Raw genomic sequence first — 115,343 nt, forward strand, 5'->3', positions numbered from 1 at the left:
GATCAAACCCGGCAGCACGCCGCGGCCGCCGAGATCGACCACCTTCGTCGCGCGGCCCGCGAGCGGCATCACGTCCGCTTCGCCGCCGACCGCGACGAAGCGGCCGTCCTTGATCGCGACGGCGGCAGCGATCGGGTTCGCACGATCGAGCGTCGTGATGCGCCCGTTGTGCAGGATGAGATCGGGTGGGGTATCGGTTGCGCTCATGAATGTCCTCGATGTGCTCAGAAGCCGAGCCAGTGACGAACCGGCGCGATGGCCTGTGCGCCGATCAGCATGCCGGCGAGGCCGACCAGTGCGATCAGCGGCGGCGCCGGCGAACGCACTCGGATCACGCTGTACACGACGCCGATCAGCACGCCGGCGCCCAATGAGATTAGATAAGATTCCATATCGTTTTTTCTCCCGCCCGGATTAGAATGATCCGCATCGCATCGGCCGCATGCTGTGCTGCCCTCGCCTTTCCTTCGCTTTCCTGCCATCCATTCCAATCATGCAACACCTTCCTGATCTCGAAGCCTGGGCCATCTTTGCGCGCGTCGCGGAGACCGGTTCGTTCGCGAAAGCCGCGGAAACGCTCGGCGTATCGCAACCCACCGTATCGAAAGCGATCGCACGCCTCGAAAAGCGCCTCGGCGAGATGCTGCTGTACCGCACGTCGCGCAAGCTGTCGCTCACGCCGACCGGCGAACTGCTGTGCGACCGCGTGATCCGCCTGCTCGCCGATGCGGAACTGATCGAGAGCGAGGCCACCGCGCAAGCGCTCGAACCGCACGGACTCGTGCGCGTGAACGCGCCGATGTCGTTCGGGCTGCGCCATCTGTCGCCGGTGCTGCCCGCATTTCTCGAGCGCTATCCGCGCGTCGACATCGATCTCGTACTCACCGACCACATCGTCGACATCGTGTCGGGCGGCTTCGACGTCGCGATCCGCATCGCCGAGCTGAGCGATTCGACGCTGCGCTCGCGCCGCCTGTGCGCTGTACGCCGGCCGCTCGTCGCGTCGCCCGCGTATCTCGACCGGCGCGGCCGCCCCACGCATCCGCGCGACCTCGAACATCACATGTGCGTCATCTACACGAACCTGCCGACACCGGAGTACTGGCGCTTTCATCACATGACATCGAACAGAGATTTCGGCGTACCTGTGCAAGGCCGCATCCGCACGAACAATTCCGACGTGATCTTGCCCGCGTTGATCGACGGATACGGCCTGGCCCTGCAACCCGAGTTCCTCGTGCGGGACGAACTACAGCGCGGCGAGCTCGAAGAAGTGATGCATGACTGGAAGATCGCTGACATCGCCGTGAACCTCGTCACGCCGCCCGGCATGCTGCGCGCCGCGCGCGTGACGGTACTGCTCGATTTCCTCGCCGAACACTTCTCGCACGCGCCGTGGGCGCTGCCCGCCGCCTGAACGCGTGACGGCCGACGGCACGCGATCGCCGCAGTAACCGTCGCGGCGATCGCGGCCGGCGGCCCGTTACTTCGCCGGCACGGCCGGAATCGACTCGTGCGGCGTCGCAGTACGCTGCGGCGCCTTGTGGACCATCGTGTACGCGTAGTCGATGCCCATCCCGTATGCGCCGGAATGCTCCTTGGCGATCGCAACCACGGCGTCATAGGTGTCACGGCGCGCCCAGTCGCGCTGCCATTCGAGCAGGACCTGCTGCCACGTGACCGGCACGACGCCGGCCTGCACCATGCGCTGCATCGCGAAGTCGTGCGCGGCCTGCGACGTGCCGCGCGATGCGTCGGCGACCATGTAGATCTCGTAGTCGCCTTCGAGCATCGCGCACAGCGCGAACGTCGTGTTGCAGACTTCGGTCCACAGGCCCGACACGACCACCTTCTTGCGGCCGTTCGCGGCGAGCGCGTCGCGCACCTTCTGGTCGTCCCACGAGTTCATCGACGTGCGTTCGAGCGTCTTCTGGTTCGGGAACACGTCGAGCAGTTCTGGATAGGTGGGGCCCGAGAAGCTCTCGCTTTCGACCGTCGTGATCGTGGTGGGGATGTTGAAGACCTTCGCGGCCTTCGCGAGCCCGACGACGTTGTTCTTCAGCGTCTGGCGATCGATCGACTGCACGCCGAACGCCATCTGTGGCTGCTGGTCGATGAAGATCAGCTGGCTGTTCTGCGGCGTCAGTACCTCAAGTTTCGGGTTGCTCATGGCGCATGGAATCCTGTGAACGGGTAGCAGAAATGTGACTTTTGAGCAAATTCGGGAGTCAACCTATCTTGATGCATCGGACCGAATTTCCATCGGCCGACCTCATTTAATACATAAATTACATACCCGTACACCCAAAAAACAGAATCGATCCGATTCTCGGATTACGCCGATCATTTGTCAGATAATTCCTTTGATTTTCACACACACGCAATATTAATTGCGCACAAGAAGGCGGTGTTTTGATTTGGAAAAGCGCGCCACTGCGGCTCCCTTCATGCAGATTCGGAGTGAACAGGCAACCCTCTCCCGCACTCCCGGCAGACAAAATGGACACCGCAACTATCAAATCACGCGAATCAATATTCCTGGAAATCCACGCATATCACTCAAAAGCGAGCGTCTTCCCCCGGCTCTTCGTTGATCGGCTGAGTTTGATCAGAAGATAAATCGGCGCGCACCAATAAAATTGATGAACGAATTCCCCATCATTCAAAATCAATAGCACCATCGTTCAGCTCATTCCACACGAACCGGGATGCAATAACCCGACGTCATCGAAGTCTGCGAGGGCCCCGACCAACGACCTCCATCATGCCGTTGCACGACACCGCTTTCGACATCGCATCGGTCGTCACAACCGGCCTAACAACGCGTGCTGCTCGCGCCCGGCCGACGGCGCGCCGATGATCACACTTCCTGGAAAATGCGAGCCCGCGCGGCATGGGACGTCTACCAGGCGTCGCATCGCACTCGGAATGCTGATTGATAACCGGTGTCGACATGCATCCGGCATGGCACGAGCCGCGGTTTCATGGGAGGGAGGCGTCATCGGGAGCGCCTCCTTAAAGAGCCGGGCAACCGTCGAGAACACAGCCGGTCACGCACGTAACCGGCTGTTCACCCCTTACTGCTTCGTGGCGAGCCCGAAGGCATACAGCTTGTGACTGCTGCCGTCGTATGGCAGGCCGAGCACTTTTGTGTGATAGCCGGAACCCCAGTAGACCGATCCGTCGACGATGGCGGCGCCCGACACGACCGCACCGTTGTTCACATAGCTCCACTTGATTGCGCCAGTAGCCGCATCGAGCGCATACATGCTTGCGCCCGTGCCGGCCAGCGACCCGGCGTATACGACGCCATTCGCGGCCGACATCGCGACCGTATCCATCTTGCCCTGCGGGTCGGCCGTGCGCCACAGAACCTTGCCGGTGGCCGCATCAACCGCCGCCCAGATTCCTCCCTTGGTTGTCTTCGCGCCGTTCGGACCGTTGTCGACATCGATCGATTCTCCCTTCAGATTGCCGATCGAAACGTAGATACGCTTGCCATCCGCGGCCGTACCCCACAGCATGCCGCCCAGCAGGCTGCCCGGTCCGACCTGGGTATGCCAAATCACCTTGCCGGTCTTCGGATCGAGCGCCCAGTACACGCCGCTTTTCGCACCCGCGCCCACCAGCGTCCTCTCCTTCCCGTCGATGGTCGCCTTGAACAGATTGGGCCCGGAGCCGAAATCGTAGTCCGGACCATCGTCGTGATCGTAGTTGGTCGACATGTCGGCCGCCAAGGTACGGCTGTGCCAGACCACCTTGCCGGTCTTCAGATCGAGCGCGACAAAGCTGTCGATCATGTTGTCCGGCGTATCGGATTTGCAGTTCTTCTGCGTCGGATAACGGCAGTGGCCCGGCGGCACCGAGAAGTTGTTGCCGGTGGTCACGTAGAGCAGGCCGGTCTCATGATTGACCGCAGCCGTATTGCCCCACACCGACCCGCCGGTGTACCCCTTCGGGACCATATAGGTCTTCCACCGAATTTTTCCGGTCTTGGCGTCGAGCGCAACCACCGCACCTCGATAAGTCGGCTTGTCCTTGAGTGCTTCGGCACGCGACGAGAGACCGATATACACCACGCCTCGATCAACGATCGGCGATTGGGTAATGATCGCGGTCGGGTCTGAATCCACCTTGGTTCGCCAGAGCGGCGCGCCATCCTCCGCCTTGGCAGCCAGCACGAACGCTCCGCTCGGATTGTTCGCGATCTGGGTCCCCTGACCGAAAATCAGCGTGCCTTCCCAATATGCCGGGCTGGTGCGCGAGGCATCGTTTTCGATGCCGCTGTATTCGGTGATCTTCTTCTTCCACTTCACCTTGCCACTGGCAGCATCGACCGCCCATAGCGAACCGCCGAAGTCAGGTACATATACGGTGCCGTTCGCTACGGTTGGTGTAGCCGAAACGTTACCGTCGGTATCCAGCGTCCAGCGCGGCGCGAGCCGAGAAACGTTGTCGACACCGATAATGTGCTCGTCGGGCGCGGTGCGTGTGTTATCGACACCCTGTCCGGCGAAGACCCAATCCGCTGCCGCGGCCGGTCCACTTGCGACCATGCCGAACAATGCGAGTGCGCCGACCATAGCCGGCGCACTCCGGCACCACGAAGCCGCAAGCCCGTCGTCTCGAGTGTTGAATTTCTTCATGACATCACCTTACCAAGAGGGGTGTGACTGATGACGGGCCGAACACGAATGGCCGTCGATGGAAAAACCTCGTCGAACCGAGGCAACGAGGAAGAACAAAAACGCTCCGCACGGGAACGCGTATGCCGTGGTATCGAAACCGTGGCCGAAGGCCGAATCGCAACGCACTCGGCGACGAAACCACGAAGCCCGTGCACCGGTGGGTGCTTGCTCAGAACGTATGCATCATCCCCACGTACGCCCCCGTCTGCGACTCGCCCGTTATCGGACTCGTCCCCGACGTCGCGTCGCGCGGCGTCGCGAGCAGCGAGAAGTTCGAATTCCCGCCATTGCGCACATACGCAACCGTCCCATACAGGAACGTACGTTTCGACAGGTTGTACGTGGTCCCGAGCACGTACATCATCGCGTGCCCCGACGGATCGTGCGACGCATCGCCGCCGCCATCGCCTACCTTCACGTAATATCCGCCCCCCGTCACGGCCCACTGCGGCGTCGCCGAGTAGGTCGCGCCGAGCCAGTAATGATCGGCACGATCGGCAACACCAGCCGGACTATCCGGCGCCTGGTAGTGCGTATACGCGCCCTGGATCTTGAACTTCGACACCTTCACGTTCGCGCCGACGAAGTACTCGCGCGATGCGGTAAAGATATTGCTGAACTTGCCGTTGTTGTCGCGCAGCTCGTCGTAGATGCCGCGCACATCAAGCACCGGCGAGTGGTACGAGATCATGATCCCGTCCGAACGGCCGAAATCGTCGGCCGCTCCGTAGTTGAAGCCGCGCGACTGGTTGCCGAACGCGTATTGCGCCTGCACGTCGAAGCCGCCGATCACCGGGCTGTGATATTCGATGTTGTTGCTGGTCTGCTGCCAGTTGCGGCCGCGCACGAGCGACGCCGACGAAAACGCCTGCTGGACGAACGGATCGAATTCCCACACGCCGTCGCTGTCGATGAACAGGTTGCGGCCAGCCTGCAGCTGGCCCCACGTATTGCTCTTCAACCCGACGTACGCGCGCCGCGACCACATGCGCCCGCCGCCCGTCTGGCCGTTCATCACCTGGAACGCGGTTTCCAGGTTGAACACCGTCGACAGCCCGCCGCCGAGATCCTCGACGCCCTTCAGCCCGAACATGCTGGTGCCCCAGTCGCCGCTTTCCGCGCTCCAGCGCGTCCCGCTGCCACCGCTCGGCTTCGCGATGTGGTTCAGGTATTCGACGCCGCCGTCGATGCGGCCGTACAGCGTCACGCTCGTCTGGGCAAATGCGACCACCGGTGCGGCGGCCATGATCAGTCCTGCGAAATGTTCGAGTCGCAACGTCCCACCCCTTTTTAGTCTCGATCGCCAGCCTGCGTACGCTCGACCATCCGTGACCGATCAACATTCATCCGAGATCTTCCGAGTCGCACTCACGGGCCCCTCGGGATTCTCCAACCGTTTTCTCGCGCAAAATTATTTTTCTAGTCTCCGACGCATTCATCATGAAAACATCGAATAGGAAAACAAAGCAGCCCCATTAACAACCGACAGTTTATTATTTAACGAAAACAAAAACTGGATTCAATGAGGCTTGGGCAGCTTGATTGACGCCAGATATTCATCAATCCGCTCAAAAAATGTGATCCTCAAAAACACTTGGGAGCGAAAGACCCACGATCATCCGCCAAGCCTCGCCAGGAAAGCCCGGCCGAAATCCGAGCGATCTCTCGAGCCGGCAACAATGCCCGTCGCGCCCTTAATTATTAATATAGTAATGAAATGAAAGCCGCCTCACAACAAAAAATCGAAAACTCATCTATTCCATTTTTTACATTGACGGCAATATAGACTGATGTACCATTTCAATGAGCAAGTCCTCCACGGATGCCTCCTGTTACTCGCTGCGATAATGCAATGACGCCGAGACTACGCAACTGATGATGGCATTACTCGCAGGTTCACGAGCGCGCGGCCCCAACAAGTGCTTGCCCGTCTAATTCAACCCTCCAAAGGAACCTGTCTCATGTGGACCAAGCCCGCCTACACAGATCTGCGTCTCGGTTTCGAAATCACCATGTACGTTTCGAACCGCTGATTCCGAGCTGCAGGATCAAGCAAAAAGCCTCGGCTTGCCGAGGCTTTTTGCTTGATGAAGTCCACCCATCGAAGATCGACCATGTTCATACACATCCTCGGATCGGCCGCAGGCGGCGGCTTTCCGCAATGGAACTGCAACTGCGCGAACTGCGCGGGGTATCGCAACCACACCGTTGAGGCGCACGCCCGCACTCAATCATCGATCGCGGTGTCCGACGACGGTGTGAATTGGGTGCTGTGTAACGCGTCGCCCGACATACGCGCGCAATTGCAAAGCTTCGCACCGATGCAGCCCGGTCGTGCGCCACGCGATACCGGCATCGGCGCGATCGTCCTGATGGACAGCCAGATCGACCACACGGCCGGCTTGCTTGGCTTGCGTGAAGGTTGCCCGCTTCAGATCTGGTGTACAGATATGGTCCACGATGACTTGACGACTGGCTTTCCGCTGTTCGACATGTTGAAGCACTGGAACGGCGGACTCATCTGGAACCGCGTCGAGCCTGACAGCAGCTTCGTCGTACCGGCCTGCCCGAACCTGGAGTTCACGCCGTTCCCTCTGCGCAGCTCGGCGCCGCCCTATTCGCCGCATCGCCATGCTCCGCACGTCGGCGACAACATCGGCCTGATCGTCACGGACTCACGCACGGGCGGCACGCTGCTCTACGCGCCGGGGATCGGCATCGTCGACGACATGCTTCTGAAACGCATGAATGCCTCGGACTGCCTGCTCGTCGATGGCACGCTATGGGACGACGACGAAATGCGACGACTTGGCGTCGGTACCCGAACGGGCCGCGAAATGGGCCATCTCGCGCTAAGCGGCCCGGACGGCATGATGGAAATACTCGGGCGCGTTTCCAGGCCCCGCAAGGTACTGATCCACATCAACAATACCAATCCGATCCTCGACGAACGCTCCGTCCAGCGCACGGAACTACGGCGCCGCGACATCGAGGTCGCGTTCGACGGCATGCAGATCTCGTTATGAGAAGCACTCCCTACGACCATATGAACGCGTCACGGATCGATCGCGAAACAGCGGACCGTTTTGCCGCGCTCCACCATTTCCAGACGTCATGAAACCACAGACGGGCCAATTCCCCCTCACCCCCGATCAGTTCGAGCAGGCACTGCGCGCCAAGGGCGCTTTCTATCACATTCACCATCCCTATCACGTCGCGATGTACGAAGGCCGCGCAAGCCGGGAACAGATCCAGGGCTGGGTGGCAAACCGCTTCTACTATCAGGTCAACATCCCGATGAAGGATGCGGCGATACTCGCCAATTGCCCCGACCGCGAGGTACGGCGGCAATGGGTACAGCGCCTCATCGATCACGACGGCACCTCCGGCGAAGATGGCGGCATCGAGGCCTGGCTGAGGCTCGGCGAAGCAGTCGGATTGAGCGCCGAGCAGTTGCGCTCGCAGGAACTGGTGCTGCCGGGCGTGCGCTTCGCCGTCGACGCATACGTGAATTTCGCGCGCCGCGCGTCGTGGCAGGAAGCGGCCAGCAGTTCGCTAACCGAATTGTTCGCCCCGCAGATCCATCAATCGCGCCTCGACACATGGCCGCGCCACTATCCGTGGATCGATTCGGCGGGTTACGCGTATTTCCGCACCCGGCTCGGCCAGGCACGTCGTGATGTCGAGCACGGGCTCGCCATCACGCTGCAGCACTACACGACCGTCGAAAGCCAGCACCGCATGCTGGAAATCCTGCAGTTCAAGCTCGACATCTTGTGGACGATGCTCGATGCGATGTCAATGGCCTACGAACTGCATCGTCCGCCCTATCACACCGTCACCGACCAGTGTGTCTGGCACAAGGGAATCGCCTGATGAGATTCGATCGAAACGGGGTGCCGCGCTGGCGACAGGGTTTCCGCTTTCAGTTCGAACCCGCGCAGAACGCGCACGTATTGTTGTATCCCGAAGGGATGGTCAAGTTCAATGGAAGTGCAAGCGCGATCGGCGAGCTGATCGACGGCGAGCGCAGCGTCGCCGACATCGTCGCGCATCTCGAAGGTCAATTTCCTGGCGTGCCCGAACTCGCGGCCGATGTCGAGGATTTCATGGAGACGGCCCGTGCCAAACACTGGATCGAACTTGCGTGAGCCGGCCTCGGCGGCAGGCCACCCCGAGATCGGGCTGCCACTCTGGCTGCTTGCCGAACTGACTTACCGCTGCCCGCTGCAGTGCCCGTACTGCTCGAACCCGCTCGATTTCGCTCGGCAGGGAACGGAGCTCGATACGGAGCAGTGGTTCAAGGTGATGGCCGAAGCGCGTCGAATGGGTGCCGCGCAAATCGGCTTTTCCGGCGGCGAGCCGCTCGCGCGCCCCGATCTCGTCAGGCTGATCGCCGAAGCACGAAGGCTCGACTACTACACCAACCTGATCACCTCGGGCATCGGCCTGACCGAGGAGAAGATCGTCGGGTTCCGGGAGGCCGGCCTCGATCACATACAGATCAGCTTCCAGGCGAGCGACGCGGAAGTCAACAACATGCTGGCCGGCTCGAAGAAGGCGTTCGCCCATAAACTCGAAATGGCGCGCGCGGTGAAGAGGCACGGCTATCCGATGGTGCTGAACTTCGTCACGCACCGGCACAACATCGACGACATCGACCGGATCATCGAATTGTGTCTTGCGCTCGAGGCGGACTATGTCGAGCTGGCGACGTGCCAGTATTATGGTTGGGCCTACCTGAATCGCAACGCGCTGCTGCCGAGCCGCGAGCAGCTCGTGCGCGCGGAACGCATCACCGACGAATATCGCGCCAAGCTTGCCGCGCAAAACCACCCGTGCAGATTGATCTTCGTGACCCCGGACTACTACGAGGAACGACCGAAGGCGTGCATGAACGGCTGGGCCAGCCTGTTCCTGACCGTCACACCAGACGGTACCGCGCTGCCCTGCCACGGCGCTCGGCAGTTGCCGATCGAATTCCCGAACGTGCGCGACCATGATCTGCGGCACATCTGGTACGAGTCCCCCGGCTTCAACCGCTTTCGCGGCGACAGCTGGATGCCCGAGCCGTGCCGGTCATGCGACGAGAAGGGCAAGGACTTCGGCGGATGCCGTTGTCAGGCTTACATGATGACGGGAGAGGCGGCCAATGCGGACCCGGTATGCAGCAAGTCGCCGCATCACGACATCGTCCTGAAGGCGCGGGATATTGCGCTCGCATCGCCACGCCCCGTCACGCAGATGGTGTTCCGCAACCTTTACAACTCTCGCAAGTTCGCGAAAACCTGACATGCAGCCATGCAACCGCCGCGACGCGGCCGAAATCTCGCCAGTGCACGACAGCGGATAGCAACCGTCTGCTTGGGCGAATTCCTGCCAGCATGCAAGATTGCGCGGCAATGGTACGTGATGCAATACGATGCAGGTCGATGCCGCACGGTCAGCGGGCCGCTATGCGAAAGGTTCACCCTAGGTCATCCCAGAGCGGCTGGTACGCTTTGGCTTGGCTGGATTCGTCCCACCGGCGACGTGCGCGATCAAGGTCGAAGGTCGAATCTTTCGCGACGATCAAAGGAAGCAAGGGGTGAGGGTGAAATACCCTGGCCCTTTTTCCGTTTCCGGGCGTTTTTTACCGGCCCTTGAATCGCCCACCCGTTTTCGAGGGTCGCGGCCGTACGGTGCGCGCACGGGTCAAATCGCCGCATCGGCGTGCGCCGCGCGTCCTCGGCCAAGCCTGCGCACGAAACTTGCTGGAACACGCGATAATGCCTATGAACAACCCGCATTCGCGCATGAAAAACAACATTCTCGAAACTGCCCTGTGTGCGTCGCTGCTCATGCTCGCCACCGCCGGCCCCGCGTCGGCGAAAGCGCTCGACGACGCGCTCGACTGCCATTCGACCGGCCACAAGTTCGTCGCGCCGCTGCTCGCCGCCGGCGACATCCAGTCGGAGCCGATGCACGTCGAATCGAACTCGGTCAATGCGTTCCGCACCAACCGCTCGCTGACGGCCTACGGCTTCGGCGTCTATGTCGTGCTCGGTTACCAGGCGAACGATCCGATCTTCCGTCCGGGCGACGGCAAGCCGATCGGCGACTGGGCCTACGGCGTCGTCGTGCGCGGCACGAAGAGCGCGGTCGAGGAAGCCGTGCGCAAGGCCGGCAGCGACGCAACCGTCAAGCAGGCGTTCCCGTTCCTGACCGCGATCGTCTGCTCGTCGGATTGAGCTGGCCGTCAGCACCCGCGTCGCGCCGCCCCTGACTGCCGTACAGGGTGACACCTGACGGATGCAGCCTCCGCACATTCCACCGGAGCCGGGAGCACCCTCCGGGCCCGCCATCGCCCCGTCACGCGCCGGTATAAACCACGCGATACGGGATACCGACCTTCTCCCACTCCGCCGCCTCCTGGCTGAGGCTATAGTCGGTCAACGGGTTCTGCTCGACCCAGGCGCTCGGCAGACGCACCTCGTACCCACCCTTCTTCATCTGCGAAACGGAAATGTCGGGGAGCCCCGCATCGGTCCGGCGCCGGCACAGCAGCGCCGCGAGCCGCAGGCAGAACAGCAGCGGCCATTCGACCTCGCGTGCCTGCGACAGCTTGCCGAGCTTGCCCGCATGGCCGAGCACGAGCGCGGCAAGCCGCGCCTGGTCGGTACGCGAAAAACCCGGCATGTCCGCGTTGCTCGCGATATAGGCCGAATGCTTGTGATACGCGCTGTGCGAGATCGACAGGCCGATCTCGTGCAATGCGGCCGCCCAGCCGAGGAACATCCGCCCTTCCTCGCGCGCTTCCTCGTCGCCTTCCTCGAGCTCGTCGTAGAAACGCGCGGCGAGCGCGCCGATCCGCTCGGCTTGCGCACGATCGACACCGTAGCGGCGCGTGAAACCCTCGACGGTCACCGCACGCATGTCCTCGTGCTGGGTCCGGCCGAGCAGGTCGTACAGCACGCCGAGACGCAGCGCGCCGTCGGTCGTATCGACGTAGTCGACGCCCAGTTCCTCGAACACCGCCAGCATGATCGCGAGGCCGCCGGCGAGTACCGGCACGCGGTCGGGTTTCAGCGCGATCAGCTTCAGCCGGTTGACGTTCTCCGACTTGATCAGCGCACGCTTCAGCCGCTCGAGGCCGCCGCGCGAAATGCCGTGCGTGATGCCCGGATCGTTGAAGCCGTTCGCCTCGACGAGCTCCGCCAGCGCGCGTGCGGTGCCGGACGAGCCGATCGCCTGGTCCCAGCCGGCCTTCTTGTATTCGCTCGAAATGATCTGGATCTCGCGCTTGGCCGCGAGTTCGGCCTGCCGCATCGTGTATTCGTCGACGTTGCCGGCCGGAAAGAAGGTGCGGCTATGGCTCACGCAACCGATATAGAGGCTCTCCATCACGATCGGCGTGTAGTGCGAGCCGATGATGAATTCGGTCGAGCCGCCGCCGATGTCGACGACGAGCCGCTTGCCGGCGCTCGCCGGCACCGAGTGCGCGGCGCCCGCATAGATCAGGCGCGCCTCTTCGCGGCCCGCGATCACTTCGATCGGGAACCCGAGCGCCGCCTCGGCCTCGCCGAGGAATTCGGGGGCGTTCTTCGCGACGCGCAGCGTGTTGGTCGCCACCGCGCGCACATGATCGGGATGGAAATCGCGCAGGCGCTCGCCGAACCGCTTGAGCGCCTCCCAGCCACGCTCCTGCGACGCGCGATCGAGCATCTTGTCGCTCGACAGCCCCGCGGCGAGCCGAACCGGCTCGCGCAGCGCGTCGACGGGATAGATCTGGCTGCCCGCCGGCGTTTCCTCGACGCGCCCGACGATCAGCCGGAAGCTGTTGGAGCCGAGATCCACGGCAGCCAGCAAGTGGGGAGTTGTAACCATCAGAAGGGGGCTCCGTGCGCGTTCTTCCGCGGCAGCCGTTCCTCCGGCAATCGCGGGCGATCAATCAAAGGCGACATTTTAAGCGTGGAACGCTTGCCGTTGCCACGCTTCACGGGCATGCACACTGCTCGATTCCATATAGCCGAAACATTTATGCGACGAAAGGGTTACGGCGTAGAATTTCCCGATATAAAACCAGTATTGTCATCAGCACGTCATCGTACCGTGAGAGTTTCCGAGCGTCCTTTCGAATCATCGCCTGAATTACCCCCTACTCTGCCGATGTCCGTCCGTTACCCGCTTCTCAATCGTGAACTCGGCATCCTCGGTTTCAACGAGCGCGTGCTGGCCCAGGCGGCCGACCCGCAAGTCCCGTTGCTCGAGCGCCTGCGCTTCATCTGCATCACCAGCAGCAACCTCGACGAATTCTTCGAGGTCCGGATGGCCGGCCTGCAGGAGCAGATCCGCGACAACCCCGGCGCGCTGACGCCCGACGGCATGTCGCTGCAGCACGCTTACGATCTCGTCGTCGAGCGCGCGCAGCGGCTCGTGCATCGACAGTACACGATGCTGCACGAAACCGTGCTGCCGGCGCTCGAACAGGAAGGCATCTACTTCCACGCGAGCGACACGTGGAACGACGAGCAGCTCGAATGGGCGCGACGCTACTTCCTCGACGAGCTGCTGCCCGTGCTGACGCCGATCGGCCTCGATCCGGCTCACCCGTTCCCGCGTGTGCTGAACAAGAGCCTGAACTTCGTCGTCGAGCTCGAAGGGCGCGACGCGTTCGGCCGCCAGGCCGTAATGGGCATCGTGCAGGCGCCGCGCGCGCTGCCGCGCGTCGTGCGCATGCCGCATGCGCTGTCGGGCTTCGAGCACGGCTTCGTGCTGCTGAGCTCGTTCATGCAACGCTTCGTCGGCGAACTCTTCCCGCAACTCGTCGTGAAGAGCTGCAACCAGTTCCGCATCACGCGCAACAGCGAGCTGTTCGTCGACGAAGACGAAATCACGAACCTGCGTGTCGCGCTGCAGGGCGAACTGCCCGCGCGCCACCTTGGCAATGCGGTGCGCCTCGAAGTGTCGGCCGACACGCCGCTGCACATCGTGCGGCGCCTGCTGGAGGAAAGCGAACTCGGCGACAAGGACTGCTATCGCGTGGCCGGGTCCGTGAACCTCGTGCGCCTGATGCAGATTCCCGATCTCGTCGACCGCCCGGACCTGAAGTTCACGCCGTTCACCGCATCGACCCCCGCGGCAATCGCCAACGCGCCGACGATGTTCGACGCGATCGACGCCGGCGACATCCTGCTGCACCACCCGTACGAGAGCTTCCAGCCGGTGCTCGAACTGCTGCAGCAGGCCGCGAGAGACCCGAGCGTCGTCGCGATCAAGCAGACGATCTATCGCACCGGCACCGACTCGCCGCTGATGGACGCGCTGATGGAAGCCGCGCGCAACGGCAAGGAAGTGACCGTCGTGGTCGAGCTGCTCGCGCGCTTCGACGAGGAAACCAACATCAACTGGGCGTCGCAGCTCGAAGCCGTCGGCGCGCATGTCGTGTACGGCGTGGTCGGCCACAAGTGCCACGCGAAGATGATGCTGATCGTGCGACGCGTCGTGCAGGCCGGCAAGGCGTCGCTGCGCCGCTACGTGCACCTCGGCACCGGCAACTACCATCCGCGCACCGCACGCCTCTACACCGACTTCGGGCTGATGACGGCCGACCAGAAGATCTGTGAGGACGTGCATCACGTGTTCCAGCAACTGACCGGGATCGGCGGCGAACTGACGCTGCACGAACTGTGGCAGTCGCCGTTCACGCTGCATCCGCGCATCATCGAGTCGATCCGCGCGGAGATCGACAATGCGCAGGCCGGCAAGCGCGCGCGCATCGTCGCGAAAATGAACGCGCTGCTGGAGCCGTCGGTGATCGCCGCGCTGTACGAAGCGTCGCAGGCCGGCGTCAAGGTCGACCTGATCGTGCGCGGCGTCTGCGCGCTGAAGCCCGGTGTGCCGGGGTTGTCGGAAAACATCACGGTGCGCTCGATCGTCGGCCGCTTCCTCGAACACCACCGCATCTACTATTTCCACGCGGGCGGCGCCGAGGACGTCTATCTGTCGAGCGCCGACTGGATGGACCGCAACCTGTTCCGCCGCGTCGAAGTCGCGTTCCCGATCCGCGAGCGCAAGCTCAAGCGGCGCGTGATCGCCGAAGGGCTGTCAGTGTGCCTCGGCGACAACCAGTCGGCATGGCAGATGCACAGCGACGGTCACTATCGCCGGCGCCGCACCGGCAAGACGGTCCGCAACGCGCAGCTCGGATTGCTCGCGAAGTTCTGCTCTTGAGCCGTCGGCGCGATGCGGGTCGCGCCGACGCATCGCCATGAAAAAAGCAGCCCATGGGCTGCTTTTTTCATGGCGAACTACTACGCGATCATGCTTCGTAGGCGGCCGGCCGGATCGCGATGATACGCGAGCCCGGAAACCGCGCGGTGAACGTACTGCCGCGCCCTTCCTCGCTCTGCACGTACAGATGCGCGTCGTGCCGCTGCAGCACGTGCTTGACGATCGCAAGCCCGAGGCCCGTGCCGCCCGTGTCGCGCGAACGGCTGCGGTCGACCCGGTAGAAACGCTCGGTGAGCCGCGGCAGGTCGGCGGCCGGAATCCCGAAGCCGCTGTCGGTGACCGAAAACACGCCCTGCGCACCCTCGCGCCGCCAGGACACGACGATCTTGCCGCCGTCCGGCGTATAGCGAATCGCGTTCGTGACGAGATTCGCGAACGCGCTGAACAGCTCCGTCTGTGCGCCCGTGACGCCGAGCGTCTCGTCGATCGAGAACGCGATGTCATGATGCCCGTTCGACAGCGTCTGCGCATCCTCCTTCAGATGGTCGAACACCGCCCGCATGTCGATCGCATGATCGACGGGCGGCTTGCTCTCGCCTTCCAGCTTCGCGAGCACCAGCAGGTCGGTCACGATGTGCCGCATGCGCGACGCCTGCTGCTCCATCATGTCAAGATAGCGCGCACGGTCCTCCTCGTTCAGCGGCAGCTCGCGCATCGTCTCCAGGAAACCCGACAGCACGGTGAGCGGCGTCTTCAGCTCGTGCGACACGTTCGCGACGAAGTCACGCCGCATCGCGTCGGTGCGTTCGAGCTCGGTGATGTCCTGCGTGAGCAGCAGCTTGCGGTTCTCGCCGTACGGAAACACCTGCACGGCCAGCACGTTCTGCCGCGCGTCGCCCATGCCGCGCATCAACAGCGTCTCGTCGTAATGCTGCGCATTGAGGTACCGGACGAAATCGGGATGGCGCACCAGGTTCGTGATGTGCTGGCGCAGGTCGCGCTTCGCATCGAGGCCGAAATGGACTTCGGCGATCGCGTTGCACCACTCGATCTGGTCGTGATCATCGAGCATCGCGACACCGTTCGGCGAGGCCTGGATCGCCTGGATGAAACGCGAGTGTTGCTGTTCGACCTGCCGCACCTGTGCATGCCACTGCTTCGCGAGCTTGTGCAGCCGATAGTAGATCTCGCCCCAGATGCCCGGCGCGCTCGGCACTTCGCCGTAGACGGGCGCGTCGAGCAGGCGCCACAGACGCTGCGTATGGAAGGTGCTGAAAAAGCCCTGCGCGACCAGCATCACGACCACGAACACGAGGCCCGCGGTCGGGCCGGCGAAGACGCCGACCAATACGCCGATCAGCACGAGCAGCACGAGCGACACCAGAAAGCGCGCCCAGATGATGTTCATGATTCAGCGTCCGAAAGAATGAACGGCACGCCGCGGCACGCGGCATGCCCGAATACGTTACGCGTGCTTGGCGAGGCGGTAGCCGCTGCCGCGCACGGTTTCGATCATCGCATCGCAGCCGGCCGGTTTCAAGGCCGCGCGCAATCGTTTGATGTGCACGTCGACGGTACGCTCCTCGACGAACACGTGGTCGCCCCACACCTGGTCGAGCAGCTGCGTGCGGCTGTGCACGCGCTCCGGATGCGTCATGAAGAAATGCAGCAGGCGGAACTCGGTCGGGCCGAGATCGAGCTTGATCTCGCTGCCGTCGCCGTGCGCGGCGACGCGATGCGTGGCCGGGTCGAGGCGCAGCCCGTTGATCGACACGACGTCCTCGGTCAGCTGCGGCGCGCGGCGGCGCAGCACGGCCTTGATGCGCGCCATCAGTTCCTTCGGCGAGAACGGCTTCGTCACGTAGTCGTCCGCGCCGATTTCAAGGCCGAGCACCTTGTCCTGCTCGTCGCCGCGGGCGGTGAGCATGATGATCGGGATGTGCTTGGTCCGTTCGTTGTTGCGCAGGTCGCGCGCGAACGCGATACCGGACTTGCCCGGCAGCATCCAGTCGAGCAGCACGAGATCGGGCAGCACGTCGCTGATCAGGTTCTGCGCCTGTTCGGCGTTGTACGCGCGGATCGGACAGTGACCGGCGTGCTGGAGATTCACCGAGATCAGTTCGGAAATCGCGGGCTCATCTTCAACGACGAGAATGTTGCTGGGCATCGGCACCTCTGTTCTTCCTATGGAGTCGATTAACTGTTGGCTTCGCGATCGAGCGTGTCGCGCGGCTGGTGCCGCACGTCGGTGCCCTTCACGATGTAGATGATGAATTCGGCGATGTTCTTCGCGTGGTCACCGATCCGCTCGATCGCCTTCGCGATGAACAGGTAGTCGAGGCCGACGGAGATCGTGCGCGGATCTTCCTGCATGTACGACACGAGCTTGCGCACGAACGCGCGGAATTCCATGTCGATTTCCTTGTCGTCCTTGACGATCTGCGCGGCGGCCACCGTATCGAGGCGCGCGAACGCGTCGAGCGCGCGGCGCAGGATCGTCACGGCCATCTCGCCCGACACCTTGATCTCGGCGATGTTGACCGCACGCGCGGCCGGCTCGTCGACCAGGCGGCGCACGCGCTTGGCGATCTTCTCGGCTTCGTCGCCCGCGCGCTCGAGGTTCGTAATCGTTTTCGAAATCGACATCAGAAGACGCAGGTCACGCGCGGCAGGCTGTCTCCGCGCGATGATGTTGCCGCATTCCTGGTCGATGTCCACTTCCATCGCGTTCAGCGTTTCCTCGGCCGCGATCACCTTCTCGGCCGTATCGCGATCGAATTCGTTCAGCGCGCGCATCGCGCCGACGATCTGCGACTCCACGAGTCCGCCCATTTCCAGCACTTTCGACGACACGGCATTCAGATCCGCGTCGAACTGGCTCGACAGATGTTTATCCGACATGGCTGTTGTTCTCCGTCATCAGCCGAAGCGGCCGGTGATGTAGTCTTCCGTTTCCTTGCGCACCGGCTTGATGAAGATCTTTTCGGTCTCGCCGAACTCGATCAGCTCGCCCAGGTACATGTAGGCCGTGTAATCCGAGCAGCGTGCGGCCTGCTGCATGTTGTGCGTGACGATCACGACCGTGTAGTCGCTCTTCAGCTCCGCGATCAGCTCTTCGATGCGGCCCGTCGAGATCGGGTCGAGCGCCGAGCACGGCTCGTCGAGCAGCAGCACTTCCGGACGGATCGCGATGCCGCGCGCGATGCACAGACGCTGCTGCTGGCCGCCCGATAGCCCGTAGCCGCTCTGGCCCAGCTTGTCCTTCACTTCGTTCCACAGCGCGGCCTTCGTGAGCGCCCACTCGACGCGGTCGTCCATTTCCGAGCGCGTGAGCTTTTCGAACATCTTCACGCCGAACGCGATGTTGTCGTAGATCGACATCGGGAACGGGGTCGGCTTCTGGAACACCATGCCGATCCGCGCGCGCAGCAGCGAGATGTCGCGCTTCGTCGTCAGCAGGTTCTCGCCGTCCATTAGAATTTCGCCTTCGGCGCGCTGCTCCGGATAGAGCGCGAACATCTTGTTGAACGTGCGCAGCAGCGTCGACTTGCCGCAGCCCGACGGGCCGATGAACGCCGTCACCTTCCCTTCGGGAATGCGCAGGTTGATGTTCTTCAGCGCGTGGAACTTGTTGTAGAAGAAGTTGAGGTTGTTGACCTCGATCTTCGCGTTCAGCGGCGCGAGCGGGCGATCGTTCGCCGCGTCATGCGTGCCGGCCGGCGCAGCGGTGCGCTCGACGGGATTCAGGTGGCTCTCTGCCATATTCATCGGATTGCTCCGCCGTTACTTTTTCGAGAAGATCGAGCGCGCCAGGACGTTCAGTCCGAGCACCCCGAGCGTAATCAGGAACACGCCCGCCCACGCGAGCGACTGCCATTCCGCGAACGGGCTCATCGCGAACTTGTAGATCGTGACCGGCAGGTTCGCCATCGGCTGGCTCATGTCCCACGAGAAGAACTGGTTCGACAGCGCGGTGAACAGCAGCGGCGCCGTTTCGCCGGCGATCCGCGCGACCGCGAGCAGCACGCCCGTCACGATCCCGCCGACCGACGCGCGCAGCGTGATCTTCAGCACCATCCGCCACTTCGGCGTGCCGAGCGCGAAGGCCGCTTCACGGAGCGCATTCGGCACGAGCTTCAGCATGTTCTCGGTCGTGCGGATCACGATCGGAATCTGCAGCAGCGCGAGCGCGATGACGCCAGCCCAGCCCGAGAAACGTCCCGACTTCGCGACGACGATCGCGTACACGAACAGGCCGATGACGATCGACGGCGCCGACAGCAGGATGTCGTTGATGAAGCGGATCGTGCTCGCCAGCAGGTTCTTCTGGCCGTATTCGGCGAGATAGACGCCCGCGAGGATGCCGATCGGCGTGCCGACCAGCGTGCCGAAACCGCACAGCAGCAGGCTGCCGACGATCGCGTTCGCGAGACCGCCGCCTTCCGTGTTCGGCGCCGGCGTCGATTCGGTGAACAGCTGCAGCGACAGGCCGCCGACGCCGAGATGGATCGTCGTGTAGAGAATCCACACGAGCCACAACAGGCCGAATGCCATCGCACCGAGCGCCGCGGCGAGCGCGATCGCGTTGATCGCCTTGCGCTTGCGCTGCAGGCGGTTGCGCATCGCGTCGAGCGCGGCGCCGGTCGGTCCCGGGAAATTCATGACGGGCTCGCTCATTTCTTGCCCTCTCCCTTCTCGAGGCGAAGCAGCAGCAGTTTGGAGATGGACAGCACGATGAACGTGATCACGAACAGGATCAGGCCCAGTTCCATCAGCGCGGACGTGTGCAGCCCCGGTTGCGCTTCCGCGAATTCGTTCGCGAGCGCCGACGTGATGCTGTTACCCGGCGCGAACAGCGACACGCTGTCGAGCAGGTTCGTGTTGCCGATCACGAAGGTCACGGCCATCGTCTCGCCGAGCGCGCGGCCGAGGCCGAGCATCACGCCGCCGATCACGCCGGTCTTCGTGTAGGGCAGCACGACCTTCCACATCACTTCCCAGGTCGTGCAGCCGATGCCGTATGCCGATTCCTTCAGCAGCACCGGCGTGACCTCGAACACGTCGCGCATCACCGAGGCGATGTACGGGATGATCATGATCGCGAGGATCACGCCGGCCGCGAGAATGCCGATGCCGATCGGCGGGCCCGACGTCAGGGGACCGAGCACCCACACGTCCTTGAACAGGCGGCCGAGCGGCTTCTGGAAGTATTCGGCGAAGATCGGCGCGAACACGAGCAGCCCCCACATGCCGTACACGATCGACGGAATCGCGGCGAGCAGCTCGATCGCGATGCCGAGCGGGCGGCGCAGCCACACGGGCGACAGCTCGGTGAGGAACAGTGCGATGCCGAAACTGACCGGCACCGCGATGACGAGCGCAATGATCGACGTCACGATCGTGCCGTAGATCGGCACGAGTGCGCCGTAGATGTCCGAGTTGGGATCCCACTCGGATTGCCACAGGAAGCCGAGGCCGAACTTCTGGATGGTCGGCATCGACGCAATGATCAGGGAAACGATGATCCCGCCCAGCAACAGCAGGGTCACGATCGCGGCGAGCCGCGCAAGGCCGCCGAACAGGACATCCCCGAGACGGCTCGGCGCGCGCTGCTGCGCACTGTCGGGCGATCGGGAGGACGTGTATGAAATATCAGACATGGGTGCCTGCTTTTGATCGCCGGGCGCCGTAACGCCCGGCTTTACCGCACACACTGCCCGACCGGCACGGCCGGGCAGCGAACCGCTGGATGGCTTACTCGGCGGCGACCGGCTTGCCCGAAGCGTCCGTCACCTTCGTCTTCCACTGCTTGCGGATTTCCGTCTCGACCGACGCCGGCAGCGAGATGTAGTCGAGGCTGTCGGCGGCCTTCTCGCCGTTCTTGAACGCCCAGCTGAAGAACTTCAGCGTTTCCGCGCCCTGCTCCGGCTTGTCCTGCTTCGCGTGCAGCAGCACGAACGTCGCGCCGACGACCGGCCAAGCTTCCTTGCCCGGCTGGTTCGTCAGGATCTGGTAGAACGACTTCGACCAGTTCGCACCGGCTGCCGCGGCCTTGAACGTTTCCGTCTTCGGCTCAACCACCGTGCCCGTCGAGTTCTTCAGGGCAGTGTAGGTCATGTTGTTCTTCTTCGCGTACGCCCACTCGACATAGCCGATCGCACCCGGCAGGCGCTGCACGAAGGCCGCGACGCCGTCGTTGCCCTTGCCGCCCGTGCCCGTCGGCCAGTTGACCGTCGTGCCTTCGCCGATCTTCGACTTCCACTCGTCGTTGACCTTCGACAGGTAGTTCGTCCAGATGAAGCTCGTGCCCGAGCCGTCAGCGCGGCGGACCACCGCGATGTCCGTATCCGGCAGCTTGACCTTCGGGTTCAGCGCGGCGATCGCCGGGTCGTTCCACTTCTTGATCTTGCCGAGGTAGATGTCGCCGAGCACCGGGCCCGACAGCGTCAGTTCGCCGGCCTTCACGCCCGGCACGTTGACGACCGGCACCACGCCGCCGACCACCGTCGGGAACTGGAACAGGCCTTCCTTCGCGAGTTCTTCATCCTTCAGCGGTGCGTCCGAACCGGCAAAATCGACCGTTTTCGCGACGATCTGCTTCAGGCCGCCCGACGAGCCGATGCCCTGGTAGTTGACCTTCGAACCGCCGGACTGCTGGTAATCGGCAGCCCATTTCGTATAGATCGGCATCGCGAACGTGCTACCTGCGCCCGTGATGTCGGCAGCGTGGGCGGCGACGGCGAAAAGCGCGCCAGCCAGGCCGGCAATCGCGGTTTGCATCAATTTCATGAGACCTCCAGTGTGTGAGCGGATGACTACGGCACCGCGAAGGTTAGGGGCTGCTCATGACGGTAATGTGACAATCGATGAAACTGGCGTGACAGTAACATGACTGGTTGAAAGGGAATATCGGGCGGCGTGTCGGGACGCCGGAGCGGCGGTGGCGGCAAGAATTGCCTGGCTCGCAGAGATGGGAATGACGCCCGTCTTCGAGGGCGCGCGGACGCATGGTAGCGCAGCGTCAGCCGGGCGGGAAGCCGGTTTCGCGGTCGCTGCAATCGTGGGGTCGGATACCTGATGAAATCGGAATAATGCGTTTGCCGAAGTGCGTCACTTATAGGTATGGCAAACCTTTGCGTCTGACAAAAACGACGGCGCCCGAAGGCGCCGCATGCGAATTCATCGGAAGCCGGCGCGCGGGCGGGCGGACCGCCGCGCGCGCCTGCCGCTGGTCAAGTCGTTGCAGCCCGCACCGCGTCGGCGATCGTCTCCGCGTGGCGCACCGCATCGGCCGCCTGCTGCGCTTCGACCATCACGCGCAGGACGGGCTCCGTGCCGGACGCGCGGATCAGCACGCGACCGCTGCCCGCAAGCGCGGCTTCGGCTGCATCGATCGCAGCGCGAATCGACGCGCTGCCCTTCCAGTCGGCGCCCGGCTTCATCCGCACGTTGATCAGCTTCTGCGGAAACAACGTGACGCCGTCGAGCATCTGCGCGAGGGTGCGGCCGCTGCGCTTGAGCGCCGCCAGCACGAGCAGTGCCGACACGATGCCGTCGCCGGTCGAATGCCGGTCGAGCGACAGGATGTGGCCCGACCCTTCCGCGCCGAGCTGCCAGCCGTGCTCGCGCAACTGCTCGAGCACGTAGCGGTCGCCGACTGTCGCACGGACGAACTTCACGCCCTCGCGCTGCAGCGCGACTTCGACCGCGAGGTTTGTCATCAGCGTGCCGACCGCGCCGTCGACCTTGCCGTCGGTCGCGATTCGGTCCTTCACGAGCACGTAGAGCAGTTCGTCGCCGTTGTACAGGCGGCCGGTCGCGTCGACGAGCTGCAGGCGGTCGGCGTCGCCGTCGAGCGCGATGCCGAGATCGGCGTGGTTCGCCCGCACCGCGCGCACCAGCGCGTCCGGCGCGGTCGCGCCGACGCCGTCGTTGATGTTGAAGCCGTTCGGCGCGACGCCGATCGGGATGACGTCCGCGCCGAGTTCGTGGAACACGTGCGGCGCAATCTGGTACGCGGCGCCGTGCGCGCAATCGATCACGAGCTTAAGGCCCCGCAAGTCGAACGCGGCCGGGAACGTGCTCTTGCAGAACTCGATGTAGCGGCCGGCCGCGTCGTCGAGGCGACGCGCCTTGCCGAGGCCGTCGGACGGCGCGCATTCGAGCGGCTTGTCGAGCCACGCTTCGATCGCGGCTTCGATGTCGTCGGGCAGCTTGTTGCCGTCAGCCGAGAAAAACTTGATCCCGTTGTCGTGATAAGGGTTGTGCGACGCGCTGATCACCACACCGGCCGACAGACGCAGCGCACGCGTCAGGTACGCGACGCCGGGCGTCGGCATCGGGCCGGCCAGCATCACGTCGACGCCGGCCGCAGAGAAGCCGGCCTCGAGCGCGGCTTCGAGCATGTAGCCCGACACGCGCGTGTCCTTGCCGATCAGCACCGTCGGACGCGAGCCTGCCGCGACGTCGGCGGAGCCGGCCAGCACCTTGCCGGCCGCGTAGCCGAGGCGCAATACGAAGTCCGGCGTGATGGGCGCTTCGCCCACCGTGCCGCGAATGCCGTCCGTGCCGAAATATCGACGTCCCATGAGTCCTTCCTCCTTCGTCTTTCTGACTTGCTTATCGTTGCCGTGCGGCTGCGCGCACGGTATTCCATACTTTCAGCGCATCGACCGTCGCCGCGACGTCGTGCACGCGCACGATCGCGGCGCCCCGCTCGACCGCGCACACCGCAGCCGCCACGCTCGCCGCGACGCGTTCCATCGGCGGCTTGCCGCCGATCACCGCACCGAGCATCGACTTGCGCGACATGCCCGCGAGAATCGGATAAGCGCGCCCGTCGGGACGCGCGGGCGCCGTGTCCGGCAACGCGGCCAGCAGCGCATAGTTGTCGTCGACGACCGCCTTGCCGAACCCGAAGCCCGGGTCGACGCAGATGCGCTCCGCCGCCACCCCCGCGTCGCGCAGCGCCTCGGCGCGCGCGGCGAGAAAATCGCGCACGTCGGTCACGACGTCGCCGTAGTCGGGCTCGCCCGCCTGCATCGTCTGCGGCTCGCCGAGCATGTGCATCGCGCACAGTCCGCTATTGCCGTCGCGCACCGCATCGATCGCGCCCGGCTGGCGGAACCCCCAGATGTCGTTGATCAGGTCCGCACCGGCGGCTAACGCCGCGCGCATCACGGCCGGCTTGTAGGTATCGATCGACAGCGGCACGTTCAGCGGCCGCAGCGCCTCGACGAGCGGAATCACGCGCGCGAGCTCCTCGTCGAGCGGCACCGGCGGCGCACCGGGGCGCGTCGATTCGCCGCCGATGTCGAGCAGGTCCGCGCCGTCGGCAATCATCCGCTCGGCCTGGCGCAGCGCATCGTCGCGCGCGAGGAAGCGGCCGCCGTCGGAAAACGAATCGGGCGTGGCGTTGAGGATGCCCATCACGAGCGGGCGTTCGAACGTCAGTTCGAAGCGGCCGCACTGGAGCGGCGCGGGAATGAACGGGGACACAGCGGAATCGGACACGAGCAACGGGCGTGGATGAATGCAAAACGGGCCGGTGTGAAGCCACACCAGCCCGTGAACGGCGTTAAAGCGGAGATTATGCCGCCGGCGTAGCCGGTGCCGGCGCGCTGCCGGGCTTGACCTCGGCGCTGCCGCCGCCCGACGAATCGCCGCCGACAGCCGGCGAGCTCTTCGGCGAGCGCGGCGGACGGCCTTCCATGATGTCGTTGATCTGATCGGCGTCGATCGTCTCCCACTCCATCAGTGCGGCGGTCATCGCCTCGACCTTGTCGCGGTTATCTTCGAGCAGGCGGCGTGCGAGGTTGTACTGCTCGTCCAGCACGCGGCGGATTTCCGAGTCGACCTTCTGCTGCGTCGCCTCCGAGATCGTGCGCGTGAAGCCGCGGCCGAACGGCGACGCATCGTTCTCGTCGTCGACGTAGACCATCGGGCCGAGTGCGTCGGTCATGCCGAAACGGGCCACCATCGCACGCGCGGTCTGCGTGGCCTTGTTGAAGTCGTCCGATGCCCCGGTGCTAACCAGGTTCATGAACAGCTCTTCGGCCACGCGGCCACCGAACAGGATCGCGAGGCGGTCCAGCAGGTAATCCTTCGAATACGTCTCGTTGTCATGCTCCGGCAACTGCCACGTGACGCCCAGCGCGCGACCGCGCGGGATGATCGTGACCTTGTGCACCGGGTCGGCCTTCGGCAACAGCTTCGCGATGACCGCGTGGCCCGACTCGTGGTATGCCGTCGCGCGCTTCGCTTCCTCGCGGATCACGGCGGACTTGCGCTCCGGACCCATGAAGATCTTGTCCTTCGCGTCCTCGAAATCCTGCATCTCGACGATACGCTTGCCGCGACGGGCGGCGAACAGCGCAGCCTCGTTCACGAGGTTCGCGAGATCGGCGCCCGAGAAGCCCGGCGTGCCGCGTGCGATGACCGCCGCGTCGACGTCGTTCGCGATCGGCACCTTGCGCAGGTGCACGCGCATGATCTGCTCGCGGCCTCGGATGTCCGGCAGGCCGACATAGACCTGACGGTCGAAACGGCCCGGACGCAGCAGCGCCTTGTCGAGCACGTCGGAACGGTTGGTCGCGGCGATCACGATGACGCCCGAATTCGCCTCGAAGCCGTCCATCTCGACGAGCATCTGGTTCAGCGTCTGTTCGCGCTCGTCGTTGCCGCCGCCCATGCCGGCGCCGCGATGACGGCCGACCGCGTCGATTTCGTCGATGAACACGATGCACGGCGCATGCTTCTTCGCCTGCTCGAACATGTCGCGCACACGGGCCGCGCCGACGCCGACGAACATTTCGACGAAGTCCGAACCCGAGATGCTGAAGAACGGCACCTTCGCTTCACCCGCGATCGCGCGGGCGAGCAACGTCTTGCCGGTACCCGGAGGGCCGACCAGCAGCACGCCGCGCGGAATGCGGCCGCCCAGTTTCTGGAATTTCTGCGGATCGCGCAGGAAGTCGACGAGCTCGGACACTTCTTCCTTCGCTTCGTCGCAGCCCGCGACGTCGGAGAAGTTCACCGCGTTGTTGTTCTCGTCGATCAGCCGCGCACGCGATTTCCCGAACGAGAATGCGCCGCCTTTGCCGCCCCCCTGCATCTGCCTCATCATGTAGAACCAGAACACGATGATCAGGATCGTCGGCCCGAGGTAGTACAGCGCGGACATCAGCGCGTTCGGCTCGTCGTCGGCCTTGCCGCTGACCTGCACGCCGTACTTCATCAGATCGCCGACCATCCAGATGTCGCCGGGCGACACGATCTGGTATTTCTGGCCATCAGCCGGAGTGACGGTGAGGTTGCGCCCCTGAACGATGACGTTCTTGACCTTGCCGTTCTTGGCGTCGTCCATGAACTGCGAATAGGACACGCCTTCCTGGACGCGGGGCTTGTCGAACTGCTTGAACACCGTAAACAGCACCAGTGCGATCACCAGCCACACCGCTGCCTTCGAAAACATATTGTTGTTCAAAGCACCACTCCTTCACTCGTAGACGAGCGCCTACATTTTCCTTGCGGCGCCCCTCGGTCATTCTAATCCAGTCCGACCACCCCCGCCATAAGCATTGACAACCGCCGCGATAGCGCTTCGCTTGTCTGGCAAGGGCCGGAGCCCGTTTGCGGCACCGCACTCCGCGTCAACGCGGATGCTTCAGCTGCCGACCCAAAATGAACGTTTCGGACGATTTGTCGCGGGATGCCTTGGGCTTGCGTGGCGCGACAACCTTAAACTGCTGTTTGAACTTCTCGACGATCTGGCTGTAGCCGCTGCCGTGAAAGCACTTCACGAGCAGCGCACCGTCCGGCTTCAGATGGTTCTGCGCGAATTCGAGCGCCAGATCGCAGAGATGCTCGATGCGCGCCGCGTCCGCCGAGGCCACGCCGGAGAGGTTGGGGGCCATGTCGGAAATAACAAGGTCCACCGCGCGGCCTTCGAGCACTTCTTCGAGCTGGTGGAGGACGTCGTCCTCGCGGAAGTCGCCCTGCAGGAAGTGGACGTCGGCGATCGGATCCATCGGCAGGATGTCGAGCGCAACGATCGTGCCGTCGATGCCGCCTTCGCGCTCCGCGTCACGCTTCTTGCCCTGCGCGAGCTTGTTGCGGGCATACTGGCTCCAGCTGCCCGGCGTGGCGCCGAGATCGACGATTACCTGGCCCGGACGGATCAGCTTGTCCTGCTCGTCGATTTCCTTCAGCTTGTACGCGGCGCGCGCGCGATAGCCCTCCCGCTGCGCCATTTTGACGTACGGGTCGTTGATGTGGTCGTGCAGCCAGTGCTGGTTGAAGCGGTTTTTTGCCATTCGAGAGAGAGATTGCTGCCAATTGCTTCGTGAAGCCGCGCTTTTAGCGGATAATACGCGTCTTCTTCGCGCGGCTGCGGCCCCTTTTCAGGCCCAAGCCGCGATTTTACGTGGTTTCGGCGCACGGCTGATGCGGGAAAGTCCCGCGATCGCTTTTCAGTCAGCGCGCCCTTATTTAGATTTCGACATTTCCATGCCCGCCCTTTCGCTTTCTCCCGCCGAGCGCTCCGCGCTGCGCTCCCAGGCCCATGCGCTCAAGCCCGTCGTGCTGATCGGCGCCGAAGGGCTGACCGACGCCGTGCTGAAGGAAATCAAGGTGCACCTCGACGCGCACCAACTGATCAAGATCCGCGTGTTCGGCGACGAGCGCGACGAACGCATCGCGATCTACGACGAGATCTGCGACCGGTTGAACGCGGCCCCGATTCAGCATATCGGCAAGCTGCTGGTGATCTGGAAGCCCGAAGCCGCAGCGGCCCCGGCCCGCGGCCGTCGTGCCGGTGCGCTGCCCAGCGCGGCAGAAGCCGCCGACGACAAGAAAGGCCGCGCCCCGCGCACCGTCAAGGTCGTCAAGGTGTCGCCGAACGCGAGCCCCGTGCGCCGTCCGAGGCCGGTGAAGGTCACGGTGCGCGGCAACGAACGCGTGACGGCAGGCGGCACCGTGAAGCGCGCTAAAAAGCGCCAGGCCAGCACCAAGCGGCCGTTTCAGGACAAGTAACATGCCTGCGCGGCACGGATTCCCGTGCCGCCCTGCCCCAGCGCGGCGCTCAGGCGTCGCGCGCCGGCAGACGCCAGATCAGCATCAGCCCCAGCACGCTTTCGACCAGATAGAACACGCTCGAAACGCCGTGCAGCATCCCGAAGCGGCTCGCATACGGCGAATTCGCGATATCGGTGCCCGCATCCATCGCGGCCACACGCAGCGCGTTCATGAACGGCTGCAGCGCAAAATACCCGACCAGCACGCATACGACCATCGCGGCGACGATCCAGCGCACGCGGCGATACTCGCTGCTGCCGCGCCGCACCTGCTGATTCGACAACGCGAGCAGCAGCACGCCGCACACGACGCCGAGGATCGCCTCGATACGGAACAGCTGGGCGGCGACCGAACCGGCCGTCATCCGTTCCAGCGTCTTGAACAATACGGGCGCGACCGCATACCCGATCGTCAGCAGGCTGCCGACCCACACGGCCGACAGCAGACGGAACACGCGATGCGGCATCACGTCGCCCCGCTTCAGATGTAGCTGACCGAGATGATTTCGTACTCGCGCACGCCGCTCGGTGCCTGCACGGCCGCGACGTCGCCTTCGGACTTGCCGATCAGCGCACGTGCGATCGGCGAGCTGACCGAGATCAGGCCGTGATCGATATCGGCTTCGTCGTCGCCGACGATCTGGTACTTGACGGTGTCGCCCGACTCGAGATCCTCGAGTTCGACCGTCGCGGCGAACACCACGCGGCCATCGGCGTCGAGCACCGTGGGATCGATGATTTGCGCGGCGGACAGCTTGGATTCGAGTTCCGCGATGCGGCCCTCGATAAAACCCTGCTTTTCCTTCGCTGCGTCGTATTCGGCGTTTTCGGACAGATCGCCCTGTGCGCGGGCCTCCGCGATCGCGTTGATCACGGCCGGCCGCTCGACGGACTTGAGGCGCTGCAATTCATCGCGCAGTTGCTCTGCGCCACGCTTTGTCAACGGAATGGTGCTCATAAACGGCTCAATCGCTAAAAACGGCTATAAAAAAAATCACCGCGATTAAGCGCGCTTCCGATGCACTGGAAACACCGCCTAATCGCGGCACGTGTTGCTTCGACAGGTAACTGACTGCTTAGTTTAGGCGAGCGTGAAGACCTTGTAAATCATAGACTTCCAGATCCTTCAGGTAGCGCAAGCCTTCAACGGCCGCGCGCGCGCCCGACATCGTCGTGTAGTACGTGACCTTGTGCGCCTGCGCGCTCATGCGGATCGAGCGCGAATCGGCGATCGCCTGGCGCGTCTCGTCGACCGTCGTGAACACGAGTGCGATCTCGCCGTTCTTGATCATGTCGACGATGTGCGGACGGCCGTCCTTCACCTTGTTCACGACCTTCACTGGCACGCCGGCCGCTTCGATCGCGGCTGCCGTGCCCTTGGTCGCGACGATCGGGTAGCCGAGGTCGTGCAGCATGCGCGCGACTTCGACGGCCTTCGGCTTGTCCGCGTCCATCACGGTCAGCAGCACCGTGCCCGACTCCGGCAGGCGCGAACCGGCCGCGAGCTGCGACTTGAACAGCGCTTCGCCGAACGTCTGGCCGACGCCCATCACTTCGCCGGTCGAGCGCATTTCAGGCCCGAGGACCGGATCGACGGTCGGGAACTTGACGAACGGGAACACCGCTTCCTTCACGCTGAAGTACGGCGGCTCGACTTCCTTCGTCACACCCTGCTGCGCGAGCTTCTGGCCGACCATCGCGCGCGCCGCGATCTTCGCGAGCGGCAGGCTGGTCGCCTTCGACACGTACGGCACAGTGCGCGACGCGCGCGGGTTCACTTCCAGCACGTAGATGATGTCCTGCTTCGAGCCGTCCGCCTGCGGCACCTGCTGGATCGCGAACTGCACGTTCATCAGGCCGACCACGTTCAGCGCCTTCGCCATCGCGCCCGTCTGGCGCTTCAGCTCGGCCACGGTTTCCTTCGACAGCGAGTACGGCGGCAGCGAGCATGCCGAGTCGCCCGAGTGGACGCCCGCCTGCTCGATGTGCTCCATCACGCCGCCGATGAACACGGCTTCGCCGTCGCAGATGCAGTCGACGTCGCACTCGATCGCGTCGTTCAGGAAGCGGTCGAGCAGCACCGGCGAATCGTTCGACACCTTCACGGCCTCGCGCATGTAGCGCTCGAGGTCGCGCGGCTCGTGGACGATTTCCATCGCGCGGCCGCCGAGCACGTACGACGGGCGCACGACCAGCGGATAGCCGATTTCGTCGGCCAGCGCGAGCGCTTCGTCTTCGGCGCGCGCGGTGCGGTTCGGCGGCTGGCGCAGGCCGAGGTCCTGCAGCAGCTTCTGGAAGCGTTCGCGGTCTTCGGCCGCGTCGATCATGTCCGGCGACGTGCCGACGATCGGCACCCCGTGCGCCTCGAGGTCGAGCGCGAGCTTCAGCGGCGTCTGGCCGCCGTACTGGACGATCACGCCGACCGGCTTTTCCTTGTCGACGATCTCGAGCACGTCTTCCAGCGTCAGCGGCTCGAAGTACAGGCGGTCGGACGTGTCATAGTCGGTCGACACCGTTTCCGGGTTGCAGTTGACCATGATCGTTTCATAGCCGTCCTCGCGCATCGCGAGCGCCGCGTGCACGCAGCAGTAGTCGAACTCGATGCCCTGGCCGATCCGGTTCGGGCCGCCGCCCAGCACCATGATCTTCTTGTTCGTGGTCGGCTGCGCCTCGCACTCTTCCTCGTAGGTCGAGTACATGTAGGCCGTTTTCGTCGCGAACTCGGCCGCGCACGTGTCGACGCGCTTGTAGACCGGACGCACGTTCAGTTCGACGCGGCGGCGGCGGACGTCTTCCGGCGTCGCGCCGAGCAGCTTCGCGAGGCGGCGGTCGGAGAAGCCGCTCTGCTTCAGGTAGCGCAGCTCGTCGAACGTCAGCGATGCGAGCGTGCGGCCCGACAGCGCCTTTTCCTTCAGGATGATCTGCTCGATCTGCTCGAGGAACCATGGGTCGATCGCGGTTTCCGCGAAGATTTCCTCGGCCGTCATGCCGATGCGGAACGCATCGCCGACGTACCAGATACGGTCCGGACCCGGCTCGTGGATCTCGATCGCGATCTCGTCGCGGTTGGTCGACTTCTCGTCGAGGCCGTCGACACCGACTTCGAGGCCGCGCAGCGCCTTCTGGAACGACTCCTGGAACGTGCGGCCGATCGCCATCACTTCGCCGACCGACTTCATCTGCGTGGTCAGGCGCGAATCGGCTTCGCGGAATTTCTCGAACGCGAAACGCGGGATCTTCGTGACGACGTAGTCGATCGTCGGCTCGAACGACGCCGGCGTCTGGCCGCCGGTGATTTCGTTCTTCAGCTCGTCGAGCGTGTAGCCCACCGCCAGCTTCGCCGCGACCTTCGCGATCGGGAAGCCGGTCGCCTTCGATGCGAGCGCCGACGAACGCGACACGCGCGGATTCATCTCGATGACGACCATGCGGCCGTCCCGCGGGTTGATCGAGAACTGCACGTTCGAGCCGCCCGTGTCGACGCCGATCTCGCGCAGCACCGCGAGCGATGCGTTACGCAGGATCTGGTATTCCTTGTCGGTGAGGGTCTGTGCAGGCGCTACCGTGATCGAGTCGCCGGTGTGCACGCCCATCGGGTCGAGGTTTTCGATCGAGCAGACGATGATGCAGTTGTCGGCGCGGTCGCGCACGACTTCCATCTCGTACTCCTTCCAGCCGAGCAGCGACTCTTCGATCAGCAGCTCGCGCGTGGGCGACAGGTCGAGACCGCGCTTGCAGATCTCTTCGAACTCTTCGCGGTTGTACGCGATGCCGCCGCCCGAGCCGCCGAGCGTGAACGACGGACGGATCACGACCGGGTAGCCGCTGCCGCCCGTCTCCGCCATGATCTCGGCGTGCACCTTGGTCGCCTCTTCCATCGAGTGCGCAATACCCGACTTCGCGGAACCGAGACCGATCTTGGTCATCGCTTCCTTGAACTTCTGGCGGTCTTCCGCCTTGTCGATCGCTTCCGGCGACGCGCCGATCAGCTCGACGCCGAACTTCTCGAGCACGCCGTGGTGGTGCAGGTCGAGAGCGCAGTTCAGCGCGGTCTGGCCGCCCATCGTCGGCAGGATCGCGTCCGGGCGCTCCTTCTCGATGATGCGTGCGACGACTTCCCAGGTGATCGGCTCGATGTAGGTCACGTCGGCCGTGTTCGGGTCGGTCATGATCGTCGCCGGGTTGCTGTTGACGAGAACGACCTTGTAGCCCTCCTCACGCAACGCCTTGCAAGCCTGCGCGCCCGAATAGTCGAACTCGCACGCCTGGCCGATGATGATCGGGCCGGCGCCGATGATGAGGATGCTCTTGATGTCTGTGCGTTTTGGCATGGCTTGTGAATTCAATAAGTAATCGTTGTCGTGGGTCGGCCGGCGGCGCTCAGCTCATGGTCGCGAGCGCCAGCTTCACCGAGAAACCGATGAACAGGCCGCCCACGCTGCTCGCCGCGCCTGCCGCGAGCTTGCGGCGGCGGCGAAAGTGCTCGGCGAGCCGCGCGCCCGCGAAGATCAGCGTGCTCAGGTAGAGGAAGCTCGCGCATTGCGCGATCGCCCCGAGCACGACGAACGACAGCGCGGGATGCGGGAATGCCGGGTCGACGAACTGGATGAAGAACGAGATGAAGAACAGGATGGCCTTCGGATTCAGCAGGCTCACGATCAGCGCTTTCCGGAGCGGCCGCTCGCCGTCGACCGCCTGCGGCGCCTCGACCGGCGCGTCGCCGCGCGCGCGCAGCTTGCGCCACGCGCTGCGCAGCATCCCGGTGCCGATGTACAGCAGGTACGCGGCGCCGCCGTACTTGACGACGGAGAACAGCAGCGGGTTCGCCTTCAGCAGCGACGCGACGCCCGCGGCGGACAGCACCATCAGCACGGTATCGCCGACGAACACGCCGCAGGCCGCGCGATAGCCGGCCTTCACGCCGCGCTGCGCGGCGAGCGACAGCACGTACATCGAGTTCGGCCCCGGCAGCAGGATGATGAAGATCACGCCGAACACGTAGGTCCAGATATCCGTGATGCCGAGTGCGTGGCCGAACATGATGTGAATCTCCCGTCCTTCGGTTGCGTCGATGACGTTAAGCGGTGCGCTGCTTCGCCGCGTCCATCAGCGCGGTGAAACGGTCGAACAGGTAGCCGATGTCGTGCGGGCCGGGCGACGCTTCCGGGTGACCCTGGAAGCAGAACGCCGGCTTGTCGGTCAGCTCGAAGCCCTGCAGCGTGCCGTCGAACAGCGACACGTGCGTCACGCGTGCGTTGGCCGGCAGCGAATCGGCGTCGACCGCGAAGCCGTGGTTCTGCGACGTGATCACGACACGGCCGTCGCCGAGATCCTTCACCGGATGGTTCGCGCCGTGGTGGCCCGTCTTCATCTTGAGCGTCTTCGCGCCGACCGCGAGACCCATGATCTGGTGGCCGAGGCAGATGCCGAAGGTCGGCACGCCGCGCTCGATGAATGCCTTGGTGGCCGCGATCGCGTAATCGCACGGCTCCGGGTCGCCGGGGCCGTTCGACAGGAAGATGCCGTCCGGATTCAGCGCGAGCGCATCTTCCGCGCTCGCCTGGGCCGGCAGCACGGTCACGTGGCAGCCGCGCTCCGCGAGCATGCGCAGGATGTTGTACTTGACGCCGAAGTCGTACGCGACGACGCGGTACTTCGGCGCTTCCTGCATGCCGTAGCCGCCTTCGAGACGCCATTCCGTCTGCTTCCACTCGAACGGCTTGGTGGTCGACACGACCTTCGCGAGATCCATGCCGGCGAGACCCTCGAACGAGCGCGCGAGCTCGATCGCCTTCGCTTCGTCATCCGAGCCCGTCAGGATGCAGCCGCTTTGCGCGCCCTTGTCGCGCAGGATACGGGTGAGCTTGCGGGTGTCGATGCCGGCGATCGCGACGACGCCTTCGTCGCGCAGATAGTCGCCGAGTGTGCGGTCCATGCGGAAGTTCGATGCGAGCGTCGGCAGATCGCGGATGATCAGGCCGGCGGCATGGACTTTCGTGGCTTCGACGTCTTCGGCGTTGACGCCGACGTTGCCGATATGCGGATAGGTGAGCGTGACGATCTGGCGCGAGTAGCTCGGATCAGTCAGGATTTCCTGATAGCCGGTGATCGCGGTATTGAACACGACTTCGCCGATCGTATGGCCTTCGGCCCCGATCGAATAACCACGAAAGACCGTGCCGTCGGCGAGTGCAAGCAAGGCGGGAGAAAAAGACGGCAACACGGGAGGCTCCTTGGGGAACACCCTGCTGCCGACCTGTTTACCCTGCCGCGCGAGCGCCGCGCTGCGTGGGCGCGCGTGGTCGCTAGCTGGACGCGGCCTGCGTTGTCGAGACGCGAACCCGGCGCGTGGCGCACGAGGCTTCGCGGCATCGCCCGGCAGGCGGCGTGCGGCGGATGAACGGGATGAATGAGGTAGGCGCTAGGGTGCGAGGTTGATCAGCACAAACTTTCAAATTATAGCCTGAAAATGGCCCTATCTTCAATGGATATGGCCGTCCGATCATGCGCGCGCCGCGAGCGGCAGGCGCAGCGCACCATGCTGCGACCCTGTTTTAGCGGCCGCCCCAGCCATCAGCGTACCGCCGGATCAGTGGGCTTGGCCAGCGCCGCGCGCGGGCCAGACGTACCAGACCGCGCTCGCGAGTTGCAGCGCGAGCAGCACGCCCCAGGCGGTGAAGTGCGCGGCGGCCGGATAACGGCCGTCGACCGCCGGCCAGTGCGACAACACGGCGCCGACGCCGATCTGGAACACGAAGATCAGCAGGAAGATCACGAGCGTGAGCGTCGTGTTCGCGCGACCGATCAGATGGGCGGGAAAGTGGCCGGCCATCACCGCGTAGGTCAGGATGCCCACGCCGCCGAACATCCCGTAGGCGGCCCACAGCACGGCCGGCGGCAACGGCACGCGCGCGACGATCGCGAGTTGCGTCGTGACGAACAGCGCCATGCCGATGCCGCAAGTCGCGTAGACCGACACGCCGCGCCGCTCGAGCACGCGCGCCGCCGCGCCGAAGCCGACGCAGCCGGCCATCATCGCGAAGCCGAGCACCGACACGAGGCGCGCGGCATGCGGCGCGTCGAATCCGCCGACATCCCGCAGATACGGGCCCACCCACAGCGACTGCATCGCATAGAACACGCCCTGCGTGACGACGGAGAACGACGCAATCTTCCAGAACGCCCGGCTCGTCAGGATGTGCCACGTGCCCTTGAACTGACTGACGAGGCCGCCCTGGTGACGCGCCTGCTGCGCGTCGGGCGCCCCGAAGCCGATCGACGCCGCGACGGCCACGGTCAGCACCGCGAGGCCGAAACAGATCGCGCGCCAGCTCGCCCAGCCGAGCAGCCAGGTCAACGGCGAGCCGACCATCACGCCGCCGAGGCCGCCCACGGCCATCACGAGGCCGTTGACGAGCGGCAGCCGGCCAACCGGGAAATGCTGCGCGAGCGCCTTGAACGCCGCACCGAGACAGACCGATACGCCGACGCCGATCAGCAGCCGGCCGACCATCATCGTGCCGATGCCATGCGCCGCACCGAACACGGCCGCGCCGGCCGCCGCGAACAGCAGCATGCCAGCCGTCACGCGCCGCGGGCCGAAGTGGTCGAGCATCACGCCGGCCGGGATCTGCGCGCCCGCGAAGCCGAGGAAATAGAGGCTGGTGAGCAAGCCGAGATCGGCGGCCGACAACCCGAGTTCATGCGTGACGAACGGCGCGAAGCCCAGATTGACGCCGCGAAACACATACGACACGAAATACCCGACCGAAAACAGCGCGAGCACCCTCACCTGCACCGACGACATCGCTCCCCCTTGTTCGATGAAGACGCGCGACGTTGCGCCGCGCGCAAACGAAAACGCCGTCACCTCGGTGACGGCGTTTCGTCGAATTCGTCGGATGATAGCGCAATCGCGCGGGCCTCACCGGCCGCCACGCTGCGCGCGGCAGCCGCGCTTACTTCTTCTTGCCCTTGTGCGCGGCGGCCTTGGCCGGCGCGGCTTTCGCGGGCGCAGCCTTCGCCGCTGGCCGGGCCGACGACTTGGCGCCGCCGCGCTTGCCGCCGTGCGACTTGCCGCCCACCGCCAGGCTCGCGCGCTCGATGTGCGCACCGCCCGTCGACGTCGCGATCCGCTCCGGACCGGGCTCGGCCGGCACCGAACGGCCGACCGGCACGTGCAGCACGAGCGCCTGGCCCGGCATCGCGAGATCGCGGTGCGTACGGTTCCACGCCTTCAACTGGCCGACCGACACGCCATAGCGGCCGGCGATCGCCGCCATCGACTGCTTGCGGCGCACGCGGATCAGCATCTTGCGCGTATCGGGGACGTCCGGCTCCATCGCGAGCGCGCCGTTTTCGGCGACGTCGGCGCTGATGTCCTCGTCGTCGTCATTGCCGCGCGGCACGACGATCGTCGAGCCCGGCTTCAGGCGCATGCCGGCCGGAATCTTGTTGACCGACATCAGCGTATCGGCATCGACGCCGATCTTCTCGGCGATCGCGGCCGGGCGTGCACGCTCGCTGACCGTGTAGGTGGTCCACGACGACAGCTGGCCGTTGTACGCTTTCAGGCTCTTCTCGAACGCGGATGCGTTGTCGAACGGCAGCAGGATCTGCGGCTCGGTCGCGCCGAGGATCACGGGCTTCGAGAACGACGGGTTCAGCGAGCGGAACTCGTCGAGCGGCAGGTTCGCGAGCTTCGCGGCCACCGCCACGTCGATGTCGCGCGACGTCGTGACCGTCACGAAATACGGATGGTTCGGGATATCGGGCAGCGTCAGGCCGTACTGCTGCGGGCTCGCGATGATGTTCTTCACCGCCTGCAGCTTCGGCACGTAGTTGCGCGTCTCGTTCGGCATCCGCAGGTTCTGGTAGTCGGTCGGCAGCCCGGCCGCCTGGTTGCGCGCGATCGCGCGCTGCACGTTGCCCTCGCCCCAGTTGTACGCGGCCAGCGCCAGATACCAGTCGCCGAACATGTCGTGCAGGCGGGACAGGTAGTCGAGCGCGGCGCTCGTCGACGCGAGCACGTCGCGGCGCTCGTCCTGCCACATGTTGCGCTTCAGGTTGTACGTGCGGCCGGTGCCGGGCATGAACTGCCACATGCCGGCCGCCTTCGCGACCGACAGCGCCTGCGGGTTGTACGCGGACTCGATGAACGGCAGCAGCGCGAGCTCGGTCGGCATGTGACGCGCCTCGAGTTCCTCGACGATGTGATACAGGTACTTCTGCGAGCGCTCGGTCATGCGCTGCACGTAATCGGGACGCTGCGTATACCAGGTCGTCTGCATGTCGACGAGATCGCTCTGCAGGTCGGGCATCTGGAAGCCGCGGCGAATGCGCGCCCAGAGATCGGAGTCTGCAGTGGTCAGGTCGCCGACGGATTGCTTGTCGACGTCGACAGTTTCTTTGGCGGTGGCTGATTTACGGAGGTAGTTGGACGTCGCCTGCGAATCGGCGGCGTTGTTGGCGACAGGGGGCTGGCTCGCACAAGCGGCGAGTAGCAGCACCACCATCGCACTCAATATAAGTCGCATGAAAATCTCGGCTTCCGACGGCTGGAAATTGCAGGCGATACTACGGAAGTGCGTGCTTCACGTCAATAAAAACACCGAAAACTCAGCGAAATCCTACATTTGGAGCAATTTTTACAGACACCGCTTGAGCTTTGGAGTCCTCCGGAAAACGTCACCGGAACCGGTTTTTCCATTCGCGCATCAGCGTGAACGCCGCCAGACGATCCGTCACCGTTTCGTGCAGCTCGGCCTCGAGCGTTGCATGGATCGCCGCGCTGTCGGCCCGCATGAACGGGTTAACGGCACGCTCGTGCGCGATCGTAGTGGGCAGCGTCGGCACACCGCGCGCACGCAGGGCCTGCGCGTCGTCGCGCCACGCGGCGAGTGCCGCATTGCCCGGCTCGCACGCGAGCGCGAAGCGGATGTTCGACAGCGTGTATTCGTGTGCGCAATGCACTCGGGTGTCGCCCGGCAGCGCGGCGAGCGCGTCGAGCGACCCGAGCATCTGCGCGGGCGTGCCTTCGAACAGGCGGCCGCAGCCGCACGAGAACAGCGTGTCGCCGCAGAACACGTGCGGCACCGCGTTGCCCTGCCCGGCCGCGCCTTGACCGGCCGCCTGAAAATAAGCAATGTGGCCGCGTGTATGGCCCGGCACGTCGAGCACGTCGAACGCGACGGCCGGCGCGTCGAGCGTCACGCGATCGCCACCCGAAAGCGGCTGCGTGACCACGCCGATCGCTTCGGCCGCGGGGCCGTAAACGGTGAGCGGAACATCGGCCGGTTGGCTATGCTGCAGCGCCTCGACACCGCCGACGTGGTCGGCGTGGTGGTGCGTGAGTAAAATAGCGGTCAACCGCCAGCCTCGTTCGGCAAGAACCCGGCGTACGGGCGCGGCTTCACCCGGGTCGACGGCGATCGCATCGCGGCCGTCCGAGACGAGCCAGATATAGTTGTCTTCGAATGCCGGAACCGGCACGTATTCCAGCTCGTTCATAGGCGCGCAATCATCGTTATGTCTGACCGTCAAATTATAGACTGGCCCGCCTGGACCGACTCGCCGCCCGGCCGTTACGTGCTGGGCTGGGAGCAGGCGCAGCTCGACCGGATCGTATCCGACGTCTTCGGCTTCCACGCGTTGCAGCTCGGCCTGCCGCAGCTCGACGCGCTGCGCGAGAACCGCATGCCGTATCGCGGCCTCGTGCTCGACCCGGCGAGCGGCGCGAGCGCGCCGTATCAGTATCCGTGGGCGCGCGAAGCACACACGGCGGCCCACGCGCCCGCCGATCGCAGCACGACGTGGTGCGACCTGCTCGACCTGCCCTTCGAATCGCAGAGCGTCGACCTGATCGTGATGCCGCACACGCTCGAATTCACGTCCGACCCGCACCGTCTGCTGCGCGAGGCCGAGCGCGTGCTGATGCCGGAAGGCCAGCTCGTGATCACCGGCTTCAATTCGCTCAGCCTGTGGGGCATGCGGCAGACGTTCGGGCGCATGGCGAACCGCCCGTTCGTGCCGGCCACGCGCGACCAGATCGCGTTCATCCGGCTCAAGGACTGGATCAAGCTGCTCGGTTTCGACCTTGAACGCGGCCGCTTCGGCTGCTACCGTCCGCCGCTCGCCACCGACCAGTGGCTGGCCCGCTACGGCTTCATGGAGGCCGCCGGCGACCGCTGGTGGCCGATCTTCGGCGCCGTCTACATGGTGACGGCCGTCAAGCGCGTGCGCGGCATGCGCCTCGTCGGCCCGATCAAGATGAAGAAGCCCGTGCTCGCACCGGGCCTGACGCCGGCGGCCTCCCCGACCACTCACCAAGAACATTCATGACAACCGACACCATCGACATCTATACCGACGGCGCCTGCAAGGGCAACCCCGGCCCCGGCGGCTGGGGCGCCCTGCTGCGCTACGGCAGTCAAGAAAAGGAACTGTTCGGCGGCGAGCCGAACACGACCAACAACCGCATGGAGCTGATGGGCGTGATCGCCGCGCTCGAAGCACTGAAGCGGCCGTGCCGGGTGATCGTGCATACCGACTCGCAATACGTGCAGAAAGGCATCAGCGAGTGGATCCACGGGTGGAAGAAGAAGGGCTGGGTCACCGCGGCGAAGACGCCCGTGAAGAATGCCGACCTGTGGAAGCGGCTCGACGCGCTCGTCGCTCAGCACGAGATCGAGTGGCGCTGGGTCAAGGGTCACGCGGGCCATCCCGAAAACGAGCGCGCGGACGCGCTCGCGAACCGCGGCGTCGAATCGCTGGCCGCCTGAACCCCGGCCGCCCTCTCCTGTTTTCGTTGCTTTTCCCGATATGCGCCAGATCATTCTCGATACCGAAACCACCGGCCTGAACGCCCGCACGGGCGACCGCCTCATCGAAATCGGCTGCGTCGAGCTGCTGAACCGGCGGCTCACCGGCAACAACCTGCACTTCTACGTGAACCCCGAGCGCGACAGCGATCCGGGCGCACTGGCGGTGCACGGCCTCACGACCGAATTCTTGAGCGACAAGCCGAAATTCGCGGAAGTCGCCCACCAGATCCTCGACTTCGTGAAGGACGCCGAGCTGATCATCCACAACGCGCCGTTCGACCTGGGCTTCCTCGACGCCGAATTCGCGCGGCTCGGCCTGCCGCCGTTCACCGAGCATTGCGGCGGCGTGATCGACACGCTGGTGCAGGCCAAGCAGATGTTCCCCGGCAAGCGCAACTCGCTCGACGCGCTGTGCGACCGTTTCGGCATCAGCAACGCGCACCGCACGCTGCACGGCGCACTGCTCGACTCGGAGCTGCTCGCCGAGGTGTATCTCGCGATGACGCGCGGCCAGGACAGCCTCGTGATCGACATGCTCGACGACGCGGGCGCCGACGGCAGCGCGGCAAACGGCAAACGCGTGTCGCTTGCCGCGCTCGACCTGGCCGTGGTGGCCGCGAGCGAAGACGAGCTGGCCGCGCACCAGGCTCAGCTCGACGAGCTCGACAAGTCGGTCAAGGGCACGTGCGTGTGGCGCCAGCCCGCCGACACGGATACGGCCGAAGCAGCCTGATGCACGCGGCACGCGCCGCGGCCGCGCCGCTCAGGCGCGCGGCTGCAGCGCGATGACGGCCATCCCGCCGAGCGCGAGCGCCGCGCCGGCCACGTCCCAGCGGGTCAGCGCGACGCCGTCGACCACCCGCAGCCAGATCAGCGCCACCGCGATGTACACGCCGCCGTACGCGGCATACGTGCGCCCCGCCGCGCTCGGGTGCAACGTCAGCAGCCACGCGAACAGCGCGAGCGACAGCGCGGCCGGCACCAGCAGCCAGGCCGAACGTCCGCCCTTCAGCACGAGCCACGGCAGGTAACAGCCGACGATTTCGGCCAGCGCAGTCGCGGCGAACAACGCCGCGATCCTCATCAGTTCGGTCATCCGGTTCCTCGCGAATTCAGCCCCGTCGCGCCGGGCGGCATGGCCGCGCCGCGCGCCGCCGATCATACCCGAGCGGGCCGCGCCGGATGCCCCGCCAGACGGGCCATTCCAGGCAATTTGCACGATCATCCGTCATCGTGCTATCATGTCGCCTGTTTCAACATTCAATCTCTGTCTTTTCGATTTTGAGCGAAGTCCGTCCGCACGCTGCGGCCCGGTGCCTCGATCGAAATTGCATCCACAGGAAAGCCCGCCCGACAGGCCCGCTTTTCTCGTTTCGCTGCCCCTCCGGGGCGTTGCCGGCACGCCGGACCCATCGTCCGCACCGGCATCCGCCGCCTGCATCACGCGGCCCATTCTTCATGAGCGCACTGTCGCGACGGCCCATCGGGCCCGCGTCGAAGCAGCCCCTTGGCCCTTTGCTGCCCCCTATGCAGTAAGTGCTTAATGGCCTGCCCCGACGCGCAGCACACGACACCGCGCTCGCCGGCAAACCGTGTCGGACGGCCTGCCCGTTCCGGCGCTGTCAAAGGAGTGCATGACCTTGACCGCAACACACGTCAGCCCGACCGCTGTCTCTTCCTCCGCTTCGTCGTCCGGCGAAGCCCCGCTCGCCGCGGACGACATCACCGTCGTCGACCAGAGCCTGCTCAAGCGCGCCGTCAGCGCAATGGCCATCGGCAATGCGATGGAATGGTTCGACTTCGGCGTCTACAGCTATATCGCCGTCACGCTCGGCAAGGTGTTCTTCCCGTCGAGCAGCCCGTCCGCGCAGTTGCTGGCCACCTTCGGCACGTTCGCGGCCGCGTTCCTCGTGCGCCCGCTCGGCGGCATGGTGTTCGGCCCGCTCGGCGACCGCATCGGCCGCCAGCGCGTGCTCGCCGCCACGATGATCATGATGGCCGTCGGCACCTTCGCGATCGGCCTGATCCCGAGCTATGCGTCGATCGGCATCATGGCCCCGATCCTGCTGCTCGTCGCCCGCCTCGTGCAGGGCTTCTCGACCGGCGGCGAGTACGGCGGCGCCGCCACCTTCATCGCCGAGTTCTCGACCGACAAGCGCCGCGGCTTCATGGGCAGCTTCCTCGAATTCGGCACGCTGATCGGCTATGTGCTGGGCGCAGGCGTCGTCGCGCTGCTCACCGCGTCGCTGTCGCAGGAAGCGCTGCTGTCGTGGGGCTGGCGCGTGCCGTTCCTGATCGCCGGGCCGCTCGGCCTGATCGGTCTGTACATCCGGATGAAGCTCGAGGAAACGCCGGCGTTCAAGCGTCAGGCCGAAGAGCGCGAAGCGCAGGACAAGGCCGTGCCGAAGGCGCGCTTCCGCGAGACGCTGCTCGCCAACTGGCGTGCGCTGCTGCTGTGCGTCGGCCTCGTACTGATCTTCAACGTGACCGACTACATGGTGCTGTCGTACCTGCCGAGCTTCATGTCGTCGACGCTGCACTTCGACGAATCGCACAGCCTCGTGCTGGTGCTGATCGTGATGGTGCTGATGATGCCGATGACGCTGTACGCCGGCCGCCTGTCGGACAAGGTCGGCCGCAAGCCGGTGATGCTCGCCGGTTGCGTCGGCCTGCTGGTGCTGTCGATCCCGTCGCTGATGCTGATCCACACGGGCACCACGGCGTCGGTGTTCGCCGGCCTGCTGATCCTCGGCGTGCTGCTGTCGTGTTTCACGGGTGTGATGCCGTCGGCGCTGCCCGCGCTGTTCCCGACCGAGATCCGCTACGGCGCGCTCGCGATCGGCTTCAACGTGTCGGTGTCGCTGTTCGGCGGCACGACGCCGCTGGTGACCGCGTGGCTCGTCGACGTGACGCACAACCTGATGATGCCCGCGTACTACATGATGGGCGCCGCGCTGATCGGCATCGTGTCGGTCGTCGCGCTCGCCGAAACCGCGCGCCAGCCGCTGAAGGGCTCGCCGCCGGCCGTCGCGACGCGCCGCGAAGCGCACCAGCTCGCGCGCCAGTTGCGCGAGGACGACGACGAATCGGAGGTCTACGGCGTCGCGACTCCCGCCCGCGCGTAAGCGTCGCGCAATGAAAAAGCCCCGGCCGAAGCCGGGGCCCGATCGAACCCGATCCGCCCGACCGGCTTGCGCCGGCCGGGCTTTTTTTCATACAACCGGCGCGAACGCCTTCATGCCTGCGCTTCGCAGTGACGGCAGAAAATCAGCGCGCGCGACCGTGACACGGCTGCCTGTGCACCGCGCGCCGCGACGATCATCCCGACCTGGCCGAGATTGAAATCGCGCTCGACCATCAGCTGCGTGAGCCCGGCAAGCGCCAACACGACGGACGGGTGGTACAGGCTCGATTCGATCAGGGCTTTCATCATCGGCTCCATCTGGCAATGCGTGATTTGATGGAGTGGATTCTAGGGATCGGTCGCCTCCGGATAAACAGCGCGAATGCGAAGTCACTTGTCAGCCGCCGAGAACAATCGGCGGCGGCTTGCCGGACAAGGGCGAGCGGCGGCCGACAGCGGTGCGCGACAGCCCGGCGTCCCGCTTCGAAACCTAGACGAGCGGCGTTTCGACGAAGGCCGGCAACGCTTCCGCCCGCGCGGAATGCGCGGCGAGCGCCGGATAACGGGCCGGATCGATCCGCGCCAGCACCGGGTAATCGGCCGCCATGAACTGCGTGAAGCGCCACGCCACCGCGACCGTCACGTCCGACTGCAGCAATCGCGCGCCGCCGAACCAGCCGTTGGCGGCCGCGACCAGCGGTTCCAGCGCGCCGTATGCGCCTTCGAGCTGGCTCAGCACGCGATCGACCCACGGTTCGTGCTGCTTGTCCGACGGGCGCGGCGCCTGCTCGTAGACGAACTGCACGGTTTTCTCGGCGGCGGCCAGCGCGAAGCCGATCGGCACCAGCGCGCGCAGCCGGGCCTCGACGGCGTCGGGCAGCAGGCGCCGCTCCGGCGCGGCCAGGTGGTCGAGATAGTCGACGATCAGCGACGAATCGAGCAGCGTCGCGCCGCCGTCGGTCACGAGCGTCGGCGCCTTGACGACCGGGTTGAGCGTCCTGAACCGCTCGATATGACGAAACACCGAGATCGACTCGTGTTCGAACGGCAGGTCGAGCAGCTTCGCCGAAATGGCGACGCGGCGCACGAACGGAGAATCCAGCATGCCGATCAGCTTCATCGCGAACGCTCCGCTTCGAGGGAATGGGACTGACGACTGTAGCAGCAGCGACCGGCAGCGCCTAGCGTGCCCCTGCGCTTGACGCGCATCAGCCGGCCATACATCGGGCTCCCGCTGCCCGGCCGCTATGACCATAATGGAGGTTCACGCTCCTTCCGCCCCAAGGTCCGCCATGTGGTATGCCGTCGTCGAGCAGCAGCGGGAATGGATGCGCGCATGGCGCGCGGCGACGCGATACGCGTTCGACGCATGGCCCGCGGCATCGCTGCCGCACGCCGCGTCGTCGTGCTACGACGACCTGTTCGAACCGCTGCTCGGCCCGCAGGCCGCGCCGCCGGGCTTCGACCTCGCGTGGCCCGCCGTCAGCGAGCAGATCGTCGCGCACACGCCGTTTTGCGACTTGCGGCGCTTCGCGCACGCCGATGCGCACCGCACGGTGCTGCTGTGCGCGCCGCTCGTCGGGCACGCGGCCGTGATGATGCGGGAAACCGCCGAAACGCTGCTCGCCGATGGCGACGTCTGCGTGACCGACTGGCGCAATGCGCGCGACGTGCCGCTCGCGGCAGGCCGTTTCGGGCTTGACGAATACGTCGCGATGCTCGACGGCTTCGTCGGCACCCTCCAGCACGACGACCGGCCGCTGCACGTCGTCGCCGTATGCCAGGCGACCGTACCGGCGCTCGGCGCACTCGCGCTGCGCGCCGCGCGCGGCCTCGCGCCGCCCGCGAGTATCACGCTGATCGGCGGCCCGATCGACGCGCGCCTGAACCCGAGCGCGCTCGGCGCCGCGGCCGCGGCCCATTCGCTCGACTGGTGCCGGCGCCACTTGATCGACATCGTGCCGCCCGGCTTCGCGGGGCATGGCCGCCACGTGTTCCCGACCTATCTGCAACAGGGCGAGATCGCGCTGCTGTATCCGCAACGCTTCCTCGCGCTGATCGAGACCTACGCGCTGGCCGCTTCCCGCTTCGACATGGCCGGGCTCGCCGACGCCCGGCGCGCGCTGCGCGAATACACGGCGCTGCTCGACATGCCGGCCGACTATTTCCTCGACACGGTCGACGTCGTGTTTCAGCGCATGCTGCTCGCGACCGGCGCGTGGCATGTGCACGGCCGGCGCGTCGACCCGGCCGCGCTGCGCGACGTCGCGCTGCTGACGGTCGAAGGCGCCCGCGACGCGGTCACGGGCGCCGGGCAGACGCATGCGGCGCTCGATCTGTGCAGCGGCCTCTCGGCCGACGAGCGCCATCGCGTCGATATCGACGATTGCGATCACTACGGGCTGTTTACGGGGCCACGCTGGCACGGCAACGTCCATCCGGCGCTGCAGCGCGTGTTCGCGCTGGCGGAAGCCGGCCGGCCGCGCCCGCGCGGAACCCGGCGGACGTGACGACGCGTCAGGGGCGCGCCGCGTCGAGCAGCGCGCGCACCTCGTCGTCGCTCGTCTGCTCGAAGCGCGCGTAGAACTGGCTGATCCCGAAGAACCGCGCCGGCTGCGACACCGTGACGAATGCATCGGCCAGGCCGTCGAACGCATGCGCGGCACCCGCCGGCGCAACCGGCACGGCGGCGACGATGCGCGCCGGGTGACGCTCGCGCAGCGCCTGCAGCGCGACGCGCATCGATGCGCCGGTCGCGACGCCGTCGTCGACGACGATCGCGATGCGCCCTGCCACCGCCAGCGGCGGCACCGCGCCGCGGTACAGCGTCTCGCGACGATGCAGTTCGGCCGTCTCGCGCGCGATCACGTCGGCGAGTTGTGCATCGGATACGTCCATGGCGCGGATCACCGAGCGTTGCAGATGCATCGCGCCGCCCGTCGCGATCGCGCCCATCGCGAGCTCGGGGTCGAACGGCACGCCGAGCTTGCGCACGACCAGCACGTCGAGCGGCGCGCGCAGCGCACGGGCGACCGGATACGCGACGGGCACACCGCCGCGCGGCAACGCGAGCACGACGACATCGCTTCGCCCCGCGTATTCGCGCAACGCATCGGCCAGCTGGCGACCGGCATCGGCGCGATCGGCAAAACTGCTTTCGATCACGATCGACTCCCTGCCATTGCGCCGATGCGCGAAAGCCGCGCCGGCGCCTGTCAACGAGGATGGTTCATCGGTCGCGCCGATGCAAGCAGGGTCACACCGGCGCGCGATGGGTCGCGGGAAAGGATCAGAGGCCGCTGGCCTGCCGGTACAGCCGCCAGAACGACTGCGCGTAGGACTGCGCGAGTTCGGGCGCGCGCCGGAACACGTTCACGGTGTCGGCGTGCTCGGCCGCGCCGTCGGACAGTGTCGTCAGCGCGACGCTGTCGTCGACGATCGCGAAGCGCGACGCGGGGCCGCCGTGCCGCGAATCGATCGCGACGTCGACACCCGCGGATTTCAGATAACCGGCGCCGCTGTACCTGCCCGCACGCGGCGGGCGCACCAGCACCACGCGCACCTCGATCCCGCGCGCGCGGGCCGCGCGCAGCGCGCTCGCGACAGCCGGCGGCACTTGCGTATAGCCGGCCAGCAGCACGCGGCGCTGTGCCTGTTCGATCAGATCGACGGTTGCGTCGGCCGCCGCGTTGTCATACGAAAAGTATGTGCCGACCGATGCGGCGTCGGACGGAATCTGGCTGGCGTGGACGCTCGTCGCGCAGCAGAACGCGGCGAGGAGGAAGGCGGCTGGTCTCATGGCGGGCGCCGTTGTAGCGACGCCATTTCGCGTGACAAGAGGCGGCTGCGACGCTGCTGCGCCGGCGCAACACACAGTGCGAAACGGGTGCCCGGCGGCTGTGTTTCGAGCCGGGTTTCAGCCCGTCGATCAGCCGGCCGCGACGCGCGCGAGCCAACTCGTCACGCCGTCGACGGAACGGAAATCCGCGAGGCTGCGCGCCGGCAACGCGGGATACGCGCCGCCGGCCATCTCGGCCAGCGCGCGCCCGGGGCCGAGTTCGAGAAACGCGGTCGCGCCGGCCTCCACGCACGCGGAGAGACAGGCGGCCCACTCGACCGGCTCCGCGATCTGCCGCGCGAGCTTGTCGAGGCCCGCGTCGACATCGAGCACCGACGCGCCGTCGATCCCCGAGAACAGCCGCGTGCCCGGCAGCGGCCGGCGCGCGCGCGTCGCGGCCAGCGTCGCGCGGAAGGCCGGCACGGCCGCCGCGAGCCGGCGCGTGTGCGACGCGATCCGCACGCAGACGGGCGCGACGCGCAGCGCGCCGGCATGCGCCGCGTCGTCGGCCACCGCATCGACGTCGGCGTGCCGCCCCGCGACCACGAACGCGTCGCCCGGGTTCGCGATCGCGATGGCCGCGTCGCGACCGTCGCACAGCTGCGCCAGTTGCGAACGCGCCAGGCCACGCACGAACACCATCCGCTCGTCGCCACCGCTTGCGGCATCCATCGCGCGTGCACGCGCGTCGGCCAGGTCGAGCGCGTCGTGCGGATCGATCATCCCCGCGACGCTCCACGAGCCGACCTCGCCGACGCTGTAGCCGGCGACGCAGCGCCGGCGCGGCCACACCGCATCGAGCAGCGCGGCCGCCGCGAGCGCCTGGACCGTGCAGAGGATCTGCGCGGCCCGGTTTTCCCGCAGCGCATCGGGCCCGGCCTGCCGGACCCAGGTGCGCGGATCGTCGCCGAGCAGCCGGCCCGCATGCGCGAACAATGCGTCGGCCTGCGGCGCGGCCCCGGTCAGGTCGAACATGTCGGCGCGCTGCGCGCCTTGCCCCGAGCACAGGATGGCCAGCGTCATCGCGCATGCCCTTCGGCTTCGAGCGTATCGACGAACACGCTCATCGCGAGCAGGTCGGCCGCCCCGCCCGGGCTCAGCCGGCGTGCGACGAACGCCCGATGCGCGGCCGCCGCGCGCAGCCGCCAGTCGGGCACCCGTACGCCGCCGCGCGCGACGAAGGCACGGGCGGTCGCGCGAGCGAAATCGAGGCCGGCCTGCCCGCCCCGGTGCAGCAGATTCGTGTCGTCGAGCGCGGCGATCAGCGCGAAGCACGCGGCGACCCGCGCGGCTTCCGGATCGTCCGGCAAGTCGCGCTGGGCGCGGCGCAGCGCGGGCAACCCGACCGCGTACACGGTCGGAAAACCGTCGGCCGCCTCGCGACGCGCACCGCCCACACCGTAGCGGCGGCTCGCGCACTCGCCGTGACTGTCCGGCAAACGCGGGCCGCCAAGAATCTCGACGCCCCAGCGGCGCGATACGAGCGCGCCGAGCGTCATGCCGTCCGGCACCGCGCCCGGCAGCGCACGCCGACCGGCAGCCGCGCACAGCAGCCCGAGCCCGAAGATCGCGCCACGATGCGTATTGACGCCGCCGGTCGCGGCGAGCATCGCGTGCTCGGCACGCAGGCCGATCTTGCGCAGTACGGCCATGTCGGCGTCGCGTGCGCCCGCGTCGGCGAGTTCCGCGAAGTACGGCCGCAGCACGGCGGCGCTGCGCGCGAACGTCGCGGCATCCATGTCCGTATGACTGCCGGTGTCGACGTGACTGACGAGGCCCGGCTTCGGATAGGTGTCGATCTCGAGCACGAGGCTGCGCTCGGCCAGCGCCGCGATGCGTTCGGCATCGGACGGCGCCGCTACGCGGCAGGCAGCCCGTGCGCTCATCGCGGGCCTCCGGTGAAGGCGTCGGCGCGCATCAATTCGACGGCGATCGCGGTCTTCACCGCGACTTCGGGCAAGCGCGCGCGCAGTTCGCGCCAGTTGACGCCCGCACCGTCTTCTCGCAACAGTTCGCCGTCGATGCGCATCGGCGCGCGCGCGTCGATCGCCGCAAGACCGTCCAGCAACGGCGCGAGCAATGCAGCGTCCGGCAGCGGCAACACGATGTCGAGATCGGACGATGCGCTCAGGTAGGGCTCGCCCGTCAGCGCCTGCCACGCGAGGCTGCCGAACACGCGGCCCTGCACGCCGCAGCGCGCGCCGAGCGCATCGAGTTCGCGCAACGGCGCATGCCACGCGGCGGGCGCGGCGGCGAGCACGTCGGTCAAGGTCGGCAGCAGGCCGACCGTCGCGAGCGCGTCGGCGGCCACGTTCAGCGCGATGCGCCGCTTGCCCGCCGACGGCGGCAGCGGCAGGCCGAGCGGCACGCGGCCGGCATCGGCTTCGTCCGGCGACGCGCGACGCACGATCAGCGGCCAGCCGCGTTCGGCCCATGCGCGCACGAGCGGATCGCTCGCGAGCGCGGGGTCGCGGGCGAAGGCCGCGCCCCACCCGCCCGCCGTCAGCGTGACGAGCGTGTGGCGGCGCAGCGGCAGCTCAGCGTGCGGCACGCGCGAGTGCCTCGACGCGGGCGGCGACGTCGGTCGCGACCGGCCGGCCGCGCGCCGCGCGCCGGTCGATGCGCTCGGCCGGCTTGCCGAGCCATTCACCAACCTGCGCGTCGAGCGCGCGGGACGGATCGAGCACGGCGTCGACGGCGCCCATCTTCACGAGGTTGTCGAGCCCCGGCGCGAACACCGGTGTCGAACGCGCCATCTCCTTCAGCACGTCAATCGGCAGCTTGGTCACGCGCGACATCGACGGCAGGTCCATCACCTCCGGCTCGGCGCCCGGCACCGCGAGCAGCGTGCGCGTCGCGAGCGCGGTCGCGATGAACGCGCCGGCGGCCGTGTGGCCGTACAGCACGCCGATCGTCCGGTGTCCGGCGAGATCCGCGTGCATCAGGCATTTGGCGAGATGCGACAGCCCTTCGTTCAGGCCCAGCAGTTCGTCGCGCTTGCTCATCCGCTGGCTGTCGCTGTCGACCAGCACGAGGATCGGCGTGTCGCCGCTGCGTGCGACCGTGTCGAGCACCCGCGACGCGAGCGTCAGCGCCTCATCGATGCCGAACGGCAGGCGGTCGGCCACGCCGATCACGTCGACGCGCGTGCCGCCCAGTTCCGCGTGGCCCGTCAGCAGGCCGCCATTGCGCGCAATCGAATGGCCTCGGGGAAACAGCGAGTTCAAAACGTCATCGAGCGTCATGCTGCCTCCCGCCGGGCCGCCCCAAGGAGCGTAGCGGGGCATTCGCGGAACATCGCTCCGCGCCCGCGCAGCCGGCCGGCTTTGCAAAGCCGGCCGTGGACGGCAGGCGCCCCCTCGGGGGGAGCCGTGCATGGGACCGGAGTAAGCGCTGAAGCGCCAACTCCGGTCGACAGCGAACGAAGTGAGCGTGGGGGTCGTTTCATTTCTGCTCCTGTAACTGGTCGGCGAGCTTCGCGAATTCATCGTCGGGCATGCCCGGAATCGCTTCCGGCTCGTCGGCCCCGAGCGCACGCCACACGTCGAGCGCATCCTGGCAGCCGCCGAACCGCTCGATCCGTGCCTCGAGGCGCGCCTGTTCCTCACGCAGCATCGCCGCATCGAACGTCGGCGCGCGGCCGATCAGGTCGAGCGCGGCCGCGCGAAACGCGTCCGGCGTATCGGCCACGTAACGATCGGCGCCGCCGATCAAGCGCCGGTGCTTGCCGCCCATCGTGCGCCAGATCAGCGCGCGATCCTTCGAGTCGAATTCCTCGACGCCGCGATTGGTCTCGATCACTTCAGGCCCCGACACGCTGATGCGCCCCTGTTCCGACACCGCGAGCGCCGAACAGCACGCGGCGAGCAGCCCGCCGCCGCCGTAGCAGCCCGCCCGCCCGCCGATCAGCCCGATCACCGGCACGCCGGCCGCCCGCGCGTCGACCAGTGCCCGCATGATCTCGGCGATCGCGAGCTCGCCCGCATTCGCTTCCTGCAACCGCACGCCGCCCGTATCGAACAGGATCAGCACCGGCTTGCCGACGTCACGCGCGGCGCGCAGCAACCCGGTGAGTTTCGCGCCGTGCACCTCGCCGAACGCGCCGCCCATGAAACGGCCCTCCTGCGCGGCGACGAACACCGGCCGGCCGTCGAGCCGGCCGTGCCCGACCACCATCCCGTCGTCGAACTGCTGCGGCAGCGCGAACAGCGGCAGGTGCGGGCTCGTCACACGCTCGGCCGGCCCGAGGAATTCCGTGAAGCTGCCCGCGTCGAGCAGCCCGTCGATGCGCTGCCGCGCCGACGCTTCGTACCAGCTCGCCGCGTTCGCGACGAACGCCGGCGCATCGTGGATCACATCGCTCATCATGCGTCTCCCTCGATCGCGCGCACGGCCTGCGCGAGCCGCAGCGACACCATGTCGGGCCGCGCGCCGCCGTCGTTGATCGACAGCTTCAGGCCGCCCGGCGTACGCCGTTCGACGAAATCCGATACGACCGCCTGCCAGACCGCGCCGAAACCGACGGCCGCGGTGCGGATGTCGATCTCGCATTCGTTGCCCGGCAGCACCCGCTCGACCAGCACTTCGAGGTTGCCGGACGCGACCACGCCGACGAGCGCCGCGGCCTGCTCGCCCTTCGCGCGTTCGCGCGCGGTGAAGCGATAGTTCAACTGTTCCATGCCCTCTTCCTCACCAGTTGCGGAACCGGGCCGGCGGCGCATAGAGCCCGCCCGACCAGTGCACCAGATCCTTGATCGACCGCGCGGCGAGCCAGCGGCGGTCGGCGTCGAGCGGATCGATGCCGAGATCCTCCGGGCGACGGATCACGCCGCGTTCGCGCAGCCGCTCGACCATCCTCTTGTCGCGGCCGCGGCCGACGTCGGTATAGCCGGCGACGCCGCGGATCGCGTGCTCGCGTTCGTCCTTGTCGCGGCACATCAGCAGGTTCGCGATCCCTTCCTCGGTGACGATGTGCGTGACGTCGTCGCCGTAGACCATGATCGGCGCGAGGTCGAGCTGCAGCTTGTCGGCGAGCTTCAGCGCGTCGAGCTTCTCGACGAACATCGGCACGTTCTTGTCACCGAACGTCTCGCCGATCTGCACGACCAGCTTGCGGCCGCGCCGCAGCGCCGCCGGCGTGTCGGGGTCGGCTTGCGCGCCGGCCTTCAGCCACGGCTCGCTCGGATGGCGCCGGCCGCGCGCGTCGCTGCCCATGTTCGGCGCGCCGCCGAAGCCGGCGATCCGCTCGGCCGTGACCGTCGACGAATGGCCGGACAGGTCGATCTGCAGCGTCGAGCCGATGAACATGTCGCACGCATAGAGGCCGGCCGTCTGGCAGAACGCGCGGTTCGAGCGCAGCGACCCGTCGGGGCCGGTGAACCACACGTCGGAGCGCGCGCGGATGTAGTCGTCCATCCCGACCTCGGAGCCGAAGCAGTGGACCTGCTCGACCCAGCCCGATTCGATCGCGGGAATCAGCGTCGGGTGCGGATTGAGCGCCCAGTGCGTGCAGACCTTGCCCTTCAGCCCGAGCTTCGCGCCGTAAGTTGGCAGCAGCAGCTCGATCGCGGCCGTGTTGAAGCCGATCCCGTGGTTCAGGCGCTTGATCCCGTACGGCTCGTAGATGCCCTTGATCGCGAGCATCGCGGTCAGGATCTGCGTTTCGGTAATCGCGGCCGGGTCGCGCGTGAACAGCGGCTCGACGTAGAACGGCCGGCCGGCCTCGACGACGAAATGCACGCGATCGCCCGGAATGTCGACGCGCGGCACCTTGTCGACGATGCGGTCGACCTGCGCGATCACGATGCCGTCCTTGAACGCGGTGGCCTCGACGACGGTCGGCGTATCCTCGGTGTTCGGGCCCGTGTACAGGTTGCCGTCGCGATCGGCGCTCACGGCCGCGATCAGCGCGACCTGCGGCGTGAGGTCGATGAAGTAGCGGGCGAACAGTTCGAGATAGGTATGCACCGCGCCGAGCGCGATCTTGCCGCCGAACAGCAGCTTCGCGATGCGCTGCGACTGCGGGCCCGAATACGCGAAGTCGAGCCGCTTCGCGATGCCGCGCTCGAACACGTCGAGGTGCTCGGGCAGCACGACGCCCGACTGCACCATGTGCAGGTCGTGGATCTTCGCGCTGTCGACGTCGGCGAGCGCGGTGGCGAGCAGATCGGCCTGCTTCTGGTTGTCGCCTTCGAGGCACACGCGGTCGCCGGGCCGCAGCACCGCTTCCAGCAACGCGACGGTGTCGCGCGCATCGACCCGCTTGCCCTGCGCGTAAGCCGCGCCGGCCGCGAGGCGTGCATCGCGCGCCTGCCGCGCGTGATTCCATCCGGTCATGAACAGTTCTCCGCTTCGATGGTTCAGCGGCATTCTAAGCCGCGCGCCGCCGCCGATTGATGATGTTGCGAAATGCGACTCAGAGGACGCGGCAATGGATGCGGCCCGCATGCGAGCCGCGTCGCAGGGCCCTACGCGCCGACTAGCGCGCGCGTCGTGAAGAACAGCACCGACGGCCCGAGCAGGCAGCCGACGCCGGTATGGAACGTCGCGACCAGCGCACCGTACGGCACGAGCCGGCGATCGGTCGCGGCAAGGCCCGCGCTCACGCCGCTGACGGTGCCGGCCAGCCCGCCGAAGATCATCGCGGAGCGCGGCGTCTTCAGCCCCATGAAATTGGCCGCGACCGGCGTGCCGACCATCACGATGATCGCCTTCACGAGCCCGGTCGCGATGCTGAGCGCGATCACGTCGGAGCTCGCGCCGATCGCCGCGCCGGTGACGGGCCCGACGATGTAGGTGACGGCGCCCGCGCCGATCGTCGTCATGCTGACCGCGTCGGTATAGCCGAACGCGCGCGCGATGCACGCGCCGACGATGAACGGCAGCACGGTGCCGAGCAGCAGCGACACGACGCCGACGAGCCCCGCCTTGCGCGCCTCGGTCGGCTGCACTTCGAAAGCGGTCGCGACGATCGCGAAATCGCGCAGCATCGCGCCGCCCATCAGGCCGATGCCGGCGAACAGCTTGACGTCGGCCAGCCCCTTCTCGCCGCCGGTGAATGCGCCGCCGACGTAGGCGAGCACGAGACCGATCACGATCGCGATCGCCGAGCCGTGCACGCGGCCGAACGTGAGCTTGCGCGACGCGATCGACGACAGCCACATGATCAGGCCGACCAGCGCGAACGACGCGACGAGCCCGTTGTGGGCGACGGTTTTTTCGAGCATCTGCAACATGGCGGCCTCCGTTATTGTTCTTCGAATTGCGGCACGCCCGCGAAGGCCGTGTCGTCGCGACCGGTGCGCGCGAGTACCGCGATGCAGCATGCGCAGATCGCGACCGCGCCGACGGCGGCCAGCAGCGCGACCGGCCCGCCCTTCAGCGCGGCGACGACGTTCTGGTTCGCGGCCATCGCGACGACGACCGGGATGTACATCGCGCCCCAGAAACCGACGCCCGCCTCGGTCTCCTTCGGCAGCCAGCCGCGCCGGTGCAGCCACAGGCGCAGGCAGATCAGCAGCAGCATCGCGATGCCGACGCCGCCGACATTGGTCTTCACGCCGATCGCGCTGCCGAGCAGGTCGCCGAGAAACAGTCCGGCCAGGTGGCAGAACGCCAGCAGCGCGGTTCCGTAGATGATCATGAGTCGTCTCCAGTCTCTTCGTGACGGGCGCCTGACGCGTGCGGGAGTCAGGCCCGCACGCCGATCCCGGGCGGACTGTCTGTCTCCTGCGGCGGGGCGCCGCGGCCCGGCGGCTCGTCGTGCGAGCACGTTCTCGGGGTCGATGGGATGATGCGGTTTCGGGCCGGACGCCGGATGGCTTAGACTGACCGATGCAGCCGGCGGCGCGACACGGGGCTACGCGTCCGGTGCCCCCCGTTGGCGGAGGCTGCACTGGCGCGTGATCCGATACTAGCGCCGCATAATCCCGCCATTTATGAAGTTGTCGAAACCGATTCAGTGGATTTAGCAATGCGTCCGTTACCGCCCGAGCTGCTGCGCAGTTTCGTCGCCGTCGCCCAGTCCGGCAGCTTCACCGCCGCGTCCGAGCGCGTGAACCTGTCGCAATCGACCGTCAGCCAGCATATCCGCCGCCTCGAGGAGCTGCTCGACCGGCCGCTGTTCGAGCGCGACACGCGCAACGTGCACCTGTCGCAGCACGGCGACGCGCTGTTCCGCTACGCGGTGCGCATCCTGGAACTGATGGACGAGGCCGTCACGTCGGTCTGCGGGCCGCCGCTGTCGGGCAAGGTGCGGCTCGCGATGTCGGAGGATTTCGCGTCGGCGCACCTGACGGCCGCGCTCGCGAGCTTCGTGCAGCGCAACCCGGACGTCGAGCTCGCGATCTCGACCGGGCTGTCGGGCGACCTGTTCGACGCGCTCGACGAGGGCCGGCACGATCTCGTGTTCGCGAAACGGATCGCCGGCAGCCGGCGCGGCCGCGTGATCCGCAGCGAACCGCTGTACTGGTGCACCGGCCCCGATTCGCGGATCACCGGCCACGAGGCCGTGCTGCCGCTCGCGATGCATCCGGAGCCGAGCGTGTCGCGCCGCCGCGTGCTCGAATCGCTCGAAGCCGTCGGACGACCGTACCGGATCGCCGTCGTGAGCAGCAGCATCGCGGTGCTGCGCGCGGCCGCGAGCGCGGGGCTCGGCGTCAGCGCGTTCGCCGGCTACGTGATCCCGGCCGGACTCGCGCGGCTCGAGGCGGGGCTACCGGAACTCGGCGAACTCGAATACGTGATCGATCGCCCGGCGGCCGCGTCGCGCTCCACGCTCGCGCTCGAAGCCACGTTGATCACGGCGGCGGCCGAGTTGTAACGGCACCGCGCTCAAGTCACGCGGACACACCCGCACCTGACAGCTTTGCCCGGAACGCGTCACCGTCCGCGCAGCACCCGCTCGCGACAATGGGCTCCATCCGAACGCACCGCGCATCGCCGCGCGCGTCCGGTACCCCGTCCCCTTGATCGGAGCCCGCCATGAAAAACGTCCTGCGATTCGCCGTCGCGACCGCCGCAGCCGCGCTGCTGTCCCCCGCCTTTGCCCAGACCGACGCATCGGCCCCGGCGCAGGGCCTGACGCGCGCGGAAGTCATCGACCAGCTCAAGCAGGCCTATCTCGACGGCGAACTGCCGACCAACGACGGCAACTATCCGCCGAACGCCGCGACCCGCGCGCGCAACCGCGAACTCGTGCAGGCCGCGAGCCCGGCCTGGCTGGCCCACGTGCCGCCCGCCAGCCAGGCGACGTCGCAGCAATGACCGGTGGCGCCGCGGCGCGCGACCAGACCAGGATCAAGATCAAGATCAGGGCAGGAAGCTGCGGCGCCGCGCGTCGATCAGTTCGACGAGCAGCCGATCGCGCTCCGCTGCCAGTTCCTGCATCGAGCGCTCGCCCTGGATCGCGCGCAGCTCGTCGGTCAGCTTGCGATCGACTTCCGGATCGAACGACGGCGTGCCGAGGTCGTCCCACCAGCTCGTGATCGGCCCCGACAGGTGTTCGAGAAAGTGCGCGATCCCGCCCGCGCCGCCACCGAGGTGATAGGTCAGGCACTGCCCCATCAGCCCCCAGCGCAGGCCGGGGCCCCACGCGACGGCCTTGTCCGCATCGGCGACGCTCACGACGCCTTCGCCGACGAGGTGATACACCTCGCGGAACAGCGCGGCCGCAAGCCGGTTCGCGACATGGCCGGTCATCTCCTTGTTGAGGACGATCGTCTGCTTGCCAAGCGCATCGTAGAACTGCTTCACGCGCGCGATCACGTCCGGGCTGGTCGCGTCGCCGCCGACCAGCTCGACGAGCGGGATCAGGTGCGGCGGATTGAACGGATGCGCGATCAGGCAGCGTTCCGGATGCTTCGCGCATGCCGTCTGGATCTCCGACATCTTCAGGCCCGACGAGCTCGACGCGATCGGCACGTGCGCGGGCAGCACGTCGTCCATCTGGCGATAGAGCGCGCGCTTCAGGTCGAGTCGCTCGGGGCCGTTCTCCTGCACGAAGTCGACGCCGTCGAGCGCACGCACGAGATCGGCGTCGAACGACAGCCGCGCGCAAAGCTCGGCGGCCCGCTCGCCGAGGAATGCGGCCAGCGCGTCGCGCAGCCGTGCATCGGCCTGCGGCGCCGGGTCGGTCGCGACGACGTCGAAGCCCTGCGTCAGATAGAAAGCGGCCCAGCTCGCGCCGATCACGCCGGCGCCGACGATCGCGATACGTCGAATGTCCATGGTTGTCCCGTGTGTGGTTGGTCTGCGGATATGTCGCGGCGATTGTCGCATCGAATCCCGCGCGCAGGCGTCGACGCGGATTGCACATGCCCTCTTGAAATGCGCGGCGCCGGCCACTAATTAAGCGTCGTCGGGCAGTGCCGCATGCCACGCACCGCCCCCGAATCGACCCAGTGGAGCCCCCCGTCGCGCCCGCCGCAGGCGACGCGCGGTTACGTCTCCCGCGTTCCCTGTTCAGGAGGACCAACATGAGCGGTATCCATTTCAGCCACGATCTGTTCGATGAATTCGCCCGCGTGCAGCGGCAGATGGCGAACCTGCTCGGCGAACGCCCGTCGGGCATCCGCGCGGGGCGCGCCGGGGCGTTTCCCGCCCTCAACGTCGGCGCCACCGACGACGCGATCGAGATCGTCGCGTTCGCACCCGGCATGGCCGCGGCCGACTTCGACGTATCGATCGACAAGGATCTGCTGACGATCAGCGGCGAGCGCAAACTGGCACCGCGCACCGAAGGCGACGACGTGCGCACGTATGCGCAGGAGCGCTTTCACGGCGCGTTCCGCCGCGTGGTCGAACTGCCGCGCGACGCGGACCCCGATCAGGTCAGCGCCCGCTACGAAAACGGCTGCCTGCTGATTCGCGTCGGCCGGCGCGAGGCCTCGAAGCCGCGTGCGATCACCATTCAGTAACCTTCAGGATACCGACATGAACACGAACCCGACCCTGGCCGAACGCCAAACCAACCCCGTTCACCCGGCCGCCGCCGAAGCCGCGCGCCGGCCCGCGATCACGCCTTCCGTCGACATCGTCGAAGATCAACGCGGCGTCACGCTGCGGGCCGACCTGCCCGGCGTGCCGCGCGAGAATCTCGACGTGAAGGTGCACGACAACACGCTGACGATCGAAGCCGCGACCCAGTTCGACACGGCGGCCGATCTGCGCGTGCCGCACGCGGAAATCCGTTCGACGCGCTATGCACGATCGTTCGTGCTGAGCGCCGATCTCGACACGTCGCGGATCGACGCGAACCTGCGCGACGGCGTGCTGACGCTGACGATCCCGCGCCGCGAGGAAACGCGTCCGCGCCGCATCGACGTGACGGCCGGCAATGCGTGAGCGTCGACGCGTGTCCTGACGTGGCGCGCATGAAAAAGCCCCGCTCCGGCGCGATGCCGGGCGGGGCTTTTTTGCATCGAGCCGCGCGCTCAAGCGCGCGGACGGCCGCTTCAATCGAAATCGAACAGGTCGAACACCGACTTCTTGCGACGCCGGCCATCGTGCCGGTCACGCTCGTTGTGCGAGCGGCCGTCGCGCCCCCAGCCGTCGTCGCGGCCGCGCGGCGCGTGCGCATCGTGTTGCACCGGCGCGGCGTCGCGACGGGCCGGCGCGTCACCGGTTTCGCGGGCGAGCAGCTTGTCGAGTTCGCCACGGTCGAGCCACACGCCGCGGCAGGTCGGACAGTAGTCGATCTCGATCGACTGGCGCTCGGCCATCAGCAGGTCGGGCGTCTTGCAGACAGGGCATTTCATCGCGTTTCTCCTTTCCGTGCGAATGCATCGGGATTCCGTATGAGGTGCGCGAGCCGGCCGCCACGGCGGACGGCGTCACGCTCGCCGGCTCAGTCGCGCGCCACCTGCGCCGCCCGCTTCGCCTTGGCCCGCCGCGCCAGCATGTTCATGCCCTCGACGAACGCCGAGAACGCCATCGCCGCATAGATGTACCCCTTCGGCACGTGCGAACCGAACCCTTCGGCGATCAGCGTCATGCCGATCACGACCAGGAATGACAGCGCGAGCATCACGATCGTCGGGTTGCGGTCGATGAAGCGTGCGAGCGGCTGCGCGGCGAACAGCATCACGCTCACGGCGACGATCACGGCGACGAACATGATCGGAACGTGCTCGGTCATGCCGATCGCGGTCACGATGCTGTCGATCGAGAACACGATGTCGAGCATCACGATCTGGCCGATCGCGGCCCACACCGTCAGGCCGGCCGCGCCGGCGGCCCCGCCCGCGCCGTCGCCGTCGTGCGACACGTGGTGATGGATCTCGGTGGTCGCCTTCCACACGAGGAACAGGCCGCCCGACAGCAGGATCATGTCGCGCCACGAGAACGCATGGTCGAACAGCGTGAACACGGGCTCGGTCAGGCTCGCGATCCACGCGACGCTGCCGAGCAGCGCGAGGCGCATCACCAGCGCGAGCGCGATGCCGAGGCGCTGCGTGCGGGCGCGCTGCGCTTCGGGCAGCTTGTTGCTGAGGATCGAGATGAAGATCAGGTTGTCGATGCCGAGCACGACTTCCATCACGACGAGCGTCAGGAGCGCGGCCCAGACGGCGGGGTCGGTGGCAAGCGTCAGCAGGTAGTCCATGGGAGGGGCCGATGCGAAAGTGGAAAGCCTGATGATATGACGCCCCGAACTTCGTAAAAATCAGAGAGAATCTGACTTTAGGTTCGGTTTTTACGATATATCGCGCTCCGATGCTCAATTTCCGACATCTGTACTATTTCTGGGTCGTGGTGAAGGAAGGCGGCTTCGCGCGCGCGGCCGAGCGGCTCGACATGGCCGTGCAGACGATCAGCGCCCAGGTGCGCGAGCTGGAGAAATCGCTCGGACACCAGTTGCTGCGCCCCGCCGGGCGCGGCGTCGCGATGACCGACGCCGGGCAAGCCGCCTTTGCTCGCGCGGAAATCATCTTCGAGATGGGCCGACTGATTCCCGACGACGTGCGCGCGGCGGCCAGCCAGCCGACCGTGCGGCTCGCGGTCGGCCTCGCGGACGGCATCTCCAAGCTCGCCGCGCACGCGATCCTCGCCCCGGTGCTCGACACACCCACGCTGCGGCTGCTGTGCCACGAGGGCGAGCACGACGCGCTGCTCGCGGAACTCGCGCTGCATCATCTGGACCTCGTGCTGGCCGGCCAGGGCGCGCCGTCCGGGTCGAACCTGCGCGTGACGAGCGAGCGGCTCGTCGCGTCGCCGGTCGACTGGTACGGGCCCGCGGCACTCGTCACGCCGGCCGCGCGGCAGCGCTTTCCGCAGTGCCTGGCCGAGCTGCCGGTGCTGCTGCCGACCGCGCATTCGGCGTTGCGCGCGCGTCTCGACCGGTGGCTGGAAAGCGAGCGGATCGTGCCGCGCGTGGCTGGCGAGTTCGAGGACAGCGCGCTGATGGCCGTGTTCGCGGCGCGCGGCCTCGGCGTGTTTCCGCTAAGCGAACTCGGCGCGAACGACGCGTCGCTGCTGCGCGGGCTCAGGCGGCTCGGGCGCGCGGGCGACGTGACCGAGGAGATCCATGCGATCCGCTCGCGGCGCGGCGAACATCATCCGCTGACCGCGCAATTGCTGGCCGCGGCGCGCGGCGCGCCGGCCGACTGAAGCGAGCGCGACATCAAACGAAACTATAATGTCGCCCCGGCCATACGAGATGTGCGGGCGCATCAATCCGGGCACTCCCCTTGCGCCGCCTCTCGCCGAGCCTTCTGAAAGACGCCATGCACAACCGATTTCGCCTGTTTTCCGTTTCGTGCGCGCTCGCGGTCGCGACCGTGCTGGCGGCATGCTCGTCGCCGCCCAAGCCGATCTACCAGCAGGAACAGTTCGACGCGACCACCAGCCCGTATGCGCATACGTTCCACTCGAAATCCGACGCGGCCTGCGAGGCCGCGCGGCGCGCGCTGCTGAGCCAGGGCTACGTGGTGTCGTCGTCGCGCAACGACGCGGTCGACGGCAGCAAGAATTTCCAGCCGAGCAACGACATGCACGTCGTGATCGAGTTTCACGTCGTGTGCGCGGACGCGAATGCGGACGGCTCGTCGAGCATCGCGTATGTGAACGCGGTGCAGGACCGCTATACGCTGAAGAAGTCGAATACGTCGGCCAGCGTCGGCTTGAGCGTGTTCGGCTCGCTGTCGCTGCCGATCGGGTCGAGCGACGACGCGCTCGTCAAGACCGCGAGCGAGACGATTCCCGCCGGCGTGTTCTATGAGCGCTTCTTCACGCTCGTCGACCATTTCCTGAAGATCGACCCGGCACGCCGCGACCGCGCGACCGTGAAGGCCGCCGAGAAGGAGCCCGTCGCGCCGCTGCCCGAGCCCGCGCCGACGCCGCAGGGCGAACCGCTGAAGATGACGACGCCGGTCGTGCCGACGCCGCCCGCGGCGCCGGTGCCGCTTTCGGTGCCGGGGGTCGCGCCTGGATCGGGCGCGAATGCCGTGCCGGCGGCGATGCGTGCTGCCGCGCCGGCGGCGGCGTCCGGGTCCGGGACGGTTTCGGGGGCGGCACCTGCGTCTGCACCTGCGCCGGCTTCGGCTGGCGGCCCGGCGCCTGCGTCGGCGCCTGCGCCCGCTTCGGCTGCTACGCCCGCTTCGGCGCCTAAGCCGATTTCTGGTCCGGCAACCGCACCGGCGCCTTCATCGGCCTCCGGTTCGACGGCCACGCCAGTTTCCGCACCCGCGTCGGCTCCGACTCCGGCCGCAGCGCCGGCCACCGCCACGCCGTCATCGCCCGCGCCCTCGTCAGCAGCATCGACGCCCGCATCGGCCTCGGCGCCGTCGAGCGCATCGCCTGCGCCGGCTGCCGCGAACCCGGTTGCATCGTCCACGCCGTCCGGCGCGAGCGCACCCGCCGCGAACTGACCGCGCTCCCGTATCGTCGCGCCCGGCCGCATGCGCCGCCGCGCGACGGTACGCAGCCCTTTCGTATCACTAAGTCGTTCCCGCCCATCCGGCTGTGCGCCGGCCGTGGATAGCCGCGCGGGATTGACGGCAAGGCAACGTGGACGCGTCACGGTCAGCGTTGCGCGCCTCATCCCCACAGTCAGCACACGCGGAAATCGCAGGCGGCCCAGCGTCTCGCAACCGCGCTGCGCGCCAGCGCCCCACCTACCGCAACGTCGCGTGCAGCGTCTGCAGATGCTCGACGGTCGTGGTCACGCCGCCGCAGACGATCACCGCGATGTCCGACGCCGATGCGAGCACCGGCACCGGGCGCTCCAACGCGGCCAAGGCAGCGCCGCACGCGGGCTCGACGACGATCCGGTGTTCATCGACAAACCGCAGCGACGCAGCCACCGCGTCGGCATCGGACACGACGACCGGATGGATCGCGTGGCGCGTCGCCCACTCGACCGCCGCGTCACATGGCCGCTTCGCGCCGAGCGACGTCGCGATGCTCGTGATGGCCGCCAGTTCGACCGGACGCCCCTGCGCGACCGAGCGCGCATAGCAGTCGGCGCCTTCCGTCTCGGCCGCGACGACCGGCACGTCGTGCCAGCCGTTGCGCGCCAGCCCTTCCAGCACGCCGCACAGCAGACCGCCACCGCCGACCGCGAGCACGACCGCGTCGGGCTTCGGGCCGGCCGTCGCCATCTCGTCGATCATCGTCGCGTGGCCCTGCCACAGCACACGGTCGTCGAACGGATGCACGAACGCGTCGTGCTCGTCGAGCGTCGATTGCGCGAACGCATTTGCCTCGGCCCAGCTCGCGCCGTGCACGACGAGGTCCGCGCCTTCGATGCGGATGAGCTCGCGCGCCCGGGCCGATGCGCTTTCCGGCACGACGACGCGCACCGGCACGCCGAGTTCGCGGCCGCAATACGCGACCGCGATGCCCGCGTTACCGCCCGACGACGACACGAACCGCCGCGCACCGGCCGCATGGCGCGCCTCGCAGACGGCGCCGATGCCGCGCAGTTTGAACGAGCCCGATGGCTGCAGCGCGTCGAGCTTCAGCCGGACGGTCTTGCCGAACCGGCGGGACGCGATGGGTGAGCGGATATAAGGGGTTGGAATATGGAGCGGCATGGGGCGGGACGCAGTGGGGACGGAGGAAACACACGCGACTCGGGAGGAAGCGAGTGCGGCAATGACGGTCATCGTACGGCAGGCTGGTCATGCCTTCCAATACCATCGAATGGCGTTTGCTATGCTCTGCAGGCATATCCTTCCACCGAACCGGGCACCACATGCGCCAGATCGAACTGCGTCACCTGCGTTACTTCGTCGCCGTCGCCCAGGCCGGCAGCGTGATGGCCGGCGCCCGCGCGGCCGGCATCGTGCAGCCCGCGCTGTCGCGGCAGATCCGCGAGCTGGAGGACGCGATCGGCACGCCGCTGCTGATCCGTCGCGCGACGGGCGTCACGCTCACCGCGGCCGGCACGAGCTTTCTGCACGATGCCACCGGCCTGCTCGCGATGCTGCAGGACAGCCGTGAGCGCGCGTTGCGCAGCGCGGCCGGCCAGCTCGGCGAACTGCGGCTCGGCGCGCTGCCGAACTGCCTGCCGTTGGCGGTCGTCGCGAACGTCCTCAAAACGTTTCGCGATGCGTGCCCGGACGTGAAACTGTCGATCGCGCCGATGCTGTCCGCCGAACAGGCCAGCGCGCTGATGCGCGGCCAGCTCGACGCCGGAATCATGGCGTGGCGTCGCGAGGAAGCGCCGCACCTGACGGGCGTGCGGCTGCTGAGCGATCGCTTCGTGCTCGCGATGCCCGCACCGTCGGACGGCCGCTTCGTCGCGCCGCGCACGCTGGCCGACGTCGCGAACGAGCCGTTCGTCTGGTTCGATGCGCAACGTTCCGCCGCGCACCACCGGTTCCTGATGACGCAGTGCCAGCAGGCCGGCTTCACGCCGCGCATCGCGCAGATCGGCAGCGACATCCCGACGCTGATCGGCCTCGTCGCGGTGGGGATGGGTTGCGCGTTCGTGCCGGAAAGCGCATCGCCGACCTGCCCGAGCACGGTTCGACTCGTCGCGCTCGACGAACTCGCGAGCCGCTTCGACATCGAGTTCGTGTTCGACGGCGCGGCGGCGACGCCGTCGCCCGTCGTCGCGCGGTTTCTCGCGGCGGTCCGCGATGCGGCCGGCGAACCGGGCTGACGCACGCCGGACGCATCGGCGCGCGGTCGGGCGATGCGACTTGCCGCGCCGACCGACGCGCGGAACTCACTTCCGCGATCGCGTCGTGTTCGATGTCATCGCGCACGAAACGACACCGTCTTGTCATCGAAAAATCTTTCAAAATGCCGACGCCCGATGCCGCGATACCGCAATTTTCAAATTGACACCAAAAACGGCCGTTTAACGCCGATTCGAATCGTCCTGGCCCGAAATATACTGCGCGCGCATCCAACCCTCGTGCCAAAGAGAGGATGCGTTTCCGCCCCGGCCATGGTCCCCCTGTGGTCGGGGCTTTTTTACTGTCGCGCCTTACAGCGAAAGGCTTTCGGACATTGCCCCACGCCGCGACAGGGGAATCGCCTGTCGCCGGGCGACGCGTTCCGCCAGGCCAGCCGCGCGTCGTCTCATGGTCGCCAGCCGACTTCCCGAGCGTCTCGCAAGATACCTCCGCATGAGCTGCGAATCGTCACGCCGTCGCAGCCCCTGTCCGCAAGTTGCGCACCTTTTAATTACGAAAAGCTTTCGCAAAACCCTTGGCTGTTCGCCTATCCCGTCAAAACACGGCTCACAGGGCACGCCTCACCCGCGTCGCCCGCGCGCTGCATTGTTGACATGAAATCAAGATAATTTCGTCCGCATACGGCTTTTTCCGCAAAAGTAACGCAGGCACACTTCACGCTGTCCTCAACGGCCTCGTGCCGTCGTCCCCCGCTTACAGGAGTCCACCACGTGACCACCACGACTTCCTCTCCGTCCCGCCCCGGCGGCAGCGCCGCGCTGCCGCTGCTCGCGCTCGCCGCCGGCGCGTTCGGCATCGGCACGACCGAATTCTCGCCGATGGGCCTGCTGCCCGTGATCGCCGAAGGCGTGCACGTGTCGATTCCGCAAGCCGGCATGCTGATCAGCGCGTATGCGATCGGCGTGATGGTCGGCGCGCCGCTGATGACGCTGCTGCTCGCGCGCTGGTCGCGCCGCTCCGCGCTGATCGCGCTGATGTCGATCTTCACGATCGGCAACCTGCTGTCGGCCGTCGCACCGGACTACGCGACGCTGCTGCTCGCCCGCCTCGTGACGAGCCTCAATCACGGTGCGTTCTTCGGGCTCGGCTCGGTGGTCGCGGCGAGCCTCGTGCCGCGCGACAAGCAGGCCAGCGCGGTCGCGACGATGTTCATGGGGCTGACGATCGCGAACGTCGGCGGCGTGCCGGCCGCGACCTGGCTCGGCCAGATGATCGGCTGGCGCATGTCGTTCGCGGCGACCGCGGGGCTCGGCCTGATCGCGATCGCCGGCCTGTTCGCCGCGCTGCCGAAGGGCGAAGCCGGCAAGATGCCCGACCTGCGCGCCGAACTGTCCGTGCTCACGCGCCCGGTCGTGCTCGGCGCGCTCGGGACGACGGTGCTCGGCGCGGGTGCGATGTTCACGCTCTATACGTACGTCGCACCGACGCTCGAACACCTGACGGGCGCCACGCCCGGCTTCGTGACCGCGATGCTGGTGCTGATCGGCATCGGCTTCTCGATCGGCAACATCGCGGGCGGGCGCCTCGCCGACCGCTCGCTCGACGGCACGCTGATCGGCTTCCTGTTGCTGCTGATCGCGACCATGGCCGCGTTCCCGCTGCTCGCCACCACCCATGCGGGCGCTGGCGTCACGCTGTTGGTCTGGGGGATCGCGACGTTCGCGGTCGTGCCGCCGCTGCAGATGCGCGTGATGCGCGCGGCCCATGAAGCGCCGGGCCTTGCATCGGCCGTCAACATCGGCGCGTTCAACCTCGGCAACGCGGTGGGCGCCGCCGCCGGTGGTGCGGCGATCTCGGCCGGGTTCGGCTACGCGGCGGTGCCGCTCGTCGGCGCGCTGATCGCCGCCGCCGGGCTCGCACTCGTGATGCTGCAGCTCACGCAGCGCCGCCGCTCGCCGGCCGCCGCGAATTCATAAGGGCGGGCAACGTTCGGACTACCCGGAACCTTCCGCTCGCATTTTTACGGCCGCGCAATGCGGCCGTCTTCATTTCCAGCCCACAATCCGGACTTTCTGTTTTTCAATCCGGGAAAATCCTGAATATCCATCTTTCGAGCACCATTTCAATCAAATCGATTCAGGAGCAGAAAAAAGCTTCAATTTCCTCCCGAATGATTTGCAGCAGGTATTTTTCATTTCACCATGGACATTAACGCTCGATTCCGTGCCAATCGACACCGCACGCCGAATCAACCACGGAAATCGTGCCGCCCCGTCCGAGCCGCCGCCCCGGCACCGGAAAACCTTTCGTCCATAGAACGGAAAACAAAATCAAAAATCGCAATATTTTCCGGTTTTATTTAATAAGAAGGGGGTCATGTGTAACAAAATGAAACAACGAAACTTTATGATTGAAAGACTCATCGATTCGTATCAGCATTTACCGAGCCGTGGCATGCGGAGCGCGGCTTAAATCCAACGAAAAACCGCTCGATGAGGGATCAGTGTGAAAGTCGCCATCGCTTCCACGACATTGTCGCTCGCGCTGTCAATCGGCCTTTCGACACCCGCCGCCGACGCCGCCGTCTATACGAACGGCACCGCAACCGCAACCTTCAACGTCACGCTGACACTCCAGCCGAACTGCACGATCGCCGCGAACCCGCTGGCCTTCGGCACCAACGGCGTGCTGGCCACCGCGATCAACCAGCAGACGACCGTCAGTGTCACCTGCACCAACACGACGCCGTACAACGTCGGCCTCGATGCCGGCTCGGTCACTGGGTCGAGCGTCGCCAGCCGCCTGATGGCCGGCACCTCGACCGGCAACACGACGACGACCGTCGGCTTCCAGCTGTACCAGGACGCCGGGCGCACGACGATCTGGGGCAACACGCAAGGCACGAACACCGTGGCCGGCACCGGGACGGGCGCCGCGCAGGCCCTGACCGTCTACGGCCAGGTGCCCGCGCAGGCAACGCCGAAGCCGGACACCTACCAGACGACCGTCACCGCAACCGTCTACTTCTGATCGGCGCCGCCACGCATGACCGCATTACGTCGAACGCTCGCCGCGCTGCTGTGCGCGGCCGGCGCCGCGCACGCCGCGTCGCTGCAGATTTCCCCCGTCACGATCGAATTCGGCACCGACGACACGGCCACCGGCATCACGCTACGCAATCCGGGCGAACGCCCCGTGTATGGACAGGTCCGCGTGTTCCGCTGGGACCAGGCCGACGGCCAGGACACGCTGACGCCCACGCAGGACCTCGTCGCGAGCCCGCCGCTGATCCAGGTCGGCACGCAAGCGGAGCAACTGATCCGCGTCGTGCGCGCATCGCGCACGCCCTCCGGCGTCGAGCAGAGTTACCGGCTGCTGATCGACGAGTTGCCGCAGCCCGGCGAAGCGCCGACCAACGGCGTGTCGATCCGGCTGCGCTATTCGATTCCGGTGTTCGTCGAACCGGCGACCCATGGCACGCCGCAACTCGACTGGGCGCTGGTGCGCAGCAACGGTGGCTGGGTGCTGCGCGTGCGCAACGGCGGCGCGCGCCGCGCGCAACTGGCGTCGGTCGAGCTCGTGACCGGCGACGGCCGTGCGTACCCGCTCACGCACGGGCTGCTCGGCTACGCACTCGCGGGGCGCACCGGCCAGTGGAGCGTGCCGCTGCCGGCCAGCGTCGCGCTCGGCGGCAAGGTCACGGTACGGGCGGCCGTCAATTCGCAGCCGGCCAGCGCGGTCGTCGCGGTGGAGCCGCCGGGCTAGGCCGCCGGTGCGCCGCCCGGCTCTCGCCCCTTCGCCGCGCGCCGGCACGTTTCCGGTCCACGGACGCAGAACGTCGCGACACGCGCGACGCCTCGTGCTCGTGGCCGTCGTGGCCGGCGGCCTGCTCGTGCGCGGCGGCGCCCGCGCGGACGAACCGTCGGCGCTCGTGATGACCGACCGCACGCACGACGTGATCCTCGAAGTCAGCGTCAACGGCGAAAGCACGACGCTGCTCGTGCACTTCCGCGAACGCGACGGCCACCTGTCGGCCAGCGGCGCCGACCTGCGCACCATCGGCGTCGCGACCGACCGGCTCGGCATCGCCGACGCGGCGACCGTCGAACTCGACGCGATTGCCGGCCTGCGCTACCGCTACGACGCGGCACGCCAAAGCGTCGACCTGGAGATGACCGACGCGCTGCGCCGCCCATACGCGGTCGACAGCCGCGCGTTGCCGCCCACGCAAACCGCCACCGCGTCGCGCGGGATCGCGATCAACTACGAGGCCTACGCGCAGACGCTCGGCGACCGGCAGTTCTCGCTCTACACCGATGTGCGGTACTTCGATCCGGGCGGCGTGTTCGACACCACCGGCACCGCGTATTTCTACAACGGCCAGCGGCGCTACACGCGCTTCGATACGTCGTGGAGCCGCTCGGACCCGGCCCGGCCGAGCACGACGCAGATCGGCGACGCGATCTCGGGATCGCTCGCGTGGACGCGCTCGGTACGCCTCGGCGGCTTCCAGTGGCGCAGCAACTTCGCGCTGCGGCCCGACCTCGTGACGTTCCCGATTCCGTCGCTCGCGGGTTCCGCGGCGGTGCCGTCGGCGGTCGACCTGTACATCAACAACGTGCGCCAGTACACCGGCAACGTGCCGAGCGGCCCGTTCATCATCCACGACGTGCCGGGCATCACGGGCGCCGGCCAGGCGACCGTCATCACGCGCGACGCGCTCGGGCGCACCGTCGCGACCTCCGTGCCGCTCTACGTCGATACGCGCATGCTGTCGGCCGGGCTGTCGAGCTATTCGTTCGAAGCCGGCTTCCTGCGTCGCAACTACGCGCTGCAGTCGTTCGACTACGACGCGCGGCCGGCCGTCAGCGGCTCGATGCGACGCGGCGTCAGCGACGCGCTGACCGTCGAGGGGCATGCGGAGGCGACCGGCGGCGTACTCAACGCCGGCGTCGGCGCGCTGGCGCGGCTCGGCTACGCGGGCGTCGTGAGCGGCGCGGTCGCGGGCAGCGTCGGCCGCTATCCGGGCACGCAGGTGAGCGTCGGCTACCAGTTGATCGAACCGCGCTTCTCGATCAACGCGCAGACGATCCGCGCATTCGGCCGCTACGGCGACCTCGCGTCGCGCGACGGCGCGCCGGTGCCGTCGGCGACCGACCAGGCGACGCTCGCGCTGCCCTTCATGTACCGCCAGACGCTGTCGCTCAGCTATATCGGCTTCCGGCTGCCGCAAGGCCCGAGCGCGCGGATCGGCACCGTGTCGTACACGCTGAGCGTCGGCGATCTCGCGTCGCTGAGCGTAAGCGCCTACCGCGATTTCGCGCAGCAGGGCGCGAACGGCGCGTTCGTGTCGCTGAACATCGGGCTCGGCCGCAACACGTCGATCAATACGACCGTCGGCCGCCAGCGCGGCCAGTCGAACTACACGGTCGACGCGAGCCGCCCGCCCGACTACGGCGGCGGCTGGGGCTGGGGCGTGCAGACGGGCGGCACGGGCGCGGTACCTTACCGGCAGGCGCAACTGCGTTACCTCGGCCATGCGGGCGAAGTCATCGCGGCCGCGCAAGGCATCGACCGCCAGACCGGCGCCTCGCTCGACGTCAGCGGCGCGCTCGTGTTCATGGACCGCAGTCTGCAGTTGTCGCGCCGCATCGACGACGGCTTCGCACTGGTGTCGACCGACGGCGTCGCGGGCATCCCGGTGCTGCACGAGAACCGCGTGATCGGCACGACCGATCGCGCGGGACATCTGCTCGTGCCCGACCTGAACGCGTATCAGAACAACCAGGTCGCGATCGATTCGATGAAACTGCCCGCCGACGCGCGGATCGCCCGCACGTCGATGACGGTCGTGCCGCAGGCGCGATCGGGCGTCGTCGCGCATTTCGGCGTGTCGCGCTACCGCGCGGCGTCGGTGATCCTGCGCGACACCGCCGGCAATCCGCTGCCGGCCGGCGCCCGCGTGCATCACGCGGAAAGCGGCGCGGACACGATCGTCGGCTACGACGGGCTCACGTTCGTCGACGGGCTGAAGGACGACAACCATCTCGCGATCGACTACGGCGCGCAACGTTGCGTCGTGGAATTCGCGTTCACCGCGCCCGCCAACGGCACGCTGCCGACCATCGGGCCGCTCACCTGCCGGGCCGCGCCATGAGGATCGTGCTGCTGCTCGTCGTCGCGTTCGTCGCATGGTGCGGCGCGCCGCGTCACGCGCAGGCCGAGACGTGCACCGCCACGGCATCGACGGTGAGCTTCGGCTCGGTCAGCCCGATCTCGCGCGCATCGGTCGCCGCGACCGGCACCGTCAGCATCACGTGCACGTGGGCGGCCGTCACGCTGACGCCGAACGTGCTCGTCTGCCTGAACCTCGGCGGCACGAGCCCGCGCAGCCTCGTCAACGGTACCAACGCGATGCAGTACGACCTCTATCTCGACGGCGGGCATTCGGTCGCGTGGGGCTCCATCTATTCCGGCACGACGCCCGCCTCCGTCACACTCGTCAAACCCGCGCTCGGCACCAGCGCGAGCGCCACGGTCACGATCTACGGACAGATCACCGCGAACCAGCCGACCGTGCCGACGACCGGCAACAGCACGACCACCTACTCGCAGACGTTCGGCGGCAACACGACATCGATCAACGCGGGGTTCTACCTGCTCGGCGCGCCGACCTGCGCATCGTTGACCGCGTCGAACGGTACCTTTCCGTTCAGCGCGACGGCGGACGTGATCAACAACTGCAACATCAGCGCGACCAACGTCAACTTCGGCACCGCGAGCGTGCTGTCGGGCGCGCTCGCGGCAACCGGCTCGATCACCGCGCAGTGCACCAACGGCGACGCGTGGAAGATCGCGCTGAACGGCGGCGGCAGCGGCAACGTGACGGCGCGCCAGATGCAGCGCGGCGGCGGGGGCGGCACGGTCAACTACGGGCTTTACACGGATGCCGCGCACACCGTCGCATGGGGCGACGGCACCGGTGGCAGCGCGACGGTGACGGGCGTCGGCACCGGCGCGTCGCAGGTCGTGACCGTGTACGGCGCGGTGCCGGCGCAGACGACGCCCGCGCCGGGCAACTACAGCGACACGATCACCGCGACGATCAGTTTCTAGCGGGAATGACGGGACGGCAGGCCACGTGCGCCGCTCAAAACGTGACGGTCCATGCGGGCGGCGGGCCCGCGCCGATGTCGTGCGGCGCCGCCCGCGGATCGGGCCGCGACGCGTGACTCAGCGTGAACGGCGTGCCATGCACGCAACTGACGCTCGGCATGTCGATATCGGAGGCGTGCCGAGCGGCGGAGCCGATCGTGCAGGTTTCCGGAATGGTGAGACTGACGCGCAGCGAAATCGACGGTTCCGCGCCGCCAGCGAGCGATCCCGCGCCCAGCATCGCGAGCGCGATCGTCGCGCGGGTCATTTGGCCGGCTGTCATCGTGCGGCCCTCCTTCGTGCATTCATCCGGCGAATGCGCGAATTATCGGCGTGCGCTCGGAAAACTTGAACCCGCGCGCACGCGATCCGACCCTGCCGAGCCGTCAGCGCCCGGCGGCAAACCCGCCGAAAAACGCGCGCGCGTTCGCCTCGAGACTCGCGAGGTGATAACCGCCCTCCTGCACGATCACCGTCGGCAAGCCGAGCGCGCCGATCGCACCGCCGAGCCGCCCGAACCCGTCGGTCGTGACGGCGACCTGCGATTGCGGATCGTCCTTGTAGATGTCGAAACCGAGCGCGAGCACCAGCGCATCGGGCTGGAACCGCGCGAGTGCACGCAACGCGTCGTCGAGCCGCTCGAAGAATGCCGACTCCGGCGCGCCGTGCGGCATCGGCAGGTTGAGGTTGAAGCCGTCGCCGGCGCCCGCCCCCGTCTCTTCCTCGTAACCCGCGACGACCGGATAGAAGTTGGTCGGGTCGCCGTGAATCGACACGTACAGCACGTCGTCGCGGCCGTAGAAGATCTCCTGCACGCCCTGCCCGTGATGCATGTCGGTATCGAGCACCGCGACGCGGCGATGGCGACCGAGCAGCGCCTGCGCGGCGATCGCCGCATTGTTCAGGTAGCAGAAGCCGCCGGCCGCGTCGTGCCGCGCATGATGGCCGGGCGGCCGGCACAGCGCGTACGCTTCGCGTGCGCCGTCGTTGACGTCGGCCGCGGCGGCCAGCGCACCCTGCGCGGACCAGTACGCCGCGCGCCACGTGTTCGCGCCCACCGGGCAACTGCCGTCGGCGAGGTAGCGCGCGGCCTTCGCGAGCACGCCGCGCAGCGGGTTCGGGTCGCGCACGAACACGTTCGACATCACTTCGTCACCCCAGTCGTCGGGCATCTGCTTCCAGTCGCGGTGCGCGTCCTCGAGAAAGCGCAGGTAGTTCATGTCGTGCACGGCCGCGATCGGCGCGGTGCCGCGGTCGGCCGGCTCGCACACGTCGAAGTCGAGCGACCGGACGGCCGCGACGAGCCGCGCCGCGCGTTCGGGCACTTCCTGCGGTTCGCGCATCTGGCCGCGCGACAGGTAGCTGCGCGGATGGTGCAGCAGTTGTTCGGGATGGAAATAGGTTTTCATGGTGGTCCTCGTCGAGTCGCCGGATCAGGCGCCGTGCGCGACAGCCGCCGTGTCGACGCGCGCCGCGATGCCCGCGCGCGCCAGCACCGCATGGAGCAGCACGTTCGTGCCGCGCGTCACGTCGTCGGGCAACGCATCCTCGGCTTCGTTGTGCGACAGGCCGTCGACACACGGAATGAACACCATCGCGGTCGGGAAACGGCGCGCGAGCAGGATCGCATCGTGGCCGGCGCCGCTCACGATCCGCTCGTTCGAATAGCCGAACGCGGCGGCCGCCTGCGCGACCAGCCCGACGCAATCGCGGTCGAACGGCGTCGCCGGGCTGCGCCAGCAGGTGGCGATCGCCACCTGCACGCCGCGCGCGGCGGCCACGCGTGCGCAGGCGTCGCGCAGGTCGCGCTCCATCGCATCGACTTCGGCGTCGTCGTGATGACGCAGGTCGACCGCAAACGTCAGGTCGCCGGCAATCGTGTTGCGCGACGCGTTGCGAATGCCGACCTGCCCGATCGTCGCGAGCCCGCGCGGCGCGTAGGCGGCGACGATCCGTTCGAGTTCGAGCGCGATCTGCGCGCTCGCGAAATACGCGTCCTTGCGATAAGGCATCGGCGTCGTGCCCGCGTGCGCGGCCACGCCGGTCACCTTCACGTCGAGCCAGCGGATCGCCTGGCCGCCCGTGACGACGCCGACCGTCGTGCCGTTCGCCTCGAGCACCGGCCCCTGTTCGATATGCGCCTCGAAATACGCGTCGACCGCGCCGCCCGTCGCGCGCGTGCCGCGGTAGCCGCACGCGTCGAGCGCCGCGCCGAGCGTGACGCCGTCGGCGTCCTGCTTCGCGAGCGCGTCGTCGAGCGGCAACGCGCCCGTGAACACGGCCGAGCCGAGCATCGCCGGCGCGAAGCGTGCGCCCTCCTCGTTGGTCCAGGACACGATCTCGAGCGGCTTGTCGGTCGCGATGCCCGCGTCATTCAGCGTGCGCACGAGTTCAAGCGCGGCCAGCACGCCATAGACGCCGTCGAAGCGGCCGCCTTCGGGCTGCGTGTCGAGATGGCTGCCGATCAGCACAGGAGCTGCCCGCGCATCGGCGCCGTCGCGCCGCGCGAACAGGTTGCCGACCGCATCGACGCTCACCGTCATTCCCGCGTCGCGGCACCATTGCGCGAACAGGTCGCGCCCGCGCCGGTCTTCATCGGTCAACGCGAGGCGCCGGACGCCGCCGCGCGGGGTCGCGCCGACGCGCGCCATGTCGGTCAGGCTCCGCCACAGGCGGGCGCCGTCGATTTCCAGCAGGTCTTTCATATGCATTCCGGATCGATTCGTTCGTTGAAGGTCAGTGCGAGCCGAGCGCTTCGGCGACGGCCGGCCGCGCGGCGCGGCGCGCATCGAGCGCGACGATGCAGAGCAGCGAAATACCGGCGAGACACGTGTAGAACACCGCGAGCGGCCACCACTGGCCCGTGAAACGATGCGCAAGCCACGTGCCGACGAGCGGCGTCAGGCCGCCCGCGATCGCACCGCAAATCTGGTAAGCGAGCGAGATCGCCGAATAGCGCACGTGCGCGGGAAACACGTCGCTGACGAAGCCCGCGATCACCGAATAGAAGCCGGCCATGCACACCACGGCGAGTGCGATGCCGGCGATCAGCGACGCGGACGTGCCGCCCTGCACGAGCATGAACATCGGATACGGCGACAGCATCGCGAGCAGCGCCGCGAGCTTGAGGAAGCGCGCGCCGCCGATCCGCTCGGCGATCCAGGCGGCGAGCGGCTGCGCGAAGAACTGGATGATCGCGACCGCGAACAGGCTGTCGAGGATCAACGACCGCGACACGCCGACGTACTGCGTCGTGTACGCGATCATGAACGTGTTCGTGAAATAGACGCCCGCGATGCCGATCGTGTTCGCGCCGATGCAGAGCAGCACGAGCCCCGACGCGGAACGGAACACTTCCGCGACCGGCAGCTTCACCGTGCGGTTGGCTTCCTTCACCCGCGCGAATTCCGGCGACTCGTTCACGCCGAGCCGGATCAGGATGCCGACCACGAGCAGCACCGAACTCGCGAGAAACGGCAGGCGCCAGCCCCACGCGAGGAAGTCGGCCTTGTCCATCGACGTGACCGCGCGGAACGCGATCAGCGACAGGATCAGCCCGGCCGGGCTGCCGAGCTGTGCGAACGACGCGAAAAACGTGCGGCGCCCCTGCGGCGCATGCTCGCCCGCCATCAGCACCGCGCCGCCCCATTCGCCGCCCACCGCGATGCCCTGCACGACGCGCAGCGCGACGAGCAGCACCGGCGCGAGGATGCCGACCTTCGAATAAGCGGGCAGCAGCCCGACGCACACGGTCGCGACGCCCATCATCATCAACGTCGTCATCAGCGCCTTCTTGCGGCCGATGCGGTCGCCGAGATGGCCGAAGATCACGCCACCGAGCGGACGTGCGAAGAAGCCGACCGCGAACGTCGCGAACGACGCCATCGTGCTGACGAACGGGTCGTGCGACGGAAAATAGAGTTCGCCGAACACGAGCGCGGCGGCGGTCGCGTAGATGTAGAAGTCATACCACTCGATCATCGTGCCGATGAACGCGGCCGTCGCGGCGCGTGCCGGCTGGCGGGCGGAAGGAAGGGACTGGCTCATGCGGGCTCCTGACGCGCGCCGCGGCGGGGCAGCACGCAATATCGTGACGGCGGCCGTCTGTCGCGGCCTCGCGCCGCACGCTGCGGCGCCCCTCCTTTATCGATGGCCGGAAATCATTAGTCAAATTTCAAGTTATTATTCACGATATAAATTTAACTAATGCCCGTTCGCCGCCTGCCCGGAGACCCGATGCGCCCCGACCTCGCCCCGTTCCTGAACGACCGCCTCGACTGGAATCTGCTGCGCACCTATCTGGTGATCATGCAGGAACGCAGCGTGAGCCGCGCAGCCGCCCGCCTGCACGTCACGCAGCCGGCCGTGAGCCAGGCGCTGCGGCGGCTCGAAGAGACGCTCGAGCGCCGGCTGATCGAGCGGCGCGGCGCGCACTTCGCGCCGACGCCGGCCGGCGAAGTCGTGTACCGGATCGCGAGCGACATCTACGGCGGCATCTCGCGCCTCGAAACCGAAATCGACGACAGCACGGCCGACCTGACCGGCTCGATCCGGCTGCTGACGGTGAGCCGGATCGAATCGCCCGTCTACGACGAATTCCTCGCGGATTTTCATCGCGCGTATCCGCGTATCGATCTGCAGATCGAAGTGATGCGCTCATCCGACATCCTCTCCTCGCTGCTGCAGAAAACGGCCACGGCCGGGCTCGGCCTGTGCCGCACGCCGCACGACAAGCTGGAGATGCGCTGCTTCCTGCGCCAGCGCTACGCGATCTACTGCGGCCGCCATCACCGGCTGTTCGGGCAGACGCAGTTGCGGATGGACGATCTGCTCGCGGAGAATTTCGTGTCGTTCACGAGCGACCAGATCGGCGACAGCCTGTCGCCGCTCACCGTGTTTCGCGACCAGAAGGGCTTCACGGGACGCATCGTCGCGTCGTCGCCGAGCCTCGAGGAGGTGCGGCGGCTGATCTTCGCGGGCTACGGGATCGGCTGCCTGCCCGAGCACATCGTGCGCGACGACATCGCGCAGCAACGGCTGTGGCGGCTACCGCCCGACGACGGGCTCGTCGATGTCGACGTGTTCCTGCTGTGGCATCGCGACCGCAAGATGAACGCGGCCGAGCTGGCGTTTCTCGACGCGATGGAGCGCTGCATGCAGCGCTACTCGCTCGCTGAGCGGCTCGGGAAATGACGGTGCGCATGCGCCCGGAGCACGCGCCAGGCGCATGCGGCCCGGCGCGTCGCTCCGTGCGCGGGCATCAGAAGCGATGCACGATGCCGAGTTGCACGCCGCGCGCATTCGCGCCCGGATACGCGAGCGGCAGGCCGGGGTTCGCCGCGCCGGCGAGCGTATAGCCGGCCTGGTTGCGGTTGCGCAGGTACGACAGTGCGCCATAGAAGCTCGTGCGCTTCGACAGGTCGTATTCGTACATCAGCCCGAACTGGTCCGCATTGTCACCCTGCGACGACTGGTCGTGCAGGTACGCGTAACCGAGCGCGACATAGCTGGCCGGGTTGAACTGGTATTTGACCGACAGCCCGTACACGCGCGAATCGATCCCGAGGTCGGCCCACTTCACTGCAGAAAAACCGCCATACACGGTGGCCTTGCCGATTGCATACGATGCACCGGCCATGATCGTGCGATCCGTCGTGGTCGCCACGGTGTTCTTCAACCACTGGCCCGCGACGAATGCGCCGAACGGGCCGTGTTCGTAGGTCAGGTCGAACTGCTGGCTGGAGCCGGCCGAGCGCACGCCGCCCGCATCGCCGAACCCGAAGTACAGCCCGCCCTGGAAACCGGCAACCTCCGGGCTCTGGTACGACAGCGTGTTGCTCGTGCGGAACGCGAACACGGTCAGGTTGTCCATGCCGGATGCCTGCGTGACTCCGCCGAATGCATCCTGCCCGCCCTGATCGTTGAATAGCGGCGAATTCTGCCGGCCCGCACGCACCTTGCCCCATTGCCCCGCGATGCCGACCCACGCCTGCCGGTTGAACATCGTGCCGGCACTCGCGAGCGAGCCGTCGTTCGGGTTGAAGCCGTTTTCCAGCGCGAACTCGATCTTCTGGCCGCCGCCGATATCCTCGCCGCCCTTCAGCCCGAACCGGCTGCCCCACTGGCCGCCCGAGTTGATCGCGGCCGTATAGCCGTTGCCGGTATTCACGACCTGCGCGAATTCGTCGATCACGCCGTACAGCGTGACACCGTCCTGCGCGAACGCAGTGCCCGAACCGGCGACGCAGGCAAGCGCCACCGTGAGACGAAAACCGGCGTGCACCGGCCGCGCCCGGCAATCGATGCCGTGCGCTTCAATATGCTTAGTCATACTATTCGATAGGTCGAGATTGAAACGACACCGGGCGCGGCGTGAGCGCCGCACCGGTATTGCTGGATATCGGGATGTGTTGATGGAGCCGGACGCAGGCTGCGTCCGACTCGGCGCTCAGGCCGACGGTGTGCCGACCCGATGCGCGAAACGCGTGGTCAGTGGTGAACTTCGCCGCGTTCGAGCGGCAGGATCAGGCGTTCGGGAATGCTGCGTCGCGACGCGCGGGCGCAGACGTAATACAGCATGGCCGGCACGACGAGGCCGAGAATCCACGAGATATCGGTGCCGCCGAGCGCATCGACGAGCGGCCCCGTGTAGATGTGCGTCGACATGAACGGCAGTTGCACGAGGATGCCGACCACGTAGATCGCGATGGCCATCACGTTCCAGCGGCCGTAGCGGCCATCGGGATCGGACAGCGCCGGCACGTCGTAGCGCGAGCGCGTGAAGCAGTAGTAATCGACCAGGTTGATCGCGCTCCACGGCGTGAAGAACGCGAGCAGGAACAGGATGAACGCGGTGAATTCCTTCAGGAACGAATGACGGCCCGCGAGCGCGATCAGCGTCGACACGCAGATCATCCCGAAGATGTACACGAGGCGGCTCTTCGACGATACCGCGCCCTTGCCGCGAAAGCCGCTGACGATCGTCGCCATCGACATGAAGCTGCCGTACGCGTTGAGCGCCGTCACCGTCACCTTGCCGAACGCGATGCTGAAATACAGCAGCGCGGCCACCGCGCCCGTCGAGCCCAGGCCGACGATGTACGACACCTCATGGTGCGCGAACTGGCTGCCGGCCAGCGCCGCCGCGAACACGCCGAACACCATCGCCGCCTGCGCACCGATCACCGAGCCGAGGCCGACCGCGAGAAACGTCGCGACCGACGACGTCGAGCGCGGCAGGTAGCGCGAATAATCGGCCACGTACGGGCCGAACGCGATCTGCCACGACGCGGACAGCGACATCGCGAGCAGGAAGCTCGCGAGAGAGAAATGCTTGTTCGCGAGCAACGCGCCGATGTCGTGGTTCGCGAACAGTTGCGCGAACATGTAGACGAACGCGACGATGCCGACCACGCTCGCGATCCGGCCGACGAAGTGGATCGCGCGATAGCCGAACACGGTCAGCACGACGATCACGGCCGCGAACAGCAGGATGCCGGCCGCGTCGTCGACGTGCAGCAGTTGCGCGACGGCCTGCCCGGCCAGCACCGAGCCGCTCGCGGAAAAGCCGATGTACATCAGGCACACCAGCACGATCGGGATCATCGCGCCGTACACGCCGAACTGCACGCGGCTCGAGATCATCTGCGGCAGCCCGAGCTGCGGCCCCTGCGCGCCGTGCAGCGCCATCACCGCGCCGCCGACGAGCTGGCCGAGCAGCAGCGCGACCAGCGACCAGAACACGTCGCCGCCGAGCACGACCGCCAGCGCGCCCGTGACGATGGCCGTGATCTGCATGTTCGCCGACAGCCACAGCGTGAACTGGCTCAGCAGGCCGCCGTGGCGCTCGGCGTCGGGAATGAAGTCGATCGAGCGTACCTCGATCAGTCCGCCGGCTTTTCCACTGGAATTCGTTGACACGGGTCAATCTCCAAAATACTCAGGACCACACATGGTTTGAACGGGACAGGAAACTGCGAGCCGCCCTTTCGGCTCTGCGGTGCGGGGCGCCGTGGATCGCCGGCATGCGCCACGCACGCACGGTCTGCACGCTGGCGCGCAAGCGGCACGACGTGTGCCGACATTGCCAGCGGATGATGTTGTATATACAACTTGCGAGATATCGGTGATTACCCGGTATCGATCGAATTTCGAAATCGTCCGAGTCATTGCGGCCCGCCAGCGCAGTATTGCCGCAAGCCGGATGTCGGAAAAATGAAAGTTCGGTCCACCCGGGGCCGATCGGGCGCAGCCGTCACCGCATGGGAAACGCAGACGAATTACCGGACGGGCGCACCCGCCGGCACCGCATCAGACCAGTTGGTCGGATGCGACGACCTGCACGCCCGGCCGGGCGTCGATCGCCGCGTCGAGCAACGCCCGCGCAATCCGCGGCGCGGGATTCACGCGCCACTTCGCCGGCAGCACCGGCGCGGCGGCGCTCAGCGCGAACACGAACAGCCGCTCGCCGAACCGGAACTCGTCGCGGCTGCCGCCGATCAGGCCCGGTCGCACGTACGTGAGCGAATCGAAGCCGACGCCGGCGAGCGCCTGCTCGACCTCGCCCTTCACGCGGTTGTAGAAGATGCGCGACCCAGCATCGGCGCCGAGCGCGGAATTCAGCACGTAGGTCGGCGTGCCGTGCCGGTGCGCGAGCCGCGCGACCGCGAGCGGATAGTCGTGATCGACGCGCCGGAAGGCCGCTTGCGAGCCGGCGGCCCGCATCGTCGTGCCGAGCGTGCAGATCACGGCATCCGCGTGCCACCAGTCGCCCGTGTCGGGCAGATGGTCGAAATCGACTTCCAGCGCACGCATCTTCGGATGCGGCGACAGCGGCCGGCGCGCGAGAACGACCACCTGATCGACCCGCGAATCGGTGAGCGCGACTTCGAGGACGTGGCGCCCGACGAGTCCGGTCGCGCCGACGAGCAGCAGTTTCATGTCCGGTTGTTCCGTGTGAAGCCTGCGTTGCGGGCCGAGGCGGCCCGGTTTCCGGCTATCGACATGATCGTCGGCCGACGTGGCGGCGGCAACCCTCCCCTCGTCTCGAAAAATTACGGGCCTGTCAGGCGCCGTTCCGGGCGATCGAATACGACCGCTGCGCCTGACTCGCGTTCCCGACCCGGCGCGCGGGCACGGGCAATCCGATCAGGTCGGCTTCGAGACCGGCGCGAGCGGATGCCGAATGAACAACATGAAATACGTGAAACGCCGCAAGCGCTGCCGATGCGTACGCGACGCACCGGCAGCGCTCCGTCAAGCCCGCACGTCAGACATGCAGCGCGTGTCCGAGCGCGCGCAACGCCGCTTCCTGAAGCGCTTCGCCGAGCGTCGGATGCGCGTGGATCGTGCCGCCGATGTCTTCCAGCCGCGCGCCCATCTCCAGCGACTGCGAGAACGCCGCGGCCAGCTCCGACACCCCGCGCCCGACCGCCTGCCAGCCGACGATCAGGTGATTGTCGCGCCGGGCGACGACGCGCACGAATCCGTCGGTCGCCTGCAACGTCATCGCGCGCCCGTTCGCCGCGAACGGGAACGATGCGCTCAGACAATCGACGCCGGCCGCGTGCGCATCGTCCGGCGACCAGCCGGCCGTCACGATCTCGGGATCGGTGAAGCACACAGCCGGAATCGCCGCGGGCGTGAACTGGCGACGCCGGCCGGCGATCAGCTCGGCCACCATCTCGCCCTGCGCCATCGCGCGATGCGCGAGCATCGGTTCGCCCGCGACGTCGCCGATCGCCCACACGTTGCGCATCGAGGTCCGGCATGCGTCGTCGATTCGCAACGCGCGGCCGTTGCGATCGAGCATCAGCGTCTCGAGCCCGAACCCGTCGACGCGCGGCTTGCGGCCGACGGCAACCAGCACGCGATCGGCCGGCAGCGTCTGCTCGGCGCCGTCGGCCGCCCGCACGCGCACCGCGCCGTGCGCGTCCAGCCCGAGCACGGTGTGGCCGAGCCACAGCCGCACGCCGAGGCGCGCGAGCGAATCGGCCACCGGCCGCACGAGTTCGGCATCGTACGCAGGCAGCACGCGCTCGGCCGCCTCGACGACGCTGACGTCGACGCCGAGCTTGCGATAGACGATCCCGAGTTCGAGCCCGATATAGCCGGCCCCGACGACGACCAGCCGCTTCGGCAGCGTCGCGGGCGACAGCGCGTCGGTGGACGACACGACGTGCCCGCCGAACGGCATCGACGGCAGCTCGACCGGTTCGGAACCGGTCGCGAGCAACAAGTGCTCGCAACCGATCCGCACCGCGTGGCCGCCGCTGACGACCTCGACGGTCTTGCCGTCGATCACGCGCGCTTCGCCATGCAGCACGCGCACGCCGTTCTTCTTGAGCAGCGCGCCGACGCCGCGGGTCAGCCGGTCGACGATGCCGTCCTTCCATGCGACGCTTTTCGCGATGTCGATCTCCGGCGTGCGCACGCGGATGCCGAGCGCCGCTTCACCGGCATGGCCGCACGCCTGCTCGAACGCGTCGGCCACGTGGATCAGCGCCTTCGACGGAATGCAGCCGATGTTCAGGCAGGTGCCGCCGAGCCGGTCGCGTTCGACGAGCACGGTCGGAATGCCGAGCTGGCCGGCACGGATCGCGGCGACGTAGCCGCCCGGGCCGCCGCCGATGACGAGCAGTGTGGTGTGTTCGTTCTTCATCGGCTTACTCCACGAACAGCAGTGCCGGGCGTTCGAGCACCGCGCGCACGGCCTGGATGAATTCGGCCGCGTCCGCGCCATCGACGACGCGATGGTCGAACGACGACGACAGGTTCATCATCTTGCGCGCGACGACCGCGCCGTCGCGGATCATCGGCCGCTCGACGATCCGGTTCACGCCGACGATGCCGACTTCCGGATGATTGATCACCGGCGTCGACACGATGCCGCCGAGCGCGCCGAGGCTCGAGATCGTGATGGTCGAGCCGCTCAACTCGTCGCGCTGCGCGCGGTTCGCCCGCACCGCGTCGGCAAGCCGTGCGATTTCCGCCGCGATCGACCACACGTCGCGCGCTTCCGCATGACGCAGCACGGGCACCGTGAGGCCGCCGTCCGTCTGCGTCGCGACGCCCACGTGCACCGCGCCGTAGCGCGTGACGACGCCCGCTTCGTCATCGAAACGCGCGTTGATCTGCGGGAAGTCGCGCAGCGCGATCACCATCGCGCGGATCAGCAGCGGCAGCGGCGTGAGCTTGCCGCGCGTGTCGCCGTGGCGGCGGTTCAGTTCCGTGCGCAACGATTCGAGCTCGGTGACGTCGATTTCCTCGACGTAGCTGAAGTGCGGGATGCGGCGCTTCGCCTCCTGCATCTTGCGCGCGATCGCGCGCCGCAGGCCGATCACCGGCACTTCGGTTTCGTCGTGGCGCTCGTCGTAGCCGCGCGGTTGCGATCCGTGCGCCGCGCCGCCGGTACGCGCATACGCGTCGAGATCGGCATGCAGGATGCGCCCGGCTTCACCAGTGCCGCGCACGTAGCGCAGCTCGATGCCCATGTCCCACGCGCGCTGACGCACGGCCGGCGACGCGAGCGGCCGTTCGCCCGGCGCGAGCGCCGCGCGCGGCGGCGCGGCCGGTTCGTCGCGACGCGGTTTCGCCGGTGCCCGGGGCGCCGCGGGCTGCGCAGGCGGTTCGACCGACGTGTCGGCCACCGGCTTCGACGGCGCCGCCGCCTCGACCGGTGCGGTTGCTACCTTCGTTTCCCGCACCGGTGCCGCGGCCTTCAGGTTGCCGTCGCCTTCGACTTCCAGCCGAATCAGCTCGCTACCCACCGCCATCATCTCGCCGATCCGGCCGCCCAGTTCAATCACCTTGCCCGTCACCGGCGACGGAATCTCGACCGCCGCCTTGTCGGTCATCACGTCGGCGAGCGGCTGGTCTTCCTTGATCGTCTGCCCGACTTCCACATGCCAGGCCACCAGCTCGACCTCGGCGATCCCTTCGCCGATATCCGGCATCTTGATGACATGAATCCCCATCTCACGCCTCCATCACGCGTCGCAACGCTTCACCGACCCGGGTCGGCCCCGGAAAGTACGCCCATTCCTGCGCATGCGGATACGGGGTGTCCCAGCCCGTCGTGCGCTCGACCGGCGCTTCGAGGTGGTAGAAGCAGTGCTCCTGCACCAGCGATACGAGCTCCGCGCCATAGCCGCAGGTGCGCGTCGCCTCGTGCACCACGACGCAGCGCCCGGTCTTGCGCACCGACGCAACGATCGTGTCGAGATCGAGCGGCCACAGCGTGCGCAGGTCGATCACTTCCGCGTCGATGCCCGTCTCCTCGGCGGCGGCCAGCGACACGTGCACCGTCGTGCCGTAGGTCAGCACCGTCACGTCGTTGCCGGGCCGCACGACGGCGGCCGTATCGAGCGGCACCGTGTAGTAGCCCTCGGGCACCGCGCTCGCCGGATGCTTGAGCCACGACGTGACGGGCCGTTCGTGATGGCCGTCGAACGGCCCGTTGTACAGCCGTTTCGGTTCGAGGAAGATCACCGGATCGTCGTTCTCGATCGACGCGATCAAGAGCCCTTTCGCGTCGTACGGATTCGACGGCATCACCGTGCGCAGCCCGCACACCTGCGTGAACATCGCCTCCGGGCTCTGGCTGTGCGTCTGCCCGCCGTAGATGCCGCCGCCGCACGGCATCCGGATCGTCATCGGCGCGGTGAACTGGCCGGCCGAGCGGTAGCGCAGCCGCGCGCCTTCCGACACGATCTGGTCGGATGCCGGATAGAAATAGTCGGCGAACTGGATCTCGCACACGGGCCGCAGCCCGTATGCGCCCATCCCCACCGCCGCGCCGACGATCCCGCCTTCGGAGATCGGCGCATCGAACACGCGCGACTTGCCGTATTTGTTCTGCAGTCCTTCGGTACAGCGGAACACGCCGCCGAAATAGCCGACGTCCTGCCCGAACACGACCACGTCGCTGTCGCGTCCGAGCATCACGTCCATCGCGGAGCGCAGCGCCTGGATCATCGTCATCGGCTGCGTCGCCGTATCTGTCTCGTGTTGCGCCATGATCACGCTCCCAGTTCCTGGCGCTGACGGCGCAGGTGCGCGGGCAGCTCCTTGTAGACGTCGTCGAACATCGAGGCCGGCGACGGAATCCGGTCGTCGGCCAGCGTCCCGTACTTCTCCGCTTCCTTCTGCGCGGCGATCACCTCGGCCTCGAGCTCGGCCGTCAACGCGTCGTGCGCGCTGTCCGACCAGATGCCCTTCACGATCAGGTGGCGCTTGAAGCGCTCGATCGGATCGCCCAGTGGAAAATGGGACCAGTCGTCGCTCGGCCGGTACTTGGTCGGATCGTCGGACGTCGAATGCGCGCCCGCGCGATAGGTCACCCACTCGATCAGCGTCGGGCCAAGATTGCGACGTGCGCGTTCGGCCGCCCAGCTCGATGCCGCGTAGATCGCGAGGAAGTCGTTGCCGTCGACGCGCAGCGACGCGATCCCGCAGCCGACGCCGCGCCCGGCGAAGGTCGTGCCCTCGCCGCCCGCGATCGCCTGGAAGGTCGAGATCGCCCACTGGTTGTTGACCACGTTCAGCACGACCGGCGCGCGGTACACGTGCGCGAACGTGAGCGCGGTGTGGAAATCGGCTTCGGCCGTCGCGCCGTCGCCGATCCATGCGGATGCGATCTTCGTGTCGCCCTTGATCGCCGACGCCATCGCCCAGCCGACCGCCTGGATGAACTGCGTCGCGAGATTGCCGGAAATCGAGAAGAAACCGGCTTCGCGGTCCGAGTACATCACCGGGAGCTGGCGGCCCTTCAGCGGATCACCCTCGTTCGACATCAGCTGGCAGATCATCCGCTCCAGCGGCACGTCGCGCGCGATCAGGATGCTCTGCTGCCGGTAGGTCGGAAAGCACATGTCGCCGTCGCGCAGCGCCATCGCGTGCGCGGTGCCGATCGCCTCTTCGCCGAGGCTCAACATGTAGAAGGAGATTTTCTTCTGACGCTGCGCGATCATCATGCGCGCGTCGAAAATACGGGTCTTGAGCATCGCGCGCAGCCCGGCAATCAGCCGCGCATCGTCGAGATCCGGCGCCCACGGGCCGACGGCCTTGCCGCTGTCGTCGAGCACGCGCACGAGGCTGCGGGCGAGATCGGCGGTGTCCGCCGCGGCAACGTCGATCGGTGGGCGGCGCACGGCGCCGGCCGGCGATAGATGCAGATAGGAAAAGTCCGTCTTGCAGCCCGGGCGCCCGGTGGGCTCCGGCACATGCAGACGCAATGGCTCTGACAGGCTCATCGTGTCGTCTCCACGCTCGATTGTGTCTCACGCTGTTTGGGAACGCGCGGGCCGGTTGCCGGCCTGCGCGCGAGCTGACGCGCGGATAAGCACGTCAACCTTGGAAATTTATGCCTGGCAGCGGCGGGCGTCGATGCCCAAGCCGCTCGTTCGTGATGAGCAGATTTGCCATGGCAGATCGCGGTGGCGGCACGTGCGTGCAGCGGCCGGCTTTGGCGACGGACGGTTTGCTGCAGCGCATCGTCGTTGGGGCAGCGACGAGCGGGCATCGAGGGACGGACGGATTGGCGCCGTCCCGATCATGTGAGGGTACGAAGCAAAAGACCCCGCGAAATTCTGAATTTCAGCGGGGTCTTTCATCGGGTGCGGGCGCTCGTGCGCCCGCTTGCCGGCTTACTGCGGGGTGCGATCGATCACGCGTCGGGACGGAAGAGGTCGAAGCGGCTGTCGGGCTTCACGTGCACATAGGCCGACGGGCCGCCCGCACGAAGAATGATGCCCGCGCCGAACGTGTCGAAAATGCCGTCCTTCAGCAGGTCATGGCGGATATGAACGGCGATGACCTCGCCCAGCACCAGCGTGGCCGGCGTCTCGACACCGTGATGATCGCGCAGCCGGATCACGTCGGTCACCTTGCATTCGAAGTTCACGCCGCTTTCCGCAACGCGCGGCACGTCGACGAGGCGCGACGGCACCGCGGTCAAGCCGCCGAGTTCGAATTCGTTGACGTCGTACGGCACGGCGGCGCAGGTCTGGTTCATCCGCTCGGCGAGATCGCGCGTCGCGAGGTTCCACACGAACTCGCCGGTTTCCTGCACGTTGCGCAGGCTGTCCTTCGCGGCGGTGCTCGAAAAGCCGATGATCGGCGGGCGATAGTTGAACGCGTTGAAGAAACTGTACGGCGCGAGGTTCAGCGTACCGTCGCTGCCGCGGGACGAAATCCAGCCGATCGGGCGCGGGCCGATGATCGCGTTCAACGGGTCGTGCGGCAGGCCGTGGCCTTGCGACGGTTCGTAATAGTGATGGGTCGAGTCGGTCATGACGGGTGGTCTTGCGACAGGCAAACGATGAGGGAAGCGGTCGGCGGGACGCGTTCGCCGGTGGCGACGCAGGCGCCCGGTGCGACGTGCCTGGCAGTATCACATGGCGCCGTTTTCGGTGCAGGGAAGCGTATCGCGAGCCGCGCTGGCGAGCCGCTTCATGTACCCGCGCCAAACAAAAAACCCGCGAGCGCTGCATTTCTCGCGGGTTTTTCACACCTTCATCGAATCGAATCGCATCAACGCAATCGATGGTGCCGGGGACCGGACTCGAACCGGCAAGCCAGTTAAGGCGGCGGATTTTCGTCACACTGCTTCTTTCAAAGCCGGCGTCGCGTGCGCGAACCGTTCGTGCGCTGGACTATGCCTTCACCGTCGCGCGCGGGCGTGACCGCTGCCCGTGCACCTTAGGCGCCCCCCGTCTAGTCTCTACACCTTCCTCGCGGATGCCGCGAGGCTTGGCTCGGCGTTGCCTCGATGCGCACATCAGGGGTTTCGCCGAATTTGAAGGGTTCTGCACCGACCGTTTCCGGCCGGGCACTCAATCGTTTAAGTCCGCTATGTTTACCAATTTCATCACCCCGGCAAGAGGGCGGACGCGATTCTACCATTGCTTGCACATGCGGTCCCTCATTCCGCCGCGCCGCATCGCGACACCGGCCATCGTCGCGCCGCTTGCTCCCTCGCATTCGACACCGATACCGCACCGACGCCACACAGCCGACGATTTCGTCCAGCACCGCCACCTCCGCCGATACAATCGACCGCGCGTCGTCCGACGGCCTCAACCGTCTGACGTTTGTGTCGTGCCTTTCGCGAAACAAGCGTCGCGCGCGTCATCGCGAAGTCACAAACGTTTTCGATAATTCCCCGGCCGAAAACGTTTACATCGCATGACTTCATGACCTCGACCATCAAGGACGTCGCTGCCCTCGCGGGCTTCTCGATCGCCACCGTTTCGCGTGCGATCAACGCGCCGCATACCGTCAGCCCCGCCACGCTGCAGACGATCCGCACCGCCATCGACACGCTGCAGTTTCGCCCGAGCCCGCTCGGCCGGCAACTGCGCGGCGAGCGCACGCGGCTCGTCGGCGTCGTCGTGCCGACGCTGTCGAACCCGGTGTTCGCCGACTGCCTGCAAGGCATCGACGCGCTCGCGACCGCGGCCGGTTTCAAGCTGATCCTGATGACGACCGAATACGACGCGGCACGCGAACGTCATGCGATCGAGACGCTGCGCGAGCAGCGCGTCGAAGGGCTGATCCTCACCGTCGCCGATGCCGATACGCACCCGCTGCTCGACATGCTCGACCGCGACGGCCCGCATTACGTGCTGATGCACAACGACACGCAGCGCCGCCCGTCGGTGTCGGTCGACAACCGCCGCGCCGCCTATGACGGCGTGCAGCTGCTGACCGCGCACGGCCACCGCCGCGTGCTGATGCTGGCCGGTTCGCTCGCCGCGTCGGATCGCGCGCGCCAGCGTCATCTCGGTTATGCGCAGGCGCTCGAGGAAAGCGACGTGGCGCCGCTGCCGCCCGTCGAAGTCGACTTCAACGCGCCCGAGTTGCCCGATGCGGTGCTCGCGCATCTCACCGCGCACGCCACGCGGCCGACCGCCCTCTTCTGCAGCAACGATCTGCTCGCGATGGTCGTGATGCGCGGCCTGCGCCGCGCGGGTTTCTCGGTTCCAGACGACCTGTCGGTGCTCGGCTTCGACGGGATCGCGATCGGCGAGCTGCTTGCGCCGCCGCTGGCGAGCGTCGCGACGCCGAACCGCGACATCGGCCGCCACGCGTGGCAGCGTCTCGTCGAATGCATCGGCGGCGCGGCGATCGACCGCACGTCGACGATCCTGCCGCATGCGGTACGCGACGGCGCGACGATTGCACCGCCGGCCACCGACCTGCAACTGCGCAAGGCCTGAGCGCCTACCGCATACGCCGTGCGGCCACACACCCCCATAACCACACCACCCCAGCGCTACACCCACTCGCCCGGAGATTCACCGTGTCCTTTCGCCTGACCTCGCTGCTGCGCGCGCTTGCCGCGCCGCTCGCCTTCGCCGCGCTCGTCGCCGGTGCCCCCGCGGCCCACGCCGACGAAACGGCGATCTGCTACAACTGCCCGCCCGAATGGGCCGACTGGGCCGCGCAGATCGCGGCGATCAAGCAGAAAACCGGCATTCGCGTACCGTTCGACAACAAGAACTCGGGCCAGGCGATCGCGCAGCTGATCGCCGAGCAGAAGAGCCCGGTGGCCGACGTCGTCTACCTCGGCGTGTCGTCGGCGTTCCAGGCGAAGGACAAGGGCGTGATCGCGCCGTACAAGCCCGCGCACTGGAACGACATTCCCGCGAACCTGAAGGACCCGCAAGGCTACTGGTTCGCGATCCACTCGGGCACGCTCGGCTTCTTCGTGAACAAGGACGCGCTCGACGGCAAGCCGGTGCCGCGTTCGTGGGCCGATCTGCTGAAGCCCGAATACAAGGGCATGGTCGGCTATCTCGATCCGTCGAGCGCGTTCGTCGGCTACGCGGGCGCGGTCGCCGTCAACCAGGCGCTCGGCGGCAGCCTCGACAACTTCAAGCCGGGCCTCGACTGGTTCCGCAAGCTGAAGGCGAACGCGCCGATCGTGCCGAAGCAGACGGCCTATGCGCGCGTGCTGTCCGGCGAGATTCCGATCCTGCTCGACTACGACTTCGATGCGTATCGCGCGAAGTACAAGGACAACGCGAACGTCGAGTTCGTGATCCCGAAGGAAGGCACGATCGCGGTACCGTACGTGATGAGCCTCGTGAAGGGCGCGCCGCACGACGCGAACGGCAAGAAGGTGCTCGATTTCGTGCTGTCGGACGAAGGCCAGAAGCTGTGGGCCAACGCGTACCTGCGCCCGGTGCGCGCGCAGACGCTTGGCGCCGACATCGCCGCGAAGTTCCTGCCCGCCAGCGAATACGCGCGGGCGAAGCCGGTCGACTTCGGCAAGATGGCAGCCGGCCAGCAGGCGTTCGGCCAGCAGTACCTTCAAGTGATGCAGTAAGCGGCCGACCCCACGTCATGCTCGACCTGACTTTTCCGCTGCGCTGGCGCGTCGCGCTCGTCGCGCCGGCGCTGGCGGTATTCGCCGCGTTCTGGCTGCTGCCGATGGCTTCGCTCGTGCAGGTGTCCGCCGACGGCGCCTTCTTCTCGCACTACGCGGCGCTGCTCGGCAATGCGCGCTACATGAAGAGCCTCGGCGAGACGGTGGCGTTGTCCGCGGGCGTCACGCTCGCGACGCTCGCGCTGTCGACGATCTCCGGCCTGCTGCTCGCGCGCCGCGAATTCGCCGGCAAGCGCGTGCTGCTCGCGCTGCTGACGTTTCCGCTCGCGTTCCCGGGCGTCGTCGTCGGCTTCATGGTGATCATGCTCGCCGGGCGCCAGGGGCTGATCGGCATGCTGTCGGCGAAGCTCACCGGCGACAAGTTCGTGTTCGCGTATTCGGTGGCCGGCCTGTTCATCGGCTACCTGTATTTCTCGATTCCGCGCGTGATCGTCACCGTGATCGCGGCCGCGTCGAAGCTCGACGCGTCACTCGAGGAAGCCGCGCGTTCGCTCGGCGCGTCGCCGTGGCGCATCTTCGTCGACATCGTGCTGCCCGCGCTCGCGCCGGGCCTGATCGCAGCCGGCGCGATCTGCTTCGCCACGGCGATGGGCGCGTTCGGCACGGCGTTCACGCTCGCCACCGACCTGAACGTGCTGCCGATGACGATCTATACCGAATTCACGCTGAACGCGAACATCGCGACGGCGGCCGGCCTGTCGATCGTGCTGGGCGTCGTCACCTGGGCCGTGCTCGCGCTCGCACGACGCTTCACCGGTCACACCGCCGCCGCCGCGGCCTGAGGATTTCCGCATGCAATCGCTTTCCGGCTCTTCCACGCCGTCGCCGGCACCCGCTCCCTTGCACGCGAAACGTGCGGCCCGGCACGCGCCGCGCGTCGCCGGTGCACGCGCGATCGCCGCGCTGCAATGGGGCGTCACGCTGCTGCTGTGCGCGTTCCTGATCGTGCCCGTCGTGATGTCGGTGCTCGCGGGGCTGACCGTCAACTATTTCCGCGGCCTGTCGAGCGGCCTCACGCTGCGCTGGCTCGAACAGGTGTGGCAGCAATATCACGGCTCGGTCGCGCTGTCGCTCTACGTCGCGTTCGCGACACTCGCGATCGTGCTCGCGGTCGGCGTGCCGGCCGGCTATGCGCTCGCGCGCAGCAAGAGCCGCATCGCGCGTGCGATCGAGGAAGCGCTCGTGCTGCCGGTCGCACTACCGGGGCTGGCTTCGGCGCTCGCGCTGCTGGTCGTGTACGGCGGCTTCACCGCGTTCCGGATGAGCCTGTGGTTCATCGTCGTCGGCCACGTCGTATTCACGCTGCCGTTCATGGTGCGCGCGGTGGCGGCCGTCGCGGCCGGCGCCGACCTGCGCACGATCGAGGAAGGCGCGGCGAGCCTCGGTGCGTCGTTCGTCACGCGCTTCGTCACGATCGTGCTGCCGAACCTGCGGCCCGGCATCGTCGCCGGTGCGCTCGCGGTACTCACGCTGTCGATCGGCGAATTCAACCTCACGTGGATGCTGCATACGCCCGACACCAAGACGCTGCCGGTCGGGCTCGCCGATACGTACGCATCGCTGCGCCTCGAAGTCGGCAGCGCGTACACGATCCTGTTCCTGCTGATGACGCTGCCGCTGCTCGTCGCGATGCAGTGGCTCGGCGTCGATCCGTCCGGTACGCGTGCGCTCAAGAAGCGCGCGCGCTGAATTTTTCGCAGACATGAAACTCGATTCCACTCCCATCACCCTGACCGGCTGCGCGAAGACGTTCCGCGGTACACGCGTGCTCGAACCGCTCGACCTGTCGATCGGCGCCGGCGAAACGCTCGTGCTGCTCGGGCCGTCCGGCTGCGGCAAGACGACCACGCTGCGCCTGATCGCCGGCCTCGACACGCCGGATGCCGGCGGCACGATCGCATTCGGCGACGACGACGTCACCGCACTGCCGATCGAACGCCGGCAAGTCGGCATGGTGTTTCAGAACTACGCGCTGTTTCCGAACCTGACGGTGCGCGGCAACGTCGGCTACGGGCTGAAGATCCGCAAGACCGAGCCGCGTGCGCTGCGCGAACGCGTCGACGAACTGCTCGCGATGATGCGGCTCGACGCGCACGCGGACAAACCGGTCGACCAATTGTCGGGCGGCCAGCGGCAGCGCGTCGCGCTGGCGCGCGCGCTCGCGGTGCGGCCGCGCGTGCTGCTGCTCGACGAACCGCTGACCGCGCTCGACGCGAAGCTGCGCGACGTGCTGCGCCGCGACATGAACGCGCTGCTGCGCGAGCTCGGCGTGACGACCGTCTACGTCACGCACGACCAGGCCGAAGCGATGGAACTCGGCGACCGCATCGTCGTGATGGGCGCGGGCCGCATCGAGCAGATCGGCACGCCGCGCGAAATCTACTACCACCCCGCGAACCGCACGGTCGCGCAGTTCATCGGCACGCTGAACCGGCTGGCGGGCCAGTGGCGCGACGGCGCGCTCGCAACGACGGGCGGCACGATCGTCACGCCGCACGCGGCCGACGAATGGTTCTTCCGCCCCGAGGACGCGCAGCTCGCCGATCCCGCGCATGCGCCGCTGCGCGGCGCGGTCGGCGCGTGTGCGTTCCTCGGCGAACGCACGCGGCTCACGATCGAGCACGCGGCACCCGACGCGCTCGTAATCGACGTGCCGGGCCGCATCGCCCTCGCGCGCGGCACGGCGGTCGGCCTCACGATCGCGCCGGAAGGCCTGATCGTGCTCGGCGCGTAAGCCGTCGATCGGGCATCATCCAGGCAGCACCCCGCGGCGGCGCGCGCCGCCGCGACAACAACCAGACGATTCCGAGGAACGACGATGCTGCTTGCTCAAATCAGCGATCTCCACATCAAGCGGCCGGGCCAGCTCGCGTACCGGCGCGTCGACACGGCGGCCGCGCTCGCGCGCTGCGTCGAGAAACTGAACGCACTCGTGCCGCGCCCCGACGCCGTGCTCGTCACCGGCGACCTGACCGACTTCGGCCACGACGAAGAGTACGGCAACCTGCGCGGGCTGCTCGCGGCGCTCGAGATGCCGTATTACCTGATGATCGGCAATCACGACGACCGCGCCGGTCTGCGTCGCGCGTTCGCCGATCGCGCCGAGCTGCAGGACGGCGAATTCGTGCAGTACGCGCTCGACGTCGGCGCGGTGCGCGTGCTCGCACTCGATTCGCAGGTGCCGGGCGCGAGCCACGGCGACCTGTGCGACGTCCGGCTCGCGTGGCTCGCCGCGCAGCTCGACGCCGCGCGCGACCGCCCGGTGATCGTCGCGCTGCATCACCCGCCGTTCGTGTCGGGCATCGGCCACATGGACAAGCTGCGTCTCGCGCCCGCCGCCGCCGCGAAACTCGATGCGCTGCTGCGCGGTCATCCGAACGTCGAGCGCGTGCTGTGCGGTCACGTGCACCGCACGATGTTCACGCGCTTCGGCGGCACGCTCGCGGCCGCGGTGCCGTCGCCCGCGCACCAGGTCGCGTTCGACCTGCGGACCGATGCGCCGTCCGCATTCCGGCTCGAACCGCCGGCGTTCGCGGTCCATCGTCATACGCCCGATACGGGAATGACGTCGCATCACGTCTATGTGGACGAAGGCGCGGGGCCGTATCCGTTCTACGAGCCGACGGGCGAGCTGGTCGACTGACGACGTGAAGCGCGTGCGGTGACGGGCGGCGGCCGGCTGGTTGTCCGGTTATGCCGGTTATGCCGGCTTGCCGCCGGCAGGATTCACGTCGCTCCGGTATGATCGGCAGCCTCGACCGGCGCCCGGCCTGCCTGCGCACCCGACGCGTGCGCCGCCTGCCGCGCCGCCCAACTTCGTGCCCGCCGCCATGTCCACCACCTCCACCGACCGTCCGACCGACGCCGCCTCGCCCCACTACTCGCGCAGCCTGCTGTTGCTGCTCGCGACGATCGCGGGCGTATCGGTCGCGAACATCTACTACAACCAGCCGCTGCTCGACAGCTTCCGCTCGTCCTTTCCGGACGGCGCGTCGTGGATCGGCGCGGTACCGACCGCGACGCAGCTCGGCTATGCGGCCGGCATGTTCCTGCTCGCGCCGCTCGGCGACCGTTTCGATCGCCGCGGGCTGATCCTGCTGCAGATCGCCGGCCTGTCGATCGCGCTGATCGTCGCGGCCACCGCGCCGTCGCTCGTCGTGCTGGCCATCGCGAGCCTCGCGATCGGCATCCTCGCGACCATCGCGCAGCAGGCCGTGCCGTTCGCCGCCGAAATCGCGCCGCCGGCCGAGCGCGGCCACGCGGTCGGCACCGTGATGAGCGGCCTGCTGCTCGGCATCCTGCTCGCGCGTACCGCCGCCGGTTTCATCGCCGAGTATTTCGGCTGGCGCGCGGTGTTCGCCGCGTCGGTCGCGGCGCTCGTCGCGCTCGCCGCCGTGATCGTGCTGCGGCTGCCGCGCAGCTCGCCGACGTCGACGCTGTCGTACGGCAAGCTGCTCGGCTCGATGTGGGATCTCGCCGCCGAACTGCGCGGGCTGCGCGAGGCGTCGCTCACGGGCGCCGCGCTGTTCGCGGCATTCAGCGCATTCTGGCCGGTGCTCACGCTGCTGCTCGCCGGCGCGCCGTTCCATCTCGGCCCGCAGGCAGCCGGCCTGTTCGGGATCGTCGGGGCCGCGGGCGCGCTCGCCGCGCCGTATGCAGGCCGCTCCGCGGACACGCGCGGCCCGCGCGCGGTCATCTCGCTCGCGATCGTGCTGCTCGCGCTGTCGTTCGTGATCTTCGCGCTGTCGGGGTCGAGCCTCGTCGGGCTCGTGATCGGCGTGATCGTGCTCGACGTGGGCGTACAGGCCGCACAGATCTCGAACCAGTCGCGCATCTATGCGCTGAAGCCGGAGGCGCGCAGCCGCGTGAACACGGTGTACATGGTGTGCTATTTCATCGGCGGCGCGCTCGGCTCGTCGGCCGGCGTCGCCGCATGGCGCGCGTTCGGCTGGATCGGCATGTGCGCGGCCGGGCTGCTGTTTACCGCGCTTGCCGGCTGGTCCCACCATCGCGGCGGCCGGCACGGCTGAGCGCGACCGGCCGGCGCGGCGTCACGCGTCGGTGCGCGAAACGGCCGGCTCGGCGGCGGCGGGCGGCGTCGCGAACGCCGGGGCGGGTTCGATCACCGCGGCCGGGTCCATCACGGCCGCAGGCGTCGGCACCGCGAGCGGGACGGCGGAAGGCGCGAGGATGGGCGGCGCATCCGGCGTCGCGATCTGCTCGGCGACGGGCGACGCGTCCACCGTAACAGCCTGCTCGGCCGCCACGGCCGGCGAACCGGCAGCGGTAGCCGGAGCGGTAGCCGGAGCGGTGGCCGTAGTCGCCGCGGGCCGGCGCGCCGGATCGAACACGAACGACAACCCGACGCTGCCGAGGATCGCGACGGTCGCGACCACGGTCGCCATCGTCACCGGTTCGCCCAGCAGCAGCGCACCCAGCGCGACCGCGACGATCGGGTTCACGTACATGCAGCTGCTCGCGATGATCGGGCTCGTGTGGCGGATCAGGTAGCCGTACGCGACGTACGCGGCCATCGTGCAGAACACCATCAGGTACACGAACGCGAACACGGGCCCGACGGCCAGCTGTTCGACGCGTTCGCCGAGCAGCCACGCGACGATCGTGGACATCAGGCCGCCAAGGCCGATCTGCAGCGACGTCGACAGGAACAGGTCGGACGGCAGCTTGAGCCGCGTCGCGAGATGCGCGCCGCCCGCCCAGAACAGCGCGCCGGCCAGCACGCAGATCGTGCCGAGGGCCGAGTTCGCGGCGGCCGCGCCGCCCGAATTCAGCACGACGATGCCGACCATCCCGAGCGCGACGGCCGCCCATTCGCCCTTCGTCACCGGCCGCCCGGCCACCGCCGCGATCACGGTCGCGAACAGCGGCACCGTGGCCACCATCACCGCGGCCGAACCGCTGCTGACGGTGCGCATGCCGAGCGCGATCGTGCCGGACGACAGCGCGACGAGCATCGTGCCGACGATCGCCGAGTTGCGGATTTCCAGCAGCGTCGGCCATTCGGGCTTGCGCCGCAGCGCGAAGATGAACAGGCCGATCCCGCCGAGCAGGTTGCGCAACCCCGACAGCAGCAGCGGCGGGAACGACTGCAGCGCGAAATGCAGCCCGCTGTAGGTCGAACCCCAGACGAAATAGATGAAGACGAGCGCCAGCGCCACGCGGCCGCCGCGGCTTTGCGGCAGGCGGACCCGGAATGAAAAGCGGGCGAGGAAATCGAGGAGGCGGTCGAGCGGCGTCATCGCGCCACCCGCCCGCACGTCACGCCGCGTGCTCCGCTGAAAGACGCCGGCGATGCCGGCAAACGGTCCACGCGGGACCGGGAAGGCAGAGCGAACGTGCGGAACGACATGGCAGTGCGAACGGCGACGAAAGAGAACCGGCAAGCGGCGGCAAAGGGACAAAAACGGGGCAAAAAAAACGTGCGCAACCGCGTCGGCTGCACACGCTCGGCATTATGGCATCAAGGATTCGAAAGCATCGTCGGACCTGTCTGAAAGATATCGACTGATGTTTCGGCGCGACATTTTTCGCGCGACGGACCGGTGAAATCCGGGGCCGGATACAGGAGGCGGGGAGCGCCGGCGTCGCCATTCGCAACCCTCGATCCAGCATCGGCCTGACGACCAGTTTGTGCATCGGCGCGTCGTGACGCGCCTATCGTGACGGACGGCGCGCGCCCTTGGCGGCGCCCCCAGCTTCTTTCCGACACCTGCACAGCTCATACAAAATTTTGTATAATCCAGACATTCTTCCGCCGAAGCCCGTCGTTTTCGTCGGCAGCGCGCTGGCCGATCTCCGCGGCTTTCCGTTGCCCGTGCGACGCGAAGCCGGCCACCAGATCGACCAGGTGCAGCGCGGCCTCGCACCCGACGACTGGAAACCGATGCGCACGATCGGCGTCGGCGTGCGGGAAATTCGCCTGCGCGACGCAAGCGGCGCATTCCGGATCGTCTAACGTCGCGGCTTTCGCCGAAGCGGTCTACGTCCTGCACTGCTTCCGCAAGCAATCGACGCGCACGAACAAGACCGATATCGACCTCGCCGCCCGCCGCTATCGGACGCTGATGATGGAGTTGAAACGATGACCGATGAACGTTACGCGAACGTCTGGGACGCAATAGAGAGCGAGCCGGCGGAAGCCGCGAACATGAAGCTGCGCTCCGAGCTGATGATCGCGCTCAAGCAGCGCATCGCGCGGCTCGAACTGAGTCAGGCCGAGGCCGCGAAGCAGCTGGGCGTCACGCAGCCGCGCGTGTCCGACCTGCTGCGCGGCAAGATCAACCTGTTCGGGCTCGACGCGCTCGTGAACATGGCCGCGGCGGTCGGCCTGCGCGTCGATCTCCAGGTGCGCGAATCCGTATGACGCATGTGCAAGCCGTGCACGCCGTGCGCACCGCTCACGATCCGCCGAACCAGTTGTAGCCCTGATCGACCCAGTAGCCGCCCGGGAACGTATCGGTCACGAAGATTTCCATGATGTGCTTCGGGTTCTTGTAGCCGAGCTTGGTCGGCATCCGCAGCTTCATCGGGAAACCGTATTCCGGCGGCAACTGGCGGCCGTCGTAGTCGAGCGCGAGCAGCGTTTGCGGATGCAGCGCAGTCGGCATGTCGATGCTTTCGTAGTAGTCGTCCGCGCACTTGAAGCCGACGTATTTCGCCTGCGTGTCGGCGCCGGCGCGCGCGAGGAATGCGCCGAACGGCGTGCCGCCCCAGCGGCCGATCGCACTCCACCCTTCCACGCAGATATGCCGCGTGATCTGTTCCGCGTGCGGCAGCGCGCGAAGCTCGTCGAGCGTCCACACGCGCTTGCCCGTTACACGGCCGGACAGCACGAGGCGGTAGGTCGACTCGTCGACGTGCCGCACTTCGTCGATCCCGTAGTACGCGTTGAACGGAAACGGGCGCGTGATGTCGGCTTCGGTGTAGGTCGGCGCGAGCTGGTTCGGGTTGAACAACCAAGCCTGCACGCGATCGTTCATGCGCGACACTTTCTCGAGGAACGTGTTGACCGACGCGTCGTCCTGCAGCGTGCAGCCGGTGAGCATCGTGAGGCCGCCGAGCGTCAGCACGCGCCGGTTGAAGAGCCGTCTCGACGGCATCTCGAGTTCGCGGCGCACGTCGAGCTCGAGCGATTTCCGGTCGAGCGTCCAGCGCGGCGCGCCGTGGTTTTTTTCGGATTCCGACATGATGAGTTCCTTCGCCCGCGTCGCGCGGGTCAACGGCCGCGCAGCATCGCGAGCAGCGAGCGCGGCACCAGCAACGCCATCGCGACATGGACGACGACGAATGCGACCAGCAGCGCCATCGCCCAGAAGTGCACGATGCGCGCGTTGTCGTAACCGCCGAACAGCTCGCGCAGCAGCGGAAATTGCACCGATTTCCAGATCGTGAGCCCCGACAGCACCAGCACGACGAGATCGACGATCGCGGTCAGGTACGCGGCACGCTGCACCGCGTTGTAGACGCTCAGGTCGTCGTGCGACAGCCGCCCGCCGAGCGCCGCGCGCACGTCGTGCCACACCGACGCAGGCGTCACGGGCAGCAACTTGCGGGCGAAGCGCCCCGTCGCGATCGACATCGCGAGATAGAACAGCCCGTTGCCGACCAACAGCCACATCGCCGCGAAATGCCATTGCAGCGCGCCGCCGAGCCAGCCGCCGAGCGTGATGCCGTGCGCGAACGTGAACGACGGATAGATCGGCGACGCGTCGTAGATGCGCCAGCCGGACAGCGCCATCAGGATCGCCGCGAGCGCGTTGAGCCAGTGGCTCGTACGCACCCACCGCGGATGGATCGTCGGCGCGGGCGGCGGCGCGCCCGCACGATCCGTGACAGGAACCGTTTGCATGATGAAGACTCCCGGGATGAGGCAGCGGGACGCGACGTGTGCCGGTAACCGGCCGGCCGCGCCCCGCCCGCATTCGTCAGTTCGACGGGCTCATGGCGTCCTTCTTCATCGCATCGCCCTTCTTCATCGCGTCGTGGCCCATCGCATCCTTCTTCATCGCGTGCTTCTTCATGCCGTCCTTCTTCATCGCGCCGTCCTTGGCCATTGCGTCGTCCTTGGCCATCGCGTCGTGGCCCATCGCGTCTTTCGACATCGACGCGCCGTCCTTCGACATGGCGTCGTTCTGCGCATGGGCGCCCGTTGCGATCGTGGCAAGTGCGGCGATACAGGCGGCGAGGAATACGTTTTTCATGACATCTCTCCGATACATGGGTTTGGGAGCCGAATAGACGGAGCACACCGCCGGAAATGACAGCGATGTCAAAAAAAATTGTAGGCGCTGAAAATGAAGACGCGAATGCTGCACCGCCTGGCGCTATCCGGCACGGCCGGGACGCCGTTCGGCAGTCGGGATTGCTGCGGCGCACCCTGCCCGGTTCGTCGGCCGCGATCCGGCCGCCGCCCGGCGGCATCGGCTTCGCACCCGGTTGAAACCACCGCCAAGCCGGTGTATCGTGTGCCCTTGCTAACGCGGGGGTCCTGCAATGCGTTCGGTCAAACAACCGGCATTGCGGGTGAGAAATACCCTTTGAACCTGATCTGGATAATGCCAGCGCAGGGAAGCGTACGGATTTCGCCGCCATCCTTCTGACGAAATCCGCCGCCTCACCAAGCCTCGTCTCCTGCTTAGCTCGAGCCCCACATTCGTCAAGGGCTCCGGGCAAGCGCCGCAGCGCCTGTCCGGCGCCCGCACAGGAGATTGCATGAACGCCAATCCGAAGTTTCTGTCTGCCGACGCCCACGTCGACGCCGCCGCCGTCGCGCCGCTGCCCAATTCGCGCAAGGTGTATGTCACCGGCTCGCAGCCCGACATCCGCGTGCCGATGCGCGAAATCACGCAGGCCGACACGCCGACCGGCTTCGGCGGCGAGAAGAATCCGCCGATCTACGTGTACGACACGTCGGGCCCCTACACCGATCCGGACGCGAAGATCGACATCCGCGCGGGCCTGCCCGCGCTGCGTCAGGGCTGGATCGAGGCGCGCGGCGACACCGAGGTGCTCCCCGGCCTGTCGAGCCAGTACGGCCTCGAGCGCGCGGCCGATCCTGCCACGGCCGACCTGCGTTTCCCGGGCCTGCACCGCAACCCGCGCCGCGCGCAGCCCGGCAAGAACGTCACGCAGATGCACTACGCGCGCCAGGGCATCATCACGCCGGAAATGGAATACATCGCGATCCGCGAGAATCAACGCCGCGCCGAGTACATCGAGAGCCTGAAGTCGAGCGGCCCGAACGGCGCGAAGCTCGCCGCGATGATGGGCCGCCAGCATCCGGGCCAGGCATTCGGCGCCGCGGCCTTCGGCGCGAACGCGCTCGCCGAGATCACGCCGGAATTCGTGCGCGACGAAGTCGCGCGCGGCCGCGCGATCATCCCGGCGAACATCAACCACCCGGAATCCGAGCCGATGATCATCGGCCGCAACTTCCTCGTGAAGATCAACGCGAACATCGGCAACTCGGCCGTCACGTCGTCGATCGGCGAGGAAGTCGACAAGATGACGTGGGCGATCCGCTGGGGCGGCGACACGGTAATGGATCTGTCGACCGGCAAGCACATCCATGAAACGCGCGAGTGGATCATCCGCAACAGCCCGGTGCCGATCGGCACGGTGCCGATCTACCAGGCGCTCGAAAAGGTCAACGGCAAGGCCGAGGATCTCACCTGGGAAATCTTCCGCGACACGCTGATCGAGCAGGCCGAGCAAGGCGTCGACTACTTCACGATCCACGCGGGCGTGCGCCTGCAGTACGTGCCGCTCACCGCGAACCGGATGACCGGCATCGTGTCGCGCGGCGGCTCGATCATGGCGAAGTGGTGCCTCGCGCATCACAAGGAAAGCTTCCTGTATGAACACTTCGAAGAGATCTGCGAGATCATGAAGGCGTACGACGTGAGCTTCTCGCTCGGCGACGGCCTGCGTCCCGGCTCGATCTACGACGCGAACGACGAAGCGCAGCTCGGTGAACTGAAGACGCTCGGCGAACTCACGCAGATCGCGTGGAAACACGACGTGCAGGTGATGATCGAAGGCCCCGGCCACGTGCCGATGCAGTTGATCAAGGAGAACATGGATCTCCAGCTCGACTGGTGCAAGGAAGCGCCGTTCTACACGCTCGGGCCGCTCACCACCGACATCGCGCCGGGTTACGACCACATCACGTCGGGCATCGGCGCCGCGATGATCGGCTGGTTCGGCACCGCGATGCTGTGCTACGTGACGCCGAAGGAACACCTCGGCCTGCCGAACAAGGACGACGTGAAGGAAGGCATCATCACGTACAAGCTCGCCGCGCACGCCGCCGACCTCGCCAAGGGCCACCCGGGCGCGCAGGTGCGCGACAACGCGCTGTCGAAGGCGCGCTTCGAGTTCCGCTGGGAGGACCAGTTCAACATCGGTCTCGACCCGGACAAGGCGCGCGAATTCCACGACGAGACGCTGCCGAAGGATTCGGCCAAGGTCGCGCACTTCTGCTCGATGTGCGGCCCGCATTTCTGCTCGATGAAGATCACGCAGGACGTGCGCGAATTCGCGGCGCAGCAGGGCGTGTCGGAAACCGAAGCGCTGAAGAAAGGGATGGAAGTCAAGGCGGTCGAGTTCGTGAAGACCGGCGCCGAGATCTACCACCGTCAGTAAGCGCGCGGCGAGCCGCACCGGCTCGCGTCGCGATGCACGAAGCCCGCTTTCGAGCGGGCTTTTTTTGCGCATGCCGTGTGCCTGTTGCGCATGCCGTGTGCCTGCCAATCGGGTGCGAAACAATTGATTACGAAACCGCGCGCGCCTTAACAAGTCCTTACAGCAGCGTCGCGGGACGGCGCGTAGATTGAAGTCATGCGCGGCCGCCAGCCGGTCGTGCGCCTTCCGTTCACTACCACAAGGACAACGATCATGAATTCGATTCGGCGTTTTGGGGTATGCGCTCTCCTCGTCGCGACCGTGGCCAGCCTGTCGGCCTGCGATTCGATGTCGCGACGCCAGCGCGATACGGCAATCGGTGCGGGTGTCGGCGGCGTCGCCGGCGCGGCGATCGGCGGCAACGCGCTGTCGACGCTGGGCGGCGCGGCAGCCGGCGGCATCATCGGTAACCAGGTCGGCAAGTAAGCAGCGCGACATCGGCCGGTTGGGCGTCGCCCAGCTGCAGGCCGGTCGGTTCAACGGCGTTTCCGCGGTGCGGAAGCGCCGTTTTCGTATGTTTCGTATGCCGTGCCGCAAAGGCCCGACCGCGCCCCCCGGAAATGATCGGTTACCGTTTTTCATACCGTGTCATCGGTACTCGGCCTAAGCTTGAAGCATCTGCCGATGGCCGGCTCCGCCGGAGACACATCATGAACAGGACCTTCGTCGCCGCGGCGCTCGCCTGCACGACGCTTGCCGGCTGCTACTACCCCTACGGCTACTATCCGGGCGGCTATTACACGGCGGCGCCGGTGCCAGTCCAGCCCGCGCCCGTGTATGTCGATCCGGCCCCCGCCTATTACTATCCGGCGCCGGCGTATGCGCCTGCATGGGGCGGTTACTGGGGCCCGGCTTTGTCGCTCAATTTCGGTTTCGGCGGACGCGGCGGCTGGCGTCATCACTGATCCAAGCGGCCGCGCCGTGCGTGGCCGGCTATCCGCCCCCTCGGCCAAGCGGCGAAATCCCGTTTCTTGTCGTTTCATCCGATCCTGAAACGACGGCGCGGTAACGCGGTGTAAGATTCTTCGCATCCCGTCCCGCCCCGGCCCGATCGATGTCGCCCAAGAACGCTTTCCTGCTGACCATGCTCGCCGCCCTGTGGGGCGCATCCTTCCTGTTCATCCGGATCGGCGTCGTCGATTTCGGTGTCGCGCCGCTGATGGCGCTGCGCGTGGGCATCGGCGCGCTGTTTCTCGCGGGCTTCGCGCTGACACGCTTCAAACCCGCCGATCTGGGCACCCGGTTGCGCCGTCATGCGTGGCCGCTGTTCGTCGTCGGCGCGCTGAATTCCGGCATCCCGTTCTGCCTGTTCGCATTCGCCGAGTTGACGCTGTCGGCCGGCGTGACGTCGGTGATCAACGCGACCACGCCGCTGTGGGGCGCACTGGTCGCTTACCTGTGGCTGAAGGACAAGCTGTCGCTGCCGCGCGCGCTCGGGCTCGTCATCGGATTTGCCGGCGTGCTCACGCTCGTGTGGAACCAGGTCGCGAACGCGCACGGCGACACGGGCGCCAGCGCGACCGCGCTCGCCGCGGCGGCCGCGCTCGGCGCGACGCTGCTGTACGGCATCGCGGCCAACTATACGAAACGCAAGCTCGGTGGCGTCGATCCACTCGTCAACGCAGCCGGCAGCATGATCGGCTCGACCATCCTGCTGCTGCCGTTCGCGATCGCGACCTGGCCGGCCGCGCCGGTGGGCGTGCACGCATGGAGCGCGGTGCTCGCGCTCGGCGTCGCGTGCACGGGCATCGCGTATTTCATCTTCTTCTACCTGATCGCGCATGTCGGGCCGGCCCGTGCGATTACCGTGACGTTCGTGATCCCGGTGTTCGGGCTGCTGTGGGGCGCGCTGTTCCTCGGCGAACACGTGTCGGCCGTGATGATCGAAGGCTGCGCGATCGTGCTCGTCGGTACCGCGCTCGCGACCGGCGTGATCAAGCGGATTCCCGGCGTCCGACCGCGCGGCGGCGAGGCGGCCTGACGATCGGCGCGCCGGGCGCACGAACTGCGGCCGGCTGCCCGTCGCCCGTCGCGCGGCAATGCCTGTAACGACGCGACGCGGGTGTACCGACGGACCGCCGATCGCCGATCGCCGATCGCGGATCGCGGATCGCGGATCGCGGATCGCATCATGCATGACGCGCGGGCATTCGCCTCATTCGTCTGACAGCGGCCGCCGCCGGGATTTCCCGCATCGGGATGCACGTCGCGCCGCGGCGACGCACGGTCATGCCGCCGCCCCTGTCGCGAGATTGTCATCTGCCGCGGCGGCGCGCTTCGTTTCGCGACGGTCATGCACCGTACGCATGCACGCGGCGCCCGTCGCCGCGCCGCCGGGCACGGGCCGGAATCGCGGTGTACCGTTTGCGTCTGGAGTTACCCTGATACGCGCGCCGCGGCAATCCCGTTACACTCGGAAAACTTATCCGCAGAAGGCGGTCTCGATGCTCCACGTTCTTTTGCGTCCGCCTGCGCATGCGGCTGCATCGGCGTGGCGATGCGCCGCCGCCCCGCCGCCCGCTGCCGGGCACCGTTGACATGAAGTCCACCCGCGACCTGTCGCTCGACGCCCTGCTCGAACGCCTCACGCCGACGCCCCAGGGCTGGCTCGCCACCTATCGCACCACGACATTGCGCAGCGTGTTCCAGCCCGTGCTGTCGATCACGCACAAGCGCGTCGTCGGCTACGAGGCGCTGCTGCGCGTCGTCGGCGACAACGGCGCGCTGGCGTCGCCCACCGCCCTGTTCGACAAGGCGCGTGGCGACGCCGACGCGCTGCTGCTCGACCGGCTCGCGCGCTGCCTGCACACGGCCAACTTCGTCGCGCAGGGGATCGGCGACGGCTGGCTGTTCCTGAACGTGACGCCGCGCGTACTGGACACGGGCCTCGTGCAGCGCGAGTTCGTCGAGGCGCTGTGCCGGCATTTCGCGCTGCCGCCGAACCGCATCGTGCTGGAAGTGATCGAGCAGCCGGCGCGTGACGAAGCCGCGCTCGCCCGCACGATCGACATGATCCAGCATCGCGATTTCCTGATCGCGATCGACGATTTCGGCACCGGCTTCTAGAACTTCGATCGCGTGTGGCGGACACGACCCGACATCGTGAAGCTCGACCGTTCGCTCGTCGAGCGCTCGACCGGCTCGGCCGAGGATCGCCGCATCATGCATCACCTCGTGTCGATGCTCCACCAGGCCGGCGCGATGGTGCTGGCCGAAGGCGTCGAAAGCGACGACGCGCTGCAGGCGCTGATGGAAGCCGACATCGATTTCGTGCAGGGCTTCCGGTTCGGCCAACCCGATGCATCGATCGCGCACGCGAGCGCTGCGGCGCCTGCAATGCTCGATGCCGCGTGGCGGCGCTTCATCGCCCGCCGGCACACGCCGGTGGCCCCCGAGCAACCCGGCTTCGACGCGATCGAACGGCTCGTGCTCGGCGGCGCGGCCGCTTTTTCGGCGAGCGGCAACCTGCAGGACGCCGCGCAACGCGTGTTCACGGTGCCGGCCGCGCGTCGCGTGTTCGTCACGGACGAGACCGGCGAACAGTTCCTGCCGTCGATCGGCGCGCCGCCCGACGACAGCCAGGCGAGCGTCACGCGCCTCGCACCGCTGTTCCCGGAAACCCACAGCAACTGGTCGCGACGCCCGTATTTCCAGCGCGCGATCGCCGCCCCCGGACGCGTCGCGCTGATGGGGCCGCACTTCTCGCTGACGGAAGGCCGCGACTGCTATACGGCCGCCGTCGCGATCCGCGCGCGGAGCCGGCTCGTCGTGTTCTGCGTCGACTTCGTGCTCGACAGCGCCGGAACCGTGATGCGGTAGCCGGCGCGCAGGGCGCCCGTTCGCCCGCGACCCGCACCGGCCCTTCGCTCGTCAGTCGATCACCTTCCCTCGTCCCGACTTCACCGTGCTGCGGCGCGACTTGTGCTCGAGCCGCCGTTCCTTCGACGCACGCGTCGGCCGCGTCGCGACCCGGGCACGCGGCGTGTACGCGACGCTGCCGATCAACGTATCGAGCCGTGCCAGCGCGGCCTCGCGGTTCTTCTCCTGCGTCCGATATTCCTGCGACTTGATCACGACGATGCCGTCGCGCGTGATGCGCTGGTCGGACAGCGCAAGCAGCCGCTCCTTGAGGACCGGCGGCAGCGACGACGCGCGAATGTCGAAGCGCAGATGAATCGCGCTCGACACCTTGTTCACGTTCTGGCCGCCCGCGCCCTGCGCGCGCACGGCCGTCCATTCGACCTCGGCCGGATCGAGCGTATAGCGAATCATCATCGCGAAACCTCCATGCGGCGCCGGGCAAGCGCCTCGTCGACGCGGGCCGCGAGCCCCGAATCGCGCTGCGTGCGTGTCGCGACCGCCTGCGCCAGCACGCGCCTCGGCCCGATCACCTGCACGCGCGTGCGGGCGCGCGTGACGGCCGTATAGACCAGCTCGCGCGTCAGCACCCGGCCGAACGACGCGGGCAGCACGAGCGCCGCTTCGTCGAATTCCGAGCCCTGCGATTTGTGCACCGTCAGCGCGAACGCCGTTTCGTGCGGCGGCAGCGCAGCCGGCGACACCGCCCGCGCGGTGCCGTCCGCGCGCCGGAACCACACGCGGAGCACGCCATGCGCGTCGGGCAGCGCAATGCCGATATCACCGTTGAACAGCCCCAGCGCGTAGTCGTTGCGTGTAACCATGATCGGCCGCCCGGTGAACCAGTGCGCGCCGACCGCGAGCGGCACGCGAGCCGCATGCCGTACGTGCGCGGCCACCAGCGCATTGACGTGTTCCGCGCCGCGCGAGCCGCTGCGGGTCGCGCACAGGATCCGGAACCGGTTGAGCGCGTCGAACAGCGGCAGCGGATCGGGCACCGGCGCGGCCAGCGCATCGCGCAATGCGTCGAGGTAGGCGCCGAAACGCCGGGCGAGCCGCTCGACCGTCGACGACGCCAGCGTGTCGCCCGCATCGTCGTGAAAGGACGCGGCGGCCGAGTCGTCGGCGGGCAGCGCCTCGAGCGCCGCCTGTACGTCGCCGCGGCGGATCGCGACCGACAGCCGCCCGATCGGCGAATCGAGACCGAAACGGTAATTGCGTTCGAGCCATACCACGCAGTCCGCGAGCGGCGCCGGAGCGGGCGTGCCGGTGGACGCGGCTGCGGCCGGCGCTTCATCGGCCAACAACGATACAGGCGCCGTCATCGATGCAAGCGCCGCATCGCCTGCGTCGAACGGCGGCAGCTCGATGGCGTCGAGCCATGCAAGGTCGTCGGGCTCGATCCAGGCGGGCGCATCACCCTCTGGTGCGCCGGCATCGGTCGGTGCCGACCCGGTGGGCGGTGGCGGCGCGATGTCGATGTCAATGTCGGCCGGCGACACTTCGTCATCCTGCGGTTCATCGTCGAAGAGCGATGCCTGTCGCGCATCGACTTTCGGTCGAGACGCCGATTTGCGCGAAACAGGCGCAGATGCCGATGGCGACGCCGGAGCCCGTGCGGACGCGGTAACCGGATGCGCGGCCGGCGCCGCCTCGTCCGGCACCGGCAACGCCGCGACGAACGTCGCCTCGTCGATGCCCAGCGCCTGCGCGATGCGCGTGCGCGCCGCGGCGGTGAACGCCGGCCGCGCGCTCAGTTCCGCGAATACGGCGCCGGCCTCGACCGCCGCCAGTTGATCCTTGTCGCCCAGCAACACGAGCCGCGCGCCCGGCGCGAGCGCGTCGAGCAGATGCGCGGCGAGCGCGACGTCGATCATCGACGCCTCGTCGACGACGATCAGATCGTACGGCAACGGATTGTCGCGATGATGCCGGAAGCCGGCCGCCCCGCCGCCGCCGAGCAGCCGATGCAGCGTGTACGACGTGTCGGGCAGGCGCGCCGCGAGCTCGGGCGGCAGATCGCCTGCGCGCGCGTGCAGCGCCTCCTGCATCCGCTGCGCGGCCTTGCCGGTCGGTGCGGCCAGCGCGATGCGCAGCCCCGGGTGCGCGTCGAGCAGACAGGCCAGCACGCCGACGACGGTCGTCGTCTTGCCCGTGCCCGGCCCGCCGCTGACGATCGTCACGCGGCCGGTCAGCGCGACGATCGCCGCGACGCGCTGCCAGTCGACTTCACCGGTGGCCGGCCCGAAGTAACGGGCGAGACTGTCGCGCAGCCGGTCGGGCGACAGGCCTTCGTCCGGCGCGGCGACGCCGGCCTGCGCGACGAGCGCATCGGCAAGCCGCCGTTCGTAATCGAAATAGCGCGACAGGTACAGGTGATCGAGCCGGTCGACGATCAGCGGCCGCTCGTCGCCGCGCGCGAGCGTGCCGAACGCGACCACGCCGCTCGCGGCAAGCGCGGCGCGGACCTCGTCGAGCGGCGCTTCGTAGCGCTGCGCAAGCGCGCCAAGCGCGACGCACACATGGCCGCTCGCGGTCGCACGGCTCGTCGCGAACGCGGCGCGCGCCGCCCAGCGTGCCGACGCGGACGGCGCACCGGCACGTCGCGCGAGGTCGCCGATGCGGCGCGCGAAGCCTTCCGCGAGCGCGATGCCGAAATCGGCCGGCTCGGGCAGCCGCGCGACGAGACCGCCGGTGAATTCGAGCATGTCGTCGGATGCGGTCATGCGCGGCCCCCGTCCATCATCCGGTCGAGTGCGTCGACGAGCGCGCGGGCGGGCCGCCGCGCATGCACGCCGGCCGGCTCGCCGCCGCTGCGCCAACCTGGCCGCACGCCGCGCACGAACAGGTACAGGTAACCCGCGATATGCGTGTCGTAGTCGTAATCCGGCAACCGGCCGCGCAGATAGCGATGCAGCGCGACCGTATAGAGCAGCGCCTGCAGGTGATACGCGTGATCGGCCATCGCGACGTCGAGCGCGCGCGGGCCATAGGCGTCCGGCGTCGTGCCGAGGTGGTTCGACTTCCAGTCGACGATCCAGAAACGGCCGTCGTGTTCGACGATCATGTCGATGAAACCCTTGATGAAACCGGCGAGCGTACCCGCCTCCAGTGCAACGTCCGGATAGCCGTGCGCGACCAGCAGCCGGCGCAGCGCCAGCAGGTCGAGCGACGGCGCCGGAAACAGGAAACCCATTTCGTCGAGCCGCTTCGCCGGATCGAGATCCACGAGCCGCATGCCCGGCACGAGCTCGGTGTGCACGACGTCGTCGACGAGCCGCACCATCATCGCCGGCAGACGCGCCGCAAGCGCCGGCTCGGCCTCGACCGGCCGGTCGTGCAGCGCGCCGAGCGCGGCCGCGTGCCACGATTCGGGTTCCGTGAACCGGCTGAGTTCGAACAGGCGGTGCAGGCATTCGCCGGCCGCCGCGCCGCGCGGGAACACGAGGATGTCGTCGTCCGGCGGATCAGCCGCAATCGTATCGGCCAGTATTAGTTCGCCGTCCGGCATCACCGCGGCGAGCGCATCGTGATCGGGCCGCAGTTCGTCGTCGGGCACGGCCGCGACGCCCGCCTCCTCGCGCGCCATCGACGCGGTCAGCGAGCTGAAGCTCGCCATGCGCCACGCATCGCGCAGCACGCGCGTCGCATGGCGCGCCGCGAGCGTCTGCGACGCGTCGTGCCCGGCCGCGAGACGCTCGCGGCGCGCGGGTACGGGCAGCGGCGCGACGCTCACGGGGCCGCCCGCGAGCGCGCGCCATGCCGTCTCGAGCGCGGCTTCGTCGGGCGGCTCGTCGAGCCACGCATCGAACGCATGGCCGGCACCGGCGACGAGCCAGTTGAGCACGCTGCGCCGCGCTTCGCGCGTCGAACGCGACGACAGGTAGGGGCCGGCCACGACATAGCAGCGATACACCGCGCGCGTGAGCGCCACGTAGACGAGCCGCGCGCGCTCCGCGGCCTGCTCGCGCAGCGCCTGCCGCGCCGCGTGCGCGGCCGCTTCGTCGTCGCATCCGTAATGCAGCACCGCATCGCCCGCGTCGTCGTGATACTCGCGCGCGTCGGGCAGCGCGGACGACGGCGGCTCGCGCAGCCCGCCGTCGTTCAGGAACGGACAGAACACGACCGCGTATTCGAGCCCCTTCGACTTGTGCACCGTGACGATCTGCACGAGGTTGCGATCGGATTCGAGCCGCAGTTGCGCTTCCTCGCCGCCGCCGTCGAGCCGTTGCGCGGCGAGCCAGCGCAGCGTCGGCGCGATGCCCGGTTGCGCGGACGCCCGTGCCTGCGTCAACTCGGCCAGATGGTTGATGTCGGTCACGCGGCGTTCGCCGTCCGCGCCGGCCATCAGCCGTTCGGCGATCCGCAGCTCGCGCGTGAACGTGCGCCACATCACCGCGAAGCCGCGTTCGCGCCACAGCAGCCGATACCGCGAGAAGCGCTCGACCCAGCTCATCGCATCGGCACTGTCGGCCGCCGACGCGCCGGATGGCGCATCGCCGTCGCCCTGCTCCATGCGCCACAGCGCACCGGCATCGAGCCCGAACCAGTCGGACGCGAGCGCCGCGCGCAGACGCCGCAGATCGCCCGGCGCATCGATCGCCGCCAGCACGCGTTCGAGCTGTTCGGCGTCGCCGGTCGAGAACACCGACGCCTGTGCCAGCTCGACGCTGCCGATGCCCCACGTCGCGAGCACGCGCTTCACGAGGCTGCCCTGCCGGTGCGTCTGCACGAGCACCGCGATGTCGCCCGGCGACAACGGTGACTCTCCCAACCGCACACGCCCTTCACGCGCGCCGGCCATCAGCCGTGCGATCTCGGCCGCACAGGCCTGCGCAGCCTGCGCCTGCGCATCGCGCTTGAGCAGCGTGCCTTCGCCGCCCGGCAGCGCCCACACCCGGAAATCGCCGGCCGGGCCCGGATCGGTCTCGTCGACGAACGGCGCACGCACGCGCGTGCCGGCGCGCACCGCGTAATAGTCGAGCCCGTCGAGCACGAACGCGCGCGGATTCGACAGGAAGAAGCGGTTGCACGCATCGACGATCGCGGGTGTCGAGCGCTGGTTGACCGCGAGCGTGTAGCACGCGCTCGCCCGTGCGCGCGCGGCGAGATAGGTATGCAGGTCGGCCGCGCGGAAACTGTAGATCGCCTGCTTCGGATCGCCGACGAGGAACAGCGGGCCGCCCGGCGCGAAGATCCGGTCGAAGATCGCGAACTGCAGCGGATCGGTATCCTGGAACTCGTCGATCAGCGCCGCCGGATAGCGCGCGCGCAGCGTTTCGGCGAGCCACGGATGCGCGTGCAGCGCGTGATACAGGTTCGCGAGCAGATCGTCGAACGACACGACGCGACGCGTGCGCTTGCGCTCGGCCAGCTCGCCGGGCGCCATGTCGAGCCATTCGGCGATCAGCGCGAGCCAGCGTGCGCGCTGCGCGGCCTCGGCCGCGGCCACGGCCGCTTCGAGCGCGTCGGCCACGTCGAAGAACGCGTGTGCGGGTGTCGCACCGCCTTTTTTGGTTGCCTTCGTCAGCGCGGTTTGCGTGAGCTTCAGCGCGGCTTTCGGCAGCGCGGCCGTCGCGTCGCCCTGTTCGAAATGCACGGCCCACGCGGCGAGCGCATCGGCGACCGCGTCGGGTTTGTGCGAGCGCTGATTGAGCACGGGCTGCGCGGCGTGCAGCAACGCATCGATCGCGTCACGCTCGGCCGCCCACATCCGCGCCGCCTCCGCGAAGCATTCCGCGGCGGCCGCTTCCGCCGATTCGTCCGGCTCGGTCACGCCATCCCAGCGCAGCGCGGCGAGCGGCTTCTTCAGCCGACGTGCGAGCTGCGCATCGAGCGCGGCCGGGCCGGCGCCCGATTCGACGAGCCAGGTCGCGAAGCCCGGCCAGCGCGCGGCCGCCGGTTCGACACGCGTGCGCCAGAAATCCGCCGCGAGTTCGAAGCGCAGCGACGCATCGTCTGCCTCCATGTCGAACGCGAACGGCATCGCGGCCGCGAACGGCGCTTCCTGTAGCGCGCGCTGGCAGAACGCGTGGATCGTATGGATCGCCGCCTGGTCGAACGCGCGCAGCGCGCGCCGGATCCGCTTCGCGGCCGTCTCCGAGTCGAGCGCGCCGTCGTCGCCGAGCGTGGTCTCCAGCAGGCGCGCGATGAACGGATCTCCGCCGTCGTCACCCGTGTCGAGCGCATGCGCGAGCTGCGCGAGCCGGCTGCGAATCCGCTCGTGCAGCTCGGCCGTCGCCGCTTTCGTGAAGGTCACGACGAGGATCTCGTCCGCGCCGAGATCCTTTTCGAGCAGCAGACGCACATACAGCGCGCAGATGTTCCAGGTCTTGCCGGTGCCGGCCGACGCCTCGATCTGGTTGACGCCGTCGAGCGGGCACGCGAACACGTCGAGTTCGAGCGCCTGCTGCTGCGATACGGCGCTCATGCGACCTCCTTCAGATGCTCGACGAGCGGCTCGAACACGAGCCGCGCGAGCGTGCCGAACGGCTCGTCGAGCGACGGATGCGCGCCGCGCCACGCGATCGCGATGGCCGGGTCGTCGGCTTCGCTCACGACCCGCTCGTTGATCCACACGCTCGCGGCCTTGGCCTCGCCGTCGGATACTCGCGCCCACGCACTGCGCGGGAAAAACCGCAGCGGCATGCGCCGCCCCGCGCGAAACAGCGCGGCCAGCGGCGCGAGCCGTTCGAGCGGCGCCGCGACGGGCGTCAGCTCGAACGCACCGCCGCTGCCGACCCACAGCGTGCGGCGCGGGCCGCCGGGCTCGATCGCACAGTAGACGAGATGCGCGAGCCACGCGGACAGGTAATCGCGCGCGCTCGGCCGCGCATAGCGGTAGATGACCTGCCCGGCCGGCGTCAGCCGGTTCAGCGTGCCGTGCAATTCGAGCGGCGCGCTCACCGCGTCGGCCGCCAGCATCGCGTCGTCGGCGCCGAACAGCGCCTGCTCGGTGTCGGGCCACTTCGGTGCGACAAGGAGCGAGAACGGCCGCCGCTCGATGCCATCGGCCAACGCACGGCGCACGTTCGACGCAAGCTGCGTCATCGAACCGAGCGCCTGGTCGCGCCACACCGCGCCCGTCGCGCCGCCGGGCAGTTCGGGGCTCGCGTCCGCAATGCGCAGCGCGTGATCGTGCACGCCACCCTCGTCTGCTTCGATCAGGAGCGGCAGCACGCGCTCGGCCAGCGCGTCGCTACCGGCAAAGTCCAGCGCGAATGGCTCGGTATCGAGCAGTTCCGCCTGCGCGTCGGTCAGCACGATGCCGAGCCGACCGCGCAGCAACGCACGCGCCGGATGCCGCCAGAAACGTTCGAACTCGCTGAACGCGACGGGCTCGACCGGCTCGGCCGGCAGCGGCTGCGCGAAGAACGGCTGCTCGCGCTGCTGGCCGCGCGACGCTTCGGCGGCCAGCAGCGACGCGAGTGTCGCCCGCTCGGCATCGTACGAAACGAGTTCGCTGCCCGGCTGGAAGTACGCGGCCGCGAAAGGTTGCAGCGGATGTTCGACGATGAACGCGCGCCGCGCGGCATCGACCGCATCCGGTGGGGCGCCGGGCCCGGCCGCGACGATCGCCAGATGATCGAGCAGTTCGTCGACGAGCGCCGCGGGCGGCAACGGCGCATTGTCGCGGATGCTGCGGCCCGTATAGGCGATCAGCAGGCGGTCGCGTGCGGCGAGCAACAGGTCGAGAAACAGATTGCGCTCGTCGTCGCGACGCTGCCGGTCGCCCAGCTTCGGCAGCACGGCCATCAGGTCGAATTCATCCGCGCGCGCGAGACTCGGCAGCACGCCGTCGTCCATCCCGAGCAGGCAGACGACGCGATACGGCAGCCCGCGCAAGCTCGTCAGCGAAGAGAACGTGACGCCGCCCCACGGCACGCCGCCGCGGGCCGGATCGTCGAGCGCCGCGGCGAGCCCCGCGCGCACGACGGCCGCCGGCAACGCCTCGTCCGGCGCCCCTTCCGTCATCGCGGCCAGCATCGCGTCGAGCGCGTCGCGCACGCCGGCCAGCGCGTCGGCATACGCGGCGCCCGAATCGAAGAAGCGCGCGAGCGTGTCGGCAAACAGTTCGCTCCAGCCGCGCGGCGTGTGCGACTCCGCGAGTCGCCGCGCGAAGCCGTCGAGATCGTCGGTGAAGCGTGCGAGCCGGCCGAGCAGTTCGGCCTCGCTGCCGGTGGCCGCCTCGATCGGCAACCACGCGCCGATCGGCGCCGCCCCTTCGGGCATCGCATAGCCGAGAAAGAGGCGCGCGAGCGCATCGGAGAACGTATGGCGCGGCGCGGGCACGGCCGCGTCGTCGCTCGCGAGCGGCGACAGCCCGCGCCGCGCGCCGGCGGCCGCGAGCCAGGTCTGCACGGTTTCGAGCGCGGCCGCGTCGATGTCGTAGCGCGCAGCCACCGCATCCACGCGCAGCCATTCGACCAGCTCCGGCGCGCCGACCTGCCGCTCCGGCAACGCGAGCCAGTCGAGCAGCACGCGCGCGACCGGGTTCGCCTGCGACGGCGGCAAGCCGGTGATCCGGTACGGCACCCGCGCGCCGCCGGCGCCGGCCGTGCCGAACACCGCGTCGATCAGGGGCCCGGCCGCGGCGAGATCGGCGACCGCGACGAGCACGTCGGACGGCTGCAGGCTCGCATCGGCGTCGAACCAGGCAAGCAACCGGTCGTGCAGCACCTCGAGCTGGCGCGCGAGGCTGTGGCACACATGCACCTCGATCCCCCGCTCGACCAGCGTGTCGCCGATTTCGGCCTCCGGTTGCAATTCGAGGATCGCATTCTGCACGCGCGCGAGCCAGGTGGGCGCGGGATTCTCGACGAAACGCGACGCATCGCCCGACGCGGCGCTTTCGGTCAGTTCGTGCAGCATGTGCAGTTGCGCCTGCGTCTGCCGGCCCCATTCGGCGAGCAGCGGATGACCGACTTCCTGATAGTCGCGCCGCCCTGCCGCATCGAGCGCCTCGGCATGCGCGGCGGTCACGATGTCGAACCAGAATTCGCGGCACGGGTTCAGCGCGTAGACGCGCACGTCGATCCAGCGCGACAGTTCGCGCAACAGCGCGACGTGCAGCGGCGGCATCGTCGGCAGCGCGAACACGCTGACCGATTCGGGCCAGTCGGCGCGCGCGACCGCGTCGGCATCGAGATGGCGCGCTTCGACGAGGAAGCGGTGTGCCGGCGGCGTGCCGCTGTCGCTCAACTCGGCGAGCAGCGCACGCCACAGCGCGGCCTGCCAGCGCTCGTCGTCGCGCGCGGCGTCGCTGATCCCGCGCGGCGCGCCGTCGCCCGCGAGCACCGATTCGCCGGCCTGCCACGCGGCCAGCCATTCGGGGCGGTAGGTCAGGTAGTGATCGAGCACGGCCGCGACGCGATGGGCCAGCTCGTAGCGCATCGCATCGTCGGAGGCTGACAGATACGCGGCGAGCCGCGGCGACGCGAGCCACGGCGCATCGCCTGCCTCCTGCGCGAACAGCCGGTAGCAGCGCCACACGAGCCGGTCGGGCGCGAACGGTGAGCGCGCGGGCACCGTCAGCACGCGGCCTATCTGCGCCCACAGCCACTGCGCGAGATAGGTGAACTCGACGTTCGCGCACACGCCATTGCGCGCGGCGATGTCGAGCTCGAGGCGGCGGCGCAGCGCCGCGCTCGGCACGATGACCTGTTGCGGCGCCCACGGGCCGTTGCGGGCCGGGAACGCGGCCAGATCCTCGAGCAGCGCGTCGGCCAGCGTTTCGTGACGGTTCGAATAGAAGAGATGGAGCATGAAGCGGGCGTCGGAACCTCGCACCGGCGGGACCGGGCGAACAGGATCACCAAGGATAGCAAATGGGCCGCCGCTGCGAACCTCGGCCGGAAAGCCAGGTTTTGCGGACCGCGAAATACGATAGACTCGTCGCCAGTCAATACGCCGCCCCGGGCGTCTTCGTCTGTCATTCAGCCCATCGATGCGCTATTCGGTCGAAATCAGAAAGTTTTTCTACAGCCAGTACTTTTTCGGCGGCCTGCGGATCGCGGTCGGCGTGTCGCTGCCGGCCGTGTTGTGCCTGATCGTGTTTCACAACCGGGAGCTCGGCTTCACGATCTCGACGGGCGCGCTCGGCGCGTGCGTGGTCGACATGCCGGGTCCGCTGAAGTACAAGCACAACGAAATGCTCGCGTGCAGCGTGATCGGCTTCCTGGCCGCGCTCGCGACCGGCCTCGCGACCCCGAACATCTTCGCGCTGTGGCTCACGATCGTGCCGCTCACGTTCGTGCTGTCGCTGATCGTCGTCTACGGCAACCGCTGGCCGCAGATCAGCTTCGCGACGCTGTTCATGATGGTGATGACGCTCGAGGAGAAGTTCACGCCGCTGCAGGCGTTCGTCAACGCCGGCTGGATTCTCGCGGGCGGCCT

102 protein-coding genes, 3 pseudogenes and 1 riboswitch (1 of these 106 running past the window's edge) are annotated in these 115,343 nt (G+C 67.5%); of the genes and pseudogenes, 42 read left to right on the forward strand and 63 right to left on the reverse strand.

What is annotated here, in order from left to right:
- Both HWX07_RS09590 and HWX07_RS09595 read right to left on the reverse strand, forming a co-directional pair.
- Positions 1-207, reverse strand: a pseudogene (locus HWX07_RS09590) (amidohydrolase); the annotation flags it as partial.
- Between the two features lie 17 nt (positions 208-224).
- Entirely contained in the window at positions 225-392 is a 168-nt protein-coding gene (locus HWX07_RS09595; RefSeq protein WP_175876170.1) for a DUF1427 family protein, read from the reverse strand.
- A 101-nt stretch (positions 393-493) separates the two neighbouring features.
- Here HWX07_RS09595 and HWX07_RS09600 point away from each other — a divergent pair, with 101 nt between their 5' ends.
- Positions 494-1,417: a LysR family transcriptional regulator gene (locus HWX07_RS09600; protein WP_175876171.1), complete on the forward strand. Its 924-nt coding sequence runs from the start codon at positions 494-496 to the stop codon at positions 1,415-1,417.
- 66 nt (positions 1,418-1,483) lie between these two features.
- Here HWX07_RS09600 and HWX07_RS09605 read toward each other — a convergent pair whose 3' ends face one another.
- The 3 genes from HWX07_RS09605 to HWX07_RS09615 all read right to left on the reverse strand — a co-directional run bounded on the left by HWX07_RS09605 (position 1,484) and on the right by HWX07_RS09615 (position 5,964).
- Complete coding sequence (locus HWX07_RS09605) at positions 1,484-2,170, reverse strand: hydrolase (protein ID WP_175876172.1); 687 nt, start codon at positions 2,168-2,170, stop codon at positions 1,484-1,486.
- A gap of 907 nt (positions 2,171-3,077) precedes the next feature.
- A complete protein-coding gene (locus HWX07_RS09610; protein ID WP_175876173.1) occupies positions 3,078-4,646 on the reverse strand; it encodes a PQQ-binding-like beta-propeller repeat protein in 1,569 nt (522 codons plus the stop codon).
- Positions 4,647-4,857: 211 nt separating this feature from the next.
- Entirely contained in the window at positions 4,858-5,964 is a 1,107-nt protein-coding gene (locus HWX07_RS09615) for a porin (protein WP_175876174.1), read from the reverse strand.
- 685 nt (positions 5,965-6,649) lie between these two features.
- Between HWX07_RS09615 and pqqA the strand changes: the two genes are divergently transcribed.
- The 6 genes from pqqA to HWX07_RS09645 all read left to right on the forward strand — a co-directional run bounded on the left by pqqA (position 6,650) and on the right by HWX07_RS09645 (position 10,918).
- On the forward strand, positions 6,650-6,721 hold the full coding sequence (gene pqqA, locus HWX07_RS09620; RefSeq protein WP_080599499.1) for a pyrroloquinoline quinone precursor peptide PqqA: 72 nt from the start codon (positions 6,650-6,652) through the stop codon (positions 6,719-6,721).
- An 81-nt stretch (positions 6,722-6,802) separates the two neighbouring features.
- The gene (gene pqqB / locus HWX07_RS09625) at positions 6,803-7,714 is read left to right on the forward strand and encodes a pyrroloquinoline quinone biosynthesis protein PqqB (RefSeq protein ID WP_175876175.1); all 912 of its coding nucleotides are present in this window, start codon (positions 6,803-6,805) and stop codon (positions 7,712-7,714) included.
- A gap of 88 nt (positions 7,715-7,802) precedes the next feature.
- Positions 7,803-8,564: a pyrroloquinoline-quinone synthase PqqC gene (gene pqqC, locus HWX07_RS09630; RefSeq protein ID WP_175876176.1), complete on the forward strand. Its 762-nt coding sequence runs from the start codon at positions 7,803-7,805 to the stop codon at positions 8,562-8,564.
- Positions 8,564-8,839 carry a pyrroloquinoline quinone biosynthesis peptide chaperone PqqD gene (pqqD, locus tag HWX07_RS09635; protein ID WP_175876177.1) on the forward strand — a complete coding sequence of 92 codons (276 nt, stop codon included), beginning with the start codon at positions 8,564-8,566 and terminating at the stop codon, positions 8,837-8,839. Before pqqC ends, pqqD begins: the two co-directional genes overlap by 1 nt.
- Positions 8,811-9,980 (forward strand): pyrroloquinoline quinone biosynthesis protein PqqE, encoded by a 1,170-nt coding sequence (gene pqqE / locus HWX07_RS09640; RefSeq protein WP_244129966.1) that lies wholly within the window; start codon positions 8,811-8,813, stop codon positions 9,978-9,980. The genes pqqD and pqqE overlap by 29 nt, the downstream gene beginning before the upstream one ends.
- 548 nt (positions 9,981-10,528) lie before the next feature.
- Entirely contained in the window at positions 10,529-10,918 is a 390-nt protein-coding gene (locus tag HWX07_RS09645; RefSeq protein ID WP_226209310.1) for a hypothetical protein, read from the forward strand.
- 121 nt (positions 10,919-11,039) lie between these two features.
- Here the strand turns inward: HWX07_RS09645 and ppx are convergent, their stop codons facing one another.
- A complete protein-coding gene (gene ppx, locus HWX07_RS09650) occupies positions 11,040-12,554 on the reverse strand; it encodes an exopolyphosphatase (RefSeq protein ID WP_175876179.1) in 1,515 nt (504 codons plus the stop codon).
- A 282-nt stretch (positions 12,555-12,836) separates the two neighbouring features.
- On the opposite strand from ppx, the gene ppk1 reads away from it, so the two are divergent.
- Complete coding sequence (gene ppk1 / locus HWX07_RS09655; RefSeq protein WP_175876180.1) at positions 12,837-14,900, forward strand: polyphosphate kinase 1; 2,064 nt, start codon at positions 12,837-12,839, stop codon at positions 14,898-14,900.
- 88 nt (positions 14,901-14,988) lie between these two features.
- Here the strand turns inward: ppk1 and phoR are convergent, their stop codons facing one another.
- From phoR to HWX07_RS09710, 11 genes are all read right to left on the reverse strand, one after another.
- Positions 14,989-16,308 carry a phosphate regulon sensor histidine kinase PhoR gene (gene phoR / locus HWX07_RS09660; protein WP_175876181.1) on the reverse strand — a complete coding sequence of 440 codons (1,320 nt, stop codon included), beginning with the start codon at positions 16,306-16,308 and terminating at the stop codon, positions 14,989-14,991.
- 57 nt (positions 16,309-16,365) lie between these two features.
- The gene (gene phoB / locus HWX07_RS09665) at positions 16,366-17,067 is read right to left on the reverse strand and encodes a phosphate regulon transcriptional regulator PhoB (RefSeq protein WP_006750313.1); all 702 of its coding nucleotides are present in this window, start codon (positions 17,065-17,067) and stop codon (positions 16,366-16,368) included.
- 29 nt (positions 17,068-17,096) lie between these two features.
- Positions 17,097-17,801 carry a phosphate signaling complex protein PhoU gene (gene phoU / locus HWX07_RS09670; protein ID WP_006476334.1) on the reverse strand — a complete coding sequence of 235 codons (705 nt, stop codon included), beginning with the start codon at positions 17,799-17,801 and terminating at the stop codon, positions 17,097-17,099.
- 18 nt (positions 17,802-17,819) lie between these two features.
- Entirely contained in the window at positions 17,820-18,668 is an 849-nt protein-coding gene (pstB, locus tag HWX07_RS09675; RefSeq protein WP_006476335.1) for a phosphate ABC transporter ATP-binding protein PstB, read from the reverse strand.
- Positions 18,669-18,683: 15 nt separating this feature from the next.
- Complete coding sequence (gene pstA / locus HWX07_RS09680; RefSeq protein ID WP_175876182.1) at positions 18,684-19,577, reverse strand: phosphate ABC transporter permease PstA; 894 nt, start codon at positions 19,575-19,577, stop codon at positions 18,684-18,686.
- Positions 19,574-20,560, reverse strand: coding sequence for a phosphate ABC transporter permease PstC (pstC, locus tag HWX07_RS09685; RefSeq protein ID WP_105798513.1), 987 nt, complete (start codon positions 20,558-20,560; stop codon positions 19,574-19,576). Before pstC ends, pstA begins: the two co-directional genes overlap by 4 nt.
- 94 nt (positions 20,561-20,654) lie before the next feature.
- Positions 20,655-21,689: a phosphate ABC transporter substrate-binding protein PstS gene (gene pstS, locus HWX07_RS09690; RefSeq protein ID WP_006476338.1), complete on the reverse strand. Its 1,035-nt coding sequence runs from the start codon at positions 21,687-21,689 to the stop codon at positions 20,655-20,657.
- 443 nt (positions 21,690-22,132) lie between these two features.
- A complete protein-coding gene (gene glmM / locus HWX07_RS09695; RefSeq protein WP_175876183.1) occupies positions 22,133-23,488 on the reverse strand; it encodes a phosphoglucosamine mutase in 1,356 nt (451 codons plus the stop codon).
- Between the two features lie 31 nt (positions 23,489-23,519).
- Positions 23,520-24,461 (reverse strand): dihydropteroate synthase, encoded by a 942-nt coding sequence (folP, locus tag HWX07_RS09700; RefSeq protein WP_175807626.1) that lies wholly within the window; start codon positions 24,459-24,461, stop codon positions 23,520-23,522.
- Positions 24,462-24,489: 28 nt separating this feature from the next.
- Entirely contained in the window at positions 24,490-26,385 is a 1,896-nt protein-coding gene (gene ftsH, locus HWX07_RS09705) for an ATP-dependent zinc metalloprotease FtsH (RefSeq protein WP_011694248.1), read from the reverse strand.
- A 166-nt stretch (positions 26,386-26,551) separates the two neighbouring features.
- Entirely contained in the window at positions 26,552-27,214 is a 663-nt protein-coding gene (locus HWX07_RS09710) for an RlmE family RNA methyltransferase (RefSeq protein WP_175876184.1), read from the reverse strand.
- Positions 27,215-27,407: 193 nt separating this feature from the next.
- Here HWX07_RS09710 and HWX07_RS09715 point away from each other — a divergent pair, with 193 nt between their 5' ends.
- A complete protein-coding gene (locus HWX07_RS09715) occupies positions 27,408-27,932 on the forward strand; it encodes a YhbY family RNA-binding protein (protein WP_034174189.1) in 525 nt (174 codons plus the stop codon).
- A 49-nt stretch (positions 27,933-27,981) separates the two neighbouring features.
- Here the strand turns inward: HWX07_RS09715 and HWX07_RS09720 are convergent, their stop codons facing one another.
- From HWX07_RS09720 to gloB, 8 genes are all read right to left on the reverse strand, one after another.
- The gene (locus HWX07_RS09720) at positions 27,982-28,440 is read right to left on the reverse strand and encodes a DUF4149 domain-containing protein (protein ID WP_006497614.1); all 459 of its coding nucleotides are present in this window, start codon (positions 28,438-28,440) and stop codon (positions 27,982-27,984) included.
- A gap of 14 nt (positions 28,441-28,454) precedes the next feature.
- Positions 28,455-28,931, reverse strand: a complete 477-nt coding sequence (greA, locus tag HWX07_RS09725; RefSeq protein ID WP_006476345.1) for a transcription elongation factor GreA — start codon at positions 28,929-28,931, stop codon at positions 28,455-28,457.
- 118 nt (positions 28,932-29,049) lie between these two features.
- Positions 29,050-32,304 (reverse strand): carbamoyl-phosphate synthase large subunit, encoded by a 3,255-nt coding sequence (gene carB, locus HWX07_RS09730; protein WP_012328237.1) that lies wholly within the window; start codon positions 32,302-32,304, stop codon positions 29,050-29,052.
- Between the two features lie 49 nt (positions 32,305-32,353).
- Positions 32,354-33,013: a leucine efflux protein LeuE gene (leuE, locus tag HWX07_RS09735; RefSeq protein ID WP_006476346.1), complete on the reverse strand. Its 660-nt coding sequence runs from the start codon at positions 33,011-33,013 to the stop codon at positions 32,354-32,356.
- A 37-nt stretch (positions 33,014-33,050) separates the two neighbouring features.
- Positions 33,051-34,196, reverse strand: a complete 1,146-nt coding sequence (gene carA, locus HWX07_RS09740; protein WP_034174190.1) for a glutamine-hydrolyzing carbamoyl-phosphate synthase small subunit — start codon at positions 34,194-34,196, stop codon at positions 33,051-33,053.
- A 366-nt stretch (positions 34,197-34,562) separates the two neighbouring features.
- Positions 34,563-35,780, reverse strand: coding sequence for an MFS transporter (locus tag HWX07_RS09745; protein ID WP_175876185.1), 1,218 nt, complete (start codon positions 35,778-35,780; stop codon positions 34,563-34,565).
- A 151-nt stretch (positions 35,781-35,931) separates the two neighbouring features.
- Positions 35,932-37,509: a transglycosylase SLT domain-containing protein gene (locus tag HWX07_RS09750; RefSeq protein ID WP_006476349.1), complete on the reverse strand. Its 1,578-nt coding sequence runs from the start codon at positions 37,507-37,509 to the stop codon at positions 35,932-35,934.
- Between the two features lie 151 nt (positions 37,510-37,660).
- Positions 37,661-38,482 carry a hydroxyacylglutathione hydrolase gene (gene gloB, locus HWX07_RS09755; RefSeq protein WP_006476350.1) on the reverse strand — a complete coding sequence of 274 codons (822 nt, stop codon included), beginning with the start codon at positions 38,480-38,482 and terminating at the stop codon, positions 37,661-37,663.
- Positions 38,483-38,500: 18 nt separating this feature from the next.
- Between gloB and HWX07_RS09760 the strand changes: the two genes are divergently transcribed.
- Genes HWX07_RS09760 through dnaQ form a run of 3 tightly spaced genes read left to right on the forward strand, consistent with a single transcriptional unit; the run spans position 38,501 to position 40,528 of the window.
- Positions 38,501-39,313, forward strand: coding sequence for a class I SAM-dependent methyltransferase (locus tag HWX07_RS09760; protein WP_006476351.1), 813 nt, complete (start codon positions 38,501-38,503; stop codon positions 39,311-39,313).
- Complete coding sequence (gene rnhA / locus HWX07_RS09765; protein ID WP_006476352.1) at positions 39,310-39,753, forward strand: ribonuclease HI; 444 nt, start codon at positions 39,310-39,312, stop codon at positions 39,751-39,753. The genes HWX07_RS09760 and rnhA overlap by 4 nt, the downstream gene beginning before the upstream one ends.
- Positions 39,754-39,793: 40 nt before the next feature.
- On the forward strand, positions 39,794-40,528 hold the full coding sequence (gene dnaQ / locus HWX07_RS09770; RefSeq protein ID WP_012328234.1) for a DNA polymerase III subunit epsilon: 735 nt from the start codon (positions 39,794-39,796) through the stop codon (positions 40,526-40,528).
- 30 nt (positions 40,529-40,558) lie between these two features.
- On the opposite strand, the gene HWX07_RS09775 is transcribed toward dnaQ, so the two are convergent.
- Positions 40,559-40,891: a YnfA family protein gene (locus tag HWX07_RS09775; RefSeq protein WP_012328233.1), complete on the reverse strand. Its 333-nt coding sequence runs from the start codon at positions 40,889-40,891 to the stop codon at positions 40,559-40,561.
- 538 nt (positions 40,892-41,429) lie between these two features.
- Between HWX07_RS09775 and proP the strand changes: the two genes are divergently transcribed.
- Positions 41,430-42,920 carry a glycine betaine/L-proline transporter ProP gene (gene proP / locus HWX07_RS09780; protein ID WP_175876186.1) on the forward strand — a complete coding sequence of 497 codons (1,491 nt, stop codon included), beginning with the start codon at positions 41,430-41,432 and terminating at the stop codon, positions 42,918-42,920.
- 110 nt (positions 42,921-43,030) lie between these two features.
- Here the strand turns inward: proP and HWX07_RS09785 are convergent, their stop codons facing one another.
- A complete protein-coding gene (locus tag HWX07_RS09785; protein WP_006476356.1) occupies positions 43,031-43,237 on the reverse strand; it encodes a hypothetical protein in 207 nt (68 codons plus the stop codon).
- Positions 43,238-43,409: 172 nt separating this feature from the next.
- A complete protein-coding gene (locus tag HWX07_RS09790) occupies positions 43,410-44,039 on the reverse strand; it encodes a glutathione S-transferase (protein ID WP_175876187.1) in 630 nt (209 codons plus the stop codon).
- Positions 44,040-44,211: 172 nt separating this feature from the next.
- On the opposite strand from HWX07_RS09790, the gene HWX07_RS09795 reads away from it, so the two are divergent.
- The gene (locus HWX07_RS09795) at positions 44,212-45,429 is read left to right on the forward strand and encodes a polyhydroxyalkanoate depolymerase (RefSeq protein WP_175876188.1); all 1,218 of its coding nucleotides are present in this window, start codon (positions 44,212-44,214) and stop codon (positions 45,427-45,429) included.
- Positions 45,430-45,436: 7 nt separating this feature from the next.
- Here HWX07_RS09795 and HWX07_RS09800 read toward each other — a convergent pair whose 3' ends face one another.
- From HWX07_RS09800 to madL, 11 genes are all read right to left on the reverse strand, one after another.
- Positions 45,437-46,084, reverse strand: coding sequence for a phosphoribosyltransferase family protein (locus HWX07_RS09800; protein WP_175876189.1), 648 nt, complete (start codon positions 46,082-46,084; stop codon positions 45,437-45,439).
- 124 nt (positions 46,085-46,208) lie between these two features.
- A complete protein-coding gene (locus HWX07_RS09805) occupies positions 46,209-46,718 on the reverse strand; it encodes a phospholipase D-like domain-containing protein (protein WP_175876190.1) in 510 nt (169 codons plus the stop codon).
- Between the two features lie 129 nt (positions 46,719-46,847).
- Positions 46,848-47,780, reverse strand: coding sequence for a malonate decarboxylase subunit epsilon (mdcH, locus tag HWX07_RS09810; RefSeq protein ID WP_175876191.1), 933 nt, complete (start codon positions 47,778-47,780; stop codon positions 46,848-46,850).
- On the reverse strand, positions 47,777-48,643 hold the full coding sequence (mdcB, locus tag HWX07_RS09815; protein WP_175876192.1) for a triphosphoribosyl-dephospho-CoA synthase MdcB: 867 nt from the start codon (positions 48,641-48,643) through the stop codon (positions 47,777-47,779). The genes mdcH and mdcB overlap by 4 nt, the downstream gene beginning before the upstream one ends.
- Complete coding sequence (mdcG, locus tag HWX07_RS09820) at positions 48,640-49,308, reverse strand: malonate decarboxylase holo-[acyl-carrier-protein] synthase (protein ID WP_175876193.1); 669 nt, start codon at positions 49,306-49,308, stop codon at positions 48,640-48,642. The genes mdcB and mdcG overlap by 4 nt, the downstream gene beginning before the upstream one ends.
- Complete coding sequence (mdcE, locus tag HWX07_RS09825; protein WP_175876194.1) at positions 49,295-50,002, reverse strand: biotin-independent malonate decarboxylase subunit gamma; 708 nt, start codon at positions 50,000-50,002, stop codon at positions 49,295-49,297. The genes mdcG and mdcE overlap by 14 nt, the downstream gene beginning before the upstream one ends.
- A gap of 199 nt (positions 50,003-50,201) precedes the next feature.
- On the reverse strand, positions 50,202-51,125 hold the full coding sequence (locus tag HWX07_RS09830) for a biotin-independent malonate decarboxylase subunit beta (protein WP_034174192.1): 924 nt from the start codon (positions 51,123-51,125) through the stop codon (positions 50,202-50,204).
- Complete coding sequence (gene mdcC, locus HWX07_RS09835; protein ID WP_006485317.1) at positions 51,122-51,436, reverse strand: malonate decarboxylase acyl carrier protein; 315 nt, start codon at positions 51,434-51,436, stop codon at positions 51,122-51,124. Before mdcC ends, HWX07_RS09830 begins: the two co-directional genes overlap by 4 nt.
- Positions 51,437-51,446: 10 nt before the next feature.
- Positions 51,447-53,093, reverse strand: coding sequence for a malonate decarboxylase subunit alpha (gene mdcA, locus HWX07_RS09840; protein WP_006476363.1), 1,647 nt, complete (start codon positions 53,091-53,093; stop codon positions 51,447-51,449).
- 131 nt (positions 53,094-53,224) lie between these two features.
- Positions 53,225-53,992, reverse strand: a complete 768-nt coding sequence (gene madM / locus HWX07_RS09845) for a malonate transporter subunit MadM (protein ID WP_060323529.1) — start codon at positions 53,990-53,992, stop codon at positions 53,225-53,227.
- An 11-nt stretch (positions 53,993-54,003) separates the two neighbouring features.
- Positions 54,004-54,399, reverse strand: coding sequence for a malonate transporter subunit MadL (gene madL, locus HWX07_RS09850; protein ID WP_006485307.1), 396 nt, complete (start codon positions 54,397-54,399; stop codon positions 54,004-54,006).
- A gap of 330 nt (positions 54,400-54,729) precedes the next feature.
- Here madL and HWX07_RS09855 point away from each other — a divergent pair, with 330 nt between their 5' ends.
- Entirely contained in the window at positions 54,730-55,578 is an 849-nt protein-coding gene (locus HWX07_RS09855) for a LysR substrate-binding domain-containing protein (RefSeq protein WP_006497633.1), read from the forward strand.
- A gap of 161 nt (positions 55,579-55,739) precedes the next feature.
- Positions 55,740-56,021, forward strand: a complete 282-nt coding sequence (locus tag HWX07_RS09860) for a DUF4148 domain-containing protein (RefSeq protein WP_006476367.1) — start codon at positions 55,740-55,742, stop codon at positions 56,019-56,021.
- A gap of 45 nt (positions 56,022-56,066) precedes the next feature.
- Here the strand turns inward: HWX07_RS09860 and HWX07_RS09865 are convergent, their stop codons facing one another.
- Positions 56,067-56,984: a 3-hydroxyacyl-CoA dehydrogenase NAD-binding domain-containing protein gene (locus HWX07_RS09865; protein WP_027811861.1), complete on the reverse strand. Its 918-nt coding sequence runs from the start codon at positions 56,982-56,984 to the stop codon at positions 56,067-56,069.
- 248 nt (positions 56,985-57,232) lie between these two features.
- Between HWX07_RS09865 and HWX07_RS09870 the strand changes: the two genes are divergently transcribed.
- Positions 57,233-57,673, forward strand: a complete 441-nt coding sequence (locus HWX07_RS09870; protein WP_175807601.1) for an Hsp20/alpha crystallin family protein — start codon at positions 57,233-57,235, stop codon at positions 57,671-57,673.
- 16 nt (positions 57,674-57,689) lie between these two features.
- Complete coding sequence (locus tag HWX07_RS09875; protein WP_175876195.1) at positions 57,690-58,100, forward strand: Hsp20/alpha crystallin family protein; 411 nt, start codon at positions 57,690-57,692, stop codon at positions 58,098-58,100.
- 110 nt (positions 58,101-58,210) lie between these two features.
- Here HWX07_RS09875 and HWX07_RS09880 read toward each other — a convergent pair whose 3' ends face one another.
- Together HWX07_RS09880 and HWX07_RS09885 are read right to left on the reverse strand one after the other, a co-directional pair.
- Positions 58,211-58,513, reverse strand: coding sequence for a zf-TFIIB domain-containing protein (locus HWX07_RS09880; protein WP_175876196.1), 303 nt, complete (start codon positions 58,511-58,513; stop codon positions 58,211-58,213).
- 89 nt (positions 58,514-58,602) lie between these two features.
- A complete protein-coding gene (locus HWX07_RS09885; RefSeq protein WP_012328220.1) occupies positions 58,603-59,358 on the reverse strand; it encodes a TerC family protein in 756 nt (251 codons plus the stop codon).
- A 110-nt stretch (positions 59,359-59,468) separates the two neighbouring features.
- Between HWX07_RS09885 and HWX07_RS09890 the strand changes: the two genes are divergently transcribed.
- The gene (locus HWX07_RS09890; RefSeq protein ID WP_175807599.1) at positions 59,469-60,362 is read left to right on the forward strand and encodes a LysR family transcriptional regulator; all 894 of its coding nucleotides are present in this window, start codon (positions 59,469-59,471) and stop codon (positions 60,360-60,362) included.
- Between the two features lie 116 nt (positions 60,363-60,478).
- Positions 60,479-61,621: a DUF2242 domain-containing protein gene (locus tag HWX07_RS09895; RefSeq protein ID WP_175876197.1), complete on the forward strand. Its 1,143-nt coding sequence runs from the start codon at positions 60,479-60,481 to the stop codon at positions 61,619-61,621.
- Between the two features lie 246 nt (positions 61,622-61,867).
- On the opposite strand, the gene HWX07_RS09900 is transcribed toward HWX07_RS09895, so the two are convergent.
- Positions 61,868-62,788 carry a pyridoxal-phosphate dependent enzyme gene (locus HWX07_RS09900; protein ID WP_175876198.1) on the reverse strand — a complete coding sequence of 307 codons (921 nt, stop codon included), beginning with the start codon at positions 62,786-62,788 and terminating at the stop codon, positions 61,868-61,870.
- A 161-nt stretch (positions 62,789-62,949) separates the two neighbouring features.
- Here HWX07_RS09900 and HWX07_RS09905 point away from each other — a divergent pair, with 161 nt between their 5' ends.
- From HWX07_RS09905 to HWX07_RS09930, 6 genes are all read left to right on the forward strand, one after another.
- On the forward strand, positions 62,950-63,861 hold the full coding sequence (locus tag HWX07_RS09905) for a LysR family transcriptional regulator (protein ID WP_175876199.1): 912 nt from the start codon (positions 62,950-62,952) through the stop codon (positions 63,859-63,861).
- 750 nt (positions 63,862-64,611) lie between these two features.
- Positions 64,612-65,817: an MFS transporter gene (locus tag HWX07_RS09910; RefSeq protein ID WP_175876200.1), complete on the forward strand. Its 1,206-nt coding sequence runs from the start codon at positions 64,612-64,614 to the stop codon at positions 65,815-65,817.
- A 556-nt stretch (positions 65,818-66,373) separates the two neighbouring features.
- Complete coding sequence (locus HWX07_RS09915; RefSeq protein WP_027807537.1) at positions 66,374-66,871, forward strand: spore coat U domain-containing protein; 498 nt, start codon at positions 66,374-66,376, stop codon at positions 66,869-66,871.
- Between the two features lie 15 nt (positions 66,872-66,886).
- Entirely contained in the window at positions 66,887-67,606 is a 720-nt protein-coding gene (locus tag HWX07_RS09920) for a molecular chaperone (protein ID WP_175876201.1), read from the forward strand.
- 94 nt (positions 67,607-67,700) lie between these two features.
- The gene (locus tag HWX07_RS09925; protein ID WP_244129967.1) at positions 67,701-69,998 is read left to right on the forward strand and encodes a fimbria/pilus outer membrane usher protein; all 2,298 of its coding nucleotides are present in this window, start codon (positions 67,701-67,703) and stop codon (positions 69,996-69,998) included.
- On the forward strand, positions 69,995-70,957 hold the full coding sequence (locus HWX07_RS09930; RefSeq protein WP_175876203.1) for a spore coat U domain-containing protein: 963 nt from the start codon (positions 69,995-69,997) through the stop codon (positions 70,955-70,957). Before HWX07_RS09925 ends, HWX07_RS09930 begins: the two co-directional genes overlap by 4 nt.
- Before the next feature lie 34 nt (positions 70,958-70,991).
- On the opposite strand, the gene HWX07_RS09935 is transcribed toward HWX07_RS09930, so the two are convergent.
- The 4 genes from HWX07_RS09935 to HWX07_RS09950 all read right to left on the reverse strand — a co-directional run bounded on the left by HWX07_RS09935 (position 70,992) and on the right by HWX07_RS09950 (position 75,043).
- On the reverse strand, positions 70,992-71,279 hold the full coding sequence (locus HWX07_RS09935) for a hypothetical protein (protein ID WP_175876204.1): 288 nt from the start codon (positions 71,277-71,279) through the stop codon (positions 70,992-70,994).
- 103 nt (positions 71,280-71,382) lie between these two features.
- On the reverse strand, positions 71,383-72,405 hold the full coding sequence (locus tag HWX07_RS09940; RefSeq protein ID WP_175876205.1) for a histone deacetylase family protein: 1,023 nt from the start codon (positions 72,403-72,405) through the stop codon (positions 71,383-71,385).
- A gap of 24 nt (positions 72,406-72,429) precedes the next feature.
- A complete protein-coding gene (locus tag HWX07_RS09945; protein ID WP_175876206.1) occupies positions 72,430-73,701 on the reverse strand; it encodes a Zn-dependent hydrolase in 1,272 nt (423 codons plus the stop codon).
- A gap of 31 nt (positions 73,702-73,732) precedes the next feature.
- A complete protein-coding gene (locus HWX07_RS09950; protein ID WP_175876207.1) occupies positions 73,733-75,043 on the reverse strand; it encodes an MFS transporter in 1,311 nt (436 codons plus the stop codon).
- Positions 75,044-75,232: 189 nt separating this feature from the next.
- Here HWX07_RS09950 and HWX07_RS09955 point away from each other — a divergent pair, with 189 nt between their 5' ends.
- Entirely contained in the window at positions 75,233-76,189 is a 957-nt protein-coding gene (locus tag HWX07_RS09955) for a LysR family transcriptional regulator (protein WP_175876208.1), read from the forward strand.
- A gap of 67 nt (positions 76,190-76,256) precedes the next feature.
- Here the strand turns inward: HWX07_RS09955 and HWX07_RS09960 are convergent, their stop codons facing one another.
- The 8 genes from HWX07_RS09960 to HWX07_RS09995 all read right to left on the reverse strand — a co-directional run bounded on the left by HWX07_RS09960 (position 76,257) and on the right by HWX07_RS09995 (position 86,288).
- Entirely contained in the window at positions 76,257-77,327 is a 1,071-nt protein-coding gene (locus HWX07_RS09960; protein ID WP_175876209.1) for a porin, read from the reverse strand.
- Between the two features lie 158 nt (positions 77,328-77,485).
- Positions 77,486-78,916, reverse strand: coding sequence for a cytosine permease (locus HWX07_RS09965; RefSeq protein WP_175876210.1), 1,431 nt, complete (start codon positions 78,914-78,916; stop codon positions 77,486-77,488).
- A 390-nt stretch (positions 78,917-79,306) separates the two neighbouring features.
- Positions 79,307-79,936: an NAD(P)H-binding protein gene (locus HWX07_RS09970; protein WP_175876211.1), complete on the reverse strand. Its 630-nt coding sequence runs from the start codon at positions 79,934-79,936 to the stop codon at positions 79,307-79,309.
- Positions 79,937-80,264: 328 nt separating this feature from the next.
- On the reverse strand, positions 80,265-81,656 hold the full coding sequence (gene lpdA / locus HWX07_RS09975) for a dihydrolipoyl dehydrogenase (protein WP_175876212.1): 1,392 nt from the start codon (positions 81,654-81,656) through the stop codon (positions 80,265-80,267).
- Positions 81,657-81,660: 4 nt separating this feature from the next.
- Positions 81,661-82,971, reverse strand: coding sequence for a dihydrolipoamide acetyltransferase family protein (locus HWX07_RS09980; RefSeq protein ID WP_175876213.1), 1,311 nt, complete (start codon positions 82,969-82,971; stop codon positions 81,661-81,663).
- Between the two features lies 1 nt (position 82,972).
- The gene (locus HWX07_RS09985; protein WP_124467042.1) at positions 82,973-84,013 is read right to left on the reverse strand and encodes an alpha-ketoacid dehydrogenase subunit beta; all 1,041 of its coding nucleotides are present in this window, start codon (positions 84,011-84,013) and stop codon (positions 82,973-82,975) included.
- Positions 84,014-84,015: 2 nt separating this feature from the next.
- Positions 84,016-85,248, reverse strand: coding sequence for a 3-methyl-2-oxobutanoate dehydrogenase (2-methylpropanoyl-transferring) subunit alpha (locus tag HWX07_RS09990; protein WP_175876214.1), 1,233 nt, complete (start codon positions 85,246-85,248; stop codon positions 84,016-84,018).
- A 413-nt stretch (positions 85,249-85,661) separates the two neighbouring features.
- Positions 85,662-86,288 (reverse strand): flavin reductase family protein, encoded by a 627-nt coding sequence (locus HWX07_RS09995; RefSeq protein ID WP_175876215.1) that lies wholly within the window; start codon positions 86,286-86,288, stop codon positions 85,662-85,664.
- 901 nt (positions 86,289-87,189) lie between these two features.
- On the opposite strand from HWX07_RS09995, the gene HWX07_RS10000 reads away from it, so the two are divergent.
- The 7 genes from HWX07_RS10000 (at position 87,190) to HWX07_RS10030 (ending at position 94,417) form a co-directional block, all read left to right on the forward strand.
- The gene (locus HWX07_RS10000) at positions 87,190-88,215 is read left to right on the forward strand and encodes a substrate-binding domain-containing protein (RefSeq protein WP_175876216.1); all 1,026 of its coding nucleotides are present in this window, start codon (positions 87,190-87,192) and stop codon (positions 88,213-88,215) included.
- Positions 88,216-88,298: 83 nt separating this feature from the next.
- A complete protein-coding gene (locus HWX07_RS10005) occupies positions 88,299-89,327 on the forward strand; it encodes an ABC transporter substrate-binding protein (protein WP_175876217.1) in 1,029 nt (342 codons plus the stop codon).
- 17 nt (positions 89,328-89,344) lie between these two features.
- On the forward strand, positions 89,345-90,169 hold the full coding sequence (locus HWX07_RS10010) for an ABC transporter permease (RefSeq protein WP_175876218.1): 825 nt from the start codon (positions 89,345-89,347) through the stop codon (positions 90,167-90,169).
- A gap of 10 nt (positions 90,170-90,179) precedes the next feature.
- Positions 90,180-91,076 carry an ABC transporter permease subunit gene (locus HWX07_RS10015; protein WP_175876219.1) on the forward strand — a complete coding sequence of 299 codons (897 nt, stop codon included), beginning with the start codon at positions 90,180-90,182 and terminating at the stop codon, positions 91,074-91,076.
- A gap of 13 nt (positions 91,077-91,089) precedes the next feature.
- Positions 91,090-92,121, forward strand: coding sequence for an ABC transporter ATP-binding protein (locus HWX07_RS10020; RefSeq protein ID WP_175876220.1), 1,032 nt, complete (start codon positions 91,090-91,092; stop codon positions 92,119-92,121).
- Between the two features lie 84 nt (positions 92,122-92,205).
- Entirely contained in the window at positions 92,206-93,030 is an 825-nt protein-coding gene (locus tag HWX07_RS10025; RefSeq protein WP_175876221.1) for a phosphodiesterase, read from the forward strand.
- A 187-nt stretch (positions 93,031-93,217) separates the two neighbouring features.
- Complete coding sequence (locus tag HWX07_RS10030) at positions 93,218-94,417, forward strand: MFS transporter (protein WP_175876222.1); 1,200 nt, start codon at positions 93,218-93,220, stop codon at positions 94,415-94,417.
- Positions 94,418-94,438: 21 nt separating this feature from the next.
- Here HWX07_RS10030 and HWX07_RS10035 read toward each other — a convergent pair whose 3' ends face one another.
- On the reverse strand, positions 94,439-95,647 hold the full coding sequence (locus tag HWX07_RS10035; RefSeq protein WP_175876223.1) for an EamA family transporter: 1,209 nt from the start codon (positions 95,645-95,647) through the stop codon (positions 94,439-94,441).
- A 491-nt stretch (positions 95,648-96,138) separates the two neighbouring features.
- Here HWX07_RS10035 and HWX07_RS10040 point away from each other — a divergent pair.
- Positions 96,139-96,493: pseudogene (locus tag HWX07_RS10040) on the forward strand (type II toxin-antitoxin system RelE/ParE family toxin).
- Positions 96,490-96,771, forward strand: coding sequence for an XRE family transcriptional regulator (locus HWX07_RS10045; protein ID WP_006476404.1), 282 nt, complete (start codon positions 96,490-96,492; stop codon positions 96,769-96,771). Before HWX07_RS10040 ends, HWX07_RS10045 begins: the two are co-directional and overlap by 4 nt.
- A gap of 34 nt (positions 96,772-96,805) precedes the next feature.
- Here HWX07_RS10045 and HWX07_RS10050 read toward each other — a convergent pair whose 3' ends face one another.
- The 3 genes from HWX07_RS10050 to HWX07_RS10060 all read right to left on the reverse strand — a co-directional run bounded on the left by HWX07_RS10050 (position 96,806) and on the right by HWX07_RS10060 (position 98,608).
- Positions 96,806-97,594: a molybdopterin-dependent oxidoreductase gene (locus HWX07_RS10050; protein ID WP_175876224.1), complete on the reverse strand. Its 789-nt coding sequence runs from the start codon at positions 97,592-97,594 to the stop codon at positions 96,806-96,808.
- 29 nt (positions 97,595-97,623) lie between these two features.
- Positions 97,624-98,256 carry a cytochrome b/b6 domain-containing protein gene (locus tag HWX07_RS10055; protein ID WP_175876225.1) on the reverse strand — a complete coding sequence of 211 codons (633 nt, stop codon included), beginning with the start codon at positions 98,254-98,256 and terminating at the stop codon, positions 97,624-97,626.
- A 76-nt stretch (positions 98,257-98,332) separates the two neighbouring features.
- Positions 98,333-98,608, reverse strand: coding sequence for a pentapeptide MXKDX repeat protein (locus tag HWX07_RS10060; protein WP_012328202.1), 276 nt, complete (start codon positions 98,606-98,608; stop codon positions 98,333-98,335).
- Between the two features lie 270 nt (positions 98,609-98,878).
- Positions 98,879-98,995, forward strand: a riboswitch (TPP riboswitch).
- A 124-nt stretch (positions 98,996-99,119) separates the two neighbouring features.
- Between HWX07_RS10060 and thiC the strand changes: the two genes are divergently transcribed.
- The 5 genes and pseudogenes from thiC (at position 99,120) to HWX07_RS10085 (ending at position 104,909) form a co-directional block, all read left to right on the forward strand.
- The gene (gene thiC / locus HWX07_RS10065; protein ID WP_175876226.1) at positions 99,120-101,051 is read left to right on the forward strand and encodes a phosphomethylpyrimidine synthase ThiC; all 1,932 of its coding nucleotides are present in this window, start codon (positions 99,120-99,122) and stop codon (positions 101,049-101,051) included.
- Positions 101,052-101,303: 252 nt separating this feature from the next.
- Positions 101,304-101,516 (forward strand): glycine zipper 2TM domain-containing protein, encoded by a 213-nt coding sequence (locus HWX07_RS10070; RefSeq protein ID WP_011545020.1) that lies wholly within the window; start codon positions 101,304-101,306, stop codon positions 101,514-101,516.
- 224 nt (positions 101,517-101,740) lie between these two features.
- Positions 101,741-101,995, forward strand: coding sequence for a hypothetical protein (locus tag HWX07_RS10075; protein ID WP_006497666.1), 255 nt, complete (start codon positions 101,741-101,743; stop codon positions 101,993-101,995).
- Positions 101,996-102,144: 149 nt separating this feature from the next.
- Positions 102,145-103,071 (forward strand): DMT family transporter, encoded by a 927-nt coding sequence (locus HWX07_RS10080; RefSeq protein ID WP_175876227.1) that lies wholly within the window; start codon positions 102,145-102,147, stop codon positions 103,069-103,071.
- A gap of 557 nt (positions 103,072-103,628) precedes the next feature.
- Positions 103,629-104,909, forward strand: a pseudogene (locus HWX07_RS10085) (EAL domain-containing protein).
- Positions 104,910-104,960: 51 nt separating this feature from the next.
- Here HWX07_RS10085 and arfB read toward each other — a convergent pair.
- The 4 genes from arfB to recC are packed head-to-tail and all read right to left on the reverse strand — an operon-like array spanning position 104,961 to position 114,713.
- Complete coding sequence (gene arfB / locus HWX07_RS10090) at positions 104,961-105,365, reverse strand: alternative ribosome rescue aminoacyl-tRNA hydrolase ArfB (RefSeq protein WP_006476409.1); 405 nt, start codon at positions 105,363-105,365, stop codon at positions 104,961-104,963.
- A complete protein-coding gene (locus HWX07_RS10095; protein WP_175876228.1) occupies positions 105,362-107,674 on the reverse strand; it encodes an AAA family ATPase in 2,313 nt (770 codons plus the stop codon). Before HWX07_RS10095 ends, arfB begins: the two co-directional genes overlap by 4 nt.
- Positions 107,671-111,378 carry an exodeoxyribonuclease V subunit beta gene (gene recB / locus HWX07_RS10100; RefSeq protein ID WP_175876229.1) on the reverse strand — a complete coding sequence of 1,236 codons (3,708 nt, stop codon included), beginning with the start codon at positions 111,376-111,378 and terminating at the stop codon, positions 107,671-107,673. The genes HWX07_RS10095 and recB overlap by 4 nt, the downstream gene beginning before the upstream one ends.
- On the reverse strand, positions 111,375-114,713 hold the full coding sequence (gene recC, locus HWX07_RS10105; protein WP_175876230.1) for an exodeoxyribonuclease V subunit gamma: 3,339 nt from the start codon (positions 114,711-114,713) through the stop codon (positions 111,375-111,377). Before recC ends, recB begins: the two co-directional genes overlap by 4 nt.
- 181 nt (positions 114,714-114,894) lie before the next feature.
- Here recC and HWX07_RS10110 point away from each other — a divergent pair, with 181 nt between their 5' ends.
- Positions 114,895-115,343 carry the 5' portion of an FUSC family membrane protein gene (locus tag HWX07_RS10110; protein WP_175876231.1) on the forward strand. The gene runs 1,843 nt beyond the window's last position, so the window shows 449 of its 2,292 coding nt (coding positions 1-449); it begins with the start codon at positions 114,895-114,897; its stop codon lies beyond the right edge, outside the window.

Origin of the sequence: Burkholderia sp. BCC0097, from assembly GCF_902832985.1 — a bacterium.
GTDB lineage: Bacteria > Pseudomonadota > Gammaproteobacteria > Burkholderiales > Burkholderiaceae > Burkholderia > Burkholderia orbicola.

Excerpts from the sequence above, each read along its gene's own strand:
- HWX07_RS09595 (WP_175876170.1), bottom strand. The coding sequence starts at position 392 with ATGGAATCTTATCTAATCTCATTGGGCGCCGGCGTGCTGATCGGCGTC.
- HWX07_RS09600 (WP_175876171.1), top strand. The coding sequence starts at position 494 with ATGCAACACCTTCCTGATCTCGAAGCCTGGGCCATCTTTGCGCGCGTC.
- HWX07_RS09605 (WP_175876172.1), bottom strand. The coding sequence starts at position 2,170 with ATGAGCAACCCGAAACTTGAGGTACTGACGCCGCAGAACAGCCAGCTG.
- HWX07_RS09610 (WP_175876173.1), bottom strand. The coding sequence starts at position 4,646 with ATGAAGAAATTCAACACTCGAGACGACGGGCTTGCGGCTTCGTGGTGC.
- pqqB (WP_175876175.1), top strand. The coding sequence starts at position 6,803 with ATGTTCATACACATCCTCGGATCGGCCGCAGGCGGCGGCTTTCCGCAA.
- pqqC (WP_175876176.1), top strand. The coding sequence starts at position 7,803 with ATGAAACCACAGACGGGCCAATTCCCCCTCACCCCCGATCAGTTCGAG.
- pqqD (WP_175876177.1), top strand. The coding sequence starts at position 8,564 with ATGAGATTCGATCGAAACGGGGTGCCGCGCTGGCGACAGGGTTTCCGC.
- HWX07_RS09645 (WP_226209310.1), top strand. The coding sequence starts at position 10,529 with ATGCTCGCCACCGCCGGCCCCGCGTCGGCGAAAGCGCTCGACGACGCG.
- ppx (WP_175876179.1), bottom strand. The coding sequence starts at position 12,554 with ATGGTTACAACTCCCCACTTGCTGGCTGCCGTGGATCTCGGCTCCAAC.
- ppk1 (WP_175876180.1), top strand. The coding sequence starts at position 12,837 with ATGTCCGTCCGTTACCCGCTTCTCAATCGTGAACTCGGCATCCTCGGT.
- phoR (WP_175876181.1), bottom strand. The coding sequence starts at position 16,308 with ATGAACATCATCTGGGCGCGCTTTCTGGTGTCGCTCGTGCTGCTCGTG.
- phoB (WP_006750313.1), bottom strand. The coding sequence starts at position 17,067 with ATGCCCAGCAACATTCTCGTCGTTGAAGATGAGCCCGCGATTTCCGAA.
- phoU (WP_006476334.1), bottom strand. The coding sequence starts at position 17,801 with ATGTCGGATAAACATCTGTCGAGCCAGTTCGACGCGGATCTGAATGCC.
- pstB (WP_006476335.1), bottom strand. The coding sequence starts at position 18,668 with ATGAATATGGCAGAGAGCCACCTGAATCCCGTCGAGCGCACCGCTGCG.
- pstA (WP_175876182.1), bottom strand. The coding sequence starts at position 19,577 with ATGAGCGAGCCCGTCATGAATTTCCCGGGACCGACCGGCGCCGCGCTC.
- pstC (WP_105798513.1), bottom strand. The coding sequence starts at position 20,560 with ATGTCTGATATTTCATACACGTCCTCCCGATCGCCCGACAGTGCGCAG.
- pstS (WP_006476338.1), bottom strand. The coding sequence starts at position 21,689 with ATGAAATTGATGCAAACCGCGATTGCCGGCCTGGCTGGCGCGCTTTTC.
- glmM (WP_175876183.1), bottom strand. The coding sequence starts at position 23,488 with ATGGGACGTCGATATTTCGGCACGGACGGCATTCGCGGCACGGTGGGC.
- HWX07_RS09710 (WP_175876184.1), bottom strand. The coding sequence starts at position 27,214 with ATGGCAAAAAACCGCTTCAACCAGCACTGGCTGCACGACCACATCAAC.
- HWX07_RS09715 (WP_034174189.1), top strand. The coding sequence starts at position 27,408 with ATGCCCGCCCTTTCGCTTTCTCCCGCCGAGCGCTCCGCGCTGCGCTCC.
- HWX07_RS09720 (WP_006497614.1), bottom strand. The coding sequence starts at position 28,440 with ATGCCGCATCGCGTGTTCCGTCTGCTGTCGGCCGTGTGGGTCGGCAGC.
- greA (WP_006476345.1), bottom strand. The coding sequence starts at position 28,931 with ATGAGCACCATTCCGTTGACAAAGCGTGGCGCAGAGCAACTGCGCGAT.
- carB (WP_012328237.1), bottom strand. The coding sequence starts at position 32,304 with ATGCCAAAACGCACAGACATCAAGAGCATCCTCATCATCGGCGCCGGC.
- leuE (WP_006476346.1), bottom strand. The coding sequence starts at position 33,013 with ATGTTCGGCCACGCACTCGGCATCACGGATATCTGGACCTACGTGTTC.
- HWX07_RS09745 (WP_175876185.1), bottom strand. The coding sequence starts at position 35,780 with ATGTCGTCGGTGCAGGTGAGGGTGCTCGCGCTGTTTTCGGTCGGGTAT.
- HWX07_RS09750 (WP_006476349.1), bottom strand. The coding sequence starts at position 37,509 with ATGCGACTTATATTGAGTGCGATGGTGGTGCTGCTACTCGCCGCTTGT.
- gloB (WP_006476350.1), bottom strand. The coding sequence starts at position 38,482 with ATGAACGAGCTGGAATACGTGCCGGTTCCGGCATTCGAAGACAACTAT.
- HWX07_RS09760 (WP_006476351.1), top strand. The coding sequence starts at position 38,501 with ATGTCTGACCGTCAAATTATAGACTGGCCCGCCTGGACCGACTCGCCG.
- rnhA (WP_006476352.1), top strand. The coding sequence starts at position 39,310 with ATGACAACCGACACCATCGACATCTATACCGACGGCGCCTGCAAGGGC.
- dnaQ (WP_012328234.1), top strand. The coding sequence starts at position 39,794 with ATGCGCCAGATCATTCTCGATACCGAAACCACCGGCCTGAACGCCCGC.
- HWX07_RS09775 (WP_012328233.1), bottom strand. The coding sequence starts at position 40,891 with ATGACCGAACTGATGAGGATCGCGGCGTTGTTCGCCGCGACTGCGCTG.
- proP (WP_175876186.1), top strand. The coding sequence starts at position 41,430 with ATGACCTTGACCGCAACACACGTCAGCCCGACCGCTGTCTCTTCCTCC.
- HWX07_RS09785 (WP_006476356.1), bottom strand. The coding sequence starts at position 43,237 with ATGGAGCCGATGATGAAAGCCCTGATCGAATCGAGCCTGTACCACCCG.
- HWX07_RS09790 (WP_175876187.1), bottom strand. The coding sequence starts at position 44,039 with ATGAAGCTGATCGGCATGCTGGATTCTCCGTTCGTGCGCCGCGTCGCC.
- HWX07_RS09795 (WP_175876188.1), top strand. The coding sequence starts at position 44,212 with ATGTGGTATGCCGTCGTCGAGCAGCAGCGGGAATGGATGCGCGCATGG.
- HWX07_RS09805 (WP_175876190.1), bottom strand. The coding sequence starts at position 46,718 with ATGAGACCAGCCGCCTTCCTCCTCGCCGCGTTCTGCTGCGCGACGAGC.
- mdcH (WP_175876191.1), bottom strand. The coding sequence starts at position 47,780 with ATGACGCTGGCCATCCTGTGCTCGGGGCAAGGCGCGCAGCGCGCCGAC.
- mdcB (WP_175876192.1), bottom strand. The coding sequence starts at position 48,643 with ATGAGCGCACGGGCTGCCTGCCGCGTAGCGGCGCCGTCCGATGCCGAA.
- mdcE (WP_175876194.1), bottom strand. The coding sequence starts at position 50,002 with ATGACGCTCGATGACGTTTTGAACTCGCTGTTTCCCCGAGGCCATTCG.
- HWX07_RS09830 (WP_034174192.1), bottom strand. The coding sequence starts at position 51,125 with ATGATGAGCGATGTGATCCACGATGCGCCGGCGTTCGTCGCGAACGCG.
- mdcC (WP_006485317.1), bottom strand. The coding sequence starts at position 51,436 with ATGGAACAGTTGAACTATCGCTTCACCGCGCGCGAACGCGCGAAGGGC.
- mdcA (WP_006476363.1), bottom strand. The coding sequence starts at position 53,093 with ATGACCGGATGGAATCACGCGCGGCAGGCGCGCGATGCACGCCTCGCG.
- madM (WP_060323529.1), bottom strand. The coding sequence starts at position 53,992 with ATGTTGCAGATGCTCGAAAAAACCGTCGCCCACAACGGGCTCGTCGCG.
- madL (WP_006485307.1), bottom strand. The coding sequence starts at position 54,399 with ATGATCATCTACGGAACCGCGCTGCTGGCGTTCTGCCACCTGGCCGGA.
- HWX07_RS09855 (WP_006497633.1), top strand. The coding sequence starts at position 54,730 with ATGCGTCCGTTACCGCCCGAGCTGCTGCGCAGTTTCGTCGCCGTCGCC.
- HWX07_RS09860 (WP_006476367.1), top strand. The coding sequence starts at position 55,740 with ATGAAAAACGTCCTGCGATTCGCCGTCGCGACCGCCGCAGCCGCGCTG.
- HWX07_RS09865 (WP_027811861.1), bottom strand. The coding sequence starts at position 56,984 with ATGGACATTCGACGTATCGCGATCGTCGGCGCCGGCGTGATCGGCGCG.
- HWX07_RS09870 (WP_175807601.1), top strand. The coding sequence starts at position 57,233 with ATGAGCGGTATCCATTTCAGCCACGATCTGTTCGATGAATTCGCCCGC.
- HWX07_RS09875 (WP_175876195.1), top strand. The coding sequence starts at position 57,690 with ATGAACACGAACCCGACCCTGGCCGAACGCCAAACCAACCCCGTTCAC.
- HWX07_RS09880 (WP_175876196.1), bottom strand. The coding sequence starts at position 58,513 with ATGAAATGCCCTGTCTGCAAGACGCCCGACCTGCTGATGGCCGAGCGC.
- HWX07_RS09885 (WP_012328220.1), bottom strand. The coding sequence starts at position 59,358 with ATGGACTACCTGCTGACGCTTGCCACCGACCCCGCCGTCTGGGCCGCG.
- HWX07_RS09890 (WP_175807599.1), top strand. The coding sequence starts at position 59,469 with ATGCTCAATTTCCGACATCTGTACTATTTCTGGGTCGTGGTGAAGGAA.
- HWX07_RS09895 (WP_175876197.1), top strand. The coding sequence starts at position 60,479 with ATGCACAACCGATTTCGCCTGTTTTCCGTTTCGTGCGCGCTCGCGGTC.
- HWX07_RS09900 (WP_175876198.1), bottom strand. The coding sequence starts at position 62,788 with ATGCCGCTCCATATTCCAACCCCTTATATCCGCTCACCCATCGCGTCC.
- HWX07_RS09905 (WP_175876199.1), top strand. The coding sequence starts at position 62,950 with ATGCGCCAGATCGAACTGCGTCACCTGCGTTACTTCGTCGCCGTCGCC.
- HWX07_RS09920 (WP_175876201.1), top strand. The coding sequence starts at position 66,887 with ATGACCGCATTACGTCGAACGCTCGCCGCGCTGCTGTGCGCGGCCGGC.
- HWX07_RS09930 (WP_175876203.1), top strand. The coding sequence starts at position 69,995 with ATGAGGATCGTGCTGCTGCTCGTCGTCGCGTTCGTCGCATGGTGCGGC.
- HWX07_RS09935 (WP_175876204.1), bottom strand. The coding sequence starts at position 71,279 with ATGACAGCCGGCCAAATGACCCGCGCGACGATCGCGCTCGCGATGCTG.
- HWX07_RS09940 (WP_175876205.1), bottom strand. The coding sequence starts at position 72,405 with ATGAAAACCTATTTCCATCCCGAACAACTGCTGCACCATCCGCGCAGC.
- HWX07_RS09945 (WP_175876206.1), bottom strand. The coding sequence starts at position 73,701 with ATGAAAGACCTGCTGGAAATCGACGGCGCCCGCCTGTGGCGGAGCCTG.
- HWX07_RS09950 (WP_175876207.1), bottom strand. The coding sequence starts at position 75,043 with ATGAGCCAGTCCCTTCCTTCCGCCCGCCAGCCGGCACGCGCCGCGACG.
- HWX07_RS09955 (WP_175876208.1), top strand. The coding sequence starts at position 75,233 with ATGCGCCCCGACCTCGCCCCGTTCCTGAACGACCGCCTCGACTGGAAT.
- HWX07_RS09960 (WP_175876209.1), bottom strand. The coding sequence starts at position 77,327 with ATGACTAAGCATATTGAAGCGCACGGCATCGATTGCCGGGCGCGGCCG.
- HWX07_RS09970 (WP_175876211.1), bottom strand. The coding sequence starts at position 79,936 with ATGAAACTGCTGCTCGTCGGCGCGACCGGACTCGTCGGGCGCCACGTC.
- lpdA (WP_175876212.1), bottom strand. The coding sequence starts at position 81,656 with ATGAAGAACGAACACACCACACTGCTCGTCATCGGCGGCGGCCCGGGC.
- HWX07_RS09980 (WP_175876213.1), bottom strand. The coding sequence starts at position 82,971 with ATGGGGATTCATGTCATCAAGATGCCGGATATCGGCGAAGGGATCGCC.
- HWX07_RS09985 (WP_124467042.1), bottom strand. The coding sequence starts at position 84,013 with ATGGCGCAACACGAGACAGATACGGCGACGCAGCCGATGACGATGATC.
- HWX07_RS09990 (WP_175876214.1), bottom strand. The coding sequence starts at position 85,248 with ATGAGCCTGTCAGAGCCATTGCGTCTGCATGTGCCGGAGCCCACCGGG.
- HWX07_RS09995 (WP_175876215.1), bottom strand. The coding sequence starts at position 86,288 with ATGACCGACTCGACCCATCACTATTACGAACCGTCGCAAGGCCACGGC.
- HWX07_RS10000 (WP_175876216.1), top strand. The coding sequence starts at position 87,190 with ATGACCTCGACCATCAAGGACGTCGCTGCCCTCGCGGGCTTCTCGATC.
- HWX07_RS10010 (WP_175876218.1), top strand. The coding sequence starts at position 89,345 with ATGCTCGACCTGACTTTTCCGCTGCGCTGGCGCGTCGCGCTCGTCGCG.
- HWX07_RS10015 (WP_175876219.1), top strand. The coding sequence starts at position 90,180 with ATGCAATCGCTTTCCGGCTCTTCCACGCCGTCGCCGGCACCCGCTCCC.
- HWX07_RS10020 (WP_175876220.1), top strand. The coding sequence starts at position 91,090 with ATGAAACTCGATTCCACTCCCATCACCCTGACCGGCTGCGCGAAGACG.
- HWX07_RS10025 (WP_175876221.1), top strand. The coding sequence starts at position 92,206 with ATGCTGCTTGCTCAAATCAGCGATCTCCACATCAAGCGGCCGGGCCAG.
- HWX07_RS10030 (WP_175876222.1), top strand. The coding sequence starts at position 93,218 with ATGTCCACCACCTCCACCGACCGTCCGACCGACGCCGCCTCGCCCCAC.
- HWX07_RS10035 (WP_175876223.1), bottom strand. The coding sequence starts at position 95,647 with ATGACGCCGCTCGACCGCCTCCTCGATTTCCTCGCCCGCTTTTCATTC.
- HWX07_RS10045 (WP_006476404.1), top strand. The coding sequence starts at position 96,490 with ATGACCGATGAACGTTACGCGAACGTCTGGGACGCAATAGAGAGCGAG.
- HWX07_RS10050 (WP_175876224.1), bottom strand. The coding sequence starts at position 97,594 with ATGTCGGAATCCGAAAAAAACCACGGCGCGCCGCGCTGGACGCTCGAC.
- HWX07_RS10055 (WP_175876225.1), bottom strand. The coding sequence starts at position 98,256 with ATGCAAACGGTTCCTGTCACGGATCGTGCGGGCGCGCCGCCGCCCGCG.
- HWX07_RS10060 (WP_012328202.1), bottom strand. The coding sequence starts at position 98,608 with ATGAAAAACGTATTCCTCGCCGCCTGTATCGCCGCACTTGCCACGATC.
- thiC (WP_175876226.1), top strand. The coding sequence starts at position 99,120 with ATGAACGCCAATCCGAAGTTTCTGTCTGCCGACGCCCACGTCGACGCC.
- HWX07_RS10070 (WP_011545020.1), top strand. The coding sequence starts at position 101,304 with ATGAATTCGATTCGGCGTTTTGGGGTATGCGCTCTCCTCGTCGCGACC.
- HWX07_RS10075 (WP_006497666.1), top strand. The coding sequence starts at position 101,741 with ATGAACAGGACCTTCGTCGCCGCGGCGCTCGCCTGCACGACGCTTGCC.
- HWX07_RS10080 (WP_175876227.1), top strand. The coding sequence starts at position 102,145 with ATGTCGCCCAAGAACGCTTTCCTGCTGACCATGCTCGCCGCCCTGTGG.
- arfB (WP_006476409.1), bottom strand. The coding sequence starts at position 105,365 with ATGATGATTCGCTATACGCTCGATCCGGCCGAGGTCGAATGGACGGCC.
- HWX07_RS10095 (WP_175876228.1), bottom strand. The coding sequence starts at position 107,674 with ATGACCGCATCCGACGACATGCTCGAATTCACCGGCGGTCTCGTCGCG.
- recB (WP_175876229.1), bottom strand. The coding sequence starts at position 111,378 with ATGAGCGCCGTATCGCAGCAGCAGGCGCTCGAACTCGACGTGTTCGCG.
- recC (WP_175876230.1), bottom strand. The coding sequence starts at position 114,713 with ATGCTCCATCTCTTCTATTCGAACCGTCACGAAACGCTGGCCGACGCG.